Origin of the sequence: Haloferax elongans ATCC BAA-1513, from assembly GCF_000336755.1 — an archaeon.
Lineage (GTDB): Archaea > Halobacteriota > Halobacteria > Halobacteriales > Haloferacaceae > Haloferax > Haloferax elongans.
The window spans coordinates 224,008-311,530 of the sequence record NZ_AOLK01000021.1; the positions used below are offsets into that span (position 1 = coordinate 224,008).

Genomic DNA, 87,523 nt, shown 5'->3' on the forward strand with positions numbered 1-87,523 from the left:
TCCCGGTCGTCGATGCCGAGAATCGTCCCCACGTCGGCGGTGATTCGAACCGTCTCGCGGTCGTCGACGAGTCCCGCGAGCGGGTCGTCGTCAGAGTCCGAATTCGGGGGTGTGGTCGAATCCGCGTCCGAGCCTTCGTCTGCGACGGTTGCCCCGTCGTCGCCGAGGACCGCGTCGGCCTCGCTTGGGGGACGGGGAGCGTCGTCGTCTGCCGCGGGTGACTCGGAAGCGGCTGTTGTCGACGACTCGGAATCGACCGCCGCCGACTCGTCAGAATCGTCGCCGTCGCCCATCGCGTTGGCGAGTACGTCGCCGGCACTCTCGGACGGCGTGTCGAACGTGGGCGCAGAATCAGCGGTTTCGGGGTCTGGTTCGTCCGGTGGAATCGTGGGGTCAGACGCAGCTGTTTCGGCTGTGTCGCTGTCGGTGGCTACGTCGGGGGACGCGCCCGTTTCGTGGTTGCCTGCTGGCCCGTAGTTCCCTGCCGACTCGTGGCCGCCCGCCGGTGTGTCGGCGGCAGCGACGTCTTCGAGCGACGAGAGGACCGTCGACCTGTTCTCTTCGATTCGGGAGACGAGGTCATCGAAGAGGCGCTTTTCTTCGGTCGTCAGCCCCTGGGTCGTACTGGACATGCCAGCGGCCGCGAAACTCGCGGCCTTGACGACTTTGCCGACACGGCGTTCGTAAATCGACGTGACGACCTCTTCTGCAGTCTCGATTTCGTCGGTAATCTGGCGAATGTCGGGTGAGTAGTGGGTGCCGAGTTCCTCCGCTTTCTGTTCTCTCGCCGCCTTTCGCTCGGCGAGGTAGTCGGAGACGTCTTCGTAGAACGACTCGCGTAGCTGCTGCAGGCTATCTTTCTGCCGTTCGGTCCGCAGCACACTCCTGAGTTCGTCTACGTTCATTGTTGCACCTTCTCGGCTCGCCCACGGGTCATGAGGAAAATCCCGAGACTCTCGCGTACTGATTGGACGCCAGACTGGAGTGTAAATGTATCGCCATCGAACGTCACCGGTCCGGCGTCAGTGACTTTCACTGTCGTCTCTTCCCCGCGGAAGCGGTCGGGAACGGCGTCGACGAGCGGGTCGAAGTCGTCGATTTCGTCGCGGTCGAGCGGCTGGACGACAAGCCCCGACCCGCCGTGGAGACTCTTCGGGAGTCGAATCAGGCGCTTCGTGTCAGTCGTCACCGGCTCGTCGATAGGCGACGTTTCGTCTTCGACTGTCTCGTGTGCGAGTGCTTCGACGAGCGTGCGAACACCCGGGCCGCCCGCTTCGACGTTCCCGTCACGGATAGCCTCGGAGTTGTTTTGGAACGTTCCGAGGATGGTCTTCGCGCGGCCCTCCCCAATGCCGTCGAGTTCCATCAGTCGTTCGAGCGCGGCGTCTTCTTCCATCTCCATCAGGCCGTCGGCGAAATCAAGGAGTCGCTGGTGCGTCCGGCGGCCCCACCCGCCTTCGGTTCGAAGGACGCGCCGTGTCGTCGTTCCGTACTGGCGCGTCTCGATGAGTCCCTCCACGTCGAGGTCGATAGCGCGGATGTAATCGACGATTTCGCGTCGTGCGTCGCTGTCGAGTTGTCGGACGGAATCGTCTCTGACGTGGACGTGGTAGCCGCGGCCGCCGGAGAAGACGACCTGCATCTCGTCGAAGTCGAAGTCACGTTCGAGGAGGTCAACGAGGTCCAACAGCGCCTCTTTTCCGAATTCGAGCATGTCCGCGTAGTTCGTCTCGTCGGGGTCGACACCCGGGAGGTGGTCGGCGTCGATGTCGAAGACGAGGTCGGCACCGCGCCAGCCCTTCTCGTCCATGGAGGACGCGCCGGGGTCCGAAAAGCGGGCTGACGAGAAGTAGACGTGTCTGGGCGCACTGCGCGTGAGGTAGTCGTCGAGCTCGCCGAGGTCTAAAAGCGACTGGTGACGGTGCATCCGTGTGCCGCCCGCAGACCAGGGGATGACGCCCCACTCTCGCTCGCCCGGCGCGGGCGGGAGGGGGACGGCGGCGCTCCGGTAGTAGTCACCGAAGCGCCCTTCGAGGTACTCGCGTGTGCGCCCGTCCATACACTCCGGATTCCGGAGGGGTGGGTAAAGCGATTACGTCTCCGAGCGTCGCTCGGCGGTTATCTCACCGTACGCACATTTTTCACCGAAGTTTGTGTATGTGTATCTATGGCAGAGATGGAGTACACGTACCTCGGAAACACGGGTCTGGAAGTCTCGCGCTTCTGTCTCGGGTGTATGAACTTCGGTTCTGGTGCCGAGTGGATGATGAACGACCGGGAAGCGAGTCTCGAACTCCTCGACCACGCGCTCGACGCCGGTATCAACTTCCTCGACACGGCCAATGCCTACTCTCGCGGCGAATCGGAGCGAATCGTCGGTGACGCAATCGCCGGACGCGACCGAGAGGAACTGGTCATCGCGACGAAGGTGTTCTTCCCGATGGGTGACGGGCCAAATAAATCCGGGCTCTCGCGCAAGCACATTCTCGACCAGGCGCAGGCGAGTCTCGACAGACTCGGTACCGACTACATCGACCTCTACCAGATTCACCGCTGGGACGAGCAGGTCCCAATCGAAGAGACGCTTTCGGCGCTCGACCACCTCGTCGAGGAGGGTCTCGTCCGGTACATCGGTGCGAGTACGATGTCGGCGTACAAGTTCACTAAAGCCCTGTACACTGCGGACGTCGAGAACGTCGAACGGTTCGCGTGTATGCAACCCGAGTACAACGCAGTGGACAGACACGAGGAAGCGAATCTCCTCCCCGTCTGTGAGGGAGAAGATATCGGTGTTATCCCGTGGTCACCGCTCGCTGGCGGCTTTCTCACCGGAAAGTACGAGCGTGGTAGTGAGGTTCCCGCAGACACGCGCGCGGACACGGACGACTACACATCCGACCGATTCACGGACGAAAACTGGGCCGTCCTCGACGAGATTCGTGCCATCGCTGATGAAAAGGACGCGTCGCCTGCACAGGTGTCACTTTCGTGGTTGTTACACAAACCGGTCGTCGACGCACCAATCATCGGTCCACGCCGACTCGACCACCTCGACGAGAATATCGGTGCACTCGACGTCGACCTAACGAGTGCCGATATCGAGCGCATTGAGGCTCCAAAGACGCCTCAATGGCCTGCTCCGGGAAAAGACTAAGGTGTGACAACCCGTATCTAGATATTGATTCTCACAAATATCGGATAGATTGGAATTCGGACTGCAGTGAATATTGACAAGTAGTTTACTACAACAGCGGTAGTAACTCCCACCAAAAGTATAAATAATCACTAAACTTAGAGTACAAACTGTAATGGTTGATACTGACTCACACAGGGGTAAGCGCAATGGCGTCTCTCGACGCAGTTTCGTGAAGGCTGCCGGCGCATCGGGCGCCGCAGTCGGACTCGCGGGCTGCATTAGCACAGGGGGCGGAGACGACAACGGTGGCGGCAACGGTGGCGGTGGTGGCAACGGAGACGATGACACACCGATTAACACCGAAGAACCAACCGAGGAGATTACTGTCAAGTGGGCAGCGGACACTCGTGTTGCCGACAACGAAGACGCGATTTTCGAGGCACTTCGGAACGCCGGACTGCCAGACAATATCACGGTGGAAATCGTCGCTGGGTCGCAGGTGACTGACAACCGTCAGGCACAGTACCAGCAGTGGCTCAGTGGTGGTCGGCAAGAACCGACACTGCTAATGATGGACAGTGGGTGGACGATTCCGTTCATCGCGCGGAACCAACTGCAAAACCTGTCGAAGTCGCTGCCGAGCGAGATGACGTCGGCAATCGAAGACGAGTACTTCGCTGCCAGTGTCTCGACGGCGAAGGGAACGGACGGTGACCTGTACGGACAGCCGCTATTCCCCGACTTCCCGACGATGCAGTACCGAAAGGACCTGCTTCGAAACGCGGGCTATACCGACGACGACTTCGACACGTGGGCGACCGAGTCCATGTCGTGGGAGGAGTTCTCGAAGGTCACGAAAGAGGCCATGGAAGCCAACTCCGACGTCCAGTACGGATACACCTTCCAGGCGAACGTCTACGAAGGCCTGTCGTGCTGTGACTTCAACGAGTTCATGACTTCGTACGGTGGCGCGTACTTCGGTGGCCGCGAGAACCTCTTCGGACCGGTCGGCGACCGTCCGATTACGGTGGACGAAGAGCCCGTCCTCAACGCCATCCGCATGGTCCGAACTCTCATCCACGGTGAGGACGACGAGCACGCTCTGGAGGGTATCACGGGCAAGATTGCGCCCGAGGCCGTTCTCCAGTGGACCGAAGAACCGTCTCGCAAGCCGTTCACCGGTGGGGACGCCATCATGCACCGCAACTGGCCGTACTCCATCGTCATCAACGGTGCCGAGCCGACCGAAGACAACGACCAGACCGGCTTCGGCGAAGACCTCGGTGTCATGCCGATTCCGTACGGTGTCACGCCCGACGAGGCCATGTACGAAGGTACTGGTGGCCCCGTCGCCGCACTCGGTGGCTGGCACCTGACGATGAACCCGAACGCGACGGACGCGAAAAAGCAGGCAGCCGTGCAGGTCTTCAAGGCCATGCAGGACGAGCAGTTCCAGCTCGATATGTTCGAAATCATCGGCTGGATTCCGCCACGCCCGTCGCTGCTCGACTCCGAGCGTGCACAGCAGGTGCCCGTCATCGGTCGCTACCTCGACGCGCTGAAGGTCGCTGGCAACAACGCCATCCCCCGTCCGGTCACCGTCGTGTGGCCGCAGCAGTCCGGGAAGGTCTCGCAAGAGGTCAACAACGCGATGGCCCGAGAGAAGGCCCCGGAGAAGGCGATGTCCGACCTCAAATCGCAACTCGAGCAGATCGAGCAGAGCGCCGCATAAAATCCGTCACGGGGTAAGACGTAACTTACCCCAAACAAACGTTATCAATTGTCATGGCTACAGAACAACAATCGGGGGAGGCAGTTTCTGATTCCCGGCGCACCGGCCCGTATGCGTCGGCGGTAAACTGGATGGAAACGCTTTCGGAGACGCAGTTCGCGTACCTGCTTCTCGCACCCGCACTCATCCTTTTGGGGGTAATCGCGGTCTACCCACTGGTCCAGACGTTCAGCATGTCGCTGTTCGCCGACCAGCTAACGGGGTCCGCACGCCTGGGTGAGTTCGTCGGGCTGCAGAACTACATCGACCTGTTCACCGGAGCACGAGACTTCGCACTGCCGTCTGCGTTCCTCCCGACGTTCACGACACAGTTCCCGTTCGTAACGGACATTTACTCGAGCGCGCTGATGGTGACGCTCATCTTCACCCTGTTCAGCGTGCTCTTCGAAACACTCATCGGCTTCGGTCAGGCGCTCATCCTCGACCAGGACTTCCGTGGTCGGCGATGGGTCCGCGTCGCAATCATCATCCCGTGGGCGGTGCCCATCGTCATCCAGGGGATGATTTTCTTCCTGATGTTCCAGCCGAACATCGGCTTCCTCATCGGGACGAGCGACAATCCGGCGCTGTTGAACCAACTCGGACTCATCGGAACGACGCCGCTGCGTGACACCGCAGACGCGCTGTTCCTCATCATCGTGGCCGACGTGTGGAAGACGTCAGCGTTCATGGCGCTTCTCATCCTCGCCGGGATGCAGAGCATCGACCGGTCGCTGTACGACGTGGCGAAGGTGGCTGGCGCGTCGCGCTGGCAGCAGTTCAAGCTGATTACCTTCCCGCTCATCCTGCCGACGGTGCTGGTCGCGATGCTGTTCCGCACCATCGACGCGATGCGGGTCTACGGTATCATCGAGACGATGGCCGGGTGCCAGACGGTTCCGTCCCTCTCGTGTCTCGTCGTCACCACGTTCAACGCACCGCTGTACGGAACCTCGGCGACGGTGGCGTTCGTCACCGCGGGCATCATCGCCGTCGTGGTCTCCGTGTACATCGTCAACTTCGCCAGCGAGGGAATCTAACATGTCCAGCGAAACATCCGGCGTCGGTGTCGGAGCCGACGACGCAGAGATGAAACGCGGTCCACTCGGCCGGTGGGTGGACAAGGCAATCAAGAACCCGGACAGAGTCTACCGCGCGATGTTCTACGTCGCGACGGTGTTCTTCCTGGTCACGACGCTGTTCCCGTTCTACTGGCTGTTGGTGCTGGCGCTCACGCCGAACCGCCTCATCACCAACATGGGACTGCTGCCGAAGGGCTTCCAGCCTGAGGTGTTCATCACGATGTTCGAACGGGTACCGTTCCACCTGTTCATGTTCAACAGCTTCGTGCTCGGTATTTCGACGACTGTCATCGTGTTGCTCATCGCGAGCCTCGCGGGGTACGTCTTCGGGCGGCTTCGATTCCCCGGAAAGAGCATCCTGATGCTCGGTATCCTCGCCATCTCGTACTTCCCACCGGCAGCGTTCCTCATCCCGCTGTTCGAGCTGTTCACCGGGAACACCGCGCTGAGCATCGGTGCTGTCACCATCTCGTCGCCGGACCTGTTCAACACGCCGGCACCGATGGTGCTGCCCTTTAGCGCACTGTTCCTTCCCTTGTCTATCTTCATCCTCACGACCTTCTACGGACAGATTCCAGACGGGTTGGAGGATGCAGCACGGGTCGAAGGAACCACGCGCCTCGGGGCGCTGTTCCGCGTCATCGTGCCGCTTTCGGCACCCGGCGTGGCGACCGCGGGCGTCCTCACGTTCATCGCAGTGTACAACGAGTTCTTCTTCTCGTTCCTGATGAACAACGGTGAGGCCTCCTCGTGGGCACCCATCGTCGCTGGTATCCTGAAATATCAGGGCCAGTTCGACACGCCGTTTAACCTGATGGCCGCCGCTTCCATCGTGGGAGTCTTACCTGTGGCGGTCCTTGTTATCATAGCACAAGAGCGCATCGTCAGTGGACTGACTGCAGGAGCACTGAAGGAGTAACCATGGGAGACGTTAAACTCGAACACGTAAGCAAGCACTACGACGACGTAACGGCGGTCGACGACATGAATCTCGAAATCAACGACGGCGAATTTATCTGCCTCGTCGGTCCATCGGGATGCGGCAAGTCGACGACCATGGAGATGATTGCGGGGCTGACTATCCCCTCGGAGGGGAAGGTCTTCATCGGCGACCGCGAGGTCACGAACCTCCCGCCGAAGGACCGCGGGGTGGCGATGGTGTTCCAGAACATCGCGCTGTTCCCGCACATGGACGTGTACGACAACATCTCGTTCGGTCTCCGTCTCCGCAACTACGACAAGGAGGAAATCGACCGCCGCGTCGAGCGCGCCTCCGAGATTGTGCAACTCGGCGGGATGCTTGAGCGCATGCCCGACGAGATGTCTGGTGGGCAGCGACAGCGCGTCGCCATCGCCCGCGCAATCGTTCGCAACCCCGACGTGTTCCTGATGGACGAGCCGCTTGCGAACCTCGACGCGAAGCTCCGCGTCCACATGCGCACGGAACTCCAGCGCCTGCACAAAGAGCTGGATACGACCATCGTCTACGTCACTCACGACCAGGCAGAGGCGATGACGATGTCCGACCGCATCGCGGTCATCGACTCCGGCCAACTCCAGCAAATCGACCCGCCGCTCGTCTGCTACAACGAGCCTGCGAACCTCTTTGTCGCCGGGTTCATCGGGTCGCCCTCGATGAACTTCCTCGACGGGGAGATTACCGAAAACGGGTTCGTCTCGACCAACATCGACGTCGAGTTCGACCCCGCCAACGTGGGTGTCGAAGTGGGCAGAGACGTGACGATGGGTATCCGACCCGAGGACGTCTACCTCGTCCAGAACGAGCGACAGGTGGCGAACCCGACCCACCGAATCGAGGCGACGACGGACGTGTTGGAGCCGATGGGTGACGAGATATTCGTCTACCTGAAGCTCGCCGAAGAAGCACACGCGGACCTCGAAGAGGCGTCGGTCGCCGCCAACGACCAACTCCTGATGAGCGTCTCGCCGGACTCCGACATCGAAGAAGACAGAGACGTCGAAGTCGTCCTCGACCGGACCAGAGTCCACCTCTTCGACACGGAGACGGGTATCGCACTCAGTCACGGCATCGAAAGCACCATCCAGGCCAGCGGGCCTGCTGATGCGGAGGCCGAAAGCGACGACTGAGTCGTCACACCCACACAACGCTTATCCACAACACACGGTATCACGTACCTATGGTCAACGAACTCGGAATACTCTACCTCGGCGGGATGACAGTCCTGTTCTTCTTTTGGGCGTACGGTATCGTCTCGTTCGTCCTTGACGTGAAGAACAAATTCATCCCGAAGGGGCGACAGTACCTTCGAGGCCGTCGGAAACTCAAGGAAAAAGAGCGCCGCGAAGAAGAGCGCAAGGAGCGCGAAGAACAGCTCTATTGACGGCCGGTCGAGACAGCCAGCGACCGGCGCGCTTTCGGGCGATTGCCCTCGATTCTGGCAATACAGACCACAGAACGTGAAACTTAACACCAGTAGTAGTTAATAATTGAATCATGAATACATCGTCATCAGTCCGGGTCGGTATCGTCGGACTCGGCAACATCGGGCACCACCACGCAGACCGATTGGTCGACCTTGGTGCCGACCTCGTCGGCGGCCTCGACATCCAGGCCGACGCCCGACGACGGTTCGCAGAGAAGTACGACGTGAACACCTACGAAGAGAAAGCAGAACTGTTCGGTGAGGTCGACGCCGTCGTCATCACGACCCCGAACCGCTTCCACGAGGAGTACGCCGTCGCGGCCCTCGACGCCGGTCTCGACGTGCTTCTCGAAAAGCCGCTCGCGCACTCGCTCGAATCCGCCGAGCGCATCGCCGACGCCGCGAAGCAGGCTGATGGCTTCTGTATGGTCGGTTTCAACAACCGCTTTGCCAACCCCGTCGAAGTCGTTCGCCACTACTACGAAGACGGCCGGTTCGGCGACATGTCTCACATCGAAGCCAACTACGTGCGCCGACGCGGCATCCCCGGCCGTGGGTCGTGGTTCACCTCGAAGGATATCTCCGGTGGCGGCTCGCTCATCGACATCGGCGTTCACGCTATCGACCTCGCGCTCTACTTCCTCGACTTCCCCAAGGTCGTCGAAGTCTCGGGCGTCACTCGCTCGCAGTTCGGCGACAAAGACGACTACACGTTCGTCGAGATGTGGGGCGACGACGTCGGTCCCGAAGGGTTCGACGTGGACGACTCCGCGAGTGCGTTCATCCGAACCGCCGAGGGGACGACCATCTCGCTCGAAGTCGCGTGGGCGACGAACCGCCCGACCAACGACGAGTTCTTCCTCCGCGGCACCGAGGGCGGCGCTCGCTTCGACCGCGCCAGCCACGAACTCGAAGTGTACGAGGGCGGCACCGGCGGCGGCAACCACCTCAGCACGGCCAACATCGAAACCCAGCCCAACGACACCCACAAGTCCGAACAGAAGCTCTTCCTCGAAGCAGTCGCCGCGGGCGAACACCCCGGCCGAAACACGGTCGAACAGGGCCTCGCGGTCCAGCGCGTCATCGACGCCATCTATCGGTCGTCCGAAGAAGGCCGCTCGGTCCGCCTCGACCCCGTCGAAGCCCCACCAGCGAACTGAACAGACTCCGATAGCAAAACGCGCACACTCCCTTCGTCTCGTATCATGACACTCCTCGACGCACTCAAACGACCAGAGTACACCGGTGAGAACCGCTGTCCTCCCTGTACCGTCGTCAACGCCGTCGTCGTCGCGGCCGCGGCACTCGCGCTCGGATTCCTCTGGATTCCGGCCGGTGTCATCGTCCTCGGACTCGGCGCACTCGCCGTCTACTTCCGAGGCTACGTCGTTCCCGGCACGCCATCGTTCGCGCCCGGACTCGTCGCAGCCGTCGGTCTCGCTGGCGTCTTCGGCCACGACGAAGACGAACCCCGAAAGTCAGAGTCGCTCGACGCCAACGTCGACCCGGAGGTCATGCTCTCGACGCTCCTCGACGCTGGCGTACTGGTCGAAGAACCGGACGGCCTGTTCCTCGACGACGACGCCCGAGCAGAGTGGGAAGACACGATGGCGACGCTCCGAAAAGGAAGCGACGACGAACTGGCCGACGCGGTCGAAACCGCCGTTCCGTTCGAAGCCGAGGCGTCACCCGAGTACGACGGCATCGGACTCCACGGCCCCGACCTATCGGTCTGGCTCTCGCGCACGCAGGCTATCGCCGACGTTGCGACGCTCTACACGGTTATCGAACGCGGTGTCGACCCGATGGTCGCTCTCGCGGCGACAGAGCCGATTCGCATGTTCGCAGAAGTCTGTCCGTCCTGTGGCGGTGCACTCGAAGAAACGACGACGCGAGACTGCTGCGGTGGCACAGCGAGCATCTACGACTCGCCGGAACAGGAAGTCCTCGCCTGCGAGGAGTGCGGGTCGGTCGTCTACGAGTTCGACGAGGAGTAACGAAAAACGAAACGCGGCGACGAGTTAGGCGAACTGGTCGCGGTTCGGCACTTCGTCGCGGCCGAGCAGAATCTCTTGTCCTTCGACGTCTTCGAGCGCAGCGACGAGACCGCCGACTTCGACGATTCCTTCGTCGGTCTCGATGTGGAGCGACGCGACTTCTTCGGTGTCTTCGAAGGCCGTCTCGATGACGCGGCCCTCGACGACGATTGGGTCGCCCGTCTCGATGTCGCGGCCGGAGACGGAGGCGTAGAAGTTGCCGTCGAGTTCGCGGATGTCCTTGACTGCGCGGCGGATAGAGGCGTAGCGGCGCGGGAAGGGTCGCTTCTTGCCGTCGGCGACGATGGTCTCGGCAGTGCTCCAGAGGACGGTCCCGAAGAAGCCGCTCACGAGGAAGCCGAGCGCGGAGCGGTTGAAGATGACGCCGTAGCGGTCGCGGTCGTCGCGCAGGGCGTCCTGCGTGGCGTAGATGGAGTACTCGCCGTCGGCGACTGCGAGGACCGGCGTGGTGATGCCGCGGCGCGCGCGGGCGATGGTCGCCACGTCGAGGTAGTTGAACTCGCTCGGGTCAGGAGCGCGAGAGGCGGGCGTGATGAGCAGGTCGATGCTCACGCCGCTGTCGATGGCGGCGGCGAGGTCGTCGCGGAAGCGACGCAGCAGGTCGGGCGTCAACGAGAGGACGAGTTCGTACTCTGCGGCCTCGATAATCTCTTCGACGTAGCGCAGGATGGTCGACCGCGACTTCACGAGCGAGACGGCCTCGGTGTCGCGGGCGGGTGCGGTGTACCGCGCTTCGAGTTCCTCGATGAGTTCTTCGAGCGAGGTCTTGACGTTCGAAAAGGCGTCGTCGGGGTCGACGGCGACGATTTTCATCGGGCGCGACTCTCTGAGCTCGACCAGACCGCGGTCCGAGAGACTTCGGACCGTGTCGTACACCCGCGGTTGCGGGATGCTCGTTCGGTCGGCGATTTCGCTCGCCGTCAGTTGTCCGTGTTCGAGAACAGCGAGATACGCGTCGATTTCGTATTCACCGAGATTGAACCGCTCGCCAACGCGCTCCATCGTGAGGCGCAGTTCGTCAGCCATGGTCGTGTCCTCTACGGCATCACGTAAACCATTTACTAAAATTCGAGTAGCACCCCGTTCCGTAACGGGTGTAAAACGAAGTATCGGTTCATCACATATACATCCTATCATCGGGCAGGTCGGGTTCGCTTTCCTGGAGTCGGTCGGCGAGTTCGGCGTAGTACTGGCGGACTTCTGCGGCAAACGAATTCAGCGGAGCGGACGTTGCACCGAGGTCGTACACGTCGTTTGCGGCGTCGACGAGCCGAATCGCGGCCTCCACGTCTGGTGCCTGTGCGTGGACCGGCGTGACGAAGACGCCGACACCGAGTGGTGAGTCGATGCCGCGTTCGACCAGCGCCGCGTTCGCCCCGTCGAAGAACCCACACAGCAGCACGTTACTCGGTGTCGTCTCGTGAGTTATCTGGAACGCCGGTTGGTGTGCCTCACTGTAATCCATGCTGTTCTTACAAGTAATTGACACATATCCGTTCGTCCCGAGTCTGCCGCCACCGGCTCCGACAGTGACAACCCTTTTTTCGTCGCTCCCCGTTGCGATTGCTATGCGCGGAGTCGAGCGAAACACCGGCGATGTGGGTCGATTAGCGGGTGAGTCGCGGTGACTGCCACAAATTCCGCCTCCGTCGCGCTCCAGACGAGTGGCGTGACTCCGCCGGAGTTCGTCCCCGACTCGCTGATTTTCCCGGGATGGAACATCGTCACTGCAGTCCTCGTCATCGCGCTCAGCATCGTCGTCTCGAAGTACGTCGTTCGCCTGATTGGCCGCCCGGTCGCCCGTCAGTTCCACCGCCAGAGCGTCGCACAGACCATCCTCCGCATCGTTCGTCTGTCGATTGTCTTGACCGGGGCCGCGGCCGCCGCGAGCCTGGTCGGCCTCCAACTCGGCGACATCGTCCTCTCGGTGACGGTGTTCTCGGCCGTCCTCGGTATCGTGCTCGCGCCCATCGTCGGAAGTATCATCAACGGGGTGTTCATCCTCGCCGACCAGCCCTACGAAATCGGCGACATGATAGAACTCGACGACGGCACGCGCGGCTTCGTCGACGAGATAAACCTCCGCTACACGAAGGTGTTCACCCTCGACAACACCTTCCTCGTGATGCCGAACTCGACCATCCGCGAGCGCGACGTCATCAACTACTCCGCCGAGGACGAGCGCACACGCCTATCACTCGACATTCTCGTCACCTACGAGTCGGACCTCGACGCCGCCCGCAACCTCATCGAACGCGCCGCCCGCGACTGCGACCAAGTCATCGAAGGCGGGCCGGACATCCGCATCGGGAGCGCCCGCTACCCGGCGAAACCGACCGCGTACATCCAGTCGTACGCCGACAACGGCGTCCTCTTTCGCCTCCGGTACTGGTCGCTCAAGCCGTACAAACTACTTCGAATTCAGTCGGAGGTCCAGACGCGCCTCTGGGACCTCCTCGAAGAGTCCGACGCCAACATCGAGTTCGCGTACCCGCACACCCACCTCGTCTTCGACGAGACGAGTGGAGCGGTCCGCGTCACCGGCGACAGCGCAAACGGCGCGGCTCAAGTCGCCGGAGGGACCGCTGAATCGGACGCGCGGCACGTCGTTGCGTCGCCGCCGACAGATGCTGAGTCGGTGGCTGACACGCCGCTCGACGAGGAAGGGGATGGTGGCGACGAGAAGGGCGACGGCGAGAAAGGTGCTGCCGACGAGAAAGGCGACGGCGAGCGAGACGACGAGTAAACGAGACGCGAGACGACGAGAACAGCACCGCCGAAGCGTGACAGTCCGCGACCTCTCTTACCTGCCCTAACTGTCTGCGCGAACCGTAATCACCGTACAATCCAGTTTCTCCCGGAGGTACATGTCGATGTCAGGGTCGTCGAGGAAGCGCCGGAGCATCCGCCGCCAGCGACTCGCCTGCTTCGACCCGATGACGACGATGTCCGCTTCCTCGGCGGCCACCTCTTCGAGAATCGTCTCCTCGACGAGGAAGCCGCGACGGACGACGTAGCGGGCGCGAACGAGGGGGCCGAACTCGCGTTCGACCGCCCGTTTGAGTTCGGTTCGCGTCACCCCGCGGTTCGACTGGTAGAGGTCGACGTGGAGGACTGTCAACTCGGCGTCGCGCTCACGGGCGATTCGGACGGCCTCTTCGAGCGTCGCCCGCGAGTGTTTCGAAAGCGGGTACCGAACCGGGACCACGACGCGTGTCATACTCGGAACCCACTTGCCGGGCGTGCCTGAACCTTTCCCTCGCGGACGGACTCGCCGACGAGGGCGCGGACTGTCACCACGGGTCAGTCCTCTGCCGGGCGTGCGGACCGGCGCTCGATGCGTCCTTCGACTGCCGCGTCGAAGCCGACCTCGCGGGCATACTCCGCCAGCACCTCGTGTTGGATGCCGTACTCGCCAGCGCGGTGGGACTGCGTGACCGCCGGGAACTCCTGTGTCGTGTGGAGGATGTAGTCGCTCGTCGCGAGCGTGTAGTACGCGTCGGGGTCGATTGCCTCGCCGTCGACAGTCGCCTCGATGACCTCGTTTTGCTCGTCGTCCCAGACGATTCGCGCACCGCTAATCTGGGCGTGCCACCAGTCGGGTTCGCCGAATCCCATCGTCGCGCCGCGGGCGGCGTTGAACACCGCGAGGAGTTCCGTGCCCGTCACTTCGGCGACCACGAGTTGTTCTTCGAACGGGACCAGACTCACGAGGTCGGCGTGAGTGACGTCGGGACCGATTGGCGGGCCGGACCGGATGCCGCCGCTGTTTTGCAGGCCCACGTCGGCACCAGTCGCCCACCGGTAGGCGTCGGCGATGGCGTTGCCGATGCGACATTCGCCCGCGGCGACCGTCTCCTCTGAGCGGTCCATGGGCCGGTCGATTCGACACAGCACCTCGTCGAGTCCTGCGGCATCGACGCGACCGTTGAGCGCCCTGACGAACGATTCGTCGGGTCGGTACTCGGCGGTCTTGTGCCGAACCGTCTCCACGCGGTCGTCGTCGATGCGAACTTCCCAGACGACGTGACCGTTCGCGCCGGGGCGGACGATGGGGACGCCCTCGACCACGTCGTCGCGCTCGGCGTGGACGTGACCGCCGAGGATGAGGTCCACGTCGCAGCGGCGGGCGAGTTCGTCGTCGCCGCTGCCGAGGTGCGAGAGGGCGATGACGTAGTCGGCTCCGTCGTCGCGGAGGGCTGTTGCGGCCGCTGTCGCTTCGACGTAGGGGTCGTCGAACGTCACGTCGACCGCCTCGGGGTTGATAGAGCCGGTCGCAGGGTCGGTAACGCCGAAGAAGCCCAGCGTGACACCGTCTACGTCTCGGGTCGCCCACGGGACTGTCCCTTCGTCGGCGGCGAAGCGCTCGCCGTCCTCGTCGCGGATGTTACACGAGACCCACGTCGGAAGGCTGGCGGCGACGAGTTCGCGGAGGCGGTCGGGGCCGTAGTCGAACTCGTGGTTGCCGAACGTCTCCAGGTCGGCGTCGACGGCGCGGTAGAAGTCGAGAACTTGCCCGCCGCGTTCGACCAGCGAGAGGACGCCCGGCGCGCTGTTGTCGCCCGTGCCGACGACGAGCGTGTCGTCGTCGTCGAGCGCCGTGACGCACCCGGCGAGACGGCCGGCGCGCTCGGGGTCGTCGTAGACGTTTTCGAGGTCGGAGTAGTGGAGGAGCCGTGGCATTCGCTTCTCGTCAGTGATGTTTCGGGTGGACAAGAAGCCGTCGGGACGGTGTGGCCGACGAGGCCGACCGGGAGCACTCCAGGTACGGGACCGTGCCGCTCCGACGGTCGTCGGACGGTTCGACGCGTCAGTTCGGTGGTGCTACTACTCGCCTTGTTGCAGTTCGAAGGCGACTGTGACCTCTGCTTGGTACTCTCGCGTGTCGACAGACGCGATTTCGACGCCGAGTTCGTCTACCTCGACCCAGTGGACGCCCGCGAGCGTCTCTTCTGCGCGGTCGATGGCATCGTCCACGGCAGCGTCGAAACTCTCGTTACTCCGACCGATGAGGGTGATTTTCTTGAACACCATCTCTCGTGACTCTTCGTTTTACTATCACAAATAATCATTCCCGACTACGGTTCATCGCGGGGTCCGTTCGAGCCGCGTCTGAATCGCCCCGACGACGTCCGAGAGATGCGCCGTGCCCCAGAGCGCGACGATGAGGCCACCGACGGCGTCGAAGACGAGGTCCATGAGCGTGTCGTCGAGTCCGTACTGGGTCAGCACCGACCCAGTGCCCGCGAGTTCGGCGACGCCGGAGATGGCGAACTCGATGACCTCCCAGAAGACCCCAAACGCGAGGACGAAAAGCAGGATGAAGACGAACATGAACCGCGGCGGGAGGTAGATGGCGTCGGTGTGTTCGTCGAGCGCGCGCACCGTCGCGTAGCCCGCGCCTGCGACGACCGACGACGACAGGGCGTGCGTGAGGTGGTCCCACCACCAGATACCGGCGTAGAAGTTCGTCTCTGACCCGGGGAGTCCAACGGTCCCGAGGGCGTGGAGAAACGCCGCCGAGGAAATCCAGAGGGTCAGCCCGGTGTCCATCGGAATCCGGTAGTCGCGTTCGAGAATAGCGGGCAGGTACGTCACTCCGAGGCCGACCGAGGCGTTGACCACGATACCGATGTCACCCCTGTCGAGGCCGATGAAGACGAGACCGATGAGGATGACCTGCATCGCCCGCGAGAGTTGCTGCTGGCGGTGCGTACTGATGCGGAGTTTATCGCGAATTCTCATCGCGTCCCACCCCCGTCGTGTTCGACACGACCACTCGCGTCGGGGACGGTCCCCTCGGCAGCAGCGTCGTTCGACTCACCCACGTCGGCGAGGTCGGTCGGGAGTCGCTGTTTCGACCCAGAGCGTCGGCGGAAGTAGTACTCGAAGAGCAACCCTGCGAAGAGTCCGGCGACGGTCGCAGCGACGAAGTCCCACATCATCGCCTCCTCGATGACTGGGTCTGGGCGGCCATTGAACAGCAGTTGCGTGCCGAGATAGAGGTCCGAAAGCCACTGGACGACGGCCCAGACGCCCGCGGCGGCCATCGTCGCGATGACGACGAAGAAGACGGCGAACGTTCGGTTCATCCGAACCGGTGTGAACACGTCCAACTCGACGGCGACGATGAGCGCGACTGCTGCGACCGCGAGGTACGTCGAGAGCCGGCCGGTGAAGGCAAAGCCGCCGATAGTCTGCCCGCTGACGAGGACGCGAGACACGAGCGGCAGCGACGCGAGCGCGACCACCTCCCACGGGAGCATCGCAGTCGGTTCCCGGAAGGAGACCGCTGGAACGACCACGAGCACAGCGACGGCCGCAGCGAATCCGCCCCAGACGAGGTCACCACCGGTCACGACGCTTCCGATAGCGACTGCGACGAGGAAGCCTGCGAACAGCCACGCCAGTGCTGCGTTGAGGCGTCGACTACGAACGAATCGACGGAGCCCAGTCTGCGCGGGTTGCGACATATCCGCACTATGTATTGGGCTGAGAAAACGTTTCGGCGGAAACGACGCTATGCGTTCACACCGTGGACGACTTGGTAGTCGTCTCCCCCCATGTTCGATACCCCGATAATGGCCCACTCGTACGGTAGGTCCACGCCACTGAGACGCTTTCGCAACGTCTCAGCGTGGTCGTTCCACGTCACGAAACAGCGAAGGCGATATTCTGTCTCCTCGCCTCCGTCCGGAAGTGCCGGTCGGCACTGAGACGCTTCACGCGAACCCATTGCGGTCACCTGGACCGTACGCCACTTGCGCTCGGCAAGCATATCGGGGCCATCACCTTTGATGGTGTACCCCAGCTTGCCGAATATCGACCGAGCCTCCTGAACAGGAGGCATCGAAGCCTGGGCCATGCACGTCATCGTACCACGCCACGTGACATAAAGATTGTCACGGTATGACATACCAAAAGTTGAGAGGTGGCTGTTCCCACCCTCGATTTTGTCGCATTCAAAACCTCACAACTCCCGCTCATCGTCGCCGGGAGTGACCAGAGTGACCAGAGGGACGATGACCAGAGGGACGAAAGAGACGAGCACCCAGAGAAAGACAAAAAGCCAGTGTCGGCTTCGAGTTGCGGTCGTTATTCGTGGGCAGCGTCCCACTCTTCGGGCTTTCGGACGTTACTGCACACGGTACACTCGACGCGACCCATCGTGTCCATCGCCGTGTCGAACGAGTCGCAGTTCCCGCAGCGGTATCCCCAGCGGCTTTCGGCATCTTCCGTCGAGTAGACGATGAAAAACGGTCCTTTCGCCCCGCGTTCGACCTCGTCGCGGGCGACGAAGACAGTCTTCCCACTGGATATGGTGTGAGATTCGAGTTCGGCCATGAAGCCCGGTTTGTCCTCGGGTGGCTTAAGGAGTCGGGGCCTACGTTCGGAAGGATTCACCGCACCCGCAACTGCTCGTCGCGTTGGGATTCTCGACGTGGAAGCCCGCACCCTGCAAGCCGCCTTCGTAGTCCAGTTTCGCACCGCTGATGTAGTTGAGGCTCGCCGGGTCGACGAAGACACGCAGGCCGTGTCGTTCCACGACGGTGTCGTCGTCCTCGGGTTCGTTGTCGAACCGCATCCCGTACGAGAGTCCGGCACAGCCGCCCTGTTGGACGAACAAGCGAAGCCCAGCGACGTCTGTATCCATCGACTCACCTTCGAGGAGGGAAATCGCCTCCTCCGCCGCGTCGGGCGTGACCACGACAGCCTTGTCTTCCGTTCCGGTCGTGGATTCCGTGCTCATACTACCCGTTATACTGTGGGAACGGTTAACTGTGGCGCCGGTTCAACACGACTCGCCTTCTGGTGGCTCACTTCACCCCTGTCGCAACTCGCGTTCGAGCGCGTCGGCCGCTTTCAGCGACAGTGCGGCGATAGTGAGCGTCGGATTGGCGGCCCCACCGGTGGTAAAGGCCGCACTCGACGCCACGAACAGATTGTCCACGTCGTGGGCTCGTAACTCCGCGTTCACGACGCTCGCCTCGGGGTCGTCGCCCATCCGTGCGGTTCCCATGTGGTGTGCACCGAGGCCGAAGGTATTGCTCGACGAGATGTCTGCGGTCGGAACGGGGAGCGCCCCCAGTATCTCCCGTTGCTTTTCCGTGGCGAACTCGCCGGTGGCCCGGGCGTGGGCGTCCGGTGAGAGGCGAACGTTCGGGACGGGGTCGCCGAAGGCGTCGGTCGTACTCCTGTCGAGCGTGATGCGATTGTCGGGGTCCGGCAGCATCTCGACGGCACCGTAAATCGCGAGTTTACCCGGCGTACTGTTGACGCGTGACTGGAGCGAGTCGAGCAGTTCGTCGCCCCACCGATTGCCCATGATAGTGTCGTCGAGGTCTTCGCGAAGGACGGCGTCGCCACCGCGGAGCGCGACTTCGATAGGCTTCACCGGCTGGATGTTTCCGAAGGTGAGCATGACGCTCCCCGGCGTCGGGTCGTCGTGGTCGTAGAACTCCTGTGACTGACTCGTGACGTAGCCGATTGGCTCCTGCTGAAGCGGTTCAGTGAGCGTCGCAAGCGAGTTCACATAGAGGTGGTCCATGAAGTTCTGCCCGACCGCACCGGACGAGTTTGCGAGTCCGTCAGGATGGGCGTCGGACGCCGAGAGCAACAGGAGGCGAGCGGTCTCGACACCCCCTGCGGCGAGGACGAACGAACGCGCTTCTTGACGGTATTGGGACCCATCGGGCGTCGCATACACCGCCGCTTCGAGTGTCTTCCCGTCAGCACCGTGTTCGAGGCGTCGAACGGTCGCCCTGTCGATGACCCGTGCCCCCGCTTTCTCGGCCTTGCGGATGTGGACGAACCCGGTGTACTTCGCGCCCGAGGGACAGACCGGCGTGCACGTACTGTAGCCGAGACACGGGCTTCTGCCGTCGTACGGCTCAGAGCAGATTGCCTTCGGCAACGAGTGGAACGCGATTCCCAGCTCCTCGCATGCGTCCCTGAACAGCGTGTCCGTGTGGCTTGGTGGGAACGCTGGCATCTGGAAGGGCGCACTGCGCTCGACGAACGGGTTATCGTCGTTTCCCGCGACACCGAGTTCCTCCTCGGCGCGAACGTAGTACGGTTCGAGGTCGTCGTAGGAGATGGGCCAATCGCTCGCGAGACCGTATCGAGACTGCATCTCGAAGTCTTTCTCGTGGAACCGAGGCGAGTATCCACCCCACGCGAGCGTCGTCCCGCCGACGCCCTTGACTCGCAGGTCGTTGAGCGGGTAGGTCACCTCTCCAGCAGTCGTGTACCGGTCGCGAGCACCGCCCATCTCCCAGACGTCGCCGAGCGAGTGAACCGGTCGAAGTCCCGTCTCCATACGGGCGAGGTCGTCGCTGCGGTCGAATCGGGGACCTGCGTCGAGGACGACGACGTCGAAGCCGGCGGTTGCGAGTTGGGCGGCGACGAGGCCGCCAGCGACACCAGCGCCGACGATACATACGTCGGCACGGGGGCTGGGCGTCCGGTCTGCGGTCGTGTCAGGTGTGCGGTTGGGGATGGGCATTACTCGGGTTTCCGTTGGTAGTCGTCGTATCCACCGGGGTAGCCAGTGGGGTTCTCGATGCCGAGGAGCTTCGAGCCCTTCGGCGAACTGTACAGCGCGTAGAGAAGCGCGTCGACGATGTAGTAGCGAAGTCGCGCGGCGGTGTCGCCGGTCGGGTCCGACGGGACGCGGTCGACAGCGAGGTCTTTCAGGTACTCGTCTCGGGTCTCCACCGAGAGGTCGGCGAAGTGCCGACCGAACTCGCGTCGCGACTCGCGGTCGAGTTCGGCGAGCGCCCGCTTGAGCTCTCGCGCTCGGTCATCGCCCGTTCGTCTGAAATAGGTCGTGACGAACCCAGATTCGACCGTGACGACCGACGGCAGAACGACTTCGGCGACGGCCAACATCGTCTGCACGTCGCGGTCTTCGAGCGTCCCCGGGTCGTTGGGTTGCAGTGGCCGTTGCGCGCCCACGACGCCGACGGCGACGGCACCGGCGGCCGCGAAGGTGATGAGCGCGTCGCGCCGGGTGAGGACGATAGCCTCCTGTCGCGAGTCCGGGCGGTGTCGCTCGGCGACCAGAATCGCGGCGAGCACCGAGAGCGCGGCGACGCCGAGGGCGATTTGGAGATGTCGCGCGCCGGGGCCGAAAAGCGGCGTGTCGAGCTGCAACAGGAAGCCGAGGCCGCGGTCAGTGAACTGTTTCGGACTGCTGGTCGCGACGATTTCGAACGTCCGGTATCCGATGCTGCCGACGACGCCGAGACCGAACCAGGCGAGGACGGTTACGATGAACGCAGTGCCGCCGTAGGTCCCTCGAAGTGGGAGTATCGGTGATGCGCGTTTCGCGATGTCGAGGTCGATGCCGCGGCGCGTCCCCACGCCGAACACGAGCGCGACGGCGACGAGCGGGCCGACGACTTGCGGGAAGAACAGCCGCGGCGCGACGAGAAACGGGACGGTTCCGAGCAGTTCGCCACCCCACGCGAGGGTCGCGACGCCGCCGAGAACACCAACCATGACGGCGAATTCGAGGGCAACGAAGTCACGAAGTGAGGAGAGTCGTACGTCGTCGCCGACCGCGAGGCGACGGAGCGCAAAGGGAACAATCGCAGTCACGCACGCCGAAAGGGCCCGAATCGGTGTCTCCCACCCGAGCGTCCCGCGGGAGATGTCGATAAACACCGCTCCAAGCGCCGACCCGATTGCACCCGGTGCGCCCCCAAGGAGACCCGCGACGACCCACACACTCGTCGCAACGTCGACTGTGCTGCCGACGAAGCCCGCGACGAGAGAGAGCACCACCCCGATGAGGGACGTCGCAATCACGACGGCCGTCACCTCACTTCTGGTCATCAGTCTCTAGTCGTCGTCTGACAAGATAAAAAGACGGGGCGACAGTATTTCACTAATCTCCGAATTTCGGAGGTTATAGACTATCTAACCTCGTTTTGAACGACGTAACTATGTGTCATAAAAATGGTTAGAAAGAAATTCAGACTCGTCGAAAGCGGTCGGCAGTTACTCGTCGAGACGCTCGCGGACGCTCTGTGCGTGCGCGTCGAGGCCCTCTGCCTCTGCGAGCGTCGTAATCGTCTCCGAGAGGTCTTCTAACGCAGCTTCGTCGAGTCGCTGGACGGTCGTCGAGCGGACGAAGTGGTCCACGGAGAGGCCGCCCTGTCGCTTTGCGCCCGCGCCGGTCGGGAGGACGTGGTTCGTCCCGGAGGCGTAGTCACCCGCCGCGACGGGGGTGTACGGTCCCAAAAAGACGCTTCCAGCCGAGTCGATGCGGTCCAAGAGGGCTTCGTCGTCGTCGGCCTGAATCGACAGGTGTTCGGCGGCGTACTCCTCGGCGAAGAGCACTGCCTCCGACATCGACCGCGCGAGGAGGACGCCAGAGGCGTCGTTCTCCAGCGCGGCCTCGATGGTCTCAGTCCGATTTCTCTCGGCGGCCTGGTTCTCGACTTCCGCGACGATGGCGTCTGCAATCTCCTCGTCGTCGGTGACGGCAACGACCGAGGCGTTGGGGTCGTGTTCGGCCTGTGCGACGAGGTCGGACGCGACGAACCGTGGGTCTGCGGTCTCGTCGGCGACGACGAGAATTTCGGATGGACCGGCGAGGAAGTCGATATCCACGTCGCCGCGGACTTCGGCCTTGGCGGCGGTGACCCACTTGTTGCCCGGCCCGACGACTTTCTGGACGGCGTTCACCGTCTCGGTCCCGTATGCGAGCGCGGCGATGCCCTGCGCTCCGCCGACAGAGTAGACGGCATCGACATCCGCGACGTGCATCGCGGCCAGCGTGACCGGGTTCATCGTGTCGGCCGGGGGCGTCGCAACTGCGACGTGTTCGACGCCAGCGACCTTCGCAGGGATGACGCCCATCAGGACGCTCGACGGGTACGCTGCCGTCCCGCCGGGGGCATAGACGCCGACGCGTTCGAGCGGGCGATAGCGCCGACCCAGTTCGCGCGTGCCCGAGTCGCCGCCGAAGTCCTCGCGCCAGTCGTCGGGTACCTGTCGCTCGTGGAACTCGCGGATGTTCGCCGCGGCCGTCTCGATGGCCTCGCGCACGTCGTCGTCGATTTCGTCGTAAGCGCGCTCTGCGGCGTCTGTCACGTCGATATTACCCACTTCGACCTCGTCGAACTCGCGGGAGAACTCGCGGAGTGCGACGTCGCCTTCAGTTCTGACGCGCTCGACGATGTCGCGGACGTCCGCCCGGACCTCGGCGACACCGGCGTCTCGCTCGAAGAAGGCGTGGCGAGCGTCGGGGCCGAGACCGGCCAGTTCGCGAACCTCGATGTTCATACCCGGCGTTGGCAGGCGGCGCGAAAAGTCGTTGCGGAACCGGTGGGGGTTGGCGGAGTGATGTGCGCCCGACAACCGTGGGCTGTCTTAGACCACGTCCCGACGCTCAGTGTAGGTCAGCGTCTGCTCGTCGCTTTGAATCGTCGTCTGGATGGTTATCCACCCGTCGGCTTGCTGGACCGCGAACGCCTCAGTGAACGAGAGTTCGACGCGACGCGTCGCGGTGTAGGACTCACCGCTTTCGAGGCCGCCAATCTCCTCTTTTCCTTGCCAGACGACGTCGTCTTCGGCGGTGCTGTTGCCGACGTAGATTCGACTGTAGACCGTGACACCGGTCGCAGCGTCGTCCTGCTGGTTCGTCACGCTACTCGTCACGTCGCGGCACGTCTGCCCGCACTCTTCGATGTCTTCGATGACGAACGTAAACGGCGGCGTCGAGGTCTCGTCAGACGAAGACTCGTCGGAATCGCCGCCGCTACTGTCACCGCCGTCGCCACCGCCGGACGAGTCGCCTCCGGAGCTCGGTGTTGCCGTCTGCGTCGGGAACTCACCGTCTAGCTCGTCGTCGTCGCTGGCGAACGGGCCGACGCCGGTCACAAAGGCGGTCGCAACACCGCCACCGACGAGTGCGAGGACCGCGAGGACGACCAGTGTAGATCGCTTCATTTCGGGCTCGATAGAGTGCTTGGGCTAGTTCGGGATGTATGCTTGGGCCGATGAGAGATGAGAGAGTGCCCACAGGTGGGGTTCGTCGGTGGTCGCCGTTCGGTGAGGTCCAGTACCGCTATTGGTGCAACCGTTCGCGCATCGCCGCGAATCCGGCGTCCACGTCAACGTCCACATCCTGCGCCTCCAGCGCCTCTCCCAGTGCGGTCATGAGGAACGCGACGTTCTCGGGCTGTGCAGCGTAGCCCATACACCCGATTCGGAAGATGTCGCCCGCGAGCGCGCCGAGACCGCCCGCGATTTCGAGGTCGTAGTGGTCGAGGACGTAGTCGATTGCCGCGCCAGCATCGACGCCACCGGGGACGAGCACCGCGTTGAGGCTCGGCAGCCAGTACTCGTCTTCGGGGTTGAGGCCGAGACCCATCGCTTCGACACCGGCTTTGAGCGCGCCCGCAACCCGGCGGTGGCGCTCCCAGCGACTCTCGATACCTTCCTCGGCGACGAGGCGGAGCGCCTCCCGAATCGCGTAGACGTTGGTGATGGGTGCAGTGTGGTGGTACGAGCGGTCGTCGCCCCAGTAGCCTTCGAGAAGCGAGAGGTCGAGGTACCACGACCGGGGTTCTTCCTCGCGTGAGAGCACTTTGTCCATCGCGCGGTCGTTGAGCGTCAACGGACTCGCACCCGGGGGACAGGAGAGGCACTTCTGCGGGCCGGAGTAGGCCACGTCGATGCCCCAGTCGTCGACTTCGAGTTCGACGCCGCCCAGAGAGGTCACGCAGTCGGCGACGACGTAGGCGTCGTGGTCGTGGGCGATGCTCGTCAGTTCGGGGACGTTCGGCTGCTTCACGCCGGTCGAGGTCTCGGCGTGGACGAAGCCGAACACGTCCGGTTGGTGTTCGTCGAACGCGTCCTGTACGTCGGCGGGGGCGAGCGGCTTGCCCCACGGGGCATCGACGTGGACGACACTCCCACCGGCGCGTTCGGCCATCGACTCCATGCGACCACCGAAATAGCCGTTCGTCGGCACGAGGACGGTATCACCCGGTTCGACGAGGTTGCCGATGGCCGCCTCCATCGACGCCGACCCGGTCCCCGAGACGGGTATCGTCCACTGGTTGTCGGTTCGGAACGTATAGCGCATGAGTTCCTGCACCTCGTCCATAATCTCGATGAACGAGGGGTCGAGGTGCCCGACGAGCGGCGTCGACATCGCGCGGAGGACGCGCGGATGAACGTCGCTCGGACCCGGCCCCATCAGCGTTCGATTCGGCGGATTGAGTTCGCCGACATCGGGTGCATCTGACATGGTGTGTGCTGTGATGCCCCACCGTAGTGTAAAAGGTGTGTTTGCGGAACCGACACCCGGCTTCGGTGCCACACCATGGCGTCCCGACCCACGAAATCATCACCGAAGCAACTCGGCGACTTTCTCAATCGGGTGCGGAGGTCTGTGCGTGGCTTCATCTCGGTCTGTGAGTTGCGTCCGACACGACGCCCCGGGTGCGACCACGGTGTCGCCGCTGCTCTCGTCCACCTGCTCGAACAGGATTCGGCCGATGGCTTTCGAGAGGTCATAATGCTCGGACTCGTAGCCGAAACTCCCGGCCATCCCGCAGCATCCCGAATCGAGTGGGTCCACGTCGTAGCCGACGCGCCGGAGCACACCGACTGCGTGGTGGTCCTTGTTCAGCGCCTTCTGATTACAGTGGCCGTGGTAGGTCAATGACTCGGGCGAGTTGCGGCCGCCGTCTGCCGCGGCTTGGGGAGTCGCAGCCGAACTCCCCGCTCGTCCTCGAACGTCGAGTTGTTCGTCGAGTCGGAATACGTCGATGAACTCCATGACGCCGTAGGCGGCCGCGCCGACGTCCAATGCGGCCTGTCCATCGAGCAGGTCGGCGTACTCGTCTTGGAACATCACCGCGTCGGACGGTTCGGTGAACACGACCGACCAGCCGTCTTCGACGAATGGCCGCAAGCGCCGGACGTTGTGATGTGCCCGCTGGCGCGCCACGTCGAGGAAGCCGCCGGAGAAGGCTGCCCGGCCGCTCGGAGCGACGTTTTCGGCGAGTTTGACGTGGACGCCCGCCGCTTCGAGGGTTCGCACTGCGGCCTTGCCCACCTCGGGAGACACGTAGTTCGTGTACGTATCTGGGAACAGAAGCACCCGGTGGGTCGCGTCGGTCGGGGAGACTGCAGACCGTCGGCTGTTCATCCAGCGTTCGAGCGTGTTCCGGGTGAACGTCGGCAGGTCTCTGTCGGCAGCGATGCCGAGATAGCGGTCCATCACGGCCCGTGCCCCGGGAACCGCCGTGAGCCAGTTCGAGACTGGTGCGAGTTTGCTCCCTAACTTCGCCGCGGCGTCGATTTGCGCGAAGAGTCGCTCCCGGACTGACGACCCTTCTTCGGTGTGGTACTGGTGTTTGACCTCGGCTTTCAACTTCGCGAGGTCCACGCCCGTCGGGCAGTCGTTCTTGCAGCCCTTACACCCGATACAGAGGTCGAGCACCTCTTTTTGGAATCGCTCGGCGTACAGCTCTGATTCGGGCAGGTCGCCGCTGATGGCCGCGCGAAGCATGTTCGCCCGGCCGCGGGTCGTCTCCATCTCGTCCCGTGAGGCGCGGTAGGTCGGACACATCGTTTCGGACCCCGTCTGTCGGCAGGTGCCACACCCGTTGCACAGTTCGACGAGATGCGAAAACCCGCCTTCGTCGTCGAAATCGAGTGCCGTGGTTGGTTCGAGCGAAGAGTATTCTGGCCCGTAGCGAAGGTGCTCGCGCATATCAGTCGGGTCGTCGTCGCGATAGACGACTTTCCCCGGGTTCATCCGCCACTCGGGGTCGAACGCGGATTTGAGGTCCTTGAACGCCTCCCAGAGGTCCGGGCCGTACATCTTCGGATTCCACTCGGTTCGCGCGAGACCGTCGCCGTGTTCACCCGAGAACGCGCCGTGGTGCGCCAACACGAGGTCGGTCACGTCGTCGGTAATCGAGTGCATCGTCTCGATGCCGTCGGCGTCTTTCAGGTTCAAGATGGGCCGAATGTGGAGCGTGCCGACCCCGGCGTGGGCGAAGTAGGCGGCCGACGTGCCGTGGTCGGCCAGCACCGCCTCGAACGACTGGACGTACTCGGCGAGTTCCTCGGGCGGAACGCTCGCGTCCTCGATGAACGGGTAGGGCTTCGGGTCGCCCGGAAGTGACATGAGAAGCGGAATCGCCGCCTTTCGGAGCTTCCAGATGTCACCCTGCGCCTCGTCGGAGTAGGCTTCGATGGCGTCGAAGGCGGTGCCGCCGCCGTCCTCATCGGTGTGGGCGTCCCGTTCGGCGTGGGCATCTCCGTCGTTGTGGGCATCCCCGTCGGCGTGGCTGTCGTCCGATTCGAGGAAGTGCTCGTTCGCCCGCCGAATCGTCGCCTCGAAGTCGTCGTGCAACTCGGAGTCGAACTCCAGCATCAGCGTCGCGGCCGCCCCGTCGGGAATCTGCTCGACGTACTGGGCGTACTCGCTGGACTCGCGGGCCATCCGAAACACCTCGTCGTCCATGAGTTCGACCGCGCTGGCGTCGAAGTCGAGAGCGTCCGGAACCGCGGCCATCGCGTCGACGAGGTCGTTGTAAGCGTAGAGGACGAGCGCCGTTTCCTCGGGGACCGTCACCAGCGAGATGGTCGCTTCGACCACCACGCCGAGTGTCCCCTCGGCACCGACGAACAGCTTCGAGAGGTTGATGACGCGCTCGCCGTCGTCGTTCTCGAAGACGACCTTGTGGAGGTTGTAGCCAGACACGCAGCGTTTGAGTTCGGGATACCGGCGTTCGATTTCGGCGTCGTTGTCCTCGACGAGCGCCCGGACAGTCCGATAAATCTCGGCCTCGCGGTCGTCTTTCGAGACGATGTCGTCCCACTCGTCGCTGTCGAGCACGACGTCGCGGGTGTGAATCTCCGACCCGTCGGCGAGGACGACGCGCAACTCCTCGGTGTAGGCGTCGGTGATACCGTACCGAACCGAGTGCGCACCGGTCGAGTTGTTGCCGATGCCGCCGCCGATGGTGGCGCGGTTCGACGATGCCGGGTCGGGCGCGAACTTGAGACCGTACTGCGCAAGGTGGTCGTCGAGGTCGTCTTGCACCACGCCGGGTTGGACTGTCGCCCGGCGGTTCTCGGGGTCAACCGCGACGATGTCGTCCATGTACTTCGAGAAGTCGAGGACGACACAGCCGGGACCGACAGACTGTCCCGCGAGCGACGACCCGGCACCGCGCGGCAGAATCGGTACGTCGTGCTCGGCCGCTGTCTCGACTGCTGCGCGAACGTCCGCGACGGTTTTCGGGATGACGGCGCCCGCCGGGCGCGCCCCGTAAATCGACCCGTCGGTCGCGTACAACACCTGCGTGTACTCGTCGAACCGAACCTCTCCAGCGACGACGCTACGCAAGTCTGCCGCCAGCGCGGCGTACTCGGCCACGTCAGCTACGTCGTAGGCCTGCGACTCCTGAAACGCCTGCAAGTCACTCAGGTCGCCGCCGCCCGTCGTCGCGGGTGGTCGGGTCGCCCGCGTCTGGTCGTCGCCAGTCATTATCATATATAATCATGTAAATAGTGAAAAGTGTGTGTGCAGGCCGTCACATTTGCCAGCCTCGGTAACTGTCACAGTTACTGGAACGTGATACAGTGGTCGAGGTGATACAGTGGTCGAGAGGACTCACTGTGGCAGATTTCGGGGATAGTTTCCGACACCAGTCTCGGCGGCCCCCTCGACGATGACCCACCCGCGCTGGTCGGCCGGTAGGTCGTAGACGTACACGCGGTCGGTGTACTCGTTGTAGTTCCATCCGCCGACCCACCACGAGTTGGTGCCGCGGAGTTCGACAGTCACGGACAGTTCGGTCGTCTCCGGGCCGTCGTACGAGACGAATATCTGCGTGTCGTAGCTGTAACACTGCACGTCGTCGTCCTCGTACGGCCACGCACAGGGGACTGCGGTCACGTTCGACCGCGGTTCGAACAGCGGTTCTGTCCCTTCGGGTGCTCGGGTTTCGACAGAGCGGTTCACCGTCCGGTCGGCGGTCAACTCGATTGCATCGTGGTCGACTCTGACGACATCGGTGTCGTTTTGGTCGTACTCGTCGGCCGAGACTCGTTCCCACCGAACGAGTCGGTCGTTTTCAATGACCGGGCGGTGATACGTCGGGTCGGCCGGGAGTTCGTCAGCTTGGAGTCTGAGCATCGGTCCGTACTCCGTTTCGACTACGTCGTACGACCACGTCTCGGGGAGTAGGTACTCCCGCGTCTCGATGACGTCCGCGACGGGCGAGTCGCCGTCGACGACCGGCAACGGGGCCAAGATGGTCACGTTCGAAATCGGCTCGTTCGCCGAGACGCGGACTTCGTAGGAGTACTCGCTCCCGTAGGAGTTCAAAAACGAGAGTCGCCCGAACGCCCAGAGGCCACCACCGATTGTGGCGACCACGAGGAGGACGGCGACGGCGACGATACCGAGTGTGCGGGACTTCATGCCTTACACGGACGTTTCTTCGGGCTCGCCACCAGCCGCCACGTCGCCGTCGACCGCCACGTCACCCGCCTCGACGAGGGCGGCGAAGTCGGTGGCGAACGCCTCGACTTCGTCCCAATCGGTGTACTCGTAGTCTTGGGAGGTATCCGTCTCGCCGATGGTCTCCTGCGTGATGCGCTTCATTATCATCCGCGTGAAGAACCCGTACTTCGAGTAGCGGAGCGCACCCCCGAAGGCTCCGATTCGGTCCGGTTCCCACCCAGTCTTCTCGACGAACTCCTCGATGTACTCGGCGACGTGCGCGTCGCTCTCTTTGCTCGGGAACGCCGACGACAGCGACACTTGGAAGAACGCATTCGGCCGCGTTTCGAGTGCCTCGCGGTGCTCCCTGACGAAGCGGTGTACCTTCGTTCCGTGCTTGCCCATGTGGATGGACGACCCGACGAGCACCGCGTCGAAGTCCTCGACCGACAGGTCTGTCGGAACGTCGGCGACTGAGACCGCAGTTGCTTCGTGGCCCCGGCCGTCGAGTACTGCGACGATTCGCTCAGCTATCTTCTCGGTCTGTCCCTCTTTGCTGCCGTATGCGACGAGAAACGATATCATCACCACTCACCACATGTCGATTCGCTGTCCACCGAGATAACCCCGATAGCAGCCTCTCAGTCGCCGAGAACCGGTCGCTTCGGAAATTCGTCGAATGGTAACGACTTTGCCGCCACAGCCGACTACCAACAGATACAACCAATGAATATCCCCATGGACACGTATCTCGTCACCCAGTCGGACCTGTCGGGCGACAGGTCGACGACCGAGGTCGTCGAGGCCGCGGTCGCCGGTGGCGTGGACTTCGTGCAACTCCGCGAGAAGCAGGCGACTGCCCGCGAGCGCTACGTCCTCGCCAGCGACGTGCGCGAACTGACAGCCGAGGCGGGCGTCCCGTTCGTCGTCAACGACCGCATCGATATCGCCGCGGCAGTCGACGCCGACGGCGTCCACCTCGGCGACGACGACCTCCCGATAGCGGCCGCCCGCGACCAGTTGGGCCGAGACGCCATCGTCGGCCGGTCGGTCTCGACGGTCGAGGCTGCACAGGCCGCGGAAGACGCCGGTGCCGACTACCTCGGTGTCGGTGCCGTCTTCGCGACCGACTCGAAAGACATCGACGACGACGAGTACGAAATCGGCGTCGAGCGAGTCGCGGCCGTCGCAGACGCCGTCTCGATTCCTCTCGTCGGTATCGGAGGTATCACCGCCTCGAACGCGGCTGACGTGGTTGCCGCCGGGGCCGACGGTGTCGCGGTCATCACAGAAATCACCGACGCGGGCGACCCCGAAGCTGCGACGCGCCAGCTTGCGACCGCGGTCGACGACGGGAGGGACCGCCAATGACACGCTCGTCGGGCGGTCTCGACCGCGACCTGGACCTCCAGCGCGCGCTCTCGGCCGTCACGTCGGCCGAACCCCTCGTCAACTCGGTTACCAACGAAGTGACCGTCAACGACGTGGCGAACATCACGCTCCACTGGGGCGGCCTGCCGGTCATGTCCGACGACGAGCGCGAAGTAGGCGACATGGTCTCCATCGCGAGCGGCTGTCTCCTGAACATGGGGACGGTCAGCGAGACGGGCGAAGAGACGATGCTGACCGCGGGCCGCGCCGCGGGCGAGAACGACGTGCCGCTCGTCGTCGACCCCGTCGGCGTCGGTGCAACCCCGACTCGCTCTCGCGTCGCCGACAGACTCGTCACGGAACTCGACGTGGACGTGCTCAACGGCAACTACGGTGAAATATCCGCGCTCGCCGGTGCCGATGCGGAAGTCCGCGGTGTCGAATCGGTCGGCGAGTACGCCGAAATCGCGGCGACTGCGGTCGCGTGCGCCCGCGAAACGGGCTCTGTCGTCGTCGCATCCGGCGAGACGGACATCGTTGCGACCGAGGAACTCGCCTACGAGGTCCACGCGGGCCACGAGATGATGGGAACCGTCGTCGGGACCGGTTGTATGCTCGGCGTGACGCTGGCGACGTTCGCCGCCGCCATCGACGACCCACTCGAAGCCGCGCTGGCAGGGACGATGGCCTACGGACTGGCTGGCGAACTGGCCGCTGACGGCGTCTTCGGCGAGTATCACGGCCCGGCGAGCTACCGCGTCGCGTTCCTCGATGCGGTTGCTGGCCTCGCAAACGGGACGGCCGCGGAGCGGTCCGACGACCCGCTTCCCGACCTCGCGGACCGAATCGAACGAATCGAAATCGAGGTGCAGCCGTGAGCGACGACATGCTCTCGCCGACGCCCGAAACCCCGCCGTACGCGCTCACCATCGCCTCCAGCGACTCCGGCGGCGGCGCGGGCATTCAGGCCGACCTGAAGACCATGACGCGCCTCGGCGTCTACGGTGGCTCGGTCATCGTCGGCGTGACCTCGCAAAACACCCGCGGCGTCACCGGAACGCACGTCCTCCCGAGTGAGACAGTGCGAACTCAGTTCGACGCCGTCGCCGACGACTTCGACATCGGCGCGATAAAACTCGGAATGCTCGCCACGGCCAAGGCAGTCGAGACGGTCGCAGAGTGTCTCTCCGACTCTGACGCCCCCATCGTCGTCGACCCCGTGATGGTCGCAACTTCGGGCGACCGCCTCCTCGACGAGGACGCCATCGACGCCTACGACGACATCTTCGCGCAGGCGACGCTGGTGACACCGAACGCAGACGAGGCCGCGGAACTCACCGGCCACGTGCCGGACAGTCCCGAGGCAACCCGCGAGGCCGCCGACTGGTTCTTCGAGCGCGGTGCCGACGCGGTCCTCCTGAAGGGCGGTCACGTCGAAACCGGCGACGGAACAGTCGCCGACACGCTCGTCACCCGCGATGAGACGACGACGTTCACCAACCCGCGAGTCGACACCGACCGGACTCACGGCTCCGGGTGCACGCTGTCGAGTGCAATCGCGGCCGGACTCGCCCGCGGCGACGACCTCGAAACCGCCGTCGAGCGCGGCATCGCGTTCACGCGGGCGGCGCTCGCCGCACCCGCAGACGTCGGACAGGGCGCGGGAAGCGTGAACCACCTCGCCGACTTCGGCGACGGCTAAGCTCGGAATCATACTTGGTGGCGCTACGCGACCGGCGATTCGTCCGCCTCGACTCGGTAGTCGATGCCGAACTCGCGTTCGAGGAGGTCGTCCCACTCTGCCGCTCCAATCTCGCGCTCGCTCGACTCACTTCCGACGTACCGCGTCAGCGACTCCGGAGCGAGTTTTCGATGGCCGTCCTCGGTCGGCCGGATGACGACGGGGTCGCCGGTAAACGACGACTCGGGGGCGCTCTGGAGGTAGTCGCACGTCGCCTCGAAGTACGTCAGCATGCGCGGCGTGTCCGAAAACAGGTAGCGGTCTTGCCATTCTCCGTCGGGTTCGTAGCGGTACTGCGTCAGATGCGTCTCGTCCGGGCGGTCGCTCTCGACGACGCGCCACGAGACGCCCGCTTCGTCGGTTCGGACCTCGCCATCGAGTGGGGTCGGCCGCCGCATCGAGGGGACGCCCATACCGACGTCGACGACGTATCTCCGGTCGAGTTCGACGACGTTCGAGTGGTGGTTCGCCGGTGGGCGACCGACGCCGTCGTCGTCGAGGACGCGCGCAGCCACTCTGTCGGCGTCGAATCCGAGGTCGGAGAGCAGCCAGTTGAACAGGCCGTTGAGTTCGAAACAGAAGCCGCCGCGCTCGCGCTCGACGACTTTCTCGAAGAGGTGCGGCAGTTCGAGTCGGACGCCCTCGCCGTCGTCTGTCTCGTCGAAGGGATGGCCCGTGACGGCGAGCGTCTCGAAGGGAATCGTCGTCACGTGGGCGTGTTGGAGGCGACGGAGCGACGAAAGCGACGGCTCGCCGAGTGAGTCGGGGTCGATACCAATTCGGGAGAGATACGTGTCGGAGTTCATAGGAAACTGGGTGCCGTCCGAGTCAGTTCACTGCCGTCTCGACGGCGGAGGGCCGAGTGGGGGATACCTACCTCACTGCAGCTACACGTACTCACTCGTCCCTCAAAGGCGCTCGCTGAAGGAGAATTTAGTAAGGGATCTGAGTGGTCGAGTCGCGCCGACGCTCATCGACTCCACTGTCCCAGCGAGTGTTCCATCCACGCGCCGATATCGGACGCCGCGACCTGCTCGTACATGCGCTGGAATCGCTCGGCTCGCTCCGTTTTCGGGGCGTCCAGCGCGGCCTCGATTTGCGCCGCAAACCCGGCGGTGTCGTGCGGATTGATGGTGAACGCGTCGTCGCCGATGAGTGTGTGGACACCCGCGAACTTGCTGAGGACCAACGCTCCCGAGGCTGACTGGTTCGCGGCGACGTACTCCTGTGCGACGAGGTTGTAGCCGTCCGCGAGCGGGCTCACGATGCACACGTCGGCGTTCCGATAGAGACTGCTGATTTCCGCGCGGGTGTAGCGACCATCGAGATAGACGACTGGCTGCCACTCTTCGGTTCCGAATCGGTCGTTGAGGTGGCGTATCTTCTCGAAGATATCCCGCTGGTAGCGCTCGTACTCTGGAATCTGCTCGCGGGTCGGCGACCCCTTCTGAAGCAGTCGGAACGACCCGCGCAGGGAGTCGTCGCGTTCGAGCAGGTGTTCCACGGCGTCGAGTCGCTGGAGGATGCCTTTCGTGTAATCCAGTCGGTCGACGCTGACGGCGATTCGCTCGTCTGGGGCGATTCCCTCCCGTTCCCGGAGGTCGCGCCAGAATCGTTCGGCTTCGGGACTCTCTGCGAGGTTATCGACCGTCTGGGTGTCGATGCCGACGGGCGCGACGTACACCTCGACGGTTCGACCCTCGTGGGTCACCTGAAGCGCGTCGGTGTCGACTTCGGCGTCTGGAAGGGTTCGCTCGACTGTCGCGAGGAACTCCTGTGCGTAGCCGTGGGTGTGGAACCCGATGCGGTCGTTGCCGAGCAATCCGGTCAACAGAGCCGCTGCGTGAGGACTCCGGTCGAACAACTGCGCCGGCGGCCACGGAATGTGCCAGAAGTGCTGAATCGTCACGTCGCCGTCGGTCTGACGACGGACGAGTTCCGGGACCAACGCGAGGTGGTAGTCGTGAACCCACAGAAGCGCCGTGTCGTCATCCTGCCGGGCGAGTGCGTCGAGGGCGGCACCGGCGAACTGCTCGTTTACCGCGGTGTAGGCGGTCCAATCGTCCGGCGAGGCTCGAATCCGGTCGACGTGTTCGTGACAGAGGGGCCAGAGGACTTGGTTGCTGTAGCCGTAGTAGTAGCCCTCGTAGGGCTGGTCGGGGATGTCGAGTCGCTTGAGCGAGTACTGTCCGTCGTCCGGTGGGACGGTAACGTACCCATCGCTATCTGTCACGTCGAAGTCGGCGCGGCCGTGGCCGTGTGCGACCCACGTGCCGCCGATTTCGCGCATCACGTCGTCCATCGCGGCGGTCAGTCCGCCGACCGGTTTGGTCACGTCGTTCGGCGCGTCGTGGACGTACGGCTCGCGGTTGGTGAGCACGACGAGTCCGGTGTCGGTGTCAGTTTCTGTCACAGCTCTGGGGTAGGTGGTCTCGACTCCATCTCAGTTCGTGTCGGGGTAGGTCGTTTCGGGCCGTGTCGGGTCGTGTCGGGGTGGGGTCGTTGCGGGTCGCGCCGGGTGGTCTCAGGTCGCGTCTGGTCGTTTCGGGGCAGTCCGGTCGCGCCACATTGCTTCGACACCGTACCGTGGCCAACACGTCGTTCGGCACGGTGCTGACAACTCATGTGGGTGTACGGTTGCTCGCCTAAAACAGTCTCTATCGCCTCGGCCGTTCTCCGCAACTTCCGTGTTGACTACGCGCCGTCTTCCAGAGTATCGACGAGTTCGTCGACGAACGCCTCGACCGTCTCGTACGGGTAGCCATCGGGCGAAACCGCGAGTTGGAGTTCGGACGGCGTCACCTCGGAGTCCGCAATCTCGAAGCTCGCGTTGTCTCCCGACCGGAACGCCGCCGAGAGGTCGTGCGGCCCGGTTATCGGGAGGTTCACCTCCGAAAACGCCTGTTCGAGCTGTGTTCGAACCTCGCCGGAGTCGGCGTCAGTCATCGCTCCCACCTCGGACAACAGCGAGTTAAGTCTGTCTCAGCGACCCACACCTCAGCGGTTGATAGACCGCGTGAGCGTGAACACGAACAGCGCGATGAGGAACGCGCCGAGGAACGCCTCGACCTGACTGAGGAAGTTAATCAGCGGTATCGACACCTTCGACGCCTGCCCGAGCAGGAGCGTCACGAACGAGCCGATACTCAGTATCCCGTAGTTCAACGGATTCTCGTAGAGGCCGGGTGCGAGGACGTAGTAGAGTACTGAGAACAGGGCGACTGCAAGCATCGACGTGCCGACGACGTTCGAGGGGCGCTCGCCGTAGCCAGTCACCCAGTCGAGAACGAGGTTACTCGCCCAGCGACGCCGGTAGCTGGCCCATTCGACCCGCGAATCGGCTTCCGACGCCAACTCGGCGTAGCGGTCCCGCCGGTGGCTCATTTCGAGACGGAAGAACTCGGCTGCCGATTGGTTGTCGTTGATTTTGCTCGCGCCGTTCTTCGCGTAGAGGTAGGTCGATTCGAGTCCCTCCGCGTCCGGGTCGTCCCAGAGCGCCCCGTCGTAATAGCGGTCTGGGTCGCGGGCGAGTCCCTCGGCCGCCCGGTCCCGTAACTCCTCGTACCTGTCCGATTCGAATGCGTGCCCGAATTCCGACTCCTCGTCGCTGCGCGCCTGCGTGAGCGCGAGTCCGTAACTCGCCAGCGACGACGCCCGTTCTCCGAGGTCGTCGGGGTTGCGGTGTATCTCGAACTGGTTCGCCGCGAGGTCGATGTCGTCGTCGCGGTAGTCGAACGCGTCGAATCGCGTCCGGTAGAACCGGATTCGAGAGAGCACGTCCACGTCGTCGGGCGCGGCGAACTCGACGGTGCCGAGTGTCGCGCCTGCAACGTCGTAAATCGCGGTTCCGTCCGTGGGTTGTTCGAGACAGCCACCGGCAATCGTGCTCCCCTCGAGACAGACGTACGAGTCGTTTGGGGCGCGAGTCACATCCGGTCGCACGCGGAGGCGACGTTCGATAGTCGTCTCTTTGAGGTTCAACGCGCCCGCCGGGTCGACCCCGCGGAAGTCCGCCTCCTCGAAGCTCGCGCCTCGGAACACGGTCTGTTCGAGGACTGCGCCCGAAAAGTCGGCGGCGTCGAACGTGCAGTCCTGAAAACTGGCCCAGCCGAGGTGGGTGTCCGAGAAGTCCGCTTCGAACTCGAAGGTAGACTCGTAGAACGAGACCTCGCCCAGTGACGCACCGGAGAAGTGCGCCCGCGAGATGCTGGTGTGGATGAAGTTCGCGAGCGCGAACGACACGTCGTTGAAGTACGCGCCGTCGAACGCCGTGTCTTTGAACACTGCCCGGTCTATCGTCGCACCGCGGAAGTCCGCCTCGTCGAACGACGCGAAGTAGAAGTTCCCGACCCCGAACGTCACGTCGTCGAAGTCGCACAGTCGGATGTCGGCGAAGGAAAACCGAGCCGTGTTGATGGTGGCCTCGTCGAAGGACGCCCGCCGAATCGAGGCGCGGTCGAACGCCACGCGCTCGGCGTCTGCGTCGCGGAAGTCGACGCGCTCGACGGTTGCATCTTCGAACGAGACCGTGCCACAATCGGCCGACGCGAACACGGCGTCGTCCAGCCTCGATACGTCGAGCGTGAGGTCGGCGACCGTCGCTCCGAAACACCGAATCGACTCGAACGTCCCGTGAAGGTGGCTCTCGCCGGAGATGGTTGCCCCGCTCAAATCGAGTTCGTGGGTGACAGTTGCGTTCGTACAGTCGAGCGAGCCGATGGTCGCGTGCCGAAGGTCGATTGGATAGTTGTTGTCGGCGTCTATCACGACCGAATCGAGACAGAGCGTGTCGAACTTCGCGCCGACGAACTGCTTTTTTCGGCGTCGCTCCGTCCGGTCGTCGCACTCGGCGGCCTCCGTCAGGACGTCCAGGAGTGCTTCGCTCTGGTCGATGTCGCCAGGTCGCTCCGCAGGCGGGAGGTGCAGCAAATGAAACGGACAGTGGTCGGACCCGGAGACGGGGTCGTGCGGGCACTCCCACTGGCCGTCGTCTGTCAGGGAGTCGTCGCCGCGGAGCGGGCTCTCCAAGTCGTGGTCAGTCTCCCACTCACTCGGGTCGAAGACGAACGTGCAGGTGGACTGGTCAGTCGTCACGTCGTGCACCCGGTTTCTCGACGCAACTGTTTCTTCCCTCACTCGTCGCCTCGCTCGCACCAGTCGATTCAGTCATTCGAGGTGTCAGCCAGCCCGACACACCACACCCACATCAACATTTGGTTGGCCGGCCTCGTCGGGGAGTTGTCGGCCAGTTTCGCTGCAATCTGTCCTCACTCGACCGATGTGCTTTTTGTTCGGCAACCGTCCTACGCACATATGAGAACGGTCGAACTCGGCGACTTCACCGTCGGTGACGGGTACCGCCCGCGAATCATGGGTGTGCTGAACATGAGCCCAAGTTCGGGGTGGAAACCGAGTATGCACGCCGAAATCGAAGACGCCGCGCGGTTCGCCGAAGACGAACTCATCGGCGAGGGTGCCGACATCGTCGACATCGGCCTCCAGTCGGCGAACATCAAGTACGACGTCCTCCCGGCCGAGAAGGAACTCGAACGGTTGGACAAGGCCGTCGCCGTCATCGACGAAATCGGCGACGACGCCGTCTTCTCTATCGAAACTCGGTACGCAGACGTCGCTGAAGAGGCCCTCACTCGCGGCTTCGACATCGTCAACGACGTCGCTGGCTTCGCCGACCCGCGAATGCGCGAAGTCTGTGAGGACTACGACGTGCCGAACATCAAGATGGCAAGCCCGCCGGACCGCCAGAACCCCGGTGCGGTCATCTCGATGGAAGAGACCTTTGCCGCGCTCGAACGCGGCGGCTTTACCGACAAGACGATTCTCGACCCCTCCTTCGGGAAATGGACGCCCGAAAAGACGTTCGCGGACGACCGCGAGCGCTTCCGCCGACTCCGTGAGTTCCGCGCGTTCAACCGCCCGCTCCTGACAGCGACGAACCGCGAGGACTTCCTCGGCGACATCGCCGGGCGAATGGAAAACGAAGACCAACTGCCGGTCAGCCTCGCCGCGGCGACGATGGAAGTCGAACGCGGCGCGCACATCATCCGAACCCACGACGTAGCCGAGACGCGCGACGTGGCGCTCGTCGCCCACGCCCTCGGCACCGACCGACTCGTCGACGACGACGCCGTCCGGGTCGTCGAGTACACCGATATCTCGCGCCGCGAAGCCGAGAAACAACTGGCCATGCGCGGCGGTGACGACGCGAGCGCCGCGACCGGCGTGTCGCTCTCGTTCGTCGCCGAAGGCCTCGAACAGCGCGACATCGACGCCCTCGAATCGGTCTGTGTCGAGTACGACGTGCCGCTCGCGCCGAGCGAGAGTGCGGGCGTGTTCCTGAGTGGAAGCGTCGCCGTCCTCAAACAGGTCGCAGACGAGATTTCCGGCGCGAGCGACAACCTGACCGAACTCGCCGGGAGCATCCGCCGAGCGGCCACGAAGTACACAGACCGGTAATTCGATTACGCCGCTTCGAAGCGCTCGGACCCGCGCTTCGGACTGCCAAATGGGTGCGGCCACCAAACTATCAAGACCAAAACAACTATTTTCGCACCGCGGGGTGGTGTGGTTCGTGACACGATACGACGCGGTGCTGTTCGACAGCGACGGAGTTCTCGTCGAACCACCGAACCAGGAGACACAACGCGAGGCGACTCGTGAGGCGTTCCGCGCTGTCGGCGTCGAAGACATCCGAGAGGAGCATCTCGACGCCGTCATGGGCGGGAAGAGCGCCGACGCCCTCTTCGAGGTCTGTTCGGTGTACGACCTCGACGTGGCTACGTTCTGGGACGCGTTCGAACACCACGACGAGCAGTCGCAGTTCGACGCCTTCGAGGCGGGCGCTCGGGAACGCTACGACGACGTCTCCGCTATCGCCGACCTCTCGGTCGCTCGCGGTATCGTGAGCAACAACCACCACAGCACCATCGAGTTCAAATTGGACTTCTTCGAGATGCGCTCGCTGTTCGACACCTACTACGGCCGCGAGAAGACACTGGAGAGTCTCACGCTCAAAAAACCGAACACGCACTACATCGACCGGGCGATGGCCGACCTCGGCGCGGAATCGGCGCTCTACGTCGGCGACAGCGATAGCGACGTGGTCGCGGCGGAGCGTGCCGGACTCGACTCCGTGTTCGTCCGACGAGCGCACACCCGAGATACCGAGCTCTCGGTCACGCCGACCTACGAGGTGGAGTCACTCCACGATGTCGTCTCGCTGGCCGAGTAGAGACGCAAATCCCGACTACCACGTCCGCGTCGGAAGCAAGTCGATTGCATCGACGACCCGATTTTCGCCGTCGATGGGGACGATAACCCGCATCGCGTCGTTGTAGTCGGCGAGCAGTTCGCGGCAGGGGCCACACGGCGGGACGACCCGGACCTCAGTCGCGTCGTGGCTGTCCATCGGATACGCGACTGCGACGCAGGTCTGAATCTCGTCGTGCGTGTACCCATCGGCGATGGCCGAACCGACGGCGACGGGTTCGGCACACATCGAGGCGCGGCCGATACTCGCCGGGAGGCTCACGCCCTCGTATACCTCGCCGTCAGCCATCCTAACCCCCGCCGTGACGATGTCCGCACTGTCGAAGAAATCGGGGTCGAAGGTGTCCAAGTTCGTCTCGGTGACGATGTCGATGAGGGCCGTGTCTTCGTCAGTCAGCGGAGCCGACTCCATGCAGGTCGGTGAGTTTTCGGACTGATCTCAGTTCTGGCGAGCGCTTGGAACAGAGGTTGCTCTGTGCTACCCCGACGCGAACACTTTACCCACTCCCGCCCGACCGTGTCCGTGTCATGATGATTCCCCAACGTCTCGGCATCGTCACCGGTACCGACGCCCCGGAGTTGACAGCGGATGGGAAGGCGCTCCGAGAGGCGCTTCGCAGCCACGGCTTCGACGCCGAGGCGGTTCGCTGGATGGACTCGTCAGTGGACTGGTCCGACTTCGACGTGGCCCTCCTTCGGTCCTGCTGGAAGTACTACACGCGCCCGGACGACTTCCGTGACTGGATTTCGACTGTCGAGGACGCGGGTGTGACGCTCTTGAACCCGCCGGACGTGGTTCGGTGGAGTATGAACAAATCCTATCTCAGCGAACTCGACGCCGCGGGCGTTCCTATCATCCCGACCGCGTGGGTCGAACCCGGAGAGCGACCGAATCTGGAGACGATACTCAGAGAACGCGGCTGGGACGAGGCCGTCGTCAAACCGGCAATTGGGACGAGTTCGGCTGGCGCGTGGAAAACGTCGCTCGAAACGGCAGCGCGGGACCAACCGCGGTTCGAAGAACCGTTCTCGGCAGCACGGCGAACCGGCTCGACCGCGGGCGGCGAAACCGAGGGTCAGACGCTCTCGTCGCGCGGCGCGCTCGTACAGGAGTTCGCTCCCGAGGTCGCCGATGGCGAGCGCTCGCTCGTGTTCTTCTGCGGGGAGTACAGCTACGCGTGGCAGAGCTTCCGCGCGCCAGACGAGTTCGGTGTCGACCCGAATTTCGACGCAGAAGACCGGACGTACGAACCGACCGAGGAAATCGTCGCGCAGGCGAGTAAGGCGTTGGAGACGGCGGCCAAACTCGTCGGTGTCGACGCGGCACACCTCCCCTACGCCCGCGTCGATGGAATCGAACGCGACGGCGAGTTTCGGCTCATGGAACTCGAACTAATCGAGCCGTATCTCGACCTCGGTGGCCACGACGCGGTCGGCGACCTCGCAGACGCTGTCGTCTCGGTACTCGACTGACTGCCGAACCCCTTAGTCGGTCGAACTGTTGTCTCTGACGACTGATTTCGGGACCGACTAGGTTTTATATCGAGGTCCCGCACCCGACACTCGTACAGCATGGATGGTGACGACGGCTTCGACGACCCCATCGCGTCGGCACTGCTCGGACAGTCGGCCTACGAGCGGGTTCGAGTGCGCCGACGCAGTCTCTTCAAGCAGCACCTCGCATACAAACTCGCGTTACAGAGTGCAATCTTCGGTGCACTCGCGTTGGTGTTGCCACTGGCGATGACGCTGCCAGCGTCGACACAGCGTCTCTTTCCCGGCGGTGAACCACTGTCGTCCGCGCCGAAAATCCTCGTCCTTGGGGCGTACGCGGGTGCTATCGAGGCGGTCGCAGCGCTCGGATTGGTGTACGTCGGCTATCAGCGCGTCCAGCGCGGCGACGTGATGAGCGAAGGCGAGGCCGCACACCTGTTGAACGTCGAAGACGCCGCGACGATGATTAGCCTCGTTACCGGTGCGGCGGCCGTCGTCACCCTCGATGGATTCTTCCTCCTCGGTCACGCCGGACAAGAGTTGTTGGCGGGCTATCTCGCCGCCGGGGGCGGAAACCCCTTCGCTGGCACGGAGATTCCTGTGAGCGTCCCTGCAGTCGCCATCCCAGCCGCCGTTCTCGCGGTGGTGTTGTTCGTTTTGAGCCGATACTTCCGGCGTGAATTGCAGGCGTGAATTGCGGTGAACTGCGCGTCTGAACTGCAGGCCAGAACTGCAGACTCGAACGGAGCGGGAGATTTTTCCCCGACTGCTCGCCAATTCTGCCAATGAACCTTCCTGCCGATTGGCAAACAGACTCTGTCGACGTCGACGGCGTCTCGTTGCAGTACTACCGAACCGGCGAGGGACCGCCGTTGGTGATGGCACACGGCTTCACCGACAACGGGCGATGTTGGGAACCACTCGTCGAGGACCTCGCAGACGACTACGACGTCGTGACTTACGACGCCCGCGCCCACGGCGCTTCGGACGCGCCCGAAACCGGGTACGAACCCAGCGACAGGGTTGCCGACCTCGTGGGGTTGCTCGACGCTCTCGACCTCTCGGACCCGATTTTGCTCGGCCATTCGATGGGTGGATCGACTGTGGCGTTGGCCGCCGCCATGCACCCTAACCTCCCACGTGCAGTCGTGCTCGAAGACCCTGCTTGCATGCTCGACATCCCAGAGAGTGGCCCCGACGAGCGGGCGGCTGAGGTCCGAAACACGGTTCGAGAGTGGTCTGAAAAGGGTGTCGACACCATCGCCGACGAGTACCGAGACGACCGACCGGAACTCGCCCGACGCCTCGCTGTCGCCCGAACCGAGTGCCGTCCGGAAATTGCAGAGATTACGCGTGCAGGATTCGGGGGCGCAGCCGAGATATTCCCCGATATCACCGCCCCGACGCTCGTGTTGAAAGCGGACGCCGACCCGGAGACGCGAGCAGCGCACCTCGACACGGCCGACCAGTTGGCCGACGGCCGACTCGTCCACGTCCCCGACGCCGGGCACTGCATCTTCCGCGACCAGTACGATGCCGGACTCGCGGAGTTGCGGGCGTTCCTTCGGCGGGTATAGCCGCCCCTGTTGGACGGGCGACGACTACGACGAGGGAGCCACGTTCTGGTTCATTCGGAACAGGTTCGTCGGGTCGTACTCGTCTTTCAGCGCGACCAGTCGTTCGTAGGTCGGGCCGAACGTGGTCTGCAACATGTCGTCTCCCTCCTCCAGAAAGCCGGGGAAGTTGAGGTAGACCGACCCGTCGGAGAACTGCCGCATATCGTCGAGGCAGTCGCGGGCCCACGCGACGTTCTCGTCGTCCATTTCGGGGGCTTCCCAGTTTGCCTCGACACCCAGAAGATACGGTGCGTGTCGCCCGGCGAACGCGTTCTCGTCGTTATCCACGTCGCTAATCGCCCCACCCAGATGCCAGATATCGACCGTCGAAAGCGGAGATGGCGCGGCGTCGACCCAGTACGCCAGTCGGTCGAGTACGCTGTCTGAGAGCCCATCGAGGTACAGCGACTTCCAGTAGTAGCGCATTCCGTCGGGGTAGTCTTCGTCGAGGAGTCGCTGGAGTTCGACGTAGGGCAACACGCCGCTGAAGTCGGCCAGTGGCTCGGCGAGCGTTCGAAGTGGTTCGAGCGCGGCCATCCCCTCCGCCGGAGGACCGGCGTAGCACCCGAGCACCCCGATTTTCTGCTCGTCGAGAGCGTCACCAGAGAAGAGTTCCTCGTCGGGCATCACGCCCGAGAACGTCAGGGAACTCACTTCGTCGGGGGCTGACGCGCAGTATTCGCGGTAGGCACCCATCGTCGATTCGAACTCGTCTGCCGAGTAGAAGACGAGGCACATCGCGACTTCCGGGCCGACGGGAAAGAGGTCGAACTCGAACGCCGTGACGACGCCGAAATTGCCGCCCCCGCCTCTGATCCCCCAGAACAACTCGGCGTGTTCGTCTTCGCTCGCGGTCACGAACTCGCCGGATGCGGTGACGAGTTCGACCGACCGCAACGCGTCACAACTGAGTCCGTACTTCCGGCGGAGGTGGCCGATGCCGCCTCCGAGAGTCAGCCCCGCGACGCCGGTGTCCGAGACGACGCCACCGGGTGCTGCGAGGTCGAACGCCTGCGTCTCGTGGTCCACGTCGGCCCACGTCGCACCGGCCTCGACCCACGCGGTTCGAGCGTCTGGGTCGACGCGGACACTCGTCATCTCCGAGAGGTCGATGACGAGTCCGTCGTCGCAGACGGCGCTTCCCGCGACGTTGTGGCCGCCGCCTCTGACCGAGACGAGGAGGTCGTTCTCGCGGCCGAAATCCACTGCTCTGACAACGTCCGCGACACCCGAACACCGGGCGATGAGGCCCGGATGTCGGTCTATCATCCCGTTCCACACCGCCCGTGCGTCGTCGTACTCGCCGGAGCTAGGGCGAATTATGTGCCCGTGGAAGCCCTCGATAAACTTCTCTCTCGCCGTGTCGTCGATGTCGGGTATAGACATGTATTAGCATACGTCTGTCTCTCGGTTAGCCTCACTCGCTGCCCCGCGTTTCAGAGACTGAACCGTGTCTCACGCGACGAAACGGTGGGGAATCAAGCTCGAAGCACGACTGGCTGAGTTGAGATTCGAAGCACACGCACTGGGTTGAGGCCCCAAGCACACGCGCTGGGTTTGAACGGGGTAACGTTACTATCGCACCTCTCGTCTATTGCTAGCAAGAAACATGGCTTCGGACGAGCACAGTCGCGAGACAAGCCACGAGACCAGCCGCGAGGGTCCTCCAGAACCGGGGACACCGCTCTTAGAGGCTATCTTAGAGAACGCGCGCAACCGCCGATATCTCGGCCGGCGACTCGCGCAGGCGAACGAGCGCATCGAGACGGACGTGCTCGGCGACATCGTCCGTCACGGGCCGGTCCTCGAAGCGCTTCTCGACGGCCCGCTCGACAGGAGAGAAATCGAGTCTCGCCTCGACGTGTCGAAGGCGACGAGCCACCGGTTCACGCAGTGGCTCGACCAGCAGGGGTTCGTCGAGAAAGTAGACAGTCGCTTCCGACTGACTGGACTCGGACAGATTATCGCGGAAGAAGTGCTTCGATTCGAGGCCAACGTCGGGACTGCACGGCGACTCACACCGCTCTTGGAAGCCGTCTGCGAGGACCACCAGGAGTTCGTCGTCGAACCGTTCGTCGACGCGACAGTCACTGTCGCAGCGCCTGACGACCCCTACCGCCCCGTCGAGCGATTCATCTCGCTCGTCCGCTCCTCAGAGACGTTCCGGGGGTTCAACACGACGCACATGGCCCCGCTCGTTCTCGGTGGGTTCCACCAACACGTCTTCGAGACCACCGAGACGGAGATTATCTACCTCCCGCACATCGCGGACAAACTCTTCGAGACGTACCCCGAACAGGCTCGGGCGGCAGTCGAGAGCGGCCACCTGACACTGCGGACGCGGGACGACCTCCCGTACGGTCTCGCCCTCTTCGACAAGCGAGTTGGCATCGGTGGCTACGACGAGACGACCGGACTCATGCGAGTGTTCGTCGATACCGAGTCACCTGTCGCCCGCGAGTGGGCCGAACGCGTCTACGAATCTGTCAGGGCGGACTCCGAACTACTTGCAGACGGGTGACTCCCTGTCCGGGGTCGTATCGAGAGACACCGTTTTGTTCACAGTGAGCGTATCTCTCGCATGGTTCGTGGTGAGGGTGGGGAGCCAACGACCGGTGGGTCGGTCGCTGGAGGCGACACAACAACCGACACGGTCCAGACCGGAGATATCGAGACGTACTACGAGCGGCGCGGCGACGGCCCGCCAATCGTGTTCATCCACGGAATGTTCATGAGCACGACCGAGTGGGGACCGCAGGTAGATACGCTCAGTGACGAATTCACGACCATCACCTACGACGTGCGCGGTCACGGACACACCGGCGGTTCCGACCGCGACCCGTACTCGATGGACCTGTATGCCGCGGACCTCGGGGCGCTCCTGTCGGAACTGGACATCGAAAATCCGATTCTCTGCGGGCTTTCGATGGGGGGCTGTATCGCGCAGGTGTACGCGGCCGCCCATCCCGATAGGGTCGCCGGGCTTGTCCTCTCGGACACGTTCACCGCCGCCCCGCTTCCACTGTCCGGGCGACTCATCTTCTCGAACCTGCGGTTCTTCGCCCTGCTCGACCGCGTCATCAGATACCCGACGCTGAACAAAATCCAACTCCGGGTCGGCAACCTCCTCTCGCCGGGTATTGCGACCGACGCCGACAGAATTCAGCGACTCGTCGAAGACGCGCCGCGGATTTCACACGCCGAATTCGCCAAGATTGCCAGGGCGATGGCGCGGTTCCCAGAGAGCGACTTCGACGGGTCTGAAATCGACGTGCCGGTGTTGCTGCTGTACGGTGAACACGCGCCGAAGGCATTCCGGACCATGCACACGCGCCTCGCCGAGTCACTCACGAACGCCGACGTAGCAGTGACTGTCGTCCCCGATGCGGGCCACGCCTCGAACATCGACAACCCGGCGTTCTTCACCGCGGAGGTGCGGGAGTTCGCGCACGAGGTAACGGGTGCGACGGGAGATGCAACCGCAGCGGGAGACGTCCTCTGACACGAGGAACACAATGCCAGTCAATCCAAATTTCCTCGAACGCCTGCTGTTGCTCCGGCTCGACAAGGGACCTGCACCAATCTTGGACCTATTTGGCGCGTCGACGTTCGAAGCGGTGGTGCTCGCGCTCGATATCGGTCTTTTCGACGAACTCGCGTCAGCGGGAGCGCCACTGTCTGCGACCGAGCTCGCCGACCGACTCGATGCGGACGCAAACGCCATCGAGGTGCTGTTGACGTTCCTCGACGCACAGGGGTACGTCACCAAAAACGGAGGCCGATACCGGAATACCCGGATGACGACGAAGTGGCTGCTCACGGCGTCGGAGACGAACATGGCCCCGTGGCTCACATTCTGGGACGAACTCGTCTTCCCGTTTTGGGAGGACAACTTCGAGACGGTCGTCCGCGAGGGCCACCCACCGCAGACGATTTACGAGTGGTTCGACGAAGAGCCGACGCGCTGGGAGACTGCCCAGAAGGGATTCCGCGCGGCAGCGAGTGTCGTCGGCGGCGAGGTAGCCGACGCCGTCGACATCCCTGACGGCGCGACCCGCCTCCTCGACGTTGGCGGCGGGCACGGCCTGTACGCGATTGAACTGTGTCGGCGGCACCCGAATCTTTCAGCCGTCGTCTTCGACTACCCCGAGGCACTGGATGTCGCCCGAGAAGAGATTACAGCGGCGGGCCTCGAAGACCGCGTCGAGGTTGCTGGCGGCGACTACTGGGAAGACGACCTCGGCGCTGAACACGACGTTGTGCTCGTGTTCAACGTCATCCACGCCCACGACGACGCGGAAAACAGGCGGTTGTTCGAACGCGTCGGCGACTCGCTCCGTCCCGGTGGCCAACTCGTCGTGCTCGACCAACTGGCGGGCACCGCGAGAATGCCAGTCGGAAAGACGGGACACGGGTTCGTCGGGCTGACGTATCTAGTCACGTTGGACGCGACTATCCACCCGTACGAAGCGGTCCGCAAGTGGCTTCGTGAGGCAGGCTTCGACGACGTACGTCGGACCGCAATTCGACGTGCTGGACCGGGGCAGACGGTCGTACAGGCGACGAAACGGTAGCTTGGTGAGACAGTATCGCTGACAGCAGGAATTTGTATGCCGGGTCAGTCGCCCCCGAGGAGCGTCGCCTCGACTTTCCGAAGATGCTCGTGGAGCGTCGTCTTCGAGATACCGAGTTCGTCGGCGAGGTCGCTGCCGGATACCGCCCGTGGAACGGAGTAATACCCGTGTTCTCGGGCGTGTTCGAACACCTCTCGTTGGCGGTCCGTCAGGAGTTCGACGTTCACGCTTGGGGAATCGGTGCGTCCCCGACTCGAAATTGTTCGAATCTCGATGACTGCGTCTTTCTCCTCGCAGACCGCGTCCAGTCGCTCCTGTATCTTCGAGCGCGGGTCGTCGACAGCGACAGTCCAGTACTCCCACCCGTCTCTGATTCGAACCGGCTCTTGCGGTAGGAACCCCCGTGAGACGAGCGCGTCGTAGATGCTGCCCTCCGGTTCGTACTCGACGAGCAGACTTCTGTGGGCCTTGTTTGAGAGGACGGAGTCACTGCCGAACTCGCGCCGGCTGTACATCTCGGTCACGGACGCGGTGTGTTCGGACGCGTTCGTCGCGCGGACGAGGTCGTCCAGCGCTGCCGATGATTCCGCGTAGCCCACGACGTGCGTCTTCACCTGTCCCTCGACGAGATACGTCTCGTTGACCAGCAACCGCGCGTCCGTCTCGGCGGTCACCTCGTTCATCCAGCAGTTGGGGTGGGTCAGTTTGAGGACGAGGCGGTAGCCCCCGCGGGCGTCGCCTTCGGATGTGTCTGTTTGGTCACCCTCTGGACGGTCCGGGCCGTCGCCTTCTGGGAGGTCCGGCTGGTCGTCGCTTTCTACGTGGTTCGACTGGTCGTCGTCAGCGTCGAGTGACATCGCGTGTGTTGCTCCGTTTGGTCGAGTATCGAGTAGTTCCACGCTGGCCGTGGAGACTGTTTCGGACAGCGGCGTCCGGCGTGTTCACCCTGGTATTCGTGACTGGTCGTACTACTACGTGGGACCGGACATGTGTGGTTCTGGTACTTTAGCCGACTCCGGGTGTCTTCCTGTATGCACCTCTCCGAAGCGTTCGAGCACAACACCCCGAGTATCGTCCTCGCCGAAGGCGAATTCGGTCGTACCGGCGGCAAAACAGCGAACGGCGTCGTCGCGCACAGCGACGTCTTCGACGCCCACGCGGTCATCGACTCGACCTGTGCGGCATCGGACGCAGGCGCAGTTCTCGATAGGGACGACGTCTCGGACGTGCCTGTCGTCGACAGCATGGACGATGCGCTCGAAGCGGCTCCCGAGGCTGAGGCGCTCGTCATCGGCGTGGCTCCCGCGGGCGGTGACCTTCCGGATTCGTGGGTCGAAGACATCGAGCAGGCGATGCGAGCAGGCTGCGACGTGGTTTCGGGCCTCCACGTCTTCCTCTCGGAGGACGAGGAGTGGCGCGCCCTCGCAGACGACTGTGACGTCGAGTTGTTCGACGTTCGGAAGCCGCCGGAGACAGCCGACCTTCGGGTGGCTGACGGGCGTTCACTGGACGTGGATGCGGCCGTCGTGTTGACGATGGGAACCGACTGCGCCGTCGGGAAGCGAACCACGACGTTCGAACTGTATCGGGCCGCACGCCGTGCCGGACTCGACGCTGGGTGGGTCGCAACCGGGCAAACCGGACTCATGATTGGGGCCGACCGCGGCGTCGTCATCGACCGCGTCCCTGCGGACTTCGCCTCCGGGGTCGTCGAAGACCTCGTCTGCGCCGTCGCGGAAGACCACGAGTACGTCTTCGTCGAGGGACAGGCAGCGCTCAGGCATCACGCGTACGCGGGAGTGACGCTGTCACTCCTGCACGGTGCCGCGCCGGATGCGGTCGTCCTCGTCGACGACCCGAGCAGGGAGACACGGACGCACTTCGAGCGGTTGTCGGTCGCTGGTGCGGCTGCCGAGCAGCGTGCTATCGAAGCGCTCTCCGACACCACGGTCGCCGCGGTCTCGACGTGGGCCGACGAGGCCGACGCACCGGACCTGTACGACCTCCCGGCGGCGAACGTCTACGCCCACGACGGACCGGAAAAACTTCTCAGCGCAGTTCAGGACGCACTATGACCGTCATTACGAAACTCTCCGCGAACGCCCACGACCTCCCGCTCGAACACCCGTTCGAAATCAGTCTCGGCGCGCGCGAACAGGCGAGAAACGTGCTCGTGACCGTCGAGACGGAATCGGGCGTTCGCGGATACGGAGAAGGGTCGCCGATGCCGCCGGTAACTGGCGAGACACAGCAGAGCGCGCTCGCGACCGCTCGTGCCGCCGCGAACATCGTCGAAGGACGCGACAGCAGAAACTACCGGGCGCTGGTCCGCGACATCCGGCGCTCGTTTCCGGGGATGGTGTCGGCGCTGTTCGCCGTCGAGACGGCCATCCTCGACGCGTACTGTCGTCACCGGGGAATCCCACTCGCGGAGCTGTTCGGCGGGCGCCCTAAACCGGTGCAGACCGACGTGACGATACCAATCCTTCCACCGGAGACGGCGGCTCAGCGGGCTGAGGAAGCGGCCAGCGCGGGCTTCGACCACCTCAAAATCAAGACGGGGAACACGGTCGAAGCAGACCTCGAACGGGTCGCCGCCGTTCACGAAGCCGCGCCGGATGCGGCCCTCAAAGTAGACGCGAATCAAGGGTGGACACCGGTCGAAGCCGAACGGTTCGTAGACAGGGTTACGTCGCGCGGCATCGGCCTCGCGCTCCTCGAACAACCGGTGTCGAAAGACGATATCGTGGGTCTGTCCCGGGTTCGGGAGGGCGTTTCCGTCCCTGTTGCGGCCGACGAGGCGGTCTTTTCACCCGCCGATGCGATGCGCGTCGTTCGGGAAGACGCGGCGGACATCATCAACGTCAAACTCGGCAAGTCGGGGCTTCTGAACGCGGCGGCCATCGCCGAAATCGCCGAGGCGGCGAATCTGGAACTGATGGTCGGCTGTATGTTGGAGAGCGCGGTGGGTATCCACGCCAGCGCGCACCTCGTTTCCGGCGTCGGGTCGTTCGACTACATCGACCTCGATGGGAACCTCCTCCTCGCCGAAGATGTCGTCGAGACCGAGTTCAGCCCGCAGGTCATTCCGTCGGGACCGGGCCACGGCATCTCGATTTCGGACTGACTGTCGAGTACCGGCGGCGGTGGGCTACAAGTACCGACTACGGGGGACTGCAAGCGCCGACTGCGAGGTCTTCATAGCTCTCGGCGTCACACGGCGGTGACTCGCCCCGCCACACGAGCCGACTGTCCGCGCTGTCACCCGGTAACCCTCACGTCAGCAGAGACTCAAGTCATTTCAGCCCGTACTCTGGACGATGACAGACCCTACCCCCAGTCCCGGGATTCACCACGTGACGTGCATCGCGGGCGACCCACAGCAGAATCTCGGCTTCTGGGTCGAGACGCTCGGCCTCCGACTCGCCAAGCGCTCTATCAATCAGGACGACCCCAGCGCGTACCACTTCTTCTTCACGGACGCCGAGGGGACGCCCGGAACGAGTATGACGTTCTTCCCATGGAAAGACCTCCCGCGTGGGTCGGTCGGCACCGGACAGGTCTCGCGGACTGCGTTCCGTGTTCCCGACGGGAGCCTCGACTACTGGGAAGACCGATTCGACGACTACGGCGTCGAGTACGACGACCGAATCGAGCGATTCGGCGAGACCGTCCTTCCCTTCCGCGACCCCGACGGCCTTCCGGTCGAACTCGTCGAAGTCGAGATCCCCGACGACGACCCGACCGTCCCGTGGACCGAATTCGTCCCCGAGGAAGCTGCGATTCGCGGGTTCCACTCGGTGACACTCTGGGAAGCAGACCCCGAGCCGACGATAAACCTGCTCGAAACGATGGGCTTCGAGGAAGTCGCCAGCGAGCAGTCGGAAGGCGACGCCCAGGGCGACGAGCGACAGAGATTCGCCGCGCAGGGTCCGGTCGGGAAGTACGTCGACGTGCTACCGACCATCGAGAGCAGTCGGCAGGGCCGCGGGACGGTCCACCACGTTGCCTTCCAGACGCCCACGGACGAGGACCAAGCGTCGATTCGAAACGCCGTGCTGTCGATGGGACTGCGACCGACCACCCAGATAAACCGCCACTGGTTCCGTTCGGTGTACTTCCGAGAGTTCGGCGGTGTGCTGTTCGAACTCGCCACGAACGGACCGGGATACACGAGCGACGAACCGCTGGACGAACTCGGGGAGCGACTCGTCCTTCCGGGTGAGTTCGAGGACCGGCGCGACGAAATCGAGGCCGGTCTCCCGGACGTGACGATACCGCGGGCAGAGTCCGCGGAAGCGGACGACTGAGGCGGCGTCGATTACGAGCCAAACCCAGTCCCGGATACAAATACCGCCGGATGAGTCCGGCACCAGTCACACCCTTCGGCGACGAGAACTCCCACTGAATGGAGACACGGATTCCAGAGTCGGTTCGGGAGCGAACGAATCGGGACGGTTCGCACGTCGAAACCGTTTCAGTCGGTGACGACCGGCAGGTGGCCTACACCGAATACGGGTGCTCGGACGGCGTCCCGGTCGTGTTCTTTCACGGGACTCCCGGTTCGCGATTGTTGGCAGCGCTGTTCGACACCGCCGCGACGGAACACGGCGTGCGACTGCTCGCGTTCGATAGGCCCGGGTACGGGAACTCGACGCCGTGGGACTGCTCGATAGGAGACGCCGGACACCTCGTTAGTGCCATCCTCGACGACGCTGGCGTCGAGTCAGCCGGTCTCGTCGCCTTCTCCGGCGGTGCGCCGTACGCGCTTTCGACCGCAGCGACGCACTCCGAACGCGTCTCTCGCGTCGATGTCGTCGCCGGAGCGACGCCTCCCGAAGTCGGCTCGGAAACGCCTGCTCCCCTGCGAGTTCTCAGGGGACTGGCGACGGCTGTACCGTCGATTCTTCGTGGACTCTTTCGCGGTCAAGCGTGGCTTGCAGACCGATTCGACCCGTCGTTCGTCGTCTCGCAGTACACGACGAGTGAGACTGCCGAGACGGCAGACCCGATTCCCGATGCTGTCGCGACGGTCGTGAAGGAAGATTTCGTAGAGGCGTTCCGCACCTCCAGACGCGGTGCCGTCACCGAGTTCCGAGCGACCGCGACAGAATGGGATATCCAGCTCGACGACATCGAGACAGAGGTGTGCTTCTGGCACGGAGACGACGATACGAACGTCCCGATAGCGGGGGTTCGAACAGTCCACGAACGCGTGCCGACTGCGCAGTTGACGGTCGTCGACGACGCCGACCACTTGCGAACGCTCCTGCAGAGTGTGCCGAAAGCCCTCGCTACCTACGACGGAGAGTCCGACCGCCGCCGCTCTGAGGCGAGCGCACATCGGACCGATTGATACCATGGAAGACAGAACGATGTCCACCCTCGGTATGAAACACATCCAGTTTTCGGTCACGTATCCCGAGCGATTCGTCCACCCGCTGCACGACCGGCTTATGGACGAGACGGGTGCGTCTCGGGCTGAGCTCCTGATGTGGAGTCCGACGGCGGACGCGACGACGCTATTCTGGTGCGACGGCGACCGGACCGCGACCGAACGAATCGTCGCCAGTATCGACTCGCTCCGTTCGAGTCACTTCGTCGAGGACGTCGATGGGACCTACGTGTTCCTCCAGCAGGACGGCTACGAGTTCGCTCCGGCCCTGCTGGAAACAATCGCGGAGTCGCACGTCATCTTCCTTCCGCCGGTCGTCTTCCGTGCGGACGGGACGGTCCGGTTCGAAGCAGTCGGTGAAGCCACGGCTCTCAGTGCATTCCACGACGACCTTTCCGAACTCGGCGACATGACTATCGAACGCGTCCACGAGTTCGCGCGTCGAACGTCGCCCTCACAGCTCACCCCTCGGCAACAAGACGCCCTCGAAGTCGCGGTCGCTGTCGGCTATTACGAACGTCCCCGAGAGGGGTCAGTTGCAGACGTCGCGGACGCGCTCGACTGCTCGACGAGTACGGCGGGAGAACTGATACGGAAAGCAGAGGCCGCTGTCCTCGAATCCTACGTCGAGACGTTGTGACGGAAATCGTGGGAGGCGGCAGGGAGTTTCCCTCAAGCACGTCCGCCTCGCGGGGTCGCTCCCGAGTCGCGGCGTGTCTCCGCTGTCGGCCAACCCGTATATGGTCGGAATCAAAACTACCATGCCATCCCGCTACACAGTACTCGGTACTTAGGTGGTTCATGTGACCGAGAAACGCGAATACACGGGCGACTATCCCGAAAAGAAGCTGTATATCCCGGGTCCGACAGGGGTTCGCGACGACGTCATCGAGGCGATGTCCGAACCAATGTTCGGCCACCGAATGGACCGGATGACGGACCTCTATACGACTATCGTCGAGGACACGAAGGAGTTCCTCGGCACCGACAACGACGTCATCATCCTCACCGGCTCTGGCACCGAGTTCTGGGAGGCTTCGACGCTCAACCTCGTCGACGAGAACATCCTCGTCCCGACGTGCGGGAGTTTCAGCGAGCGCCACGCCAACGTGGCCGAGCGACTGGGCAAGAACGTCGACCGTCTCGAATACGAGTGGGGACAGGCAATCAAGCCTGAAGACATCCGCGAGACACTGGAGTCGAGCGACAAGCACTACGACGTGGTCGCGACGGTGATGAACGAGAGTTCGACCGGCGTCCGAAACCCAATCGAAGAAATCGGTGACGTCGTCGCGGAGTACCCAGACACGTACTTCGTCGTCGACGCCGTCTCCTCGCTCGGCGGCGACTACGTCGACATCGACGAGCACAACATCGACGTGCTCTTCGCGTCGTCGCAGAAGGCGTTCGCGATGCCGCCGGGACTGGCGGTTTGCACCGTCAGCGAGGACGCCTACCAGCGCGAAGTCGAGAAGGATTCCGCGTCGTGGTACGGTGGCTTCCAGCGCTGCATCGACTACTACGACCGGAAGGGCCAGACACACTCCACGCCGGCGATTCCCATCATGCTGGCCTACCGAAAGCAGATGAAGTACATGCTCGAAGAGGGCCACAAGGGGCGCAGCGAGCGCCACCGAGAGATGGCCGAGTACACTCGCAACTGGGCGTACGAGCACTTCGATATGTTCCCCGAGGAGGGCTACGAATCGCAGACGGTGGCCTGTATCGAGAACACGCAGGGCATCGACGTGGCTGGCACCATCGAAGAAGTCTCCGAGAAGTACGACATGGTCTTCTCGAACGGCTACGGTTCGACGCTCGGCGAGAAGACGTTCCGCATCGGTCACATGGGCGAACACACCGTCAAGTCCATCAAGGAACTCACCGACGCTATCGAAGACGTCGCTGACCTGTAACTGACCGTTCGGACGCCCTTCGGGAAGCGGAAGCGACGAAGTACCGGGGAGATTCGGTCGTCAACCTACTGCTGCTGCCACTCGTCTCGGAGTAAGCCGTAGCAAAGCACGTCGTGATAGTCACCGCGGTACCACGCGGCTTGTCGTAACGTTCCTTCGTGCTCGAATCCGAGTGACTCCAGAAGGGCAGCCGAGGCTTCGTTGAAGCTCCCGATTTGGGCGTACACTCGTCGCAGATTCCGGTCTTCGAACGCGTACTGCACCATCTGCCGAGCGGCATCCGACCCGTACCCCTGCCCGTGGTGTTCGGGTGCGAGCCAGTACGCCAGTTCGATAGACCGCGCTCGACTCGTCTCGTCGGGTCCGTACTGCGACTCAGTCAGCGAGACGACGCCGACCGGTTCCTCGTCGGCGCACACGAGACAGTGTACTCCGTCAGTGCCAGAGAGGACGCTGTCGTAGAATTCCTCGATTTGCGCGTCGTTCGTGGGGTTGATATCTAGCGCCGGTCGCCAGACTGCGGGGTCGTTCATAACGCGCTGGATAAATTCGATGTCGTCACGTTCGATTGGCCGGAGCGTCACGTCTTCGCCTCGCAAAAAGACCGGGCCGGGCATGAGGCTCCGTACAAATCCACGTTGTAAGTGTTTTCTGTCTAACCGATATGTGGAATCTATATGGGTTAATCGCTTGGAAGCAGCAGTTCTATTCTCAGAATCGAATATCGGGGGCGAGGGGTTATAATGGAGAATCCGCCACTCCACATCTATGTCGCGCGACGACTCGCTCTCTATTCTTATTGTCGATGACAGTGCCTTCTTCGTCTCTCTTCTCGCCGACAAACTCGAGTCGAATTACGGGATGACGACAACGATGGCGACGAACGCTGGCGAGGCGATGTTGGAGTTAAATCGTAAACCGGTCGACTGTATCGTGAGCGATTTCCGAATGCCCGAGACGGACGGGTTAGAGCTCTACGAGATGGTCGACGAGCAGTACGACATCCCGTTTATCCTCCTTACTGGGGAAGGCGGTGAGGAGATTGCGAGTCGCGCAATCAGGATGGGTATCGACGAATACCTGATGAAACAGGCCGTGCGGGAGGACGAACCGCTCGAACTTCTCGTCAATCGCATCCAAAACGTCGTCGAGCAGCGCCGGACGCAACGAAAGTACGAACGATTGGTCGACAACACCCCGGACGAAATCGGCCAAATCAGCCTCACGGGTGAGATTCTCGCTGCAAACGAGACGATGGCGATTGCGTTCGACGTCTCACAAAAAGAGCTCGTCGGCAAGCAGTTGTCGGAGTTCATCCCAGACGACGTTGCGGCCACGCGACTCAAACAGAGTAAGCGTGCGATTACCGCCGGGAGTGCAGTCACCTTTCAGGATAGCATCGGCGTGCGACACTTCCACAATATCGCGGTGCCACTCTCGACGGCAGGCGAGGTCGATTCAGTACAGCTCGTGACGCGGGAGATAACGCATCAAAAACGCAACGAGCAGGAGTTAGAGCAGAAGACCGAGAAACTCTCGATGATCAATCGAATCGTCCGCCACGACATCAACAACGACGTCCAGCTCCTGATGGGATGGGCTGACATCGTCAGAGACCACGTCGACGAGGCGGGGATGGCGACTGTGGACCGCATCGACGACACGAGTAGCCACATCGCCGAACTCACAGCTATCGCTCGCGACTTCGTCGAGTCGCTGGAGGACGACACCGAAATCGACCTCGAGTTCGTCAACCTCGGCCGGACCATCAAAGCCGAGGTCGACAAGAAACGAACGGCGTACGAAGACGCGACCTTCGTCGTCGACGAACTCCCGGTGATACGGGTCCGCGCCAACGAGTTATTGACGTCTGTGTTCGGCAATATTCTGAGCAACGCAGTCCGGCACAACGACTCGGCGGAGCCCGAAGTCCACGTCGATTTCCACGAAACCGAGTCGGATGTCGTCGTGGAGGTGGCCGACAACGGCCCGGGTGTTCCCGACGAGCGCAAAGAAGAAATCTTCGGGAAGGGACGGATGGGACCGAAAAGTCCCGGTACAGGAGTCGGTCTCCACCTCGTCTACACACTGGTCAACCAGTACGGCGGCGACGTATGGGTCGAAGACAACGAACCACGCGGTTCTATTTTCGTCGTCAAGCTTCCGAAGCCGACGAACTAGTTCAGCGGTCCCAAAAACCCGGCCGGGGCGGTTTCTAACGATCGTTTTGTCAATTTGACGCCGCCATACCGCACGGTTTGGTCGATTTCGCTGGTGGATGCGTTACTCCACTGTGAATCTATAAGTGTTCACAAGTAGCATACTATGCTCATGAGCACGCAAAAGAACGTTCGTCAAGAAGCAGGCACAGTCGGGGGAAACCCGCTCCGTCTCGAAGAGGAGAAAGCCGAGCAGATAATCGACGCGCTGAACACGGACCTCGCGGACGCGTACGTCCTCTACCACCAGCTACACAAGCATCACTGGAACGTCGAGGGGGCAGAACACCTCGGTATCCATCGCTTCCTCCAAGAGGCATACGAGGAAGTCGAGGAGGCGGCCGACGAAATCGCCGAGCGCGTGCAGGCACTTGGCGGTGTTCCGAACGCCAGCATGGCCACGCTGTCGGACGTCGCGACCGTCGAGCCTGAAGACGAAGACGTGAACGACATTCGGACGTCGCTCTCGAACGACCTCGATATGTACGGCGACATCATCGAGAGCTACCGCGAGCACATCGAACTCGCGGAGGGACTCGGTGACCACGGGACTGCGCACATGCTCCGCGAGCAAATCATCGAAGTCGAAGAACACGCGCACGTCATCGACCACTACCTCGAAGACGACACGCTCGTCCTCGACTCGGCAACGAAGTAACGAGAGCCTGTCGAGAGGCTATCGAATGTCCGGTCCTTTTTGGTCAGTTCGTCCCGGGAGCTCCAGTTCAATTTCGAGTTCGGGGTCGTCAACGCCGTCGAAGTCGATTTCGAGTTCGATTGGCTCGCCGAACGCGAACGGCAGTTCCCACTTTTCGTCGACGATACGAAGCTCGTCGTCGTCGCGGAGTTGCTCGCCCAATCGAATCAGGAACTCTCCCGCCTCGGTTGCATCGAGTCGATACTCTTTTTCGAACTCACGGCCGCTTCTGATGATGGTTCGTTCGGTCTCTTCTGCTTCTTCGGTGGTGTCTTGCTCGTCTGTCATTGTGCGGTGATTACTGGCGAACGTCGACGGTCACGTCACTCGAAATCCATCCATCGGTGTTCCCCGATTCGAGAAACACCGTCTTTCCAGGGGAGCTTTCACAAGTCGCTATCTCTGGCCGCTGGGTGGGCTCTGTCTCGGCTGGTTGCCCGCGGCGCGACTGCGTACCAGTGCTCATTGGAACGCTTTAGGCAAACCTAAAGCATAAAGGAAACGGTTTCTGTGGGCGCGTATGGCTTTGTATCGTCCGATTTGAATTATCCAGACTTCGATGGGAACTGTGGAATAACACCGCTGTCTGGCCATCCAAACATGTCAATTTATTTGTCACCCAGGAGACAATCGCTATTCGAACGATGGCCTCCACGAGCACCACCGAAGAGATGGCACGCCAATTCTCGACAGCGTTTCTCGATGAATCGTTCGTCGATGCGGCCGACCTGTTGACCGAAGCGGGTCGGAACGCAGTTACCGACTCGTTTCCCGACGGGTTCAGCGACGCGTCGATGGATGCCGAGGAGGCCTTCGAGACGTACTGGTTGGGACTCTACAGCCAGTACGGGACACCGGCGGGTATCGATGAACTACGTGTCGAGGACAACGAGGTCGCTGTCGCGTTCGAATTCGAGGACGGGACCGTGACGGCGAGACTCGATATCGGCACGGAAGGCGTCGAAAACGTCCAGTTTTCTCCCGAGTACGAGCCACCAGCGTACGCAGACGAGAGCGCCTTCAGCGAGCGTGACGCGACTATCGATGCCGGGGACGTAGACCTCGACGGTGTCCTCGCGGTCCCAGAAGGGGACGGCCCGTTCCCAGCTGTCGTGCTCGTCCACGGTGCCGGTATCCACGACCCGGACGGAACCGCAGGCGCATCGAAAATTCTCAAAGACCTCGCGTGGGGACTCGCCAGCCAAGGTATCGCCACGCTCCGGTACGAGAAACGACTCGCTGACCACGAGGTCGACGACGAGAACTACACGCTCGATACGGTCGTCGTCGACGACGCAGTCGCGGCAGTAGACACGCTCGCCGCTGTCGACGAGGTTGACGAGAGTACCGTGTTCCTTGCGGGCCACAGCCAAGGTGGGATGTGTGGTCCTCGAATTGCTGACCGACACGGTGGTGTTGCGGGCGTCGCCGCGCTCGACGCGCGTGCCGACTCGACGCACGACCCGGAGGACCTCACGTTCCTGCGCTACGAGTTCGAACAGGATGGCGACCTCAGCGAGGACCAAGCGGCGGAACTCGAACGCGAGCGCGAGACGGTTCGCCGCCTCGCCGAGGGCGACTATGACGACGACGAGGTGCTCTGGGGCCGACCGGGGACGTGGCACCGCAGCATGAGAAACTACGACCCTGCTGGGACTGCGAGCGCCCTCGATGTCCCGACGTTCGTCTTGAAGACCTGCCGAGCCGACGAAGAAATGCAGGCAGACCTCGCCGCGTGGTTCCGAGACGAATTCGAGAAGTGGCAGGCCGTGGACCTTGTCGACGGGAGTTGCGTGGAACTCTACGACGGCCTCGACCACTTCTTCCAAGACGGGTTCGAACCCGCCCATCCAATCGGCCTCTTCTTCGGCGGCAACGTCGCCGAACGCGTCGTCTCGGACCTCACCGAATGGGTTTTCGAGGTCGCTTCGAACACACCGAATTCAGCGTCCTAAACGACCGCTTCGAGAGAATCACGTCCGATATCTTCCACTGAATCCACTCCCAGTTCGGGATTCCACACTCGGAACCCATTTGGGCATCCTGATTTTAGGCTTACCTAAAATGAGCAGGCATACGGAACAACTTGTCGGCGCACTCTTCAACGTCCTCAAGACAGAGGGCCACACGGAGGCGCAGCAGTGCTTTATCGAGTCGTATCAGTCTCATGCACCGACACAACGTGAGGAATTAGTTGCGACTCTCGTTTCTGATTTTGTCTCTATCATTCAGGACTATTTGACGCCGCAAGAGCGGGCGGACGTCTTTACGGCGACAGTCGAGTATCTTCGAGAGCAGTTTCTCTCGGTCATCGAAGTCGCGCCCGTCGCAATCATCGTCGTCGCCGAAGACGGGTCTGTGCAGTTGTGGAATACCGGAGCCGAACGCATATTTGGGTGGTCGGAATCCGAGTTTCTGACAGAGTCGTACGCTCGACTGCTCGCCGAACTCCCCGACACGTTCGAGACGTACTTCTCACAACTCCAGCACGGCGAGCGACTGACGGGCATCGAAACTCGCCACCGGCACAAGAACGGTTCGACCATCGACGTTCGACTGTGGGCCGCACCAGTGTACACGACCGGTGACACACCCACCGGTGCGACGTTCGTCATCAGCGACATCACCGCACAGAAACAGCGCGAACAGCGTCTCACCATTCTCAATCGCGTGCTGCGTCACAACATTCGAAACGATATCACCGTGCTTCGCGGGCATCTCGACCTGCTCGCCGACCAGGTTTCGGACGGAAATACGCACGTCGAGGCGATGGAAAAACGGCTGTTGAACATCGAGAGTCTGAGCGAGAGCGCTCGACACATCGAACAGCTTCAGGCGACAGACGGCGAGGAGAGCCTCACGACGTTCGAACTCGGGTCGGAGCTACAGAACCACCTCGACCGCCTCGAGTTAGATTGGCCAGCGGCCGAGATACAGTCGAATATCCGAGAAGGGACCACTATCGAGGCCCACGAACTGTTTCCGTATGCACTCGACAACCTCATCGAAAATGCGGTCGAGCACAACGATTCGGAGACACCTCGGGTGTTCGTCGGGACGTCCTTGGAATCCGAGTCGTCTCAGTACGTCGACCTCGTCATCGAAGACGACGGTCCCGGCCTTCCGAAAGTCGAACGGGAGGTACTGACACGAGAGACAGAGACGGACCTGATGCACAGCGCCGGGATGGGCCTGTGGCTCACTCGGTGGATTATTCGCAGTTCTGGCGGGGAACTCGTCGTCGAACCCAGTCAGTGGGACGGCACGCGAGTCGTGCTCAAATTGCGTCGAGAGCGTCTTTCGCCGGACGATGAATAGTCGAATGAGTCGCGGGCTGGGTCGCAGTTGCGACGACACGTGCCCTCCCCGCGCCTCACGTCGCGGGAACTAGGCGGAGTCAGCGCGCTGGTCGAGTGGGTCTTCGAGTTCGCCCATCACCGCTTCGAGCGCGTCGGTCGCGGTGAGGAGTCCAACGACGGTGCCGTCTTCGATGACGAGCGCTAACTCTTGGTCTTCTGCTTGGAACTGGTCGAACGCGTCGCTGACGTTCGTCTCTGCCGCCAGCGTCATCGTCGGTGCTGCGATGTCGGCGAACGAGAGTGCCCCTTCGTGTAACTCCTCGTAGTGGTCGATAATCGACGGCGCGTACACGACACCATGGAAGTCAGTCAACTCCTCGCCAACGAGTGGGAACCGAGTGTGTGGCGTGTTGCGAATCTGCTCGAAGTTCTCTTCGGGGGTGGCCGTCGTCGAGACGGCGATGATGTCGTCGGCCGGGACCATAATTTCACTAATTGCGAGTTCGTCCACGTCGAGCGCACGGAGCACTTCCTCCCGGCGTTCCTCTGGAAGTTCGCCTTCTTCGAGGAGGGAGTGGAGTCGGTTCCGAAGCTGTGCCCGAGACTCAAGCACCTCTTCTTCGGTTTCGAGCCATGCACCCGTCATCTCGATGCCGAACAGCTTGAGCGTCCCTTTGGCAACCCAGTCACCGAGCGTGATGAGTGGTGAGATGAGCCAGTTGAACCAGTACAGCGGGGTCGCGCCGTACCGACAGACCATCCGCGAGCGTTCGACACCGAGGTACGTCGGCGTCTGCTCGCCGTGGGTGAGGTGCAGGAGGTTGATGATACCGAACGCGATGAGTGCGCCTGCGCCGACCGACGCCAGTGGCGTGTTGGTGAAGTACGGTCTGAACAGCGCGGCCAACGCTGGCTCTGCGACGATACCGACTGCAATGCTCGATGCCGTGATGCCGACCTGGCAGGTCGTCAAGTAAATCTCCAGGTTCTGCGTCATCTCCCACGCCCGCTCCAGCGCGGGCGTGTCACCGATGAATTCTTGTTTGCTGAACTGACGAGCCCGCGTCAACGCGAACTCGATTGCGACGAAAAAGCCGTTTGTCAAGATGAGGGCGAGACCAGCGACCAAGCGGAGGCTAATCTCGAGTGGAGGTATCTGGCTCGGCGAGGTCATCTGGGTGGGAACATTACACTGTGGACTGAAATAAGCAGGGAAGACGGTATCTGGGGGCGTACGCGACTCTCGCGGCCTCTCACCGAGACTATCGCCCAAAACACGACATCGAACCAAGGTGAAAACTCTCCCGCGACCACGACGCCTCAGCTAGCGAGGTCAGTCGGAGAGACGTCGAACCGCTTGAGGAATTTCTGTACTGCTTCGTCGCGCCCGACAATCGTGAGTCGTTCATCGCCGGTGAATCGTCGCTGTGGGTCGATATCCACAGTCTGTCCGTCGCTGTCTTGAATCGCGATGACGCGACAGCCGGTCTGCTCGTAAATACGAGAGTTTGCGAGTGTCTTCCCGGCGAACTCAGCGGCTGGCACTCGAACGAGGCGAATCTGGCTCGCCGGAGCGAGGATGTCTTCACCCCGAAGTTCTTTTGCGACCATCCTCGCGCTCACCCTCGGGACCGACAGGACGTAATCTGCACCGGCGGTAAACGCCTTCTGTGTCGTCTCTGCGTCTCCCACACGGACGAGTATCTCTATTTCGGGGGAGAGAGACTGGGCCAGCGCGGTCGTCAAGAGCGCAATCGAGTCGTCAGGGACGCCGACGACGATGGCTCCTGCGGTCTCCACACCTGCTGCGAGCAAGGCCTCTCGGGACCCGCCATCGCCGACGATGTCGACGCCGTCTCGTTCTTCGAGGTCGATTCCCACGACTTCACCACCAGCCTCCTGAATGACCGACTTGGCAGCCTGTCCGACTTCGCCCAACCCGACGAGAACGAAGCGTTCGTGTTCAGTGAACGACCGAGGCGGTCGAGTGAACTCGTTTAGCTCTTTGAGCGCGGTTTCCTCGCCAGACACCAGGAGGACGGTGTTTGGACGGACGACGGCGTCCGGGCTGGGTGGTAACTGCAACTCGCCGTCGAACCAGGCACCGACGATGGTGGCCCCGGTTCGCTCCCTGACCCTCGTGTCCCGGATTCTGCGACCGACCAACTCGCTCGACTCGGACACGGGAAGTTCCATCAACTTCGTGGTTCCGCCGATTTCGATGGTGTCTCGCAGCTCTGCACTGAACGAGGCGACGGCTTTCTCTGCAAGGCGGTGTCCCATAACTGCGTGCGGAGACAACACAGTGTCCGCACCGACGGTGCGCAGTATCCCTTCCATGTCGCTGTCGTCGGTCAGCGCGATGACGTTGATGTCTGGACGGAGCGTCCGCACAGTGAGTATCGTATTGACGTTCGCGTTGCCAGCGTCGGTAATCACCGCTCGCGCGGTACGGATGCTCGCCCGTTCGAACGTTGCTGCCGATTGCGGAGAGCCGTGAATCGCGGCGTAGCCGCGGTTCGAGAGCGACTCGGCGTCTTCCCGTGAAGACGAAATGAGCACGTAATCGATGCCCAGTTCCTTGAGTTCGTCCAGAAGAATCGCGGAGTCCCGACGGTACTCACAGATGATGACGTGGTCGGACTTCGGACTGAGTCGGTCGTCGAGGTTGACTTGGGCGCTCGTAAACAGCGGAATGATGATGAGACGGAGAGTGAAAAACCCGATTGCGATACCCGAAATCTGAATCGAGGCGACGAACAGGAACATCAGCGGGTGGCTCCAGATATCCGAGTCTTGACCGTATCCCGTGGTCGTCATCGTCTGGATGACGAATTCGAACGAGGCGAAAATCGACTGGTTGACGCCTTCGAGCCGCGCCAGGGCGTAATTGTAGGCCACCGCGTAGAAGACCACGAGTGACACGAGCCCGATGACGTAGTAGATGACGTGTCGGATTCGTCGGCTTGGGCCGAACCGCCGAACCAACTCGGGAATGGAGGTCATTTTGGGACACGCATAGTAGTACGGAAACAGACAAAACAGTGTGTGCTCTCGGCCGTATGGCAGATTGAGGGCTGATTGGGTACGTTCAGACGGTTGACGACGTCTGTTCTTCACTGTGTTTGTCACCTTCTGTGCTGTGTTCACGCCGTGATGCCACTCTTCGGTGTGTGATGTCGTCCAGAACACTACTGCTCGACAAACTACTAGTAGGTCCTGTAGAGGACGAAACATGGTGGTCGCGACGAAAAGCATATTGTCGATGAGATGTTGATCGAGATACGATTTCAAAAATGATAGATTGGACAAAGGTTTAAAATGTCATGAATATCCGCGTACACTATGCGAAACACGTTTCGTTGCCCAGATTGCAACCGGCACCTCCCTATTTTCATGCAGGCAACCGAGAGAAAATGCCGAGATTGTAGTGAATCTCTACAACAAAATTCGAAGAAGAGGCGAGGAAATAGCTTAGATGGAGGCTCGGCTTCCTCAACGTCGCCAGAGTCAGAAGACAGTTCGAACGCAGACCCACCAGTGATTTCGGTGAGAGACTCATCGGACCGCGATTTAGACCCGGAGGAATCTAACGACGATTCTTCATATAACCCACCTTCAGTGGATTATCCTGCAGAGAATCCTCCAGTTCAGATCTACTACCAACCCACGATTCCGGAGGGGTTCCCAGATTTGACTCCGTGTCACATCTTCGGTTTGGGCGAATACCGCTCAAAAAGGAAGGGGAGAAATGAGTTCTCCAGTAAACTCATCGATTTTGCCAAAGAAGACGACCTCAGTGAATTCGAGTATTTTGCGCCACACGTCGACTGGTTCATTAAAAATAGGTTTGATGGAGATATTTCCCCGGACTTGGTTACTGTCTACCCAGGGCACCACGGAGGGTATAGCGACGCACTAGTCAAGGTCTGTAAGGAACTCGAATCGGAGTACGACATCGTTTATCGAGAATTGCTGTCTCGGACCGAGAACCGACCGCAACAAAAGAATTATAATAGAAATAAAGAAAGGTGGGAAAATCAAGATGGTAGCATCTCAACAACGCGGTCACTATCTGGTGAAACAGTGTTACTGCTTGACGACGTGACTACATCGGGTGCATCGGTCACTGTAGGCAAGAACGAGCTTGAGGACGCAGGGGCTAATCAAGCCATAGGACTCTGTTTGGGTATCTCCAAGCGATCACGGAGCATATACCACCACCTCAAAGAAGCAACGCACACCGTCGGGAGTGTGATTAGCGATGAGTGATCTAACCGTTGAGCAGCAAGCGAAACTTCTGGCTCTAACCGATTTGAAGGGTGTCGGCGATAAGCGTGCTCAAAAACTCGTGTCGGTGGCTCGCGGCGTCGATTCGGTGTATGAAAGTCCCTTCTCTACGTTATCTGATCTTCACTACGTATCCGAGCAGACGTTTACGCAGTTGCAGGATTTAGATTCGGAGATCAGCCGGTACGAGTCACAAATTCGGCGAGCGGCCGAAGATGGTGTTTCATTGGCGACTCCCTACGATAGTCTGTATCCAGAACAACTCCAGACACAGCACGCACCACTGAAGTTGTTCACGAAAGGCGACGAAAGCCTCCTTACCAGCCCGATGGTTTCCTTTGCTGGCTCTCGCGATGCAAATGACTCCGCAATTGAATGGGCCAGTCGAATTGCAGGGGGGCTCGCCGACGAAGGTTATACAATTGTCAGCGGGGGTGCATTTGGCATTGACGCCGCTGCCCACCGTGCGGCATTAGATAAGCGGGGGTCCACAATCATCGTCTCACCGAGCGGGCACAACGTTCCCTATCCAAAGGCACATGAGGAACTATTCAAACGCGTCATCAACGAGGGGCTTGTGATTTCCCACCGATTCCCCAACCAAGACCCGGCGCGAGGCGGCTTCCTCTATCGGAATAGAACGAATTCAGCTCTAAGTGAGGCAATCATTATCGCGGCTGCGAGTGACGACGGCGGCTCCATGTCGCAGTTCGAGACTGCGGTCAAACAGGGGAAGACGGTTTTCGTTCCCGACGAATCGGTCGGACCACTGCCGGATTCAGGACTCGCGGAAATGCGTGCATCTGATGATACGGTCGTCGTGGAGTCGCTGGGAGACGTACTTGACGAAATTAATGTGAACGATGGACAAAGTTCACTCAATGACTGGTGATTGCAGGTACGATCGCGCCACCAAGTAACGCGACACCGACCCTGATTACTCACATGACAGTTATTTTTGAAGGATGTCGCCCAGAACACTAACGGCCGGTATCATCCCGAGGCGGCGTGCCGCGTCAACCGGGAAACCCTCGTGCCAGGCGGTCCGTCTTTCGGGCGCGGACGTTCCGAAGTACACCGGCGTCAGCCGGTCAGTAGAGCAGCGTAACCGCTGCGTTTGATGTCGCGTACCTGGGTTCGCCGTTCTGTCATCGCTCCCGAAGTGGGACCACTCGGACGGGGACTTGTGGTACGCACCCGCTCTAGTTCGGCAGGGGTAAAACGAGTTACGACCGAACCCGCTCGTCGCCCTCGAAGAAGACGGCGCGGACGCGGACGACCTGCCCATCGATTCGGATGTAGTACAGGCGGTCGTTCGGCCCGCCAGCTTCGGGCAGTCGTTCGAGGTTGTTTCGAAGCGACTCGTAGTCGCTGAGACAGTCGGAGATACTCGACTCGCGAGGGTGCCCGCTGGCGGCCCCTTCGACGACCTGCTTAATCCATGGACTCTCCGCGACTCGTGAGTCTTCTGCGCTCACGACGGTGGCGTTCGGCGGTGCGTTTCCGACCAACTCCGCGCGCAGATATATCTCGTCGTTCGAACACCCGCGAAAGGACGAACATCCCGCGAGAGACGCCACGGCGCCGGCACTCGCAACTGCGAGACCGATTCGGAGGAGGCGGCGGCGTGACGGTGGGGACCTCATTGTAGGTCAAATTATCGGAATCTGAAATAAAACTTCTGTCGCCTACAACGTGTACTCAGATTCCGTCAACTGGACGTACTTGCCGTTCCTGAACTTGACCTTCGTCCGTTTGTACTTCGTCGCGAGCTTTGCGGCACTGAATCCGGCGGTGAGTTTCGCTCGGTCGAACGCCTTGTACCCTTTATCCGAGTCGAGAAGCTTCCGGGCAGCCTTGAACGTCGTGTCCCAGTCGCTGGGTCCGTAATCGTGGACGATGTCGGCCATCGCGACGTTCCGAAGAATCTCGTCGCCGATGGCGTCTTTCCAGCGCGTGTTGTACTCGCTCAGGTCGCCTTCGGCGGCGAGTTCGCCCGCGATAGCACCGGTTCTGACCGCAACGTGGTCGCCCCCCTCGTGGAAGGCGGAGGTCGAACCCATCGCACCGCCGGTGACGGCGATGCCTGCTTTCGTCGGCGAGTCGATGGGGCGCGTCGAGGAGATAGAGTAGGTTTCTGTCCCTTTGGACTTTCCGCGCTCTTCGACGAGTGGGAAGTCCTCGTCGATATCGTATTCGTCGCCGTACTCCTGTTCGAGGAGTCGGCGAACGTACTCACGGCCCTGCGGGACTTTCTCGTCGTCTTCACGCAGGAGCTTGTAATTATCGCGGTCGTCCACCTCGTCGATGTCGAGCCCGATAGGCATCGTCAGGCCGACGCGGCAGACGTTGTTGTCGTTCGGGAAGACCCACGGATACGCCGTGTGGCCGGGCATGTAGCCCCACCAGAACTTGATTCCGCCGTCGACTTCCTCGAACAACTCGGGCGGGAACTCCCGGTGTTCTTGGTAGGCGATGTGGTTCACCTTCGGCGAGGCGAGACGCTCTGTGATGTCGAACGGGAGGAAGTCGTCGAGCACCTTGTTCGTGACCGTCCGCTGTGGCCCGTCGGCGAGGATGAGGAAGTCCGCGCCAACGTTTTCGCCGTTGGCCAGTCGGACGACGTGTCGCGGGTCGTCCTCGCCGCCCGTCGCGTTGAGGTCAGTCTCCACGTCGCGGACGGAGGCTTTCAGACGATATCCGGCGCCCGCTTCCTCGGAGCGGCTTCGCATCCAGTCGTCGAACTTCGCGCGGTGGAAGGTGTACCCGAACTCGTCGTACGACGAGTCGATGCCGGTACTTCGAAGCGTCACGGTCTCGTTCGGGCCGATGAACTCAGCCCGGTCGAGAATGTCGAGGACGACGTCGTCCGGCATCTCGTCGGGGTGGATTCCCATGATGTCCACCCAGTAGTCGAGAATCCCGGCCGCGTCCGTCGAATCCGGGCCGAGACCCTGTCGGTCGGCGCGGGGGACGCCCTTCTCCAGGACTACGGTGGACGCACCGGCTGATGCGGCGGCGTGTGCCGCCGAGGTTCCAGCCGGGCCGCCACCGACGATAGCGACGTCTACGCGTTCCATACCGCTACAGGACTTGGCCTCGTGTATTAAACCCCCTGAACCGACTCGGTGGGTCCTCGCTGGCTGTCGGTCGTGGGGTGAGTTAGCCTTCGCCAATTCTGGATACCGACTCTGATAACTAGGGCCGGAGATTTATCACTCCTGTCATTGGAGTCCACAGATGATGAGCGGAGACGAGGAAAGATGTGACCGTACGCCCGTGGTCTTTCGAGATGAAAGGGGCGACCTCGTCTTCGTAGACGGGGGCCCTGCTCCACAAGGATATGCACCAGTCGCATGGAAACTCGGCGAAGATGGGTCTCGGTACGTGGTCGACCCGACCGTAGACGCCGTCGCCGTCACACGAACGATTTCGAAACGCCGCCGAAGCACTCGCAGTCAACTCGGCTGATTCTCGCGTCGCCCCGTCCGAATCGAATAGATTCATCACCACTTCCGAGAATCATCGTCCATGCGCGACCCAGACATCGCCGTCCTTCGCCAGAAGATTCACGGACTGTCCGCCGAGGAGTACGCCGAGACGCTGCGCGAGCGACTCCCCGACCGAGAGGTCGCCCTCGCACGAACGCCCGAAGAGGAACGTGACCTCCTCTCTCGCGTCCAAGTCGCGACCGGGTTCTCCATCGACGAATCGGTCCTCGAAGACGCCGAGAACCTCGACCTCTTCGCCTGCGTTTTCGCGGGCACCGGCCACCTCCCCATCGAGGCACTCGCCGACCACGACGTCGCCGTGACGAACGCTTCGGGTGTCCACGGTCCCAATATCGCCGAGCAGGTCCTCGGGAGTATCCTCTATTTCACCCGTCGGTTCCACGTCGCCGAGACCCAGAAGCGGGACGGCGTCTGGCAGTCGTATCCGACGTTCGAGCTTCAAGGGTCGACAGTCACCATCGTCGGATTGGGTGCAATCGGACGCACCATCGTCAACCGTCTCGAACCGTTCAGTGTCGAGACTATCGGCGTCCGCTACTCCCCTGAGAAAGGCGGCCCGACCGACGAAGTCGTCGGCTTCGAAGACCAACAGGGCCTCCACGACGCCTACGCCCGCTCCGACTACGTCGTCATCGCGTGCCCCCTGACGGAGACGACGCGTGGCCTCATCGACGCGAACGCGTTCAAATCCATGGCCCCCGAGACCGTCCTCGTGAACATCGGCCGCGGTCCGGTCGTCGATACCGACGCCCTGCTGGACGCGATTCGGAGCAACGGTATCCGGGGTGCCGCGCTCGACGTGACTGACCCCGAACCGCTCCCGTCGGACCACGACCTCTGGCAGTTCGACAACGTCCTCATCACTCCCCATAACGCGGGACACACGCCGAAGTACTGGGAGCGGATGTCCGACATCATCGCCGCGAACATCTCGAAGTTAGACGAGGGCGACGACGACCTGGAGAACCGCGTGGCCTAGTCCGAGTCGAACCGAGGCCTCGCTACTGTGGCGTCGGTGAGATGGCGACCGAGTTTCGCACCGAAAATGACAACTAGATTGATTGTGTCGGTAATGTCGTGCAGTTCTCTGAGTGGCAATGGAACCGGATAATTGCCTTCTTCGGCGGCGTTGGAGTCCTGTTTCTCTTCCCATGGTCGCACCTCTCTCCCGCCTTTCCTGAGTGGGCGATAGACGTTCTACGGTCTGTTCTACTCGGGTTGTGTTGCTATGGCCTCACCGAGCAACCGCGAAAAGTAATTGTGCTGTTTCCGGTCGGAACGGCACTTGGGATTGCGGTAGTCGCTCTTTACGAAGCGTCCGGACTTCAGTTGCTTTGACGACCGCGTTTCCCCCGGCCTAAGCGCCGTCCGCAAACCGCCACGAATCGCTACTCGTCGCGCTTGACGGCCGGGTTCGTCACCGCACCGTTCGCCGCAGAGCCGAAGTCTCGCGCGTACTTCGCCAGCACGCCGGAGGTGTAGGCCGGTGGCTTGGGTTCCCAGTCTTCTTTTCGGGCCGCAAATTCCTCGTCCGAGAGGTCCACCGAGAGTTCGCGGTTCGGGATGTCCACGGTCACTTCGTCGCCGTCTTCGAGGAGAGCGATAGGACCACCTTCGACCGCCTCGGGGGCGACGTGGCCGACCATCGGGCCACGGGTCGCGCCGGAGAACCGGCCGTCTGTGAGCAGCGCCACGTCGTCTTCGTGACCCTGTCCGACGACAGCGGCGGTGACGCCGAGCATCTCGCGCATGCCGGGGCCGCCGCGGGGACCCTCGTTGCGGATGGCGATGACGTCGCCCGATTCGATGTGTCCGTCCTGCACGTAGCGCATGGCGTCTTCTTCGTTCTCGAAGATGCGCGCGGGACCGGTATGGTGGAATTTGTCGTCACCTGTGACCTTGAGGACCGCGCCGCCGGGCGCGAGGTTGCCGGTGAGAATCTTGATGGCACCTTCGTCCTGATACGGCTCGTCGACGGTGTAGAGGAAGTCCTCGTCGATGGCGTCGTCGTCAGGCAGGTCCAGTTGGTCGAGTTCCTCCTCGATGGTGCGACCCGTAACGGTCATCGCGTCGCCGTGGAACAGACCTGCTTCGAGAAGACGGCGGATGACGACCGGGACGCCGCCGACCTCGTGGAGGTCGTTCATGACGCGAGTGCCGCCGGGCTGGAGGTTGGCAATCTTTGGCGTGCGGTCGGAAATCGTGTTGAACTCCTCGATGTCGAGGTCGACACCGGCCTCGGCGGCGAGCGCGAGGAGGTGCAGGACCGCGTTGGTCGAGCCACCGATAGCGACCTGCAGCGCGATGGCGTTCTCGAAGGACTTCTTCGAGAGCACGTCGGAGGGGCGGAGGTCGTTTTCGACACACTGGAGAACGGCCTCTCCGGCGCGACGAGCGACCTCGTAGCGCTCTTTGGACTCGGCGGGCGCGGAGGCAGAGCCGAGTGGGGCCATGCCGAGCGCTTCGGAGATAGAGGCCATCGTGTTGGCGGTGAACATCCCGCCGCACGACCCAGCACCGGGGCAGGCGTGGCGTTCGAGATCGTCGAGTTCGTCGGCGCTCATGTCGCCTTCGGCGTAGGTGCCGACGCCCTCGAAGACGTTCTGGACCGTCACTTCGCGGCCTTCGTGCTGGCCGGGCATGATGGACCCACCGTAGAGGAAGACAGACGGGAGGTCGGTGCGGATGGAGGCCATCATCATCCCGGGGAGGTTCTTGTCACAGCCGGCGACGGTGACGAGGGCGTCCATGCGCTCGCCGAAGGAGACGAGTTCGACGGAGTCGGCGATTATTTCACGGGAGATGAGCGAGGCCTTCATTCCCTCTGTCCCCATCGAGATGGCGTCGGAGATGGTGATGGTGCCGAATTCGATGGGCATCCCACCGGCCTCGTCGACACCCTCGATGGCAGCGTCGGCGACGTCGTCGAGATGGACGTTACAGGGAGTGATGTCCGCCGCAGGGTTGGCGACGCCGACCATCGGCGAGCCGAGGTCTTCGTCGTCGAACCCCATCGCTCGGAACATCGCGCGGTGCGGGGCTTTGTCCGGCCCCTCTGTGACCTCCGAACTTCGGAGGTTCGGGTCCTTGCCGCTGGAGAACGTGTCGTCGTCCTCCTCGCGTGCAGGCTGTTGGCTCATACCTGAGCGGACCCGTCGAGCAAACTTAAATGGCAGCGACTGGGCAGACGTTGCAGTCTGGTCGTGGGAAACGCGAACAGGTTCGGGTGAACGCTACTCGATGTCGCGTTGGGCGAGTCCAGTGAGATGCGGCATCTCGGGGACGAGTATCTCCTCGCTCCCGAGTCGGGCGGCGTTCTCGCTGCCCGGCAGGCAGAACGTCGGCATGTCGTCGACGATGCCAGCGGTCGCTCTCGTCCCGACCACTCGGGTGCCAATCTCGTCGTAGGAGAGTCGACGGAACAGTTCGCCGAATCCCGGAAGCGTCTTTCCGAACAGTTGCTGGACGGCTTCGACCGTCTCGTCGTCGGGAGTGACGCCCGTTCCACCAGTTGTGATGGTCACGTCCACGTCGCCCCGGTCGGCCATCCGAGCAACGACGCCCTGAATCTCGTCGTAGTCGTCGTCGACGACGCGCCGAACAGCGATGGAGTGCCCGGCGTCGTGAAGCGCCGACTCGATGGCGTCGCCCGCCGGGTCGTCGTCGACGGTTCGCGTCGAGGAGATGGTTAGAACGGCGACTGCGAGTTCTTCGATGTCGTGGTGGTGATGGTCGTGGTCGTGATTGTGACTGTGGTGGTCGCCGTCGTCGTGGTGGTCGTGATTGTCGCCGTGGTGGTCGTGATTGTCGCCGTGGTGGTCGCCGCCGTCGTGGTCGTGACTGTGGCCGTGGTCGCCGTGGTCGTCGCCGTCGCCGTGGTGGTTATGGCTCTGGTCGTCGCTGTGATGGTGGTCGCTCACGATGCTGGTCTTCGCTTGCGTGTGTAAAAGAGCCAACGTCCACTCGTCTGCGACTCGTCGGTCACTCTGCGTCGTCGGGCGTGAGTTCCCCGAGCGACGAGAGTGTCACCTCAGCCGCGTCCGCACGGAGCGTCTCGAACATGTCTGTCGCCCACGCGAGCGCCCCCTCGTGGTCGTTGCGGGCGATGCCACCGACACCCGTGTCGGTGTAGACGACGATACCGGCATCGCGTTCTGTCACCCAGAGTCCGAACCGAAACGGAACGGTCGTCCGGTAGATGTCCACTGCGTCGTTTTCCAGTTGCTCGGCGATGACTTCCCGCGAATCCGGTGTCGCAAGCAGTCGCTCGAACAGTTCAGTGTCGATGACCATCTCGACTGTGGTTCCCCCTGTGGTCGCTGCCTCGTAGTACGGGCGGAGTTGCCCGGCTAGCGCGACCGGTGCCACTCCGTAGAGGTGGTCCGCGTTCTCGATGCTCTCGAAGAGTTGCTGCAGAACGCTGTCCGGCAGTTCTGGGGTGGAGGTGTACACGTCCGCACCACTCAGGAACACCGGGTCGAGAGGGGCGTCGGCCGGGAGCATCGCGAGAAGCTCGCGTGCGTCCTCGACACCTCTGGTCGCCCGTTCGAATCGGTCGAACACCGCCAGCGCACACTGTCCCGTGAGCGTCAGTTCGTAGACACCGCCGTCTTGCTCGACGACACCCGCGTTCACGAGTTCGCGGACGACGCGGTCGATTGTCGACCGAGAGATGTCGAGGTCGGTGGCCAAGGTGCGTTTGTCACGAGGCTGTGCCGCGAGTGCTCGGATGAACGTCTCACGGCGCACGAGCAACTGAGAGAGCGGTGTTCCAGTAGCGTGTCCAGTCATTGTGTCATGTCGCTCGGGCCGAGTGACCGTCCTGCTGATGTGACGTAACTCCGTTCGTTAGGGAATGACGGTATAGGCAAAGCGGGCCTCGACGGTAGCTTGCATCCAGTACTGTCTGCGGTGTCTTATATCATATAGCGAAATATTGGGGTGAGCCGTGGAACGGCGGTTATAATTGGGGAATCATCTGTGAACGTCGATTGTCGAACAAGGGAAAAGACGATTGGCGTAAACTTACACTTTTATTTCTTCCCTTCGTCGGTCGGACCGAGATGAAAGCGGTCCAATTTAGCGAACACGGCGACCGAGACGTCCTCGAATACGGCGACTTTCCTGACCCAGAAGCCGGTCCCGAAGAAGTGCTCGTCGACGTGAAGGCAGCGTCACTCAACCACTTGGACGTCTGGACGCGACGCGGGCTCCCGGGCGTCGAATTGGAGATGCCGCACATTCCCGGCAGCGACATGGCTGGTGTCGTGACCGAGGTTGGCGAGCGCGTGACACAATTCGAAGAAGGCGACCACGTCGCACTCCTCGCAGGTGTCGCAGACGGCGGCGACGAGTTCTCACGGAAGGGCGACCAGACGCTCGCCCCCGATTACCGTCTCATCGGCGAGCACATGCGCGGCGTCCACGCAGAGTTCGCGGCAGTCCCCGAGGGGAACCTCGTTCCCGTCCCTGAGGACGTGTCGTGGGAAGTCGCAGGGTCCGCATCGCTCGTCTTCCAGACGGCGTGGCGGATGCTCATCCATCGCGGCGAACTCCGTCCCGGTGAGAGCGTGCTCGTCCTCGGTGCGTCCGGCGGCGTCGGCCACGCGGCGGTCCAAATCGCCGACTACGCGGGTGCCGAAGTGTACGCGACAGCCTCCACCGAAGAGAAACTGGAGTACGCCCGCGACTGCGGCGCAGACCACGTCATCAACTACGAGGAGGAAGACTTCTCGCGGAAAATCTACGAGATGACCGACGGTCGCGGCGTGGACATGGTCGTCGACCACATCGGCGAAGAGACGTACAAGCAGTCGCTCAAGAGCCTCACCAAGGGCGGGCGCGTCGTCACCTGCGGCGCGACCACCGGCCCCGACCCGGGTGCGGGTCTCAACTACATCTTCTGGAACCAACTGTCGGTCATCGGCTCGACGATGGCCACGCCCGGAGAGGCCGACGAAGTCCTCGACCTCGTCTGGGACGGCACCTTCGAACCCCGAATCCGCGAGACGCTGCCGATGAGCGAAATCGAGCGTGCGCACGAACTCCTCGAAGAGCGACAGGGCTTTGGTAAGGTGGTCGTTATCCCAGATAGTGAGCTCTGACACCACGACTGGGGACGACACCTACGTCCACCGGCCGGGCGAGTCCGACACCGGCGATACCGTCGGAACCGGCGGCTCCGACCGCGACATCACAGTCGGAGCCAACGAACCCGACCCGCAGGGCTTCGGACGCCGCGGGTGGATTCTCGTCGGCGTCGTCGGCCTCTGTTTCCTCGTGATTCCGGGTGCAGTGTATCTCGTCCCGTCGCTTCCGGCGATGGCAGGCCTCCCGTACATCGCCGCCATGCTGGCGCTTCCGATGCTGCCTGCGCTTTTGCTCGGTCTCGTCGCCGTCTGGTCGATGACGGCAGCGACTCGCGGCGATTCGTAAGGCTCCGACCCTTTTCTGACACAGCTGTTTGCCGCCCGACGAAACGCGGTTCGAATCGCTGAGTTTGCGCTTCGATATAAAAAGTATCGACAAGGCTTATCTACCACCATGGTTGAGATTCACTTGCACAGATGTTCGAACGATTCTCCAGCGGATACTACCTCGGCCGCCTGTACGTCGAGCCGTACGACGGAGCCGAGGCTGCGATACAGCGGACAGACCACGAGCGACTGAACGAGCACGTCTACACCACGGGCCGAGGGGTCGAGCGAGTCGACCACCCACTCGTGATGAAGCTCGACAGTACACACTTCCCCGTCGTGGCCGACGACGGTATTCCCGCAGGGACACTCGCCCTCCCACGTCAGGTCGTCGATTCGGCGGCACTCCCGGACGACAGGCCGGTTCTCCTCGCCGACGCGAACCGGGCGGAGGAACTCCTTCGCTACGCGGGCTACGACATCGACTCGGTCTCGACACAGCAGGACCTCTCTGCCTGATACCACACCTCACGATTTTCGCCGGACGACCGAAACCTCAAGTGGTCGGCCTGCACGCTTCCGCGTATGCTGGACGAGTTGTTGGGGCGAGCCGAACTCAAAGCGCGAATCGCCGAGTTAGAAGACGAGCGCGACGCGCTGGAGGGCCAGCTCTCTGGTGAGTCAGACCGCCGAAAGGAAGCAGTCCGGGCGAGACAAGAGGCCGAAGTCGAGGTCAACCGACTCGAAGACCGCATCGAAGAGTTAGAAGACCGGGTCGAACGCCTCTCCGGCGACGACGACGCCCTCGACTTCCGCGGCACGGAAGACCTCGGCGGCGACCGTCTCCACGAAATTCTCCACCGACTGAACTCTGTTTCGACCGGGGCAGAAGGCGCACTCACGGCCGTCGTTCCCGACGACCGGTCGCTCCCAGCCACGGTCGAAGACGCCTTCGACGAGCGCGCTCCACTCGTCCGCCGGGCCGCACCGTGTCTCGCGCTCACCGACGATGCCGGTCTCGTGAGCGTCGCGCTCTCCCCGCCGCGTCTCCCCGACGCGTTCGACGACTGGGCCGATAGCTTCTCGCTCGACGAAGAGTGGTTCGCGCCCACATCCGAAACCGTGGTCGCGCTCGTCCGGGCAGACCTCTTCGCGCTCGGCCGCTACGACGACGGCGAACTAGTCTACGAGACGGGATTCGAGAGCGACGTGAAATCCGCCCACTCGAAAGGCGGCTTCTCGCAGTCGCGCTTCGAGCGCATCCGCGAGGGCCAGATAGCCGACCACATCAACGAGTGCCACGAGACGCTGGACGAGTACGTCGCGGGCGACGCCGACGGCGCGAGTGACCTCGTCGTCCTCGGCGAACGGGCAGTCCTCGGCGAGTTCCGCGAGCGGGCGTCGCAGACGGCCACAGTCGATGCCACGGGCGACCCCGAAGAGGCGCTTCGAACGGCCTCCCGAGAGTTCTGGACGACGCGACTGTACCGCCTCTGAGTTCGGCTCGACCCCCCCGACCCGTCCCCAGTTCTTTCCGAAGTGGTCGTCCTTTTAGGCTGCCACACCGTGGCATTCAGTATGAGCGACCCACAGCGAGTCGTCGTCCTCGCACACGAGAAATTCCCGGACCGCGCGAAGACAGCCACCGGCGTGCTGAAGTACGCTGATTACGACGTGGTCGCCGTCCTCGACCGCGACAACCCCGGGACGTCTGCGAGCGACCACCGCCGCGACCTCCCTGACGTTCCCATCGTCTCCTCGATGGCCGACGCGCCCGACGCAGACGCACTCCTCGTCGGTATCGCCCCTATCGGTGGCGGCTTCGACGAGACGTGGCGCGACGACGTTCGGACCGCGCTCGAACGCGGCTGCGACATCATCGCGGGGCTCCACTACTTCCTCAACGACGACGAGGAGTTCGCCGCCCTCGCCGACGAGTACGGCTGTGACATCAACGACGTGCGCAAGCCCCACGACGACATCGGGGTCGCACAGGGCAAATCTGCCGACGTGGACGCCGAAGTCGTCCTCACCGTCGGAACCGACTGCTCGGTCGGCAAGATGACCGCGACGCTCGAACTCGTCGAGGCCGCCCGCGAGCAGGGCATCGACGCGAGCTTCATCCCAACCGGCCAGACCGGCATCATGATTGCTGGCTGGGGCAACCCCGTCGACCGCGTCGTCAGCGACTTCACCGCCGGGTCGGTCGAGGAGATGATTCTCGAAAAGGGCGACGAGTACGACGTGCTCTTCGTCGAGGGACAGGGCAGCATCACCCACCCCGCGTACTCCGCAGTCACCTGCGGTATTCTCCACGGCGCGATGGCCGACAAACTGATTCTCTGCCACGAGTCCTCCCGTGACGCGATTCACGGCTACGAGGACTTCGCGCTCCCCGAACTCTCGGAGTACATCTCCCTCTACGAGAACCTCGCAGCCCCCGTCCACGAGACCGAGGTCGTCGGTGGCGCGCTCAACACCTCGAAGGTCGAAACCGACGAGGAGGCCGCGGCCGCAGTCGAGGCGTTCGCAGACGAACTCGGCGCGCCCGCCGTCGACCCGGTTCGGTTCGACACGGCCGCGTTCATCGACGAGGTGTTCTGAATGCTCTCGACCGAGTTCGAGCGCATCTCGATGTCGCTCGCCGACCCGTTCGGCATCTCCCGCGGGACCCAGACTGAAGCCGAGAACGTCGTCGTCCGAATCGAGGACGAAGGCGGCATGACGGGCGTCGGCGCGGCCGCCCCGTCGTCCCACTACGGCGAGACCGCAGATACCGTCGAAGCGGTGCTGCCGGACCTCCTCGCCGTCGTCGAAGAGGTCGGCGACCCCCACGCTATCGACCGCATCGAACGCCGGATGAAAGAGACGGTTCGGCGTAATCCCGCGGCACGAACTGCCGTCAGTATCGCGCTGCACGACCTCGCGGCCAAGCGCCTCGGCATCCCACTGTACCGGATGTGGGGTCTCGACCCCGACCGCACACCGTCGTCGTCGTTCACCATCGGTCTCGACGACCTCCAGACGATGCGCGAGAAGACGACAGACGCCTACGAGTCCGGGTACGACGTTCTCAAAGTCAAACTCGGAACCGACCGCGACAAAGCCATCGTCGAGGCCGTCCGCGACGAGGCACCCGGCGTGACCATCCGAGTCGATGCCAACGAGGCGTGGACGCCCCGCGAAGCAGTCGAGATGTCAGAGTTCCTCGCCGACTACGGCGTCGAGTTCATCGAGCAACCGGTCCCGGCCGAGGACCACGAGGGGCTGAAGTTCGTCTACGAGAACGCCGCGCTCCCCATCGCCGCCGACGAGTCCTGCGTCACCGTCGACGACATCCCGAAGATTGCCGACCGCGTCGATATCGCGAACCTGAAACTGATGAAGTGCGGCGGTCTCACCGAGGCAAAGCGCATGATTCACACCGCGCGTGCCCACGGCCTCGAAGTCATGCTCGGTTGCATGATTGAGACGAACGCTGCCATCGCCGCTGGGTGTCACCTCGCACCGCTTCTCGACTACGCCGACCTCGACGGGTCGCTCCTTCTCGCCGACGACCCCTACGAGGGTGTTCCGATGCCGCACGGTGCAATCGACCTCGAATCGCTTGACCGCCCGGGAACCGGCGCACAACTCCTGTAACCGGCGTCAGGATTCCCAGTCGAGATTTTCGTCTCGCGTCTCCGACCGCAACACGAACGGGCCGATAGAGAGGGTTCGCTTGGCGACCGTAGCGATACGGAGCACGTACGCCGCGAGGACGGTGAACGGCGACAACGAGACGGCGGTGACGAACGCGACCACGAGAAGCAAGTTCGAGATGCCGAACGTTGCACCCGCGACGCTGCCGGGATTGTCGAGAAACAGTATCGCTGCGATACTCGCCACGAGCGCGGGCACCGCCGTGTAGAACATCGCCCGCGAGAGGTCGACGAGTTCCCACCGGAAGTAGAGCGTCTTGACGTGTTCGCGAGCGGGACCGAAGAGTTCGAGCGCGTCTCTGAGGTCGTCAAGCGCCGCCTCCGTCTCCGACGAGAGGTCGTCAGAGGCTCGTCGCAACCGCGTCGCCTGATAAATCTTCCACGAGTAGTTGAGGTCCAGCGCCGCCGACAACACCTCGAACGTCCCGAACTGCTTGCCGTCGAGTCGGGCAGCGACGTCGTCGGCGTTCTCCGCCACTTCTGTCGCGAACTCGTGGACGCGTGCGTTCACGTCGTCCGTCGAGGGGCGTCCATCGGTGTCGCCGTCGCCGTCGCCGTCGGGTGAGACCGTTTCGCCGACCGCCCGTGCTCGCGCCGCGATACTCTCGGCTAACGCCCGCATGAACGCCGAGGGTTCGGGCGGGGAGACAGGAACGTCGAGAAGGTCGGCGACGTCGTCACGGAACCGTATCGACCCTTCCATCCGCTCGCGCTGGTCACCGAGCGGGCCGAGTTCGCGCGACAACACGAGTTGGTTGATGCTGACGACCAGCGTGACACCCGTGACGATAGCGGTCAAAAGCCCCTGTGCGAGCGTTTCGACTGGGTCCGAGGAGGCGACGGCGTCTCGGAGCGGCGTCGGGGCAAGAACGCCGATAGCGACGATAGCGACGAAGATAACGACGAGCGGAGTCGCGGCGACGACTCGGCGGTCGGTCCGAAGGTAGACACCGAGTTTCGCCCGACTCGTCGTGCCGCGCTCGCGCATTTTGTCGCCCGGCTCGCCGGACGACGACCCGTCGCTGTTCGACATACGCTACGGTCTTCGGGCAGGCAGAAAGGAGTAGTGGCGGTCGGCCGGAGAATATGACCCTCTCGGAGTGTGCGGCCAGCCGAATTACGACGAGTCGTCGTCGTTCTTGAGTTCCTCCAGTTCGGCTTCGACTTCCTCGTTTGCGACGCTCTCGTCGAGGTCGACCTCGGCGTCCGCCTCGGACTCCTCTGCCGGGGCAGACGACTTGCCCATCTCGGCTTTCAGCGTCTCCAGTTCGGTGTCGACTTCCGCGTTCGAGCGACCCGCTTCGAGTTCACGCTCGATGGCGTCTTTGTCCGAAAGCTGGTCTTCGAACGCGCCCGAGTCCATGAGTTCGTCCATCGCGGCAGAGCGCGCTTCCATCTCGTCGGTCTGCTCTTCGGCGCGTTCGAGCGCGCGGCCCACGTCGGCCATCTCGTCGCCGACGCCGGACATGGCCTCGGAGACGCGACTCGACGCTTCGGCGGCCTCGTAGCGAGCCTTCATCGTCTCCTTCTTGGTGCGGAACTCTTCGATGCGGTTCTGCAGGTCGTTTTTCTTCTCGACGAGGTTGTCCTGTGTATCCTGGAGACCCGCAATCTGCGCGTCGAGTTCCTCGATTTGGTTCATTTTGGCCTGCTTCTTTTCGAGGGCCTTCCGCGCCAGGTCTTCGCGGTCCTGTTGGACGGCCTCGCGGGCCTGCTCGTTGTGCTTTTCGACGTTCTCTTCGAGGCGTCGCTTCTGAATCTCCAGCCGCTTTTTTTGCGTCGTCAGGTCGGCGATACCCTGTTTGACTTGCTGGAGTTCGTCACGCATCTTCTCGTACGAGTAGTCGAGCGTCTCGGTCGGGTCCTCCGCACGGTTGAGGAGGGCGTTTATCTTCGACCGAATGACGTACGACGTGCGAGAGAGGATTCCCATACCCACTATCTTAGTGACGCTCGGCTTAAAACCTCACCAGAGCAAGATGTCCTCATGAGCGACCCACTTCTCGTCCCCGGCGGCAGAGACGTTCGGGCGACACTCGACCGCGCGGGTGACACTGCGGCAGACGCAATCGTCGTCGCGTGTCCCCCGCATCCGCAACACAGTGGCAACCGAAGCGACGCACGCCTCACGGCCGTCAGCGACGCGCTCTCCGGGCACGGCATCGACTGCCTGCGGTTCGATTACGGCGAGTGGGACCACGGATACGGAGAACAAGCCGATACCCGCAACGCCGTCGAGTGGGCACGCGAGCGCTACGACCGCGTCGGGCTCTTCGGATTCAGTTTCGGCGGGGCGATGGCGCTTCTTTCGACCGCCGAGGGTGCGGACGTAGACGCCGTCTCAGCACTGGCTCCCGCGCCGCGTCTCGAATCCGACCTCGACGTGGTCGCGGTGTTCGACCAGATTCACGTCCCGGTGCAAATCATCTACGGCACACGAGACACTATCGTGGACGCGACACCCATCGTGGACTGCGCACGCGAGTATCACCAATCGGTCGTCGAACTCGCCGCCGACCACTTCTTCGTCGGGCAGACGGAGAAAGTCGCAGAGGCAGTCGCCGACTTCCTCGTCCCGGCGCTTCAGCCGGACGAGTCGTGAGAACTGTTTCGACGACCGCTCGAAATGGGTCAGGCCAACGACTCACAACGCCCGGTCACGCCGACGACTTAGGATACCCAGTCAGGCTGACGACTCACGATATCCGGCGTAGAACTGCGCGATAACCGCGAGTGCGGCGGCCGAGACGGCGAACGACCAGAACGCCGCCCACGCCGCTGTGCCGACCGACGGGTCGTAGACGTACGTCACAGCACCAGTCGCGATACCGATTGTGAACGGGGCGAGAAACGGCCCGTCGGTCCACTGTCCGCCCGCGTTGGCGTACTCGACGATGTACGCCCAGACGCTACCGACAGTGAATTGGAAGACGACAGCGCCGAACAACCCGCCCGTGATGGCGATGAGAATCGTCGTCAGTTCGAGTGGCTTCCCGCGGAGGGACCACGCGGTCCCGGCCACGAAGACCGCGAAGACGACCGCGTACCACGGGCGGAACCACTCACGAAGTCGCTGCTGGAGGGACATACATCAATTGTCATCTCCCGTTGACAAAAACGCCGTGGTGATGTCGTCTCCGCCGCTACACCCACTCGTCTACCGAGCGACATTTTGAGGAGGAGTTAGGACGGTACACTATGGTTCCACGCAAACGACTCGTCGCCGTCGGTGCCCTCCTGCTCGTCGGCTTCGCGTTGAGTCAGTCGTTTTCGGTCGCGACCGGCTTCCAGACGACGTTCGTCGCCGAAGCGGCTGACGACGAAACGCCGCCTTCTCTCGTCGCGGAATACGACTCGGACATCGTGAACCTCGACAGTCGAGTCGAGTCTGTCCCTCAACTCCGTGAGCCGGTCGAGACGGCCGTCGAGACAGGTTCGTTCGACGGGACAATCGCGTCGGAAGCGCACATCACGCTCTCGGACGTGAACGAAGACGCCTCGTTCGCGGTGTACGACGGTCGCTACTACCGCTTTTCGCTGACCGTCTCCGACGACCCGGTCGGTGCGACGATTCAGCTCTCGCCGACCGACTGGCAGACGGTCGCCAACGCGACTGCGACACCCGCCGAGCAGACTGACGGCGACCTCCGAACCGTACTCGAAAAAGGGACGGTGACGAACAATTCCTTCGTCCGGCCCGGTCTGTACGACCGCGAGGGGACGTACCTCCTCGTCCGGCCGGAAAACGAGGGCTCGATGCTCAAACAGATGTTCGCCAGTTTCGGCGGGCTGTTCGTGGACCCCCTCGGCACGGCCTACACGGTGGCTGGACTCGGACTCGCAGTCGCCATTCGCAACCGCCGCACCCCCCGACCGCTCACCCGCCGTGCCGCACTGGCCGTCGTCCCCGGAACAGTGCTGTTCTCGTGGCTCTCGACGCTCGTCTTCGGAAGTGGGTCGCTCGCGATGCGGGCGGTCCTGCTTCCCGGTATCGCCGCCGTCGCCTCGTTCGGTCTCTTTGCGGGCCTCTGTCTCCGCAGGCGGGCGTGGAAGTCACTCGTCGCCGGGAGCGCTCTCCTCGTCGGTCTCGTCATCGTCGCGGACGTGGCCACGCTCGGTATCCTCGGCGCGGCGTTCGGAGCGCTCGGCCTCGTCGCTGGCTGGGTTGGGAGCCTCGTCCTCGCGGTCTACGGCTACGTCTTCGCAGCCGATGCGGACGAATTCGACCGCGATAGGGTTGGCGCACTCTCGGCAGACGACCTGCAGACAGGGTAGGAAACAGCCCCCGATTAGGAGTCACTCGTCGCAGTGACGGTGAGTGTCGTGACCGTGAACTGAATCCCCCAGATGTCGAACGATATCTGGACTGTCTCTGTCGTCTCTCCGGTGTGGTCGACGAGTGCGTGCAGTGAGTCCACGTCCAGTACGTCCTGGAGACGCGTGGGTTCGTCTCTCGGGTCGACGCCGAGTTCGGTCGCGATATTGACCAGTGCCTCTGTCAGTGAGTCCGGTTCGTCTATCCATCGGACTTCAAGGTCCGGTTTGGAGGGGTTCGTTGGTGGTGTCATGGGTGCCCGGGAGTGAGAGTGCAGTTGCTCTCTTGGTGAACTAGGTTACGCAGCAACGTGGCGTGCGCGATGACTCTCGAACATGGAGAATAGTACAATGGAATAAGACAGGGTCGCTACCCAACTCACGTCTCTTCTCGTCTCCGGTGCCACAGCACTTCGACGAGTATCGTGGCGATTGCAATCTCGATTGCCTTCGTGAGAACGTCGCCAGCCCAGTCGAGTGCAGGCACCAACAGAGGCACCAGCCACTCTGCGGCCGAATACGTGACGGGGAGGAACACCCAAACGAGTGGATACCGAGTAGAGTGCCAGAGAAGCGTGAATACGACCCGCGTTTTGGGAATCTTTTTACATGCGGCGTCCAGCCAGATTCGACCGCGGTCCTTGCTCAGGGACGCCCATGCCGGGGACGTTCGCCACACCCGGCATGGGACGCTCTCGAACGACTCGTGGCTAGCACTGTCTGCACTACTCTATATGGACAGCGCAACGACAATAATAGCTCGGGATAGGTTACTCCCGACTACTTCGGTCTCGTTCGGTCCCGTTGAATCCGGCGGGGTCGCGTGCTCGCGTCAGTTGTATTCTCTCCAGCGGTATCCGCACTCTTGGCACTTGAAAAACCGCGTCGGCGGTTCGTCAGCAGACGCCGTCTGCTTGATCGTGTACCACGCTTCGGTGTGGCCACACTCGTCGCAGACGACGTCCTTTGCGGTTGGTTTGCCCTCGAAATCTGCGCCCTCTTCGGTCTCGATGAGTTCGTCGCCGGACTGCGCCTCGGTCGAGACGAACTGTTCTGCGAGGTCCTCGTCCCGGTCGGCGGTCCCCCCGCACTCGTCGTTCGTACACGTCATCGTGCCGTCCTGTGAGACCATCATCGAACCGCACTCGTCGCAAAACTGCATACCAAAACTAGCCGGGGCCGGGACTAAGAATCTGTCACTTCCGTAGTCGGCGCTCGCCGTCTCACTCGTCGTCGACCATCGGGCAGTTACGCACGCAGAAGTGGTCGCTGTCGGGCATCTCGACGATTGTCGTCCCCTCGTGGGTACACGCGAGTTCCGGCGGTTCGGAGAAGTAATCACAGCGCTGGCAGAACTCGTTTTTCGGGATGACGTGCTCGGGGTCGGACACGTCGCCGTGTTCGTCGACCGGCTCTGCGGAGGCACCGACGCCGACACCGACATCGACCTCCTCGTCGTCGTCATCGACCAACGAGGTCCACACGTCCTCGTCGTCGAGGTCACCGACGCTCATCGACTCGAACAACTCGGCGTCGCTGTCGTCTCTGACGCTCGCCTTGGCGCGGCGTTCGGCGACCCGGCTCGCGATATCCGAAAGCGGCTCAGAGCGCTCACTGTCGGCGTCGGAAGCGACGTCCGCGCCGTCCCCAGAGGCGGTTTCGTGGTCGGCGTCGTGTCCCTGTTGGGAGTCACCTCCGAGGAAGTCGTCTATCGTCTCGGTCGTGTCGCCCGCGTCGTCACTGGACTCGTGGGCGTCGTCGGAGTCAGTCATCGCTGTGTTCGCCGCTGGCGGTCACCTCGTTGTTGCCTGTGTCCTCTAAGGGGTCCGGTCGCTCGATATCTGCGTCTGTCTCAGTCGACTCGCCGAGGATGTCTTCTACGCCATCTGTCGTCTCCTCGCCGTCGGTCTCCGCCGCTTCGAGTTCGGGCGGGGTTCCTGTGTGGAGCGTTGCAGACCCGAAGAACCCAGGCGAGACGGATAATTCTTGGAACGGAGATTGGCACGCGGGACACCGCGGCTCGGTGAGTAAGTCCAGATGGACTGTCTCGCGACACGCCTCACACTTCGCTTTGCGCTCGTTCGCGTCGTTGGCGACGCGGAGCAAGTCGGCGAGTGCCTTTCGTTCGAGTTCCGCAGCCTGGATGTCCGCAGTTCGGGCGCGAACGTTCAACAGCGCCTGTACGACCGACCGAAGCTTTCCATCGAGGTCGGCGGTCGTCTCGTCGAGATACGAGAGCACGTCTTCGAAGTTGTCGAAGCCAGCGTCCACGCGGTCGTCCAGTTCGTCGAGACGGTCGCGAACGGCCTCGACACCTGCAGTCGCGCGGTCTATGCCAACCTGAAGGTCGGGATGGTCGTGGTCTTTCGGCGCTTTCTCGTCGGTCTCGCGCTTGACCTGCACGACGCGCATCCGAACGTCGTCTATCTTCTCGTCGACGTCGTCTTCGAGGCTATCGACATCGTCTCCGAGACTGTCGAGTTGCCCTTCGAGGTCGTCGAGTCGCTCTGGAAGTGACTCGAGGGCGTCGACGGACTCGCCCGAGTCGGTGACGGCGAGTCGGTAGACGCTGAGTGCCCGTGTGAGTATCGTCGACGGGTCGACGCCCTCTGCTTCGGCGCGTTCGTCGACCCAGTCGCGGAGGTCATCCGGGAGCGAACCTCCGTCGTCCCCTGCCATGCTGGTAGCAATTCGGCTACTCCACCTTAAGAACTGGCTCCGCACTACGCTGCGTGAGAACTGGATGACACGACAGTAATTCGAATCGAGGTCGCCGGGGACTCAGCGAATCTTTCTGACGTCGCTCACGTCGAGGCCGCTTTCGTTTATCTCGGTCTCGAACTGGACGATGTTCTCGCTTTCGAGCTGTGAGAGGACGCCTCTGAACTCCTGGACGACCATCGTCCGCGCTCGTTTCGACCCGCCGGACTCCCACGAGAACTGGAGCGTCCCGTCGGTCGCACCCTTGAGGAGGCCGAGTTGCGCGTCTGTCAGTGCCTCCGTACTCACGAGCACGAGAATGAGGCCACCCCACCGGTGGGAGGCCGTCGCGAGCCCCTTCATCACCATCGCGATGTCGGACCACGTCATCTCGTCGGAGATACCCGCGAGAAGGTCGGTCACGGAGTCGATGACGACGAGGTTTCCGGGTGCATGTTCGCTCAGCGTCGTCCCGAGCGCGTTCAACACGGACTCGCGGTTGTGACGACTCCCGAGGTCGTCGAGCGTCGTCGTCTGTCCGAGATACCACTCGCGGGGAATCGCGCTGAGTTGGAAGTACTCAGACGAGAGGTCGTGGAACTCGATGTGTTCGGTGGCGGCGTCGACAATTTCGTCGTCCATCGTATAGCCCATCTCACGGTGGAGATACGACCCACCGGAAGTGAACGAGACGTAGTGAATCTCCGGCGGCGGGCTGGCGGACTCGTCGAGGGTGCCGTAGTGAAGGTCGAATAGCTCTTCGTCGGCGTGCGCGAGGCCGTTCATCGTGACGCTCGTGTAGAGGAACTCACGTGCGCCAGCACCGGACTCACCCGCGAGGAGGACGACGTTTCCCGGCGGTGCGCCCCCGCCGATGATGCCGTCGAGTCGGGGGATTCCGAAGGGGATGCACTCCATGTCGCCACCGACTCGGTCAGGTCGGTTAGTCGTTTCGGGGCGCTCGACACCTGCTCCGAGCGAGACTGATGCCTACTTCGAGCGCAGCGGCAGCCCCTCACTCGACTCGCGCGCCGTGGTTCCGGCCACGGCAGAGCGAGACGCTTCCCGCGACATCGGCGTCGTCGAGCGCGGCTTGTCCTGCCGCGACTGCTTCGTCGGCGTGCTCGGCGTCGGTCACGCCGTACACCGACGGCCCCCACGAGGATTGCCCGGCACCGAACACCGCTGGCGACTCGTCGAGCGACGAGACGATCGCGCCGACCGGCGGCCGGTAGACGCCGCCCTGTTCGTCGGCGTACCACGTTCCGTTGAGTCGGCCGAGCGATTCGACCGCGTCGCCGAAGCGCTCGGCAGACCCCTCTGCAAGCGCCGGTAGGAGCCGTCTGGTGACGATACCGGCGATTCGGTCACTCGTCGTCGGGTCGGCGCGCTCGACGACCGTGCGCATGCTCGCCTCCTCTGCCGCGCCGTTTCTTCCGGGGTCGACGTCCGGCGTGACCAGAAGGAAGCGCCAGTCGTCAGGAACCGAGTGCCGGGCAACGACCGGCGGGACGGTCCACTCACCGTCGTCGGGTCTGTCGGTAGTAAAGCGCGCCGTCGGATGTCCGGCGTCGATGACGGCACCGCCTGATTCGAACGTCGCCACACCGACACCGGAGCGCCCGCCACGACCCATCTCGGGTGCGAGTTTCCGAACGTCGGCGTCAGTGTTCGTCGCCTCGGCGACCGCCCGGAGGACAGCGAGCGCGAGTTGCGTCCCGCTTCCGAGACCAGTGTGTCGGGGAAGCGACCGCTCGATGACCACGTCGACGCCGTCGATGTCGAGGAGGTCTGCGGCTCGCTGGACGTATTCGGTTGCGACGGGGTGGCGACATCGGACTTCTGCGGCGGGTTCGGCGGAGACGACTACCCGTGGCTCGTCGAGGGCAACGCCCAAACCACCGTAGAGACGGTCGCGGGCGAGGCTCAAGTTGAGAAAGCCGAAGTGGATTCGTGCACCGACCGAGACCCGTGCCATGTACCCGTCTGTCAGGGTCCACTGATAAAGGGAGTTGCGACCCCCCCCCCCCCCCCCCCCCCCCC

88 protein-coding genes and 1 pseudogene (1 of these 89 cut by a window edge) are annotated in these 87,523 nt (G+C 62.7%); 43 read left to right on the top strand and 46 right to left on the bottom strand.

The window, feature by feature from the left end:
* Both C453_RS13970 and priS read right to left on the bottom strand, forming a co-directional pair.
* On the bottom strand, window positions 1-905 hold the 5' portion of the coding sequence (locus C453_RS13970) for a hypothetical protein (protein WP_008325333.1). 91 nt of this gene lie to the left of the window's left edge; the window shows 905 of its 996 coding nt (coding positions 1-905); it begins with the start codon at window positions 903-905; its stop codon lies beyond the left edge, outside the window.
* Window positions 902-2,059 (bottom strand): DNA primase small subunit PriS, encoded by a 1,158-nt coding sequence (gene priS, locus C453_RS13975; protein ID WP_008325335.1) that lies wholly within the window; start codon window positions 2,057-2,059, stop codon window positions 902-904. The genes C453_RS13970 and priS overlap by 4 nt, the downstream gene beginning before the upstream one ends.
* A gap of 108 nt (window positions 2,060-2,167) precedes the next feature.
* Here priS and C453_RS13980 point away from each other — a divergent pair, with 108 nt between their 5' ends.
* From C453_RS13980 to C453_RS14015, 8 genes are all read left to right on the top strand, one after another.
* Window positions 2,168-3,154 carry an aldo/keto reductase gene (locus tag C453_RS13980; protein ID WP_008325337.1) on the top strand — a complete coding sequence of 329 codons (987 nt, stop codon included), beginning with the start codon at window positions 2,168-2,170 and terminating at the stop codon, window positions 3,152-3,154.
* A gap of 154 nt (window positions 3,155-3,308) precedes the next feature.
* A complete protein-coding gene (locus C453_RS13985) occupies window positions 3,309-4,868 on the top strand; it encodes an extracellular solute-binding protein (protein WP_083881606.1) in 1,560 nt (519 codons plus the stop codon).
* 131 nt (window positions 4,869-4,999) lie between these two features.
* On the top strand, window positions 5,000-5,947 hold the full coding sequence (locus C453_RS13990) for a carbohydrate ABC transporter permease (protein ID WP_008325341.1): 948 nt from the start codon (window positions 5,000-5,002) through the stop codon (window positions 5,945-5,947).
* A 1-nt stretch (window position 5,948) separates the two neighbouring features.
* A complete protein-coding gene (locus C453_RS13995; RefSeq protein WP_008325344.1) occupies window positions 5,949-6,908 on the top strand; it encodes a carbohydrate ABC transporter permease in 960 nt (319 codons plus the stop codon).
* A 2-nt stretch (window positions 6,909-6,910) separates the two neighbouring features.
* Window positions 6,911-8,098, top strand: coding sequence for an ABC transporter ATP-binding protein (locus C453_RS14000; RefSeq protein ID WP_008325346.1), 1,188 nt, complete (start codon window positions 6,911-6,913; stop codon window positions 8,096-8,098).
* A gap of 50 nt (window positions 8,099-8,148) precedes the next feature.
* The gene (locus C453_RS14005) at window positions 8,149-8,352 is read left to right on the top strand and encodes a hypothetical protein (protein WP_007543377.1); all 204 of its coding nucleotides are present in this window, start codon (window positions 8,149-8,151) and stop codon (window positions 8,350-8,352) included.
* A 113-nt stretch (window positions 8,353-8,465) separates the two neighbouring features.
* Window positions 8,466-9,554, top strand: coding sequence for a Gfo/Idh/MocA family protein (locus tag C453_RS14010; protein ID WP_008325354.1), 1,089 nt, complete (start codon window positions 8,466-8,468; stop codon window positions 9,552-9,554).
* A 45-nt stretch (window positions 9,555-9,599) separates the two neighbouring features.
* Window positions 9,600-10,391, top strand: coding sequence for a hypothetical protein (locus tag C453_RS14015; protein WP_008325356.1), 792 nt, complete (start codon window positions 9,600-9,602; stop codon window positions 10,389-10,391).
* Between the two features lie 24 nt (window positions 10,392-10,415).
* Here C453_RS14015 and trmB read toward each other — a convergent pair whose 3' ends face one another.
* Together trmB and C453_RS14025 are read right to left on the bottom strand one after the other, a co-directional pair.
* Entirely contained in the window at window positions 10,416-11,477 is a 1,062-nt protein-coding gene (gene trmB, locus C453_RS14020) for an HTH-type sugar sensing transcriptional regulator TrmB (RefSeq protein ID WP_008325359.1), read from the bottom strand.
* Window positions 11,478-11,568: 91 nt separating this feature from the next.
* Window positions 11,569-11,841 (bottom strand): annotated as a pseudogene (locus C453_RS14025) (proteasome assembly chaperone family protein); the annotation flags it as partial.
* Window positions 11,842-12,075: 234 nt separating this feature from the next.
* Here C453_RS14025 and C453_RS14030 point away from each other — a divergent pair.
* Window positions 12,076-13,197: a mechanosensitive ion channel family protein gene (locus C453_RS14030; RefSeq protein ID WP_008325365.1), complete on the top strand. Its 1,122-nt coding sequence runs from the start codon at window positions 12,076-12,078 to the stop codon at window positions 13,195-13,197.
* A 66-nt stretch (window positions 13,198-13,263) separates the two neighbouring features.
* On the opposite strand, the gene C453_RS14035 is transcribed toward C453_RS14030, so the two are convergent.
* The 16 genes from C453_RS14035 to hemG all read right to left on the bottom strand — a co-directional run bounded on the left by C453_RS14035 (window position 13,264) and on the right by hemG (window position 29,523).
* Window positions 13,264-13,671 (bottom strand): universal stress protein, encoded by a 408-nt coding sequence (locus tag C453_RS14035; RefSeq protein ID WP_007543367.1) that lies wholly within the window; start codon window positions 13,669-13,671, stop codon window positions 13,264-13,266.
* Window positions 13,672-13,754: 83 nt separating this feature from the next.
* Window positions 13,755-15,134: a bifunctional metallophosphatase/5'-nucleotidase gene (locus tag C453_RS14040; protein WP_008325366.1), complete on the bottom strand. Its 1,380-nt coding sequence runs from the start codon at window positions 15,132-15,134 to the stop codon at window positions 13,755-13,757.
* Between the two features lie 144 nt (window positions 15,135-15,278).
* The gene (locus C453_RS14045) at window positions 15,279-15,485 is read right to left on the bottom strand and encodes a dodecin (RefSeq protein ID WP_007543362.1); all 207 of its coding nucleotides are present in this window, start codon (window positions 15,483-15,485) and stop codon (window positions 15,279-15,281) included.
* Between the two features lie 51 nt (window positions 15,486-15,536).
* The gene (locus tag C453_RS14050) at window positions 15,537-16,196 is read right to left on the bottom strand and encodes a hypothetical protein (protein ID WP_008325367.1); all 660 of its coding nucleotides are present in this window, start codon (window positions 16,194-16,196) and stop codon (window positions 15,537-15,539) included.
* Window positions 16,193-16,924: a hypothetical protein gene (locus tag C453_RS14055; RefSeq protein ID WP_008325368.1), complete on the bottom strand. Its 732-nt coding sequence runs from the start codon at window positions 16,922-16,924 to the stop codon at window positions 16,193-16,195. The genes C453_RS14050 and C453_RS14055 overlap by 4 nt, the downstream gene beginning before the upstream one ends.
* A gap of 47 nt (window positions 16,925-16,971) precedes the next feature.
* Window positions 16,972-17,316 carry a DUF7116 family protein gene (locus tag C453_RS14060; protein WP_193788068.1) on the bottom strand — a complete coding sequence of 115 codons (345 nt, stop codon included), beginning with the start codon at window positions 17,314-17,316 and terminating at the stop codon, window positions 16,972-16,974.
* Between the two features lie 230 nt (window positions 17,317-17,546).
* Entirely contained in the window at window positions 17,547-17,795 is a 249-nt protein-coding gene (locus C453_RS14065) for a DUF5816 domain-containing protein (protein WP_008325370.1), read from the bottom strand.
* Between the two features lie 40 nt (window positions 17,796-17,835).
* A complete protein-coding gene (locus C453_RS14070; protein WP_008325371.1) occupies window positions 17,836-18,201 on the bottom strand; it encodes a HesB/IscA family protein in 366 nt (121 codons plus the stop codon).
* Between the two features lie 72 nt (window positions 18,202-18,273).
* Window positions 18,274-19,956, bottom strand: coding sequence for a GMC family oxidoreductase (locus tag C453_RS14075; RefSeq protein ID WP_008325372.1), 1,683 nt, complete (start codon window positions 19,954-19,956; stop codon window positions 18,274-18,276).
* Window positions 19,956-21,290, bottom strand: coding sequence for a gluconate 2-dehydrogenase subunit 3 family protein (locus C453_RS14080; protein WP_008325373.1), 1,335 nt, complete (start codon window positions 21,288-21,290; stop codon window positions 19,956-19,958). The genes C453_RS14075 and C453_RS14080 overlap by 1 nt, the downstream gene beginning before the upstream one ends.
* 165 nt (window positions 21,291-21,455) lie before the next feature.
* On the bottom strand, window positions 21,456-22,745 hold the full coding sequence (gene hisD / locus C453_RS14085; protein ID WP_008325374.1) for a histidinol dehydrogenase: 1,290 nt from the start codon (window positions 22,743-22,745) through the stop codon (window positions 21,456-21,458).
* Between the two features lie 87 nt (window positions 22,746-22,832).
* On the bottom strand, window positions 22,833-23,411 hold the full coding sequence (locus tag C453_RS14090) for a hypothetical protein (RefSeq protein WP_008325375.1): 579 nt from the start codon (window positions 23,409-23,411) through the stop codon (window positions 22,833-22,835).
* A 118-nt stretch (window positions 23,412-23,529) separates the two neighbouring features.
* Window positions 23,530-24,666, bottom strand: a complete 1,137-nt coding sequence (locus C453_RS14095) for a pyridoxal-phosphate-dependent aminotransferase family protein (RefSeq protein ID WP_193788071.1) — start codon at window positions 24,664-24,666, stop codon at window positions 23,530-23,532.
* A gap of 150 nt (window positions 24,667-24,816) precedes the next feature.
* Complete coding sequence (locus tag C453_RS14100) at window positions 24,817-27,978, bottom strand: FAD-binding and (Fe-S)-binding domain-containing protein (protein ID WP_008325377.1); 3,162 nt, start codon at window positions 27,976-27,978, stop codon at window positions 24,817-24,819.
* Between the two features lie 126 nt (window positions 27,979-28,104).
* Complete coding sequence (locus C453_RS14105; protein WP_008325378.1) at window positions 28,105-28,917, bottom strand: hypothetical protein; 813 nt, start codon at window positions 28,915-28,917, stop codon at window positions 28,105-28,107.
* A gap of 3 nt (window positions 28,918-28,920) precedes the next feature.
* On the bottom strand, window positions 28,921-29,523 hold the full coding sequence (hemG, locus tag C453_RS14110) for a menaquinone-dependent protoporphyrinogen IX dehydrogenase (protein ID WP_008325379.1): 603 nt from the start codon (window positions 29,521-29,523) through the stop codon (window positions 28,921-28,923).
* A gap of 141 nt (window positions 29,524-29,664) precedes the next feature.
* On the opposite strand from hemG, the gene thiE reads away from it, so the two are divergent.
* Genes thiE through thiD form a run of 3 tightly spaced genes read left to right on the top strand, consistent with a single transcriptional unit; the run spans window position 29,665 to window position 32,011 of the window.
* The gene (thiE, locus tag C453_RS14115) at window positions 29,665-30,309 is read left to right on the top strand and encodes a thiamine phosphate synthase (RefSeq protein WP_008325381.1); all 645 of its coding nucleotides are present in this window, start codon (window positions 29,665-29,667) and stop codon (window positions 30,307-30,309) included.
* Window positions 30,306-31,187 carry a hydroxyethylthiazole kinase gene (gene thiM / locus C453_RS14120; protein WP_008325387.1) on the top strand — a complete coding sequence of 294 codons (882 nt, stop codon included), beginning with the start codon at window positions 30,306-30,308 and terminating at the stop codon, window positions 31,185-31,187. The genes thiE and thiM overlap by 4 nt, the downstream gene beginning before the upstream one ends.
* Window positions 31,188-31,195: 8 nt before the next feature.
* Window positions 31,196-32,011, top strand: coding sequence for a bifunctional hydroxymethylpyrimidine kinase/phosphomethylpyrimidine kinase (gene thiD, locus C453_RS14125; protein WP_049907707.1), 816 nt, complete (start codon window positions 31,196-31,198; stop codon window positions 32,009-32,011).
* 23 nt (window positions 32,012-32,034) lie between these two features.
* Here thiD and C453_RS14130 read toward each other — a convergent pair whose 3' ends face one another.
* From C453_RS14130 to C453_RS14145, 4 genes are all read right to left on the bottom strand, one after another.
* On the bottom strand, window positions 32,035-32,856 hold the full coding sequence (locus tag C453_RS14130) for an arylamine N-acetyltransferase family protein (protein WP_008325392.1): 822 nt from the start codon (window positions 32,854-32,856) through the stop codon (window positions 32,035-32,037).
* Between the two features lie 164 nt (window positions 32,857-33,020).
* Window positions 33,021-34,463: an alpha,alpha-trehalose-phosphate synthase (UDP-forming) gene (locus C453_RS14135; protein ID WP_008325393.1), complete on the bottom strand. Its 1,443-nt coding sequence runs from the start codon at window positions 34,461-34,463 to the stop codon at window positions 33,021-33,023.
* 281 nt (window positions 34,464-34,744) lie between these two features.
* Window positions 34,745-34,996 carry an MTH865 family protein gene (locus C453_RS14140; RefSeq protein ID WP_008325395.1) on the bottom strand — a complete coding sequence of 84 codons (252 nt, stop codon included), beginning with the start codon at window positions 34,994-34,996 and terminating at the stop codon, window positions 34,745-34,747.
* Between the two features lie 51 nt (window positions 34,997-35,047).
* On the bottom strand, window positions 35,048-37,186 hold the full coding sequence (locus tag C453_RS14145) for a pentapeptide repeat-containing protein (protein ID WP_241430777.1): 2,139 nt from the start codon (window positions 37,184-37,186) through the stop codon (window positions 35,048-35,050).
* Window positions 37,187-37,363: 177 nt separating this feature from the next.
* Between C453_RS14145 and C453_RS14150 the strand changes: the two genes are divergently transcribed.
* Together C453_RS14150 and C453_RS14155 are read left to right on the top strand one after the other, a co-directional pair.
* Window positions 37,364-38,524: a dihydropteroate synthase gene (locus tag C453_RS14150; protein WP_008325397.1), complete on the top strand. Its 1,161-nt coding sequence runs from the start codon at window positions 37,364-37,366 to the stop codon at window positions 38,522-38,524.
* A 115-nt stretch (window positions 38,525-38,639) separates the two neighbouring features.
* Window positions 38,640-39,299: an HAD family hydrolase gene (locus C453_RS14155; RefSeq protein ID WP_049907708.1), complete on the top strand. Its 660-nt coding sequence runs from the start codon at window positions 38,640-38,642 to the stop codon at window positions 39,297-39,299.
* A 15-nt stretch (window positions 39,300-39,314) separates the two neighbouring features.
* Here C453_RS14155 and C453_RS14160 read toward each other — a convergent pair whose 3' ends face one another.
* Window positions 39,315-39,749, bottom strand: coding sequence for a cytidine/deoxycytidylate deaminase family protein (locus C453_RS14160; protein ID WP_008325399.1), 435 nt, complete (start codon window positions 39,747-39,749; stop codon window positions 39,315-39,317).
* A 116-nt stretch (window positions 39,750-39,865) separates the two neighbouring features.
* Here C453_RS14160 and C453_RS14165 point away from each other — a divergent pair, with 116 nt between their 5' ends.
* From C453_RS14165 to C453_RS14175, 3 genes are all read left to right on the top strand, one after another.
* Window positions 39,866-40,810, top strand: a complete 945-nt coding sequence (locus tag C453_RS14165; RefSeq protein ID WP_008325400.1) for an ATP-grasp domain-containing protein — start codon at window positions 39,866-39,868, stop codon at window positions 40,808-40,810.
* A gap of 99 nt (window positions 40,811-40,909) precedes the next feature.
* Window positions 40,910-41,524, top strand: coding sequence for a hypothetical protein (locus C453_RS14170; protein ID WP_008325402.1), 615 nt, complete (start codon window positions 40,910-40,912; stop codon window positions 41,522-41,524).
* 92 nt (window positions 41,525-41,616) lie between these two features.
* The gene (locus C453_RS14175) at window positions 41,617-42,408 is read left to right on the top strand and encodes an alpha/beta fold hydrolase (protein ID WP_008325403.1); all 792 of its coding nucleotides are present in this window, start codon (window positions 41,617-41,619) and stop codon (window positions 42,406-42,408) included.
* 24 nt (window positions 42,409-42,432) lie between these two features.
* On the opposite strand, the gene C453_RS14180 is transcribed toward C453_RS14175, so the two are convergent.
* The gene (locus C453_RS14180; protein ID WP_008325405.1) at window positions 42,433-43,833 is read right to left on the bottom strand and encodes an FAD-binding oxidoreductase; all 1,401 of its coding nucleotides are present in this window, start codon (window positions 43,831-43,833) and stop codon (window positions 42,433-42,435) included.
* A gap of 223 nt (window positions 43,834-44,056) precedes the next feature.
* Between C453_RS14180 and C453_RS14185 the strand changes: the two genes are divergently transcribed.
* From C453_RS14185 to C453_RS14195, 3 genes are read left to right on the top strand one after another with little or no spacing between them, the layout of a single operon-like run.
* Window positions 44,057-44,968 (top strand): helix-turn-helix transcriptional regulator, encoded by a 912-nt coding sequence (locus tag C453_RS14185; protein WP_008325407.1) that lies wholly within the window; start codon window positions 44,057-44,059, stop codon window positions 44,966-44,968.
* 60 nt (window positions 44,969-45,028) lie between these two features.
* Window positions 45,029-45,949, top strand: a complete 921-nt coding sequence (locus tag C453_RS14190; protein ID WP_008325409.1) for an alpha/beta fold hydrolase — start codon at window positions 45,029-45,031, stop codon at window positions 45,947-45,949.
* Between the two features lie 13 nt (window positions 45,950-45,962).
* Entirely contained in the window at window positions 45,963-47,021 is a 1,059-nt protein-coding gene (locus tag C453_RS14195) for a methyltransferase (protein ID WP_008325411.1), read from the top strand.
* A gap of 44 nt (window positions 47,022-47,065) precedes the next feature.
* Here the strand turns inward: C453_RS14195 and C453_RS14200 are convergent, their stop codons facing one another.
* Window positions 47,066-47,878, bottom strand: coding sequence for a helix-turn-helix domain-containing protein (locus tag C453_RS14200; protein ID WP_008325412.1), 813 nt, complete (start codon window positions 47,876-47,878; stop codon window positions 47,066-47,068).
* Window positions 47,879-48,052: 174 nt separating this feature from the next.
* Here C453_RS14200 and C453_RS14205 point away from each other — a divergent pair, with 174 nt between their 5' ends.
* From C453_RS14205 to C453_RS14230, 6 genes are all read left to right on the top strand, one after another.
* On the top strand, window positions 48,053-49,096 hold the full coding sequence (locus C453_RS14205) for a DUF1611 domain-containing protein (protein WP_008325414.1): 1,044 nt from the start codon (window positions 48,053-48,055) through the stop codon (window positions 49,094-49,096).
* A complete protein-coding gene (locus C453_RS14210) occupies window positions 49,093-50,148 on the top strand; it encodes a dipeptide epimerase (RefSeq protein ID WP_008325416.1) in 1,056 nt (351 codons plus the stop codon). The genes C453_RS14205 and C453_RS14210 overlap by 4 nt, the downstream gene beginning before the upstream one ends.
* 193 nt (window positions 50,149-50,341) lie before the next feature.
* Window positions 50,342-51,331 carry a ring-cleaving dioxygenase gene (locus C453_RS14215; protein WP_008325417.1) on the top strand — a complete coding sequence of 330 codons (990 nt, stop codon included), beginning with the start codon at window positions 50,342-50,344 and terminating at the stop codon, window positions 51,329-51,331.
* Between the two features lie 98 nt (window positions 51,332-51,429).
* Window positions 51,430-52,377, top strand: coding sequence for an alpha/beta fold hydrolase (locus tag C453_RS14220; RefSeq protein ID WP_008325418.1), 948 nt, complete (start codon window positions 51,430-51,432; stop codon window positions 52,375-52,377).
* Between the two features lie 34 nt (window positions 52,378-52,411).
* Window positions 52,412-53,056 carry a helix-turn-helix domain-containing protein gene (locus C453_RS14225; protein ID WP_049907709.1) on the top strand — a complete coding sequence of 215 codons (645 nt, stop codon included), beginning with the start codon at window positions 52,412-52,414 and terminating at the stop codon, window positions 53,054-53,056.
* A 163-nt stretch (window positions 53,057-53,219) separates the two neighbouring features.
* Window positions 53,220-54,332, top strand: a complete 1,113-nt coding sequence (locus tag C453_RS14230) for a pyridoxal-phosphate-dependent aminotransferase family protein (RefSeq protein ID WP_008325421.1) — start codon at window positions 53,220-53,222, stop codon at window positions 54,330-54,332.
* Between the two features lie 65 nt (window positions 54,333-54,397).
* On the opposite strand, the gene C453_RS14235 is transcribed toward C453_RS14230, so the two are convergent.
* Window positions 54,398-54,949: a GNAT family N-acetyltransferase gene (locus C453_RS14235; protein WP_008325423.1), complete on the bottom strand. Its 552-nt coding sequence runs from the start codon at window positions 54,947-54,949 to the stop codon at window positions 54,398-54,400.
* Window positions 54,950-55,100: 151 nt separating this feature from the next.
* Between C453_RS14235 and C453_RS14240 the strand changes: the two genes are divergently transcribed.
* Together C453_RS14240 and dpsA are read left to right on the top strand one after the other, a co-directional pair.
* Window positions 55,101-56,513, top strand: a complete 1,413-nt coding sequence (locus C453_RS14240; protein ID WP_008325424.1) for an ATP-binding protein — start codon at window positions 55,101-55,103, stop codon at window positions 56,511-56,513.
* A 150-nt stretch (window positions 56,514-56,663) separates the two neighbouring features.
* A complete protein-coding gene (dpsA, locus tag C453_RS14245) occupies window positions 56,664-57,209 on the top strand; it encodes a DNA starvation/stationary phase protection protein DpsA (protein ID WP_008325425.1) in 546 nt (181 codons plus the stop codon).
* Between the two features lie 18 nt (window positions 57,210-57,227).
* Here the strand turns inward: dpsA and C453_RS14250 are convergent, their stop codons facing one another.
* Complete coding sequence (locus C453_RS14250; protein ID WP_008325426.1) at window positions 57,228-57,536, bottom strand: amphi-Trp domain-containing protein; 309 nt, start codon at window positions 57,534-57,536, stop codon at window positions 57,228-57,230.
* A 10-nt stretch (window positions 57,537-57,546) separates the two neighbouring features.
* Window positions 57,547-57,714, bottom strand: a complete 168-nt coding sequence (locus C453_RS20460) for a hypothetical protein (protein ID WP_169316552.1) — start codon at window positions 57,712-57,714, stop codon at window positions 57,547-57,549.
* 178 nt (window positions 57,715-57,892) lie between these two features.
* On the opposite strand from C453_RS20460, the gene C453_RS14255 reads away from it, so the two are divergent.
* Both C453_RS14255 and C453_RS14260 read left to right on the top strand, forming a co-directional pair.
* Complete coding sequence (locus tag C453_RS14255; RefSeq protein ID WP_008325427.1) at window positions 57,893-59,203, top strand: alpha/beta hydrolase family protein; 1,311 nt, start codon at window positions 57,893-57,895, stop codon at window positions 59,201-59,203.
* 109 nt (window positions 59,204-59,312) lie between these two features.
* Window positions 59,313-60,566, top strand: coding sequence for a PAS domain S-box protein (locus tag C453_RS14260; RefSeq protein WP_008325428.1), 1,254 nt, complete (start codon window positions 59,313-59,315; stop codon window positions 60,564-60,566).
* Window positions 60,567-60,635: 69 nt separating this feature from the next.
* Here the strand turns inward: C453_RS14260 and C453_RS14265 are convergent, their stop codons facing one another.
* Both C453_RS14265 and C453_RS14270 read right to left on the bottom strand, forming a co-directional pair.
* Window positions 60,636-61,703, bottom strand: coding sequence for a CNNM domain-containing protein (locus C453_RS14265; protein ID WP_193788073.1), 1,068 nt, complete (start codon window positions 61,701-61,703; stop codon window positions 60,636-60,638).
* Window positions 61,704-61,867: 164 nt separating this feature from the next.
* The gene (locus C453_RS14270; protein ID WP_008325432.1) at window positions 61,868-63,553 is read right to left on the bottom strand and encodes a potassium channel family protein; all 1,686 of its coding nucleotides are present in this window, start codon (window positions 63,551-63,553) and stop codon (window positions 61,868-61,870) included.
* A gap of 543 nt (window positions 63,554-64,096) precedes the next feature.
* Between C453_RS14270 and C453_RS14275 the strand changes: the two genes are divergently transcribed.
* Window positions 64,097-64,819, top strand: coding sequence for a ComF family protein (locus C453_RS14275; RefSeq protein ID WP_152418068.1), 723 nt, complete (start codon window positions 64,097-64,099; stop codon window positions 64,817-64,819).
* On the top strand, window positions 64,812-65,729 hold the full coding sequence (locus tag C453_RS14280; RefSeq protein ID WP_008325434.1) for a DNA-processing protein DprA: 918 nt from the start codon (window positions 64,812-64,814) through the stop codon (window positions 65,727-65,729). Before C453_RS14275 ends, C453_RS14280 begins: the two co-directional genes overlap by 8 nt.
* Window positions 65,730-66,063: 334 nt before the next feature.
* Here the strand turns inward: C453_RS14280 and C453_RS14285 are convergent, their stop codons facing one another.
* A complete protein-coding gene (locus C453_RS14285) occupies window positions 66,064-66,483 on the bottom strand; it encodes a hypothetical protein (RefSeq protein WP_008325435.1) in 420 nt (139 codons plus the stop codon).
* A gap of 42 nt (window positions 66,484-66,525) precedes the next feature.
* Window positions 66,526-67,917: an NAD(P)/FAD-dependent oxidoreductase gene (locus tag C453_RS14290; protein ID WP_008325436.1), complete on the bottom strand. Its 1,392-nt coding sequence runs from the start codon at window positions 67,915-67,917 to the stop codon at window positions 66,526-66,528.
* A 163-nt stretch (window positions 67,918-68,080) separates the two neighbouring features.
* Between C453_RS14290 and C453_RS14295 the strand changes: the two genes are divergently transcribed.
* From C453_RS14295 to C453_RS20920, 3 genes are all read left to right on the top strand, one after another.
* Window positions 68,081-68,308, top strand: a complete 228-nt coding sequence (locus C453_RS14295; protein ID WP_049907710.1) for a hypothetical protein — start codon at window positions 68,081-68,083, stop codon at window positions 68,306-68,308.
* Between the two features lie 60 nt (window positions 68,309-68,368).
* Window positions 68,369-69,328: a D-2-hydroxyacid dehydrogenase gene (locus tag C453_RS14300; protein WP_008325438.1), complete on the top strand. Its 960-nt coding sequence runs from the start codon at window positions 68,369-68,371 to the stop codon at window positions 69,326-69,328.
* A gap of 98 nt (window positions 69,329-69,426) precedes the next feature.
* Complete coding sequence (locus C453_RS20920; protein ID WP_083881607.1) at window positions 69,427-69,687, top strand: hypothetical protein; 261 nt, start codon at window positions 69,427-69,429, stop codon at window positions 69,685-69,687.
* A gap of 50 nt (window positions 69,688-69,737) precedes the next feature.
* Here the strand turns inward: C453_RS20920 and ilvD are convergent, their stop codons facing one another.
* The 3 genes from ilvD to C453_RS14315 all read right to left on the bottom strand — a co-directional run bounded on the left by ilvD (window position 69,738) and on the right by C453_RS14315 (window position 73,140).
* Window positions 69,738-71,489 (bottom strand): dihydroxy-acid dehydratase, encoded by a 1,752-nt coding sequence (ilvD, locus tag C453_RS14305; protein ID WP_008325440.1) that lies wholly within the window; start codon window positions 71,487-71,489, stop codon window positions 69,738-69,740.
* 93 nt (window positions 71,490-71,582) lie between these two features.
* Window positions 71,583-72,269, bottom strand: coding sequence for a MogA/MoaB family molybdenum cofactor biosynthesis protein (locus C453_RS14310; protein WP_008325442.1), 687 nt, complete (start codon window positions 72,267-72,269; stop codon window positions 71,583-71,585).
* A gap of 61 nt (window positions 72,270-72,330) precedes the next feature.
* Window positions 72,331-73,140 carry a helix-turn-helix transcriptional regulator gene (locus C453_RS14315; protein ID WP_008325444.1) on the bottom strand — a complete coding sequence of 270 codons (810 nt, stop codon included), beginning with the start codon at window positions 73,138-73,140 and terminating at the stop codon, window positions 72,331-72,333.
* A 272-nt stretch (window positions 73,141-73,412) separates the two neighbouring features.
* Here C453_RS14315 and C453_RS14320 point away from each other — a divergent pair, with 272 nt between their 5' ends.
* From C453_RS14320 to C453_RS14345, 6 genes are all read left to right on the top strand, one after another.
* Window positions 73,413-74,453, top strand: a complete 1,041-nt coding sequence (locus tag C453_RS14320) for a zinc-binding dehydrogenase (RefSeq protein ID WP_008325446.1) — start codon at window positions 73,413-73,415, stop codon at window positions 74,451-74,453.
* A complete protein-coding gene (locus tag C453_RS14325) occupies window positions 74,443-74,784 on the top strand; it encodes a hypothetical protein (protein WP_008325448.1) in 342 nt (113 codons plus the stop codon). The genes C453_RS14320 and C453_RS14325 overlap by 11 nt, the downstream gene beginning before the upstream one ends.
* Window positions 74,785-74,915: 131 nt before the next feature.
* The gene (locus C453_RS14330) at window positions 74,916-75,284 is read left to right on the top strand and encodes a DUF5802 family protein (protein ID WP_008325449.1); all 369 of its coding nucleotides are present in this window, start codon (window positions 74,916-74,918) and stop codon (window positions 75,282-75,284) included.
* A gap of 66 nt (window positions 75,285-75,350) precedes the next feature.
* Window positions 75,351-76,262 carry a Vms1/Ankzf1 family peptidyl-tRNA hydrolase gene (locus tag C453_RS14335; RefSeq protein ID WP_008325450.1) on the top strand — a complete coding sequence of 304 codons (912 nt, stop codon included), beginning with the start codon at window positions 75,351-75,353 and terminating at the stop codon, window positions 76,260-76,262.
* 81 nt (window positions 76,263-76,343) lie between these two features.
* Window positions 76,344-77,369: a DUF1611 domain-containing protein gene (locus C453_RS14340; protein ID WP_008325451.1), complete on the top strand. Its 1,026-nt coding sequence runs from the start codon at window positions 76,344-76,346 to the stop codon at window positions 77,367-77,369.
* Complete coding sequence (locus C453_RS14345) at window positions 77,370-78,407, top strand: dipeptide epimerase (protein ID WP_008325452.1); 1,038 nt, start codon at window positions 77,370-77,372, stop codon at window positions 78,405-78,407. It begins immediately after the preceding gene.
* 6 nt (window positions 78,408-78,413) lie between these two features.
* Here the strand turns inward: C453_RS14345 and C453_RS14350 are convergent, their stop codons facing one another.
* Window positions 78,414-79,499 carry a hypothetical protein gene (locus C453_RS14350; protein ID WP_008325453.1) on the bottom strand — a complete coding sequence of 362 codons (1,086 nt, stop codon included), beginning with the start codon at window positions 79,497-79,499 and terminating at the stop codon, window positions 78,414-78,416.
* A gap of 84 nt (window positions 79,500-79,583) precedes the next feature.
* Window positions 79,584-80,399 carry a PspA/IM30 family protein gene (locus tag C453_RS14355; protein ID WP_008325455.1) on the bottom strand — a complete coding sequence of 272 codons (816 nt, stop codon included), beginning with the start codon at window positions 80,397-80,399 and terminating at the stop codon, window positions 79,584-79,586.
* A gap of 54 nt (window positions 80,400-80,453) precedes the next feature.
* On the opposite strand from C453_RS14355, the gene C453_RS14360 reads away from it, so the two are divergent.
* Window positions 80,454-81,068 (top strand): alpha/beta hydrolase, encoded by a 615-nt coding sequence (locus C453_RS14360; protein WP_008325457.1) that lies wholly within the window; start codon window positions 80,454-80,456, stop codon window positions 81,066-81,068.
* A gap of 81 nt (window positions 81,069-81,149) precedes the next feature.
* On the opposite strand, the gene C453_RS14365 is transcribed toward C453_RS14360, so the two are convergent.
* Window positions 81,150-81,554, bottom strand: a complete 405-nt coding sequence (locus C453_RS14365; RefSeq protein ID WP_008325459.1) for a hypothetical protein — start codon at window positions 81,552-81,554, stop codon at window positions 81,150-81,152.
* Window positions 81,555-81,664: 110 nt separating this feature from the next.
* Here C453_RS14365 and C453_RS14370 point away from each other — a divergent pair, with 110 nt between their 5' ends.
* The gene (locus tag C453_RS14370; RefSeq protein WP_008325463.1) at window positions 81,665-82,741 is read left to right on the top strand and encodes a hypothetical protein; all 1,077 of its coding nucleotides are present in this window, start codon (window positions 81,665-81,667) and stop codon (window positions 82,739-82,741) included.
* Window positions 82,742-82,755: 14 nt separating this feature from the next.
* Here C453_RS14370 and C453_RS14375 read toward each other — a convergent pair whose 3' ends face one another.
* The 6 genes from C453_RS14375 to C453_RS14400 all read right to left on the bottom strand — a co-directional run bounded on the left by C453_RS14375 (window position 82,756) and on the right by C453_RS14400 (window position 87,458).
* On the bottom strand, window positions 82,756-83,034 hold the full coding sequence (locus tag C453_RS14375; protein WP_008325464.1) for a HalOD1 output domain-containing protein: 279 nt from the start codon (window positions 83,032-83,034) through the stop codon (window positions 82,756-82,758).
* Window positions 83,035-83,612: 578 nt separating this feature from the next.
* The gene (locus C453_RS14380; RefSeq protein ID WP_008325466.1) at window positions 83,613-83,942 is read right to left on the bottom strand and encodes a transcription factor S; all 330 of its coding nucleotides are present in this window, start codon (window positions 83,940-83,942) and stop codon (window positions 83,613-83,615) included.
* A gap of 61 nt (window positions 83,943-84,003) precedes the next feature.
* Window positions 84,004-84,552 carry a hypothetical protein gene (locus C453_RS14385; RefSeq protein ID WP_008325468.1) on the bottom strand — a complete coding sequence of 183 codons (549 nt, stop codon included), beginning with the start codon at window positions 84,550-84,552 and terminating at the stop codon, window positions 84,004-84,006.
* A complete protein-coding gene (locus C453_RS14390; protein ID WP_008325469.1) occupies window positions 84,545-85,459 on the bottom strand; it encodes a magnesium transporter CorA family protein in 915 nt (304 codons plus the stop codon). Before C453_RS14390 ends, C453_RS14385 begins: the two co-directional genes overlap by 8 nt.
* Window positions 85,460-85,561: 102 nt before the next feature.
* Complete coding sequence (locus tag C453_RS14395; protein ID WP_008325471.1) at window positions 85,562-86,398, bottom strand: RAD55 family ATPase; 837 nt, start codon at window positions 86,396-86,398, stop codon at window positions 85,562-85,564.
* 97 nt (window positions 86,399-86,495) lie between these two features.
* Window positions 86,496-87,458: a beta-ribofuranosylaminobenzene 5'-phosphate synthase family protein gene (locus C453_RS14400; RefSeq protein ID WP_008325473.1), complete on the bottom strand. Its 963-nt coding sequence runs from the start codon at window positions 87,456-87,458 to the stop codon at window positions 86,496-86,498.
* Window positions 87,459-87,523: the final 65 nt, after the last annotated feature.

What these genes read in the sequence shown, in the direction of transcription:
- priS (WP_008325335.1), bottom strand. Translation starts at nt 2,059, where the DNA reads ATGGACGGGCGCACACGCGAGTACCTCGAAGGGCGCTTCGGTGACTAC.
- C453_RS13980 (WP_008325337.1), top strand. Translation starts at nt 2,168, where the DNA reads ATGGCAGAGATGGAGTACACGTACCTCGGAAACACGGGTCTGGAAGTC.
- C453_RS13985 (WP_083881606.1), top strand. Translation starts at nt 3,309, where the DNA reads ATGGTTGATACTGACTCACACAGGGGTAAGCGCAATGGCGTCTCTCGA.
- C453_RS13990 (WP_008325341.1), top strand. Translation starts at nt 5,000, where the DNA reads ATGGAAACGCTTTCGGAGACGCAGTTCGCGTACCTGCTTCTCGCACCC.
- C453_RS13995 (WP_008325344.1), top strand. Translation starts at nt 5,949, where the DNA reads ATGTCCAGCGAAACATCCGGCGTCGGTGTCGGAGCCGACGACGCAGAG.
- C453_RS14000 (WP_008325346.1), top strand. Translation starts at nt 6,911, where the DNA reads ATGGGAGACGTTAAACTCGAACACGTAAGCAAGCACTACGACGACGTA.
- C453_RS14005 (WP_007543377.1), top strand. Translation starts at nt 8,149, where the DNA reads ATGGTCAACGAACTCGGAATACTCTACCTCGGCGGGATGACAGTCCTG.
- C453_RS14010 (WP_008325354.1), top strand. Translation starts at nt 8,466, where the DNA reads ATGAATACATCGTCATCAGTCCGGGTCGGTATCGTCGGACTCGGCAAC.
- C453_RS14015 (WP_008325356.1), top strand. Translation starts at nt 9,600, where the DNA reads ATGACACTCCTCGACGCACTCAAACGACCAGAGTACACCGGTGAGAAC.
- trmB (WP_008325359.1), bottom strand. Translation starts at nt 11,477, where the DNA reads ATGGCTGACGAACTGCGCCTCACGATGGAGCGCGTTGGCGAGCGGTTC.
- C453_RS14035 (WP_007543367.1), bottom strand. Translation starts at nt 13,671, where the DNA reads ATGACACGCGTCGTGGTCCCGGTTCGGTACCCGCTTTCGAAACACTCG.
- C453_RS14040 (WP_008325366.1), bottom strand. Translation starts at nt 15,134, where the DNA reads ATGCCACGGCTCCTCCACTACTCCGACCTCGAAAACGTCTACGACGAC.
- C453_RS14045 (WP_007543362.1), bottom strand. Translation starts at nt 15,485, where the DNA reads ATGGTGTTCAAGAAAATCACCCTCATCGGTCGGAGTAACGAGAGTTTC.
- C453_RS14050 (WP_008325367.1), bottom strand. Translation starts at nt 16,196, where the DNA reads ATGAGAATTCGCGATAAACTCCGCATCAGTACGCACCGCCAGCAGCAA.
- C453_RS14055 (WP_008325368.1), bottom strand. Translation starts at nt 16,924, where the DNA reads ATGTCGCAACCCGCGCAGACTGGGCTCCGTCGATTCGTTCGTAGTCGA.
- C453_RS14060 (WP_193788068.1), bottom strand. Translation starts at nt 17,316, where the DNA reads ATGGCCCAGGCTTCGATGCCTCCTGTTCAGGAGGCTCGGTCGATATTC.
- C453_RS14065 (WP_008325370.1), bottom strand. Translation starts at nt 17,795, where the DNA reads ATGGCCGAACTCGAATCTCACACCATATCCAGTGGGAAGACTGTCTTC.
- C453_RS14070 (WP_008325371.1), bottom strand. Translation starts at nt 18,201, where the DNA reads ATGAGCACGGAATCCACGACCGGAACGGAAGACAAGGCTGTCGTGGTC.
- C453_RS14075 (WP_008325372.1), bottom strand. Translation starts at nt 19,956, where the DNA reads ATGCCCATCCCCAACCGCACACCTGACACGACCGCAGACCGGACGCCC.
- C453_RS14080 (WP_008325373.1), bottom strand. Translation starts at nt 21,290, where the DNA reads ATGACCAGAAGTGAGGTGACGGCCGTCGTGATTGCGACGTCCCTCATC.
- hisD (WP_008325374.1), bottom strand. Translation starts at nt 22,745, where the DNA reads ATGAACATCGAGGTTCGCGAACTGGCCGGTCTCGGCCCCGACGCTCGC.
- C453_RS14090 (WP_008325375.1), bottom strand. Translation starts at nt 23,411, where the DNA reads ATGAAGCGATCTACACTGGTCGTCCTCGCGGTCCTCGCACTCGTCGGT.
- C453_RS14095 (WP_193788071.1), bottom strand. Translation starts at nt 24,666, where the DNA reads ATGGGGCCGGGTCCGAGCGACGTTCATCCGCGCGTCCTCCGCGCGATG.
- C453_RS14100 (WP_008325377.1), bottom strand. Translation starts at nt 27,978, where the DNA reads ATGACTGGCGACGACCAGACGCGGGCGACCCGACCACCCGCGACGACG.
- C453_RS14105 (WP_008325378.1), bottom strand. Translation starts at nt 28,917, where the DNA reads ATGAAGTCCCGCACACTCGGTATCGTCGCCGTCGCCGTCCTCCTCGTG.
- hemG (WP_008325379.1), bottom strand. Translation starts at nt 29,523, where the DNA reads ATGATATCGTTTCTCGTCGCATACGGCAGCAAAGAGGGACAGACCGAG.
- thiE (WP_008325381.1), top strand. Translation starts at nt 29,665, where the DNA reads ATGAATATCCCCATGGACACGTATCTCGTCACCCAGTCGGACCTGTCG.
- thiM (WP_008325387.1), top strand. Translation starts at nt 30,306, where the DNA reads ATGACACGCTCGTCGGGCGGTCTCGACCGCGACCTGGACCTCCAGCGC.
- thiD (WP_049907707.1), top strand. Translation starts at nt 31,196, where the DNA reads ATGCTCTCGCCGACGCCCGAAACCCCGCCGTACGCGCTCACCATCGCC.
- C453_RS14130 (WP_008325392.1), bottom strand. Translation starts at nt 32,856, where the DNA reads ATGAACTCCGACACGTATCTCTCCCGAATTGGTATCGACCCCGACTCA.
- C453_RS14140 (WP_008325395.1), bottom strand. Translation starts at nt 34,996, where the DNA reads ATGACTGACGCCGACTCCGGCGAGGTTCGAACACAGCTCGAACAGGCG.
- C453_RS14150 (WP_008325397.1), top strand. Translation starts at nt 37,364, where the DNA reads ATGAGAACGGTCGAACTCGGCGACTTCACCGTCGGTGACGGGTACCGC.
- C453_RS14160 (WP_008325399.1), bottom strand. Translation starts at nt 39,749, where the DNA reads ATGGAGTCGGCTCCGCTGACTGACGAAGACACGGCCCTCATCGACATC.
- C453_RS14165 (WP_008325400.1), top strand. Translation starts at nt 39,866, where the DNA reads ATGATGATTCCCCAACGTCTCGGCATCGTCACCGGTACCGACGCCCCG.
- C453_RS14170 (WP_008325402.1), top strand. Translation starts at nt 40,910, where the DNA reads ATGGATGGTGACGACGGCTTCGACGACCCCATCGCGTCGGCACTGCTC.
- C453_RS14175 (WP_008325403.1), top strand. Translation starts at nt 41,617, where the DNA reads ATGAACCTTCCTGCCGATTGGCAAACAGACTCTGTCGACGTCGACGGC.
- C453_RS14180 (WP_008325405.1), bottom strand. Translation starts at nt 43,833, where the DNA reads ATGTCTATACCCGACATCGACGACACGGCGAGAGAGAAGTTTATCGAG.
- C453_RS14185 (WP_008325407.1), top strand. Translation starts at nt 44,057, where the DNA reads ATGGCTTCGGACGAGCACAGTCGCGAGACAAGCCACGAGACCAGCCGC.
- C453_RS14190 (WP_008325409.1), top strand. Translation starts at nt 45,029, where the DNA reads ATGGTTCGTGGTGAGGGTGGGGAGCCAACGACCGGTGGGTCGGTCGCT.
- C453_RS14195 (WP_008325411.1), top strand. Translation starts at nt 45,963, where the DNA reads ATGCCAGTCAATCCAAATTTCCTCGAACGCCTGCTGTTGCTCCGGCTC.
- C453_RS14200 (WP_008325412.1), bottom strand. Translation starts at nt 47,878, where the DNA reads ATGTCACTCGACGCTGACGACGACCAGTCGAACCACGTAGAAAGCGAC.
- C453_RS14205 (WP_008325414.1), top strand. Translation starts at nt 48,053, where the DNA reads ATGCACCTCTCCGAAGCGTTCGAGCACAACACCCCGAGTATCGTCCTC.
- C453_RS14210 (WP_008325416.1), top strand. Translation starts at nt 49,093, where the DNA reads ATGACCGTCATTACGAAACTCTCCGCGAACGCCCACGACCTCCCGCTC.
- C453_RS14215 (WP_008325417.1), top strand. Translation starts at nt 50,342, where the DNA reads ATGACAGACCCTACCCCCAGTCCCGGGATTCACCACGTGACGTGCATC.
- C453_RS14220 (WP_008325418.1), top strand. Translation starts at nt 51,430, where the DNA reads ATGGAGACACGGATTCCAGAGTCGGTTCGGGAGCGAACGAATCGGGAC.
- C453_RS14225 (WP_049907709.1), top strand. Translation starts at nt 52,412, where the DNA reads ATGAAACACATCCAGTTTTCGGTCACGTATCCCGAGCGATTCGTCCAC.
- C453_RS14235 (WP_008325423.1), bottom strand. Translation starts at nt 54,949, where the DNA reads ATGCCCGGCCCGGTCTTTTTGCGAGGCGAAGACGTGACGCTCCGGCCA.
- C453_RS14240 (WP_008325424.1), top strand. Translation starts at nt 55,101, where the DNA reads ATGTCGCGCGACGACTCGCTCTCTATTCTTATTGTCGATGACAGTGCC.
- dpsA (WP_008325425.1), top strand. Translation starts at nt 56,664, where the DNA reads ATGAGCACGCAAAAGAACGTTCGTCAAGAAGCAGGCACAGTCGGGGGA.
- C453_RS14250 (WP_008325426.1), bottom strand. Translation starts at nt 57,536, where the DNA reads ATGACAGACGAGCAAGACACCACCGAAGAAGCAGAAGAGACCGAACGA.
- C453_RS20460 (WP_169316552.1), bottom strand. Translation starts at nt 57,714, where the DNA reads ATGAGCACTGGTACGCAGTCGCGCCGCGGGCAACCAGCCGAGACAGAG.
- C453_RS14255 (WP_008325427.1), top strand. Translation starts at nt 57,893, where the DNA reads ATGGCCTCCACGAGCACCACCGAAGAGATGGCACGCCAATTCTCGACA.
- C453_RS14260 (WP_008325428.1), top strand. Translation starts at nt 59,313, where the DNA reads ATGAGCAGGCATACGGAACAACTTGTCGGCGCACTCTTCAACGTCCTC.
- C453_RS14270 (WP_008325432.1), bottom strand. Translation starts at nt 63,553, where the DNA reads ATGACCTCCATTCCCGAGTTGGTTCGGCGGTTCGGCCCAAGCCGACGA.
- C453_RS14280 (WP_008325434.1), top strand. Translation starts at nt 64,812, where the DNA reads ATGAGTGATCTAACCGTTGAGCAGCAAGCGAAACTTCTGGCTCTAACC.
- C453_RS14285 (WP_008325435.1), bottom strand. Translation starts at nt 66,483, where the DNA reads ATGAGGTCCCCACCGTCACGCCGCCGCCTCCTCCGAATCGGTCTCGCA.
- C453_RS14290 (WP_008325436.1), bottom strand. Translation starts at nt 67,917, where the DNA reads ATGGAACGCGTAGACGTCGCTATCGTCGGTGGCGGCCCGGCTGGAACC.
- C453_RS14295 (WP_049907710.1), top strand. Translation starts at nt 68,081, where the DNA reads ATGAGCGGAGACGAGGAAAGATGTGACCGTACGCCCGTGGTCTTTCGA.
- C453_RS14300 (WP_008325438.1), top strand. Translation starts at nt 68,369, where the DNA reads ATGCGCGACCCAGACATCGCCGTCCTTCGCCAGAAGATTCACGGACTG.
- ilvD (WP_008325440.1), bottom strand. Translation starts at nt 71,489, where the DNA reads ATGAGCCAACAGCCTGCACGCGAGGAGGACGACGACACGTTCTCCAGC.
- C453_RS14315 (WP_008325444.1), bottom strand. Translation starts at nt 73,140, where the DNA reads ATGACTGGACACGCTACTGGAACACCGCTCTCTCAGTTGCTCGTGCGC.
- C453_RS14320 (WP_008325446.1), top strand. Translation starts at nt 73,413, where the DNA reads ATGAAAGCGGTCCAATTTAGCGAACACGGCGACCGAGACGTCCTCGAA.
- C453_RS14330 (WP_008325449.1), top strand. Translation starts at nt 74,916, where the DNA reads ATGTTCGAACGATTCTCCAGCGGATACTACCTCGGCCGCCTGTACGTC.
- C453_RS14335 (WP_008325450.1), top strand. Translation starts at nt 75,351, where the DNA reads ATGCTGGACGAGTTGTTGGGGCGAGCCGAACTCAAAGCGCGAATCGCC.
- C453_RS14340 (WP_008325451.1), top strand. Translation starts at nt 76,344, where the DNA reads ATGAGCGACCCACAGCGAGTCGTCGTCCTCGCACACGAGAAATTCCCG.
- C453_RS14345 (WP_008325452.1), top strand. Translation starts at nt 77,370, where the DNA reads ATGCTCTCGACCGAGTTCGAGCGCATCTCGATGTCGCTCGCCGACCCG.
- C453_RS14350 (WP_008325453.1), bottom strand. Translation starts at nt 79,499, where the DNA reads ATGTCGAACAGCGACGGGTCGTCGTCCGGCGAGCCGGGCGACAAAATG.
- C453_RS14355 (WP_008325455.1), bottom strand. Translation starts at nt 80,399, where the DNA reads ATGGGAATCCTCTCTCGCACGTCGTACGTCATTCGGTCGAAGATAAAC.
- C453_RS14360 (WP_008325457.1), top strand. Translation starts at nt 80,454, where the DNA reads ATGAGCGACCCACTTCTCGTCCCCGGCGGCAGAGACGTTCGGGCGACA.
- C453_RS14365 (WP_008325459.1), bottom strand. Translation starts at nt 81,554, where the DNA reads ATGTCCCTCCAGCAGCGACTTCGTGAGTGGTTCCGCCCGTGGTACGCG.
- C453_RS14370 (WP_008325463.1), top strand. Translation starts at nt 81,665, where the DNA reads ATGGTTCCACGCAAACGACTCGTCGCCGTCGGTGCCCTCCTGCTCGTC.
- C453_RS14375 (WP_008325464.1), bottom strand. Translation starts at nt 83,034, where the DNA reads ATGACACCACCAACGAACCCCTCCAAACCGGACCTTGAAGTCCGATGG.
- C453_RS14380 (WP_008325466.1), bottom strand. Translation starts at nt 83,942, where the DNA reads ATGCAGTTTTGCGACGAGTGCGGTTCGATGATGGTCTCACAGGACGGC.
- C453_RS14385 (WP_008325468.1), bottom strand. Translation starts at nt 84,552, where the DNA reads ATGACTGACTCCGACGACGCCCACGAGTCCAGTGACGACGCGGGCGAC.
- C453_RS14390 (WP_008325469.1), bottom strand. Translation starts at nt 85,459, where the DNA reads ATGGCAGGGGACGACGGAGGTTCGCTCCCGGATGACCTCCGCGACTGG.
- C453_RS14395 (WP_008325471.1), bottom strand. Translation starts at nt 86,398, where the DNA reads ATGGAGTGCATCCCCTTCGGAATCCCCCGACTCGACGGCATCATCGGC.
- C453_RS14400 (WP_008325473.1), bottom strand. Translation starts at nt 87,458, where the DNA reads ATGGCACGGGTCTCGGTCGGTGCACGAATCCACTTCGGCTTTCTCAAC.